The sequence below is a fragment of the Solibacillus sp. FSL K6-4121 genome (assembly GCF_038002585.1).
Taxonomy (GTDB): Bacteria; Bacillota; Bacilli; order Bacillales_A; family Planococcaceae; genus Solibacillus; species Solibacillus faecavium.
Map to the genome: position 1 here is coordinate 115,153 of NZ_JBBOCS010000002.1, position 115,343 is coordinate 230,495.

116 protein-coding genes, 1 other RNA gene and 2 riboswitches (2 of these 119 only partly in view) are annotated in these 115,343 nt (G+C 37.1%); of the genes, 96 read left to right on the top strand and 21 right to left on the bottom strand.

Annotation, left to right across the window (positions count from 1 at the left end):
* Positions 1-126, top strand: partial view of a cold-shock protein gene (locus MHH95_RS10015; protein ID WP_191698200.1) — the 3' portion only. 75 nt of this gene lie to the left of the window's left edge; the window shows 126 of its 201 coding nt (coding positions 76-201); its start codon lies off the left edge, out of view; the stop codon is at positions 124-126.
* A gap of 95 nt (positions 127-221) precedes the next feature.
* On the opposite strand, the gene MHH95_RS10020 is transcribed toward MHH95_RS10015, so the two are convergent.
* From MHH95_RS10020 to MHH95_RS10045, 6 genes are all read right to left on the bottom strand, one after another.
* Positions 222-485 (bottom strand): hypothetical protein, encoded by a 264-nt coding sequence (locus MHH95_RS10020; RefSeq protein ID WP_340727416.1) that lies wholly within the window; start codon positions 483-485, stop codon positions 222-224.
* A gap of 539 nt (positions 486-1,024) precedes the next feature.
* Entirely contained in the window at positions 1,025-1,204 is a 180-nt protein-coding gene (locus MHH95_RS10025; protein WP_191698198.1) for a hypothetical protein, read from the bottom strand.
* A gap of 227 nt (positions 1,205-1,431) precedes the next feature.
* Positions 1,432-2,130: a glycerophosphodiester phosphodiesterase gene (locus MHH95_RS10030; protein ID WP_340727417.1), complete on the bottom strand. Its 699-nt coding sequence runs from the start codon at positions 2,128-2,130 to the stop codon at positions 1,432-1,434.
* A gap of 16 nt (positions 2,131-2,146) precedes the next feature.
* Positions 2,147-2,428, bottom strand: coding sequence for an excalibur calcium-binding domain-containing protein (locus MHH95_RS10035; RefSeq protein ID WP_340727418.1), 282 nt, complete (start codon positions 2,426-2,428; stop codon positions 2,147-2,149).
* Positions 2,429-2,514: 86 nt separating this feature from the next.
* On the bottom strand, positions 2,515-3,291 hold the full coding sequence (locus MHH95_RS10040; RefSeq protein ID WP_340727419.1) for an enoyl-ACP reductase FabI: 777 nt from the start codon (positions 3,289-3,291) through the stop codon (positions 2,515-2,517).
* 148 nt (positions 3,292-3,439) lie between these two features.
* The gene (locus tag MHH95_RS10045) at positions 3,440-3,688 is read right to left on the bottom strand and encodes a ferredoxin (RefSeq protein ID WP_191698195.1); all 249 of its coding nucleotides are present in this window, start codon (positions 3,686-3,688) and stop codon (positions 3,440-3,442) included.
* Between the two features lie 102 nt (positions 3,689-3,790).
* Between MHH95_RS10045 and MHH95_RS10050 the strand changes: the two genes are divergently transcribed.
* The 42 genes from MHH95_RS10050 (at position 3,791) to MHH95_RS10255 (ending at position 40,741) form a co-directional block, all read left to right on the top strand.
* Complete coding sequence (locus MHH95_RS10050) at positions 3,791-4,831, top strand: helix-turn-helix domain-containing protein (protein ID WP_340727420.1); 1,041 nt, start codon at positions 3,791-3,793, stop codon at positions 4,829-4,831.
* The gene (locus tag MHH95_RS10055; protein ID WP_340727421.1) at positions 4,828-6,273 is read left to right on the top strand and encodes a RecQ family ATP-dependent DNA helicase; all 1,446 of its coding nucleotides are present in this window, start codon (positions 4,828-4,830) and stop codon (positions 6,271-6,273) included. Before MHH95_RS10050 ends, MHH95_RS10055 begins: the two co-directional genes overlap by 4 nt.
* A gap of 80 nt (positions 6,274-6,353) precedes the next feature.
* Positions 6,354-7,055 carry a LysM peptidoglycan-binding domain-containing protein gene (locus MHH95_RS10060; RefSeq protein ID WP_340727422.1) on the top strand — a complete coding sequence of 234 codons (702 nt, stop codon included), beginning with the start codon at positions 6,354-6,356 and terminating at the stop codon, positions 7,053-7,055.
* Positions 7,056-7,189: 134 nt separating this feature from the next.
* Positions 7,190-7,948, top strand: coding sequence for a metallophosphoesterase (locus MHH95_RS10065; protein ID WP_340727423.1), 759 nt, complete (start codon positions 7,190-7,192; stop codon positions 7,946-7,948).
* 54 nt (positions 7,949-8,002) lie between these two features.
* Entirely contained in the window at positions 8,003-8,977 is a 975-nt protein-coding gene (locus MHH95_RS10070) for a YpdA family putative bacillithiol disulfide reductase (RefSeq protein WP_340727424.1), read from the top strand.
* A 5-nt stretch (positions 8,978-8,982) separates the two neighbouring features.
* Positions 8,983-9,948 (top strand): asparaginase, encoded by a 966-nt coding sequence (locus tag MHH95_RS10075; protein WP_340727425.1) that lies wholly within the window; start codon positions 8,983-8,985, stop codon positions 9,946-9,948.
* 127 nt (positions 9,949-10,075) lie between these two features.
* Positions 10,076-10,750, top strand: coding sequence for a glutamic-type intramembrane protease PrsW (gene prsW, locus MHH95_RS10080; protein WP_340727426.1), 675 nt, complete (start codon positions 10,076-10,078; stop codon positions 10,748-10,750).
* A 158-nt stretch (positions 10,751-10,908) separates the two neighbouring features.
* Positions 10,909-11,736: a spore cortex-lytic enzyme gene (gene sleB / locus MHH95_RS10085; RefSeq protein ID WP_340727427.1), complete on the top strand. Its 828-nt coding sequence runs from the start codon at positions 10,909-10,911 to the stop codon at positions 11,734-11,736.
* A gap of 13 nt (positions 11,737-11,749) precedes the next feature.
* Positions 11,750-13,033, top strand: coding sequence for a PepSY1/2 domain-containing protein (locus MHH95_RS10090; protein ID WP_340727428.1), 1,284 nt, complete (start codon positions 11,750-11,752; stop codon positions 13,031-13,033).
* Positions 13,034-13,115: 82 nt separating this feature from the next.
* Positions 13,116-13,769 (top strand): flagellar brake protein, encoded by a 654-nt coding sequence (locus tag MHH95_RS10095; RefSeq protein ID WP_340727429.1) that lies wholly within the window; start codon positions 13,116-13,118, stop codon positions 13,767-13,769.
* A 155-nt stretch (positions 13,770-13,924) separates the two neighbouring features.
* Positions 13,925-14,599 carry a (d)CMP kinase gene (gene cmk, locus MHH95_RS10100; protein WP_340727430.1) on the top strand — a complete coding sequence of 225 codons (675 nt, stop codon included), beginning with the start codon at positions 13,925-13,927 and terminating at the stop codon, positions 14,597-14,599.
* Positions 14,600-14,713: 114 nt separating this feature from the next.
* Positions 14,714-15,859 (top strand): 30S ribosomal protein S1, encoded by a 1,146-nt coding sequence (rpsA, locus tag MHH95_RS10105; protein ID WP_340727431.1) that lies wholly within the window; start codon positions 14,714-14,716, stop codon positions 15,857-15,859.
* A gap of 174 nt (positions 15,860-16,033) precedes the next feature.
* Positions 16,034-17,344 carry a ribosome biogenesis GTPase Der gene (gene der, locus MHH95_RS10110; protein ID WP_340727432.1) on the top strand — a complete coding sequence of 437 codons (1,311 nt, stop codon included), beginning with the start codon at positions 16,034-16,036 and terminating at the stop codon, positions 17,342-17,344.
* 114 nt (positions 17,345-17,458) lie between these two features.
* Entirely contained in the window at positions 17,459-18,472 is a 1,014-nt protein-coding gene (locus MHH95_RS10115) for an NAD(P)H-dependent glycerol-3-phosphate dehydrogenase (RefSeq protein ID WP_340727433.1), read from the top strand.
* Positions 18,473-18,645: 173 nt separating this feature from the next.
* Positions 18,646-18,894, top strand: coding sequence for a DUF2768 domain-containing protein (locus tag MHH95_RS10120; protein ID WP_340727434.1), 249 nt, complete (start codon positions 18,646-18,648; stop codon positions 18,892-18,894).
* A gap of 19 nt (positions 18,895-18,913) precedes the next feature.
* Positions 18,914-19,636 (top strand): hypothetical protein, encoded by a 723-nt coding sequence (locus MHH95_RS10125; RefSeq protein WP_340727435.1) that lies wholly within the window; start codon positions 18,914-18,916, stop codon positions 19,634-19,636.
* Between the two features lie 147 nt (positions 19,637-19,783).
* Complete coding sequence (spoIVA, locus tag MHH95_RS10130) at positions 19,784-21,250, top strand: stage IV sporulation protein A (protein ID WP_340728745.1); 1,467 nt, start codon at positions 19,784-19,786, stop codon at positions 21,248-21,250.
* 199 nt (positions 21,251-21,449) lie between these two features.
* A complete protein-coding gene (locus MHH95_RS10135) occupies positions 21,450-21,722 on the top strand; it encodes an HU family DNA-binding protein (RefSeq protein WP_004232618.1) in 273 nt (90 codons plus the stop codon).
* A gap of 387 nt (positions 21,723-22,109) precedes the next feature.
* A complete protein-coding gene (folE, locus tag MHH95_RS10140; protein ID WP_191698173.1) occupies positions 22,110-22,679 on the top strand; it encodes a GTP cyclohydrolase I FolE in 570 nt (189 codons plus the stop codon).
* Between the two features lie 54 nt (positions 22,680-22,733).
* Entirely contained in the window at positions 22,734-22,949 is a 216-nt protein-coding gene (gene mtrB, locus MHH95_RS10145; RefSeq protein ID WP_191698172.1) for a trp RNA-binding attenuation protein MtrB, read from the top strand.
* A gap of 79 nt (positions 22,950-23,028) precedes the next feature.
* Positions 23,029-23,775 (top strand): heptaprenyl diphosphate synthase component 1, encoded by a 747-nt coding sequence (locus MHH95_RS10150; RefSeq protein WP_340727436.1) that lies wholly within the window; start codon positions 23,029-23,031, stop codon positions 23,773-23,775.
* A 24-nt stretch (positions 23,776-23,799) separates the two neighbouring features.
* Positions 23,800-24,501, top strand: a complete 702-nt coding sequence (locus tag MHH95_RS10155; protein WP_340727437.1) for a demethylmenaquinone methyltransferase — start codon at positions 23,800-23,802, stop codon at positions 24,499-24,501.
* Between the two features lie 22 nt (positions 24,502-24,523).
* Positions 24,524-25,498 carry a heptaprenyl diphosphate synthase component II gene (gene hepT / locus MHH95_RS10160; protein WP_340727438.1) on the top strand — a complete coding sequence of 325 codons (975 nt, stop codon included), beginning with the start codon at positions 24,524-24,526 and terminating at the stop codon, positions 25,496-25,498.
* 113 nt (positions 25,499-25,611) lie between these two features.
* Positions 25,612-26,031 carry a nucleoside-diphosphate kinase gene (gene ndk, locus MHH95_RS10165; RefSeq protein ID WP_191698168.1) on the top strand — a complete coding sequence of 140 codons (420 nt, stop codon included), beginning with the start codon at positions 25,612-25,614 and terminating at the stop codon, positions 26,029-26,031.
* A 158-nt stretch (positions 26,032-26,189) separates the two neighbouring features.
* Positions 26,190-26,405, top strand: a complete 216-nt coding sequence (locus MHH95_RS10170; protein ID WP_191698167.1) for a hypothetical protein — start codon at positions 26,190-26,192, stop codon at positions 26,403-26,405.
* A 50-nt stretch (positions 26,406-26,455) separates the two neighbouring features.
* Complete coding sequence (locus MHH95_RS10175) at positions 26,456-26,665, top strand: hypothetical protein (protein ID WP_340727439.1); 210 nt, start codon at positions 26,456-26,458, stop codon at positions 26,663-26,665.
* A 29-nt stretch (positions 26,666-26,694) separates the two neighbouring features.
* Complete coding sequence (locus tag MHH95_RS10180) at positions 26,695-26,925, top strand: hypothetical protein (protein ID WP_191698165.1); 231 nt, start codon at positions 26,695-26,697, stop codon at positions 26,923-26,925.
* 80 nt (positions 26,926-27,005) lie between these two features.
* The gene (locus MHH95_RS10185) at positions 27,006-27,776 is read left to right on the top strand and encodes a CheR family methyltransferase (RefSeq protein ID WP_340727440.1); all 771 of its coding nucleotides are present in this window, start codon (positions 27,006-27,008) and stop codon (positions 27,774-27,776) included.
* Between the two features lie 249 nt (positions 27,777-28,025).
* Positions 28,026-29,207 carry a chorismate synthase gene (gene aroC / locus MHH95_RS10190; RefSeq protein ID WP_340727442.1) on the top strand — a complete coding sequence of 394 codons (1,182 nt, stop codon included), beginning with the start codon at positions 28,026-28,028 and terminating at the stop codon, positions 29,205-29,207.
* Between the two features lies 1 nt (position 29,208).
* On the top strand, positions 29,209-30,300 hold the full coding sequence (gene aroB / locus MHH95_RS10195) for a 3-dehydroquinate synthase (RefSeq protein ID WP_340727443.1): 1,092 nt from the start codon (positions 29,209-29,211) through the stop codon (positions 30,298-30,300).
* Complete coding sequence (aroH, locus tag MHH95_RS10200) at positions 30,297-30,659, top strand: chorismate mutase (protein ID WP_340727444.1); 363 nt, start codon at positions 30,297-30,299, stop codon at positions 30,657-30,659. The genes aroB and aroH overlap by 4 nt, the downstream gene beginning before the upstream one ends.
* A gap of 25 nt (positions 30,660-30,684) precedes the next feature.
* Complete coding sequence (gene hisC / locus MHH95_RS10205; RefSeq protein ID WP_340727445.1) at positions 30,685-31,785, top strand: histidinol-phosphate transaminase; 1,101 nt, start codon at positions 30,685-30,687, stop codon at positions 31,783-31,785.
* Positions 31,782-32,879, top strand: a complete 1,098-nt coding sequence (locus MHH95_RS10210; protein ID WP_340727446.1) for a prephenate dehydrogenase — start codon at positions 31,782-31,784, stop codon at positions 32,877-32,879. The genes hisC and MHH95_RS10210 overlap by 4 nt, the downstream gene beginning before the upstream one ends.
* 57 nt (positions 32,880-32,936) lie before the next feature.
* The gene (aroA, locus tag MHH95_RS10215) at positions 32,937-34,226 is read left to right on the top strand and encodes a 3-phosphoshikimate 1-carboxyvinyltransferase (RefSeq protein ID WP_340727447.1); all 1,290 of its coding nucleotides are present in this window, start codon (positions 32,937-32,939) and stop codon (positions 34,224-34,226) included.
* 422 nt (positions 34,227-34,648) lie between these two features.
* On the top strand, positions 34,649-35,893 hold the full coding sequence (locus MHH95_RS10220) for a tetratricopeptide repeat protein (RefSeq protein WP_340727448.1): 1,245 nt from the start codon (positions 34,649-34,651) through the stop codon (positions 35,891-35,893).
* Positions 35,894-35,905: 12 nt separating this feature from the next.
* A complete protein-coding gene (locus MHH95_RS10225; protein WP_445683006.1) occupies positions 35,906-36,457 on the top strand; it encodes a ReoY family proteolytic degradation factor in 552 nt (183 codons plus the stop codon).
* A gap of 67 nt (positions 36,458-36,524) precedes the next feature.
* The gene (locus MHH95_RS10230) at positions 36,525-36,968 is read left to right on the top strand and encodes a YpiF family protein (RefSeq protein ID WP_340727450.1); all 444 of its coding nucleotides are present in this window, start codon (positions 36,525-36,527) and stop codon (positions 36,966-36,968) included.
* Between the two features lie 166 nt (positions 36,969-37,134).
* The gene (locus tag MHH95_RS10235) at positions 37,135-37,641 is read left to right on the top strand and encodes a QcrA and Rieske domain-containing protein (protein WP_340727451.1); all 507 of its coding nucleotides are present in this window, start codon (positions 37,135-37,137) and stop codon (positions 37,639-37,641) included.
* Between the two features lie 22 nt (positions 37,642-37,663).
* Positions 37,664-38,338 (top strand): menaquinol-cytochrome c reductase cytochrome b subunit, encoded by a 675-nt coding sequence (gene qcrB, locus MHH95_RS10240; protein ID WP_191698144.1) that lies wholly within the window; start codon positions 37,664-37,666, stop codon positions 38,336-38,338.
* A gap of 39 nt (positions 38,339-38,377) precedes the next feature.
* Complete coding sequence (locus MHH95_RS10245) at positions 38,378-39,172, top strand: menaquinol-cytochrome c reductase cytochrome b/c subunit (RefSeq protein WP_340727452.1); 795 nt, start codon at positions 38,378-38,380, stop codon at positions 39,170-39,172.
* A 238-nt stretch (positions 39,173-39,410) separates the two neighbouring features.
* Positions 39,411-40,010, top strand: coding sequence for a DUF1405 domain-containing protein (locus MHH95_RS10250; protein WP_339215761.1), 600 nt, complete (start codon positions 39,411-39,413; stop codon positions 40,008-40,010).
* Between the two features lie 50 nt (positions 40,011-40,060).
* Positions 40,061-40,741 carry a zinc metallopeptidase gene (locus tag MHH95_RS10255; RefSeq protein WP_191698141.1) on the top strand — a complete coding sequence of 227 codons (681 nt, stop codon included), beginning with the start codon at positions 40,061-40,063 and terminating at the stop codon, positions 40,739-40,741.
* Between the two features lie 117 nt (positions 40,742-40,858).
* Here MHH95_RS10255 and MHH95_RS10260 read toward each other — a convergent pair whose 3' ends face one another.
* Entirely contained in the window at positions 40,859-41,725 is an 867-nt protein-coding gene (locus MHH95_RS10260) for a YitT family protein (protein WP_340727453.1), read from the bottom strand.
* 216 nt (positions 41,726-41,941) lie between these two features.
* Between MHH95_RS10260 and dapB the strand changes: the two genes are divergently transcribed.
* From dapB to MHH95_RS10355, 19 genes are all read left to right on the top strand, one after another.
* Entirely contained in the window at positions 41,942-42,739 is a 798-nt protein-coding gene (dapB, locus tag MHH95_RS10265) for a 4-hydroxy-tetrahydrodipicolinate reductase (RefSeq protein ID WP_340727454.1), read from the top strand.
* A gap of 16 nt (positions 42,740-42,755) precedes the next feature.
* Complete coding sequence (gene mgsA / locus MHH95_RS10270; protein WP_340727455.1) at positions 42,756-43,160, top strand: methylglyoxal synthase; 405 nt, start codon at positions 42,756-42,758, stop codon at positions 43,158-43,160.
* Positions 43,161-43,247: 87 nt separating this feature from the next.
* Positions 43,248-44,399, top strand: coding sequence for an N-acetyl-alpha-D-glucosaminyl L-malate synthase BshA (bshA, locus tag MHH95_RS10275; RefSeq protein WP_340727456.1), 1,152 nt, complete (start codon positions 43,248-43,250; stop codon positions 44,397-44,399).
* Positions 44,356-45,540 (top strand): CCA tRNA nucleotidyltransferase, encoded by a 1,185-nt coding sequence (locus MHH95_RS10280; RefSeq protein ID WP_340727457.1) that lies wholly within the window; start codon positions 44,356-44,358, stop codon positions 45,538-45,540. Before bshA ends, MHH95_RS10280 begins: the two co-directional genes overlap by 44 nt.
* The gene (locus MHH95_RS10285) at positions 45,518-46,501 is read left to right on the top strand and encodes a biotin--[acetyl-CoA-carboxylase] ligase (RefSeq protein ID WP_340727458.1); all 984 of its coding nucleotides are present in this window, start codon (positions 45,518-45,520) and stop codon (positions 46,499-46,501) included. The genes MHH95_RS10280 and MHH95_RS10285 overlap by 23 nt, the downstream gene beginning before the upstream one ends.
* A 280-nt stretch (positions 46,502-46,781) precedes the next feature.
* A complete protein-coding gene (panB, locus tag MHH95_RS10290; RefSeq protein ID WP_340727459.1) occupies positions 46,782-47,618 on the top strand; it encodes a 3-methyl-2-oxobutanoate hydroxymethyltransferase in 837 nt (278 codons plus the stop codon).
* Positions 47,618-48,481 carry a pantoate--beta-alanine ligase gene (gene panC, locus MHH95_RS10295; RefSeq protein WP_340727460.1) on the top strand — a complete coding sequence of 288 codons (864 nt, stop codon included), beginning with the start codon at positions 47,618-47,620 and terminating at the stop codon, positions 48,479-48,481. Before panB ends, panC begins: the two co-directional genes overlap by 1 nt.
* Positions 48,474-48,857 (top strand): aspartate 1-decarboxylase, encoded by a 384-nt coding sequence (gene panD, locus MHH95_RS10300; RefSeq protein WP_340727461.1) that lies wholly within the window; start codon positions 48,474-48,476, stop codon positions 48,855-48,857. Before panC ends, panD begins: the two co-directional genes overlap by 8 nt.
* Before the next feature lie 184 nt (positions 48,858-49,041).
* Entirely contained in the window at positions 49,042-49,623 is a 582-nt protein-coding gene (locus tag MHH95_RS10305; RefSeq protein ID WP_340727462.1) for a 3D domain-containing protein, read from the top strand.
* Between the two features lie 208 nt (positions 49,624-49,831).
* Positions 49,832-51,169, top strand: coding sequence for a dihydrolipoyl dehydrogenase (gene lpdA / locus MHH95_RS10310; RefSeq protein ID WP_340727463.1), 1,338 nt, complete (start codon positions 49,832-49,834; stop codon positions 51,167-51,169).
* A gap of 116 nt (positions 51,170-51,285) precedes the next feature.
* Positions 51,286-51,624: a transketolase gene (locus MHH95_RS10315; protein WP_340727464.1), complete on the top strand. Its 339-nt coding sequence runs from the start codon at positions 51,286-51,288 to the stop codon at positions 51,622-51,624.
* Between the two features lie 155 nt (positions 51,625-51,779).
* Positions 51,780-52,928 (top strand): cation:proton antiporter, encoded by a 1,149-nt coding sequence (locus MHH95_RS10320; protein ID WP_340727465.1) that lies wholly within the window; start codon positions 51,780-51,782, stop codon positions 52,926-52,928.
* A 563-nt stretch (positions 52,929-53,491) separates the two neighbouring features.
* The gene (gene dinG / locus MHH95_RS10325) at positions 53,492-56,278 is read left to right on the top strand and encodes an ATP-dependent DNA helicase DinG (RefSeq protein ID WP_340727466.1); all 2,787 of its coding nucleotides are present in this window, start codon (positions 53,492-53,494) and stop codon (positions 56,276-56,278) included.
* Between the two features lie 97 nt (positions 56,279-56,375).
* Positions 56,376-56,858 (top strand): cell wall elongation regulator TseB-like domain-containing protein, encoded by a 483-nt coding sequence (locus MHH95_RS10330; protein ID WP_340727468.1) that lies wholly within the window; start codon positions 56,376-56,378, stop codon positions 56,856-56,858.
* 13 nt (positions 56,859-56,871) lie between these two features.
* Positions 56,872-58,065, top strand: coding sequence for a pyridoxal phosphate-dependent aminotransferase (locus MHH95_RS10335; protein ID WP_340727469.1), 1,194 nt, complete (start codon positions 56,872-56,874; stop codon positions 58,063-58,065).
* Positions 58,066-58,097: 32 nt separating this feature from the next.
* Positions 58,098-59,393: an asparagine--tRNA ligase gene (asnS, locus tag MHH95_RS10340; RefSeq protein ID WP_340727470.1), complete on the top strand. Its 1,296-nt coding sequence runs from the start codon at positions 58,098-58,100 to the stop codon at positions 59,391-59,393.
* 84 nt (positions 59,394-59,477) lie between these two features.
* Positions 59,478-60,206 carry a DnaD domain-containing protein gene (locus tag MHH95_RS10345; protein ID WP_340727471.1) on the top strand — a complete coding sequence of 243 codons (729 nt, stop codon included), beginning with the start codon at positions 59,478-59,480 and terminating at the stop codon, positions 60,204-60,206.
* Positions 60,207-60,224: 18 nt separating this feature from the next.
* Positions 60,225-60,884, top strand: a complete 660-nt coding sequence (gene nth / locus MHH95_RS10350) for an endonuclease III (RefSeq protein ID WP_339215784.1) — start codon at positions 60,225-60,227, stop codon at positions 60,882-60,884.
* Positions 60,881-61,231: a YpoC family protein gene (locus MHH95_RS10355; RefSeq protein WP_340727472.1), complete on the top strand. Its 351-nt coding sequence runs from the start codon at positions 60,881-60,883 to the stop codon at positions 61,229-61,231. The genes nth and MHH95_RS10355 overlap by 4 nt, the downstream gene beginning before the upstream one ends.
* Before the next feature lie 488 nt (positions 61,232-61,719).
* Here the strand turns inward: MHH95_RS10355 and MHH95_RS10360 are convergent, their stop codons facing one another.
* Positions 61,720-64,392, bottom strand: coding sequence for a PBP1A family penicillin-binding protein (locus MHH95_RS10360; RefSeq protein WP_340727473.1), 2,673 nt, complete (start codon positions 64,390-64,392; stop codon positions 61,720-61,722).
* Position 64,393: 1 nt separating this feature from the next.
* Positions 64,394-65,062: a Holliday junction resolvase RecU gene (gene recU, locus MHH95_RS10365; protein WP_340727474.1), complete on the bottom strand. Its 669-nt coding sequence runs from the start codon at positions 65,060-65,062 to the stop codon at positions 64,394-64,396.
* A 182-nt stretch (positions 65,063-65,244) separates the two neighbouring features.
* Here recU and MHH95_RS10370 point away from each other — a divergent pair, with 182 nt between their 5' ends.
* The 11 genes from MHH95_RS10370 (at position 65,245) to MHH95_RS10420 (ending at position 77,188) form a co-directional block, all read left to right on the top strand.
* Entirely contained in the window at positions 65,245-65,457 is a 213-nt protein-coding gene (locus MHH95_RS10370; protein WP_339215792.1) for a molecular chaperone, read from the top strand.
* Positions 65,458-65,493: 36 nt separating this feature from the next.
* Positions 65,494-65,862: a YppE family protein gene (locus MHH95_RS10375; RefSeq protein WP_340727475.1), complete on the top strand. Its 369-nt coding sequence runs from the start codon at positions 65,494-65,496 to the stop codon at positions 65,860-65,862.
* On the top strand, positions 65,852-68,128 hold the full coding sequence (locus MHH95_RS10380; RefSeq protein WP_340727476.1) for a DEAD/DEAH box helicase: 2,277 nt from the start codon (positions 65,852-65,854) through the stop codon (positions 68,126-68,128). Before MHH95_RS10375 ends, MHH95_RS10380 begins: the two co-directional genes overlap by 11 nt.
* Positions 68,129-68,159: 31 nt before the next feature.
* The gene (locus MHH95_RS10385) at positions 68,160-69,404 is read left to right on the top strand and encodes a ribonuclease H-like domain-containing protein (protein ID WP_340727477.1); all 1,245 of its coding nucleotides are present in this window, start codon (positions 68,160-68,162) and stop codon (positions 69,402-69,404) included.
* A gap of 97 nt (positions 69,405-69,501) precedes the next feature.
* Complete coding sequence (gpsB, locus tag MHH95_RS10390) at positions 69,502-69,804, top strand: cell division regulator GpsB (RefSeq protein ID WP_191698114.1); 303 nt, start codon at positions 69,502-69,504, stop codon at positions 69,802-69,804.
* Between the two features lie 63 nt (positions 69,805-69,867).
* Positions 69,868-70,250: RNase P RNA component class B (gene rnpB / locus MHH95_RS10395), an RNA gene on the top strand.
* 201 nt (positions 70,251-70,451) lie between these two features.
* Positions 70,452-72,194 carry a putative bifunctional diguanylate cyclase/phosphodiesterase gene (locus tag MHH95_RS10400; protein WP_340727478.1) on the top strand — a complete coding sequence of 581 codons (1,743 nt, stop codon included), beginning with the start codon at positions 70,452-70,454 and terminating at the stop codon, positions 72,192-72,194.
* A gap of 4 nt (positions 72,195-72,198) precedes the next feature.
* Complete coding sequence (locus MHH95_RS10405; protein ID WP_340727479.1) at positions 72,199-73,338, top strand: THUMP domain-containing class I SAM-dependent RNA methyltransferase; 1,140 nt, start codon at positions 72,199-72,201, stop codon at positions 73,336-73,338.
* A 182-nt stretch (positions 73,339-73,520) separates the two neighbouring features.
* Positions 73,521-75,422: an ATP-dependent DNA helicase gene (locus MHH95_RS10410; RefSeq protein WP_340727480.1), complete on the top strand. Its 1,902-nt coding sequence runs from the start codon at positions 73,521-73,523 to the stop codon at positions 75,420-75,422.
* Positions 75,423-75,786: 364 nt separating this feature from the next.
* Positions 75,787-76,284 carry an RNA polymerase sigma factor gene (locus tag MHH95_RS10415; RefSeq protein ID WP_340727481.1) on the top strand — a complete coding sequence of 166 codons (498 nt, stop codon included), beginning with the start codon at positions 75,787-75,789 and terminating at the stop codon, positions 76,282-76,284.
* Positions 76,277-77,188 carry a hypothetical protein gene (locus MHH95_RS10420; RefSeq protein ID WP_340727482.1) on the top strand — a complete coding sequence of 304 codons (912 nt, stop codon included), beginning with the start codon at positions 76,277-76,279 and terminating at the stop codon, positions 77,186-77,188. The genes MHH95_RS10415 and MHH95_RS10420 overlap by 8 nt, the downstream gene beginning before the upstream one ends.
* A 34-nt stretch (positions 77,189-77,222) precedes the next feature.
* Here MHH95_RS10420 and MHH95_RS10425 read toward each other — a convergent pair whose 3' ends face one another.
* Positions 77,223-77,690, bottom strand: coding sequence for a chemotaxis protein CheX (locus tag MHH95_RS10425; protein WP_340727483.1), 468 nt, complete (start codon positions 77,688-77,690; stop codon positions 77,223-77,225).
* 373 nt (positions 77,691-78,063) lie between these two features.
* Between MHH95_RS10425 and MHH95_RS10430 the strand changes: the two genes are divergently transcribed.
* The 3 genes from MHH95_RS10430 to MHH95_RS10440 all read left to right on the top strand — a co-directional run bounded on the left by MHH95_RS10430 (position 78,064) and on the right by MHH95_RS10440 (position 81,727).
* Positions 78,064-78,867 (top strand): alpha/beta fold hydrolase, encoded by an 804-nt coding sequence (locus MHH95_RS10430; protein WP_340728746.1) that lies wholly within the window; start codon positions 78,064-78,066, stop codon positions 78,865-78,867.
* Between the two features lie 14 nt (positions 78,868-78,881).
* Positions 78,882-79,868: a sensor domain-containing diguanylate cyclase gene (locus tag MHH95_RS10435; protein WP_340727484.1), complete on the top strand. Its 987-nt coding sequence runs from the start codon at positions 78,882-78,884 to the stop codon at positions 79,866-79,868.
* A 285-nt stretch (positions 79,869-80,153) separates the two neighbouring features.
* Positions 80,154-81,727 (top strand): IS3 family transposase gene (locus MHH95_RS10440; protein WP_340727485.1). Its coding sequence is split into 2 segments (ribosomal slippage): positions 80,154-80,793 and positions 80,793-81,727, totalling 1,575 coding nucleotides; the frame shifts between segments, so codons are not numbered across the junction.
* A gap of 101 nt (positions 81,728-81,828) precedes the next feature.
* Here the strand turns inward: MHH95_RS10440 and MHH95_RS10445 are convergent.
* Positions 81,829-82,065, bottom strand: a complete 237-nt coding sequence (locus MHH95_RS10445) for a hypothetical protein (protein ID WP_340727486.1) — start codon at positions 82,063-82,065, stop codon at positions 81,829-81,831.
* A gap of 322 nt (positions 82,066-82,387) precedes the next feature.
* Here MHH95_RS10445 and glsA point away from each other — a divergent pair, with 322 nt between their 5' ends.
* A complete protein-coding gene (gene glsA / locus MHH95_RS10450) occupies positions 82,388-83,308 on the top strand; it encodes a glutaminase A (RefSeq protein ID WP_340727487.1) in 921 nt (306 codons plus the stop codon).
* 83 nt (positions 83,309-83,391) lie between these two features.
* Here the strand turns inward: glsA and MHH95_RS10455 are convergent, their stop codons facing one another.
* Complete coding sequence (locus MHH95_RS10455; RefSeq protein WP_340727488.1) at positions 83,392-83,748, bottom strand: hypothetical protein; 357 nt, start codon at positions 83,746-83,748, stop codon at positions 83,392-83,394.
* 195 nt (positions 83,749-83,943) lie between these two features.
* Positions 83,944-84,127: riboswitch (cobalamin riboswitch) on the bottom strand.
* A gap of 385 nt (positions 84,128-84,512) precedes the next feature.
* On the bottom strand, positions 84,513-86,801 hold the full coding sequence (metE, locus tag MHH95_RS10460) for a 5-methyltetrahydropteroyltriglutamate--homocysteine S-methyltransferase (RefSeq protein WP_340727489.1): 2,289 nt from the start codon (positions 86,799-86,801) through the stop codon (positions 84,513-84,515).
* A 157-nt stretch (positions 86,802-86,958) separates the two neighbouring features.
* A riboswitch (cobalamin riboswitch) is annotated at positions 86,959-87,139 on the bottom strand.
* A 230-nt stretch (positions 87,140-87,369) separates the two neighbouring features.
* Between metE and MHH95_RS10465 the strand changes: the two genes are divergently transcribed.
* The 4 genes from MHH95_RS10465 (at position 87,370) to MHH95_RS10480 (ending at position 89,778) form a co-directional block, all read left to right on the top strand.
* Complete coding sequence (locus MHH95_RS10465) at positions 87,370-88,107, top strand: DUF2087 domain-containing protein (protein ID WP_340727490.1); 738 nt, start codon at positions 87,370-87,372, stop codon at positions 88,105-88,107.
* Between the two features lie 12 nt (positions 88,108-88,119).
* A complete protein-coding gene (locus MHH95_RS10470) occupies positions 88,120-88,467 on the top strand; it encodes a DUF6176 family protein (protein ID WP_340727491.1) in 348 nt (115 codons plus the stop codon).
* Between the two features lie 146 nt (positions 88,468-88,613).
* Positions 88,614-89,150 (top strand): RNA polymerase sigma factor, encoded by a 537-nt coding sequence (locus tag MHH95_RS10475; RefSeq protein WP_340727492.1) that lies wholly within the window; start codon positions 88,614-88,616, stop codon positions 89,148-89,150.
* Positions 89,122-89,778, top strand: a complete 657-nt coding sequence (locus tag MHH95_RS10480) for a hypothetical protein (RefSeq protein WP_340727493.1) — start codon at positions 89,122-89,124, stop codon at positions 89,776-89,778. The genes MHH95_RS10475 and MHH95_RS10480 overlap by 29 nt, the downstream gene beginning before the upstream one ends.
* Before the next feature lie 142 nt (positions 89,779-89,920).
* Here the strand turns inward: MHH95_RS10480 and MHH95_RS10485 are convergent, their stop codons facing one another.
* Entirely contained in the window at positions 89,921-90,625 is a 705-nt protein-coding gene (locus MHH95_RS10485) for a class I SAM-dependent methyltransferase (protein WP_340727494.1), read from the bottom strand.
* 293 nt (positions 90,626-90,918) lie between these two features.
* On the opposite strand from MHH95_RS10485, the gene MHH95_RS10490 reads away from it, so the two are divergent.
* Both MHH95_RS10490 and MHH95_RS10495 read left to right on the top strand, forming a co-directional pair.
* Positions 90,919-91,968, top strand: coding sequence for a YeeE/YedE family protein (locus tag MHH95_RS10490; RefSeq protein WP_191698099.1), 1,050 nt, complete (start codon positions 90,919-90,921; stop codon positions 91,966-91,968).
* Between the two features lie 13 nt (positions 91,969-91,981).
* A complete protein-coding gene (locus MHH95_RS10495; RefSeq protein WP_191698098.1) occupies positions 91,982-92,206 on the top strand; it encodes a sulfurtransferase TusA family protein in 225 nt (74 codons plus the stop codon).
* Between the two features lie 249 nt (positions 92,207-92,455).
* On the opposite strand, the gene MHH95_RS10500 is transcribed toward MHH95_RS10495, so the two are convergent.
* The 5 genes from MHH95_RS10500 to MHH95_RS10520 form a co-directional block, all read right to left on the bottom strand.
* Positions 92,456-92,917 (bottom strand): site-2 protease family protein, encoded by a 462-nt coding sequence (locus MHH95_RS10500; protein ID WP_340727495.1) that lies wholly within the window; start codon positions 92,915-92,917, stop codon positions 92,456-92,458.
* Positions 92,918-92,989: 72 nt separating this feature from the next.
* Positions 92,990-93,466 carry a hypothetical protein gene (locus MHH95_RS10505; protein ID WP_340727496.1) on the bottom strand — a complete coding sequence of 159 codons (477 nt, stop codon included), beginning with the start codon at positions 93,464-93,466 and terminating at the stop codon, positions 92,990-92,992.
* A gap of 61 nt (positions 93,467-93,527) precedes the next feature.
* Positions 93,528-94,505, bottom strand: a complete 978-nt coding sequence (locus MHH95_RS10510) for an alpha/beta hydrolase (protein WP_340727497.1) — start codon at positions 94,503-94,505, stop codon at positions 93,528-93,530.
* A 97-nt stretch (positions 94,506-94,602) separates the two neighbouring features.
* Positions 94,603-95,352 (bottom strand): VOC family protein, encoded by a 750-nt coding sequence (locus tag MHH95_RS10515; RefSeq protein WP_340727498.1) that lies wholly within the window; start codon positions 95,350-95,352, stop codon positions 94,603-94,605.
* Positions 95,353-95,441: 89 nt separating this feature from the next.
* Positions 95,442-95,972, bottom strand: coding sequence for a PadR family transcriptional regulator (locus MHH95_RS10520; RefSeq protein WP_340727499.1), 531 nt, complete (start codon positions 95,970-95,972; stop codon positions 95,442-95,444).
* Between the two features lie 425 nt (positions 95,973-96,397).
* Here MHH95_RS10520 and MHH95_RS10525 point away from each other — a divergent pair, with 425 nt between their 5' ends.
* The 5 genes from MHH95_RS10525 (at position 96,398) to MHH95_RS10545 (ending at position 103,821) form a co-directional block, all read left to right on the top strand.
* Positions 96,398-100,009: a dynamin family protein gene (locus MHH95_RS10525; protein ID WP_340727500.1), complete on the top strand. Its 3,612-nt coding sequence runs from the start codon at positions 96,398-96,400 to the stop codon at positions 100,007-100,009.
* Positions 100,010-100,022: 13 nt separating this feature from the next.
* Entirely contained in the window at positions 100,023-100,826 is an 804-nt protein-coding gene (locus tag MHH95_RS10530; RefSeq protein WP_340727501.1) for a sulfurtransferase, read from the top strand.
* A 140-nt stretch (positions 100,827-100,966) separates the two neighbouring features.
* Positions 100,967-101,788, top strand: a complete 822-nt coding sequence (locus tag MHH95_RS10535) for an MBL fold metallo-hydrolase (RefSeq protein ID WP_340727502.1) — start codon at positions 100,967-100,969, stop codon at positions 101,786-101,788.
* Positions 101,789-102,166: 378 nt separating this feature from the next.
* A complete protein-coding gene (locus MHH95_RS10540) occupies positions 102,167-102,787 on the top strand; it encodes a DUF47 domain-containing protein (RefSeq protein WP_340727503.1) in 621 nt (206 codons plus the stop codon).
* A 17-nt stretch (positions 102,788-102,804) separates the two neighbouring features.
* Positions 102,805-103,821, top strand: a complete 1,017-nt coding sequence (locus MHH95_RS10545) for an inorganic phosphate transporter (protein ID WP_340727504.1) — start codon at positions 102,805-102,807, stop codon at positions 103,819-103,821.
* 274 nt (positions 103,822-104,095) lie between these two features.
* Here MHH95_RS10545 and MHH95_RS10550 read toward each other — a convergent pair whose 3' ends face one another.
* Positions 104,096-104,911: a S1C family serine protease gene (locus tag MHH95_RS10550; RefSeq protein ID WP_340727505.1), complete on the bottom strand. Its 816-nt coding sequence runs from the start codon at positions 104,909-104,911 to the stop codon at positions 104,096-104,098.
* A gap of 388 nt (positions 104,912-105,299) precedes the next feature.
* Between MHH95_RS10550 and MHH95_RS10555 the strand changes: the two genes are divergently transcribed.
* Complete coding sequence (locus MHH95_RS10555; protein ID WP_340727506.1) at positions 105,300-106,514, top strand: NAD(P)-dependent malic enzyme; 1,215 nt, start codon at positions 105,300-105,302, stop codon at positions 106,512-106,514.
* Positions 106,515-106,583: 69 nt separating this feature from the next.
* Here the strand turns inward: MHH95_RS10555 and pepF are convergent, their stop codons facing one another.
* Entirely contained in the window at positions 106,584-108,389 is a 1,806-nt protein-coding gene (pepF, locus tag MHH95_RS10560) for an oligoendopeptidase F (protein WP_340727507.1), read from the bottom strand.
* Between the two features lie 131 nt (positions 108,390-108,520).
* Here pepF and MHH95_RS10565 point away from each other — a divergent pair, with 131 nt between their 5' ends.
* From MHH95_RS10565 to MHH95_RS10595, 7 genes are all read left to right on the top strand, one after another.
* Entirely contained in the window at positions 108,521-109,399 is an 879-nt protein-coding gene (locus MHH95_RS10565) for a patatin-like phospholipase family protein (RefSeq protein WP_340727508.1), read from the top strand.
* Between the two features lie 15 nt (positions 109,400-109,414).
* Positions 109,415-110,338, top strand: a complete 924-nt coding sequence (locus MHH95_RS10570) for a phosphotransferase (RefSeq protein ID WP_340727509.1) — start codon at positions 109,415-109,417, stop codon at positions 110,336-110,338.
* A 22-nt stretch (positions 110,339-110,360) separates the two neighbouring features.
* Positions 110,361-110,675 (top strand): hypothetical protein, encoded by a 315-nt coding sequence (locus tag MHH95_RS10575; RefSeq protein ID WP_340727510.1) that lies wholly within the window; start codon positions 110,361-110,363, stop codon positions 110,673-110,675.
* 289 nt (positions 110,676-110,964) lie between these two features.
* Positions 110,965-112,452 carry a sodium:solute symporter family protein gene (locus MHH95_RS10580; protein WP_340727511.1) on the top strand — a complete coding sequence of 496 codons (1,488 nt, stop codon included), beginning with the start codon at positions 110,965-110,967 and terminating at the stop codon, positions 112,450-112,452.
* Between the two features lie 3 nt (positions 112,453-112,455).
* Entirely contained in the window at positions 112,456-113,664 is a 1,209-nt protein-coding gene (locus MHH95_RS10585; RefSeq protein ID WP_340727512.1) for an AGE family epimerase/isomerase, read from the top strand.
* Positions 113,664-114,812, top strand: a complete 1,149-nt coding sequence (locus MHH95_RS10590) for a hypothetical protein (protein WP_340727513.1) — start codon at positions 113,664-113,666, stop codon at positions 114,810-114,812. The genes MHH95_RS10585 and MHH95_RS10590 overlap by 1 nt, the downstream gene beginning before the upstream one ends.
* Positions 114,809-115,343, top strand: the 5' portion of a protein-coding gene (locus MHH95_RS10595; RefSeq protein ID WP_340727514.1) for a 6-phosphogluconolactonase. It continues 221 nt past the right edge of the window; 535 of the gene's 756 nt are visible here — the first part of the coding sequence; the start codon lies at positions 114,809-114,811; its stop codon lies beyond the right edge, outside the window. The genes MHH95_RS10590 and MHH95_RS10595 overlap by 4 nt, the downstream gene beginning before the upstream one ends.

Here is a 115,343-nt window from a genome sequence, read left to right on the forward strand (position 1 = left end):
GTATTCGCACATTTCTCAGCTATTCAAGGTGAAGGTTTCAAATCACTTGAAGAAGGTCAAAAAGTTGAATTTTCAGTTGAAGACGGTCAACGTGGCCCACAAGCTACAAACATCGTAAAACTTTAATTTTAATGATGTAACCATAGAAGAGGTTTCCTTTCAGTAGGAGACCTCTTTTTTTCGTCTCTAAAAAATTTTCATCATGTAGGTGTCTTCCTATTTTATACAAAAAGAAGTGAGCAGAAATAGCCAATCGGTATTGTTACCCACAGTAAAAGATTATTAAAAAGTAGATGGAAGTAAGAGGTATTTTCCGATTTCCCATTGGATGTCATTTTTAATCTCAATAGTACCCCAATAAACCAGATCGGTAAGATAAGAAAAAATTCCGGTGTAAAAGAATTACCATCACCCAATGCCCCGTCTGCAAAAAACCAAGCAATAATTAATGCCACAATACCGCTTAAAATAATATTAACAATCACTAAAATTGATTTAATTAATATCACCTCTTTTTTTTATTTATAGTGTATGAATGATTTACGGTAAGGAAAACTACCCGCATATAAAAGATATCAAGAAAAAACGCCCATTTCAATGTGAAAAATGGGCGTTTGAGACTGTGGACAAACTCTTAAAACCGTTGATTTCCATTCCGGGACCGATGCTTTCCCCGGGCACGGCTCCAGCTAACTAAATTGTACCTACAACGGCAGGCACAATTCAGTGGATCTTCCGCGCGTGCTGTTCCCGGTGGAGTCACGGTCCCTCCATTCCAATCAACTTATTCATCGCTTTAAATAAAGTGAGATACGATATCTACGATGACTAGAAATCAATTCAAATTAATGAGCGTGAACAACTTGTTCCTGCTAAGCACCTAATTAAAATTTATAATAAAAAGACAAAAGGTTTCTCGAGACCTTTTGTCGACAATCTGAAACGCCCATTTCAATATTGAAAAATGGGCGTTTTTTATATTGCGGAGGGGAACCGCTATGTGAATGACTTTGTTGGTGTGTACTTATCCAAGCAAGTTGTGCTTAACAACCTCATATGCCTGGCAAATATTTAAGTAAGCCTCTTTGTGCTCAGCAATCATTTCGACTGCAATTTCATATAAATCAGAAGTGTCTGTAGTGACTAAATCGTTCAGTACGGCTGCTTCCATCTTTTCAACAAATGTTAAAATTTCTGTATTCATATATTTCATCTCCGAATCGGTGTTAGTTGTTACTCTAAATATACAGCAAATAGACGTCTGACCTCAAAGGAAATGATTAAAAAATGCGGGGATTTGTTAATAATTTGACGATAAAATGAACTTAACCTATATTAGCTCTTTGAAAGCGTTTTTCTAAAAATAATCAAAATATTACAAATGAAAAGTCTGCTTCAAAACACATCATTTGAAACAGACTTTTCATTATTTTATATTTTTACTACATCGGAGAACACTGCCTCAACCCCCAAGGCCTGCATCTGACGGGCTATTTTGTCATCATTGACTGTATAGGCTCTTACAATAACACCGTTTTTAATAGCTCGCTGTATAATTGACCGCATGCCATAGTAGTAGGGGATATGAATGGCTTCACTGTTAAAATTCTTCACATATTCTTCCAGATTTACTACGAGCGATGCAAATAGCAGCGCGGTTTTGACGTTAGGCATAATTTGTTGGAAACGTGCAATGCTTTCATGGTTGAACGAAGAGATGATTATACGTTTTTCTAAATCAAAAGCATGAATCTCGTTTGCGATAAGTGCCTCAATACCTGGATATTCAAAAATATCTGATTTTATCTCGATATTAATAATGTGATGTGTAGGCTTGAATACATCTAACACTTCAGTAAGGGTAGGAATTGTTTGGCCTGCAAATTCAGGAGCAAACGAAGCACCAAAATCAAAAGTACGAAGTTCCTGCAATGTCATATCTTTTACAAAACCTTTGCCATTGGACGTGCGATTGATTTTTTCATCGTGAATCACAACTAATTGATCGTCTTTCGTTAAATGGACATCAAACTCCACGCCCCACACGTCTATTTTTGCTGCTTCTTGAAAAGCGATGAGCGTATTTTCAGGATAATTTGCACTGTATCCGCGATGGGCAACAATATTCATTTATTTACCTACCTTCCTATTTTTCACAGGCAATGCCATCTTTATCTCGGTCGCTTTTGATGTTTAATTTATATAATTCAGCAGAGACGAACGGTTGGTGCTTTGTTTTACCGCCTTTATTCTTAACATTTGCCGCTTTTGCAACTCCGCCTTTATAAACAACATTTAGTTCTGAACAGTTTTTGTATTCGACTAACTTCACTTTACTTTTTGTAGCTGCTTCGGCTTCAATTGTGGAAAATGATAGGGGACCAATAACGAAAGCGCTTAGTAAAATTACTGAAATAAATTTTTTCAATGTAAATTCCTCCTGAAAAACCATTTTTCTACATTTTACCAAATAAATAAGCGAATTCACAAGGGAGGCTGTGAATTCGCTTATGACTAACCCATAATATGATAACCGCTATCGATATAAATCGTTTCGCCTGTCACGCCACGAGATAACTTGCTTAACATAACGATTGTCATATCAGCAACTTCCTCTTGGTTCGTGTTGCGTTTTAACGGAGCTGTTTCTTCGATTTTGTGTAAAATTTGATTGAAGCTTGGTACACCTTTTGCTGCTAATGTACGAATGGCACCAGCTGAAATGGCGTTTACACGAATATTATCTGCACCAACATCTGCTGCTAGGTAACGCATCGAAGCTTCAAGTGCCGCTTTAGCAACGCCCATTACATTATAGCCATCAAGAACTCGCTCAGCACCTAGATAAGTCATCGTCACAACAGATCCGCCATCCGTCATGTAAGGTTTGGCTGCTTTTGTTACAGCGATTAAAGAGTATGCACTCGTATCCTGTGCAAAAGCATATCCTTCACGCGTAGTTTCAACAAAACGATTGTGCAGATCTTCTGCGTGTGCGAATGCCACTGAATGGACGATTCCATGAATGACTTTATATTGTTCCCCAATTTGAGTAAAGGCCGTTTCGATGCTCTCATCACTATTAACATCACATTCAAAAACAGCTGTATTGTGGTCCTCATAACCTGTTAAAAGTTTTTCGATTTTTCCTTTAGAACGTTCTTTGCGATATGTAAAAATAACATTTGCGCCTACTTCAAAAAGTTTTTTCGCGATACCCCAGGCGATACTTCTTTCATTGGCTACACCCATTACAACTATATTCTTGCCTTTTAACTCCAATAAATCCATAACGACACCCCTAAAATAGTTAGTTATTATTAGTACCTGCTACTAATAATAACTATAACATCTCTAATAATGATGCGCAATATGAAAAAAAGAAAAATAAAAGTGATTCTTTAATAAAAATTAAAGAATCACTTCGTTTGCTTACGTATTATTCAAATTTTAAAGAATCGCCATCAAACGTTTCTTCAGCTACTTTAATAGAATCTGTTGGGCAGCCTTCAAATGCATCTTGCATGTCTTCTAGTAGATCCTCTGGAACTTCAGCTGTACCCATGTTATCATCTAAAATAACGAAAGCGATACCTTCATCATCATAGTCATAAATATCTGGTGCAGCAGCGCCACAAGCGCCACAAGCGATACATGTATCTTTATCTACGATTGTATATTTTGGCATTGTTACCTCTCCTTTATCCGTTCGTTTCCATAAAGCTCTTATTTATTCTAAATGTGTTTTCAGCACTTTTCAACCTAATACTACGAAAATGAGGGATTTGATATGCTAATCCAACAAATTCTTTTGAAAATATTATATACATTCCAGCAAGAAAGAACAATTTCGGCTGCTTACCATCTGTTAAAAGGCAAGAGATCAGGGCAGACGATTCATGATGTAGGGCTATATAATCTCTATCCTTTTTTTGGTCTGCTACCAAAGCTGACGCGTCAAAAATTTGATGAGCAGATTGATTTATTGTTTGCTAAAAATGATATTTTAATTGAGGAGAATGGGTATTATAGCATCACGGAACATGGAAAACAACTTGCTGCGCAATCGTTGCCGATCTCTTACGATAGTTGGCATTATCGCGGGAATGAGCATCTGTTTTTTAGTCGGGTATCACTTATTGTACAAAGTCTGTCACATCAGCTACATCAAAAAAACACGTTTATCCCTATTGAAAGGAATGAACAAACACAGCAATGGGTCCGTCAATTTTTACTGCGCCATCATTACCAAAAACGAATGCTACAGCAGTCATTACATAGTGAAATATCAGCAAGCCTATCCCAGCTGGCAATAGAAGAAAATATTAAAGATTTAATGATTTACCGATTATCAGGCTACAACGAACCTGGTTTTACGTGGCAACAGCTGGCATTTGGTTATGAAATGCAGGAAATGGATGTCCAACTTCTTTATATAAGTGGACTACATGCATGGCTAAATGAGCTGTATCAAAAAACAACCCTTTATCCATTATTGCATGAGATCATGCAAAATATTCGTGTCGAAGTACTGTTGACTTCTTCAGCCAATGCAACTGCAAAGCTTTACAAAGTTGGAAAAACGATTGAGGAAATTAGCCATATCCGTCGTTTGAAAATCAATACGATTGAAGATCACATTGTTGAAATGGCGATGAACGTAATGGATTTTTCAATTGAGCCATTTGTAACGATTGAAGATCAGCAGCAAATTTTAGCGGCAGTCGAAGATTACGGAACGAAACGTTTAAAAACATTGAAGGAAATATTACCGCATCTAAGTTATTTTCAATTAAGGCTAACATTGGCGAAAGGAGCTATTACAACATGAATTTACAAGGCGCTTTAAAACAATATTTTGGATATGATGCATTTCGACCAGGGCAAGAAGAAATTATCGGAAATATTTTAAAGGGAAACGATGTTGTTGCCATTTTGCCGACTGGTATGGGGAAATCCCTTTGTTATCAACTACCGGGGTATTTATTTCAAAAACCTGTTTTAATTGTATCGCCACTTTTATCGCTTATGCAGGACCAAGTTGATCAGCTGAAACAAATGGGTGAAAAACGGGTCGTAGCCCTCAATTCTTTCTTAACAATGGAACAAAAAAAATACGCCCTTCATTTTTTGCAGGAGTATCGCTTTATTTTTATCTCCCCTGAAATGCTGCTGCAACCTCAAGTAAAGGCGCGTATCCAGGAGATAGAGCTCTCACTGATCGTAGCGGATGAAGCTCATTGTATTTCACAATGGGGTTTTGATTTCCGTCCTGATTATTTACGTATTGGAGAAGTGCTCCCACAATCAAACCGCCCGCCAATACTTGCATTGTCGGCAACAGCTACTGACACGGTGCTCCGAGACATAAAATCGTATTTAAATATGAATGAACCTTTTCAATATATGCACACGGTAAACAGGGAAAATATTCATTTAGTAAAAAAAGCGTTTACACATCGAGAAGAAAAAATTGAATGGATTATTGAACATGTGAAAAGTACAGCGGGACCTGGAATCATTTATACACAATCTAGGGCTAAAGCAGAATCGATTAGTTTGCAACTCATTCAGCAAAATGTTGCCGCTGCTGCCTATCATGCCGGAAAGGAAGCACAGGATCGCCAATTTATCCAACAGCAATTTTTGGCAGGGAAACTTGAGTGGATTGTCGCAACAAATGCATTTGGGATGGGGATCCATAAAGAAAATGTACGACAGGTAATTCATGAAACAATGCCGGCTACTTTGTCCAATTATATGCAGGAAATTGGTCGGGCAGGGCGAGATGGAAATTCCGCTGTCGCTTTTTTGCTATATTGTGATGGGGATGAACAATTTTCTAAATTTATCGCTACTGAAGATTTGCCAAAAGAAGTGCATATTGAGCGATTTATGCAAACCGTCGCTGCAGGCCAACGGCCAGAATCGTTACTTACAAATGGGGAATTGTCGGAAGTCGTATTTCGTGTTTTAAGTTATTGGCTGGCGCGGGAGTCTCCTGAAAAAGTAAATAGTAGAATGCAGGAAATGCAGCTGAAAAAGTTTGATGAAGTGGAGCTTGTTCTAAAGCTCATTACACATGAAGAATGTATGCGAAGACAAGTAGTTCGTTACTTTGGACAGCACTTAATAGAGCAGCAGGAAAATTGCTGTACAAACTGCGGAATAGAATTATCTAACCTTGTTCAAAAGAGAGATCTATCGAAAGAAACTGTGAAAATGACAAATTGGCAACAACGCTTGGACAAATTACTACTACGAAACTTGTAATCTACTCGCGAACCGTTTACTTTTTTGGAGAAATTCGTCATAATAAAGTTATATTTTTAGTAGTTGGAGGGGTGCAGAACATGGCAAAAGAGGATTACCGGGAGAAGGTAGAAGAGCATCGCCAAGAGATTGACCTACATAACGAGTCAGGTTCAAAAGTGTCTCGTGTTAGCAGACATCGAAAAAAGAGTGCAAAAAAACAATCAAACCCAATGATGACGATCTTAACGGTTGTCTTAATATTTATTCCCCTAACAATTTTAGGGTACGTCTGGCTTATATATGAACCAAGCACATCCGCAAAAGAAAGTGCAAGCGGTGGGGAAGAGAATTTAGTGGAAATTCAAAAGCAAAATCCACAAACTCCGGCATCTATTGACAGCGATGAGGACAAAAAAGACACAGACAAAGATCAAGCAACTGAAAAAGCCAAAGTCGATGACGAAAAGGCAGAAAAAGAACGCTTAGCAGCTGAAGAAGCAAAAAAAGCTGAAGAAAAATTGGCTAAAGCAAGAGCCGAAAAAGATGCTGCAGAGGCAAAAAAAGCCGAAGAAGCACAAAAGGTTGCAGCTAAAAAAGCAAAAGAACTTGAGGAAAAGAAAAAAGCAGCAGCTAAAGCGGAGCAAAAAACTCATACCGTTTCTTCATCGGACAACTTATATCGAATTGCGTTAAAGTACTACGGTAACGGTAGTCCTGCATATATTGAAAAAATAAAAGCTGCCAATAATTTATCATCTGATAGTATTACAGCTGGGCAAGTTTTAGTAATCGTTCCATAAAAGCAGTAAAACATTTCGTATATCGATATGTAAAAAAGACGATCCGTTTTGGTGCTCGTCTTTTTGTTTGTTAAGAAAACGTTAAAAATGGATATTGTATAAGTAGTATTTGCTTTTATATTGGAGGATTGCGCATGGTTTTTATTGGGATTATCGGGAGTGTTTGTATCATACTGCTGCTTTTTATGTATATGCAGGCACATGAAAATAACCTTCGTATGCATGAAGTACATACAATAGGTAAACAACAGGAGAAGGTGCATTTGTTTTTTATTTCCGATACACATGCTCGTAAAATTGATAAAACGATGATTACATCAATAAATAAAAGAGTAAGTGCGGTCATAATTGGCGGAGACTTCGTAGATCGCCGTACAACAGAAGAGACTTTCCTTCATAATATACGGCTTGTTAAGCAACTCGGACCAACCTATTTTGTATGGGGGAATAATGATGTTGAATTTGGAGAACATAAGCTTCGCCAACTATTAAAGAAGCACGAAATTAGAATACTTGAAAATGAGTCGATTAAGCTGGTTAGCGAGAATGGCTTAACAATCAGTGCGGTTTCGTATCGGCCAGGTGAAGGAAATATTCAACGTGCAATCGATAATTGCTTGGAGTCTCAAACAGTATTCATTGCGCACAACCCTGAGTTATTTAAGAAAGTTCATCAAAAATTTCAACCTATACTTAGCATTGCCGGACATTTGCACGGGGGACAGATTCGGCTGGGGAAATTGGGTGTCCAACCGCATGGGTATTTCAAAAAAGTTCAAAACCGCTATGAACTAGTAAGCAACGGCTATGGCACAACCCTCTTACCATTACGATTCGGCGCAAAGCCTGAGTGTCATTTAATAGAAATAAATTTCAAAGAGAAGTCTTTGTAAAATAGAAAAGAGCAGTATAATAAGGTTATTGTATTTGATTAAGGAGCTGTTACTATGCAAAAGGTAGACGCAATCATTGTCGGTGGAGGTCCATGTGGATTATCAGCAGCGATTGAACTACAAAATATCGGATTGTCACCACTTGTTATTGAAAAGGGGAATATCGTCAATGCGATATACAATTATCCAACACATCAAACATTTTTCAGTACGAGTGAGAAGTTAGCCATTGGTGATGTACCATTTATTATTGAAGAACGAAAGCCAAAGCGTAATCAGGCACTTGTCTATTATCGTGAAGTGGTGAAAGCGAAAAAAATTCATGTCAATCGTTTTGAAATGGTGAAAAGTGTAGAAAAAACGAACGGTTTATTTACCGTACAAACTGATAAAGATATTTATGAAACACCTTATGTAGTTATTGCTACAGGCTATTATGATCATCCAAACTATTTAAATATTCCAGGTGAGGACTTGCCGAAAGTTCATCATTATTTTAAAGAAGGTCATCCTTTTTTTGATTTAGACGTTCTCGTTATTGGAGGCAAAAATTCGGCGATCGATGCTGCGCTGGAGCTTAACAAAGCTGGGGCACATGTAACGGTCATTTATAGAGGCAATGATTATTCACCAAGCATTAAGCCGTGGGTACTGCCGGAGTTTTTGGGACTTGTCCGCGAAGGTGAAATTACGATGCATTTTAATACAGAAGTAAAGGAAATCCGTGAGACAGAAGTAATTTTAGAGGTAGAAGGAGTTACCGAAACTGTAGGCAACGATATTGTCTTTGCAATGACTGGCTATCATCCGGACCACCGATTTATAAGTGCAATGGGTGTTCATATTGATAATGAAACAGGAAGACCGGCTTTTAATCCCGAAACGATGGAAACGAATATCGAAAATTTATTCATTGCCGGAGTTATAGCAGCAGGCAATAATGCCAATGAGATTTTTATTGAAAATGGTCGCTTCCATGGAGGGTTAATCGCAAAAACTATCGCAAATGAAAAACTACATAAGGGGTGAATTTTTTGAAGAAAAAAGTAGTGCTAATCACCACAGGCGGTACAATTGCTAGTACGCGAAACGATAAAAATAAGCTGGAATCCGGTAAGCTTGATGGACAGGCAATTTTATCAATGTGCCAGCTTGAAAATGATATCGATATTGAATTAATTGATTTATATCAAATCCCGTCGATGCATATGACATTTGAAAATTTAAATCACTTGAACAAAACCATCACAAAAGTCTTTCAAGATCCTTCTGTAAGTGGAATTGTGGTGACACACGGGACAGACAGTCTAGAGGAAACTGCCTATTTTTTAGAGTTGACATTATATGATGAACGCCCGGTTATTGTGACAGGTTCACAAAAATCTCCTGAAGACATCGGAACGGACGTCTATTCTAATCTACGTAATTCCTTATTGGTGGCATCAAGTGATGAGGCAAAAAATATAGGCATTTGCGTAGTATTTAATGAAAAGATTCTGCATTCAAAGTATGTAAAGAAAACACACTCATCAAGTATTAACGGGTTTGGTGCTATTGGTTACGGGATGCTAGGTTTTATTGATAATGATGAAGTTGTAATCTATCAAAAGCCAACGCATAAAGAAGTGTATGCAATAAAAGAAAGCTATCCTACGGTAGAAATTGTTTTTGCTTATTTAGGAGCTGGCTCAATTATTTTAGATGCTCTTTATGAAGCTGATATTGAAGGAGTAATTCTTGTCGGTGCAGGACGAGGTCAGGTGGCGCCTCAAATGATGGGTGCAATCGAAAAACTTTGTCAAAAAGGGACAAAGATCGTTTTGACAACATCGACAGAGGAAGGGCGCGTATTCCCTACATATGATTATTATAGTAGCGCTAATAATCTAAAAGATACTGGTGTTATTATGGGGGGCGACTTTGACCCGAAAAAAGCCCGTTTAAAACTTCTGTTGATGCTTGCAAATGGCGATACGAATTATGCTTCTTTTATGCAATGATATCTAAAACTCGGTTAGAAATTACCGAGTTTTAGTTATTTTTATACAAATATTGGATACTGGTAACTGTGATTAAATAAATAGTGATATACTATTTAGAACTTGAGAATCGAAAGGAGCCGGCCACATGTTTATAATTTTATCTGCAGCAATTGCGCCGGGTCTAGCCCTTTTAAGCTATTTTTATCTGAGAAATCAAATGGATACAGAGCCAAGGCGTACATTATTTCAAGCGTTCATTTATGGCGCAATAATTACGTTCCCGGTTTTATTTTTGCAATTCGTTTTAAAGGAAGAGGAAACATTTTCGAACCCTTTTTTTATTAATGTCATTTTTACGAGTTCGATTGAAGAATTGGTAAAATGGCTCATCATTCTGGCTGTTATTTTACGGCACGTCGAATTTGATGATCCGTACGATGGTATTTTATATGGTGCAGCTGTGTCACTAGGGTTTGCTACTGTGGAAAATGTGATTTTTCTGTTATCGTTTGGACTTGACCAGGCGTTCATGCGGGCACTTTTACCAGTTTCAAGTCATGCTTTATTTGGCGTGGTTATGGGATATTATTACGGGAAAGGAAAGTTTTCGAGCGAAACAATTATGAAAAAATATATTGCGCTCGCTTTATTTGCCCCAATTGGACTTCACATTATATATAACTCCATTCTATTGTTAGAAGAGTATTTCATGTATGCAATGTTGCCGTTTATGTTATTCCTTTGGACGTTTGCACTTCGTAAGGTTAAACAGGCGCATGAGCATTTAATAGATCATTTATCCCAGAGTGGGGATACATAATAGGTTTGATACAGAATTTTTTTGTATCAGACCTTTTTTGTTGCGTCTAAAAGTGCAATTTGTTTAAAAGTAAATTGTTCACTATTTTATGGACGAAATGTATTTTTCGGATGTATAAACTTTTTAATTAACTCCATCCTACTAAAAAAGGAGTGGAAATGACATTGAAAAAGATTGTATTATTCATACTCATTTTGTCAGGTAGCTTTGCAAGCCATACAATTGCATTTTCAGATCAAGAAGTGCAGCGTGGTGCTTTTGGGGATGATGTGGTAGAACTACAGGCACGATTACAATATTTAAGCTTTTATCATGGCAAAATTGACGGGAAATTTGGATATGGAACGTATTGGGCTCTGCGTAATTTCCAGGAACAATACGGACTTCCGGTAGATGGAATAGCGGGTCAAAAAACGAAAGAAAAGCTTGTAAATAACTCCGATTTTGATAGAGCCTTTGTGCATGAGCAAATTAATGCAGGTAATCAATTTACGTACTATGGAGGTATGCCTCTGAAAGACCAAGTGAAAAAGAATAACGCAACTGCAAGCACAGGCTCAGGATCGGGAGCGAACAAAGGATCTGGAACAGGTGCTAATTTGACGGACTCTATGCAATTACCACCAGGTTATTCGGAACAAGATTTACAAATACTAGCAAATGCTGTTTACGGAGAAGCACGTGGGGAGCCTTATGAAGGACAAGTTGCTGTAGCAGCGGTAATTTTAAATCGTTTAGAATCTCCTGAATTTCCGGATACTATTTCGGAAATTATATTCCAGCCTTTAGCTTTTACAGCGGTAGCAGATGGACAAATTTGGCTTACTCCGAACGAGCGTGCTAAACAGGCTGTTCTCGATGCAATTAACGGCTGGGATCCGTCAGAAAACGCTCTTTACTATTTCAATCCTGTAACAGCGACAAGTAAATGGATATGGTCAAGACCTCAAATCAAACAAATCGGCGAACATATATTTTGCTTATAAAAGGGTGTGAATCATGAGAAACTTTGCATATTTATTAGGGTTATTTGTTGTCATATTAGGATTTGTATCGTTTGACTTATTTACTCAAAACAAACAGCTTGAACGATCGGTTTTTGCCGCCCAAACAAGAGATTTATCAGCGGCAACTGAAAAATTGTCAACATTACATTCAACAGTCGAGCAATCTTTAATATTTCAAGATGAAAAAGCGTTAAATAATGAATTAGATTCAATTTGGCGCATGAGCAGTGATTTAAGGAAGTCTGTAGCAAATTTGCCGATACAGCCAGAAGTTCAAAATGAATGGATGCGCTATTTAGGGAAAATCGGTGATAATGCAAAGCAAGCGGCAGTAACAGGTGATTATGAAAATTGGCAAAAAAAGATGAATACTGTTGCAGCAAATTTACATGCGTTTGCAGAAGAATGGAACACTGCAACGGTAGCATTTTATGAAAATGATGGCGACATGAAAAAATGGTCGAATAACCATACAACCGATCTAAGTGAATCGCCATTTATGAATGTTTCGAAACAATTAAAAACATATAATGAAACTGATTTTCCTTTAACTGCCAGTGAGTCTGATTATGAAAAAAAGCGAGACTTACAACATATAAAGGATGAGAAAATCACAAAAAGTGAGGCAATTAAGAAATTCAAAAATTTCTTCCCAAATATTGATGATGCCCTTGTTACTGTCACAAAAAGCAGCGATGATGCCCCATATCCTTTTTATCATATCCAGTTTATCCATGGATCGAAAATTGGTTATGCTGATATAACAGAAAATGGCGGTCATCTTCTTTCATTTTTATTGGAAAGACCGGTGAAAAAACATCCATTATCACATGAAGAAATTTTGAGTACTGCTGAAAAATTTATGAAAAAGGTCGGCTATTCTGACGTAAAAATTGCCGAATCAAGAGAAAATCACGAGGCATGGCATTTCGTATTTTCAAGAGTACACGGTGAAGATGAAGCGCTTGTATATCCGGATAGTATCCAGGTAAAAGTAGCAAAAGACAATGCTGAAATTTTAGGTGTCAATGCTATGGAATATATACAGGAAGAAAAAATACCGACTCAAGGTGAAGTACCAATAGATTGGGAAAAATTCTTTTCCGACCAAGTTTCTGTAGAAGAAACGAAAAAAATCTATACAGCTAACAAAAGTCTAGAGCTACGTAAATGTTATGAAGTAATTGCAAGATTAAATAATAAATCCAATGATACTTTCCGTATTGTAATTGATGCAGAAACACATGAAGTAATTAAGAACGAAAAGTTAAATTAGTGAACCAATTGTAAAAATATAGCTAAATTCCCTTTCCCGTGAGATAATGGATTATCATAATATTTGTAACGGAGAGAGGCAAATGGAACTTAAGATTGGAACACAATTAACATTAGAGCCAACATATACGGAAAGAATAGAAAAATTCAAATGTCGTGTAGTGGAAAAACACAACAATATGATTTTTATCGATTATCCGATTAATTTAGCAACGAAGAAAACAGCTTTTTTAATAGATGGTGCACAATTTCGAGTGACATTCAGTACGGAAGCAAAGGAAACCTACTCCTTTAATACCGAAGTTTTAGGGCGTAAAGGAGGGGATGTTCAGATGATCATCCTCTCACATCCTGCTGCTGATGAATTCATAAAAATACAACGTCGAAAGTTTGTCCGTGTAGAAACACCTGTAGATATTGCAGTTGAACATGAAGGACAGAAATTCCAGTTTGTGGCTGAAGATATTAGTGCTGGCGGTATTTTAATACGCTTGAAAACCCCGGTGAATTTTATTGAAGGTGATATGGTGAATACTTTAATTGTATTGCCGTTTGCAAATGGAGAGATTCGATACATTGAGACAAACTCCGAAGTAGTCAGAGTTTTCGAGCGGGATGGAATTCAAGTAGCGTCATTACAATTTGCAGACACTGAGGATTTTGATAAACAGCAAATTGTGCGCTTCTGCTTTGAGCGTCAAGTGTTAATTCGAAAAAAAGAAATGAACGAAATATAAAAACATGAAGATCTGAAAAGTACCCCACTTTTTAGATCTTTTTTAGATAGATAATTAAAAGTGTCTACAAAAATATCCAAGTAAAATTTAGATTGAAATGAAGTTAATATTTTTCAGGTTATGATACAATAACTACGGAAAGTAGGGATTTAATTATGGTTAAAAAAATTCAAATTGCAATTGATGGTCCAGCCGGGGCAGGTAAAAGTACAATTGCAAAAATAGTGGCCGAAACGCTTCAATTTACGTATATAGATACAGGAGCAATGTATCGTGCTGTTACGTATAAAGCTTTGAATGAAAACATACAATTACATGACGCAAAGTCTATAGAAACGATGCTGCAAAATACAACAATTACATTAAAGCCATCAGAGCAGGGGCAAATTGTTTTTGTAGATGGACAAAATGTGTCTGAAGCAATCCGTTCAAATGAGGTAACTGCAAATGTTTCGGAAGTCGCGGCTCACGCAAATATTCGCGAAATACTAGTTTCAATGCAACAAAAGCTGGCAGCGGATGGTGGAGTTGTGATGGATGGACGAGATATCGCAACACATGTATTAAAAGATGCGGAACTTAAAATATTCATGTCGGCAACTGTAGAAGAACGGGCACGCCGTCGTTTCCTTGATAACGAACGAAGAGGAATTCCTTCTACAATTGCAACATTGCAACAGGAAATCGCACTCCGGGACAAGCTTGACAGTGAGCGTGAGGCTTCACCGCTTATTCAGGCAGAAGATGCACTATTTTTGGATACAACACATTTAACAATTCAAGAAGCTGCACAGGAAATTATAGAATTAGCACAACAAAAAATGAGCTAATTTATATGGTTATCCTATGTAACGCATGAAATTTCTGAAAATAAAGGGTTATTTTTTGTCTTTGTCGATCATTTGGAATAAAATAAAGGTGGATAATGCGAAGGAGGGCTACATATGTCTGAGGAAATGAATTTAGGGTTAAACCAAAAATTTCAAGAAGGAGATATTGTGAAAGGTGTCGCTGTACAAGTTGAAGAGAAGTCAGTGACAGTTTCTATCGAGGGGGCACCTTTTGATGGAATTATACCTATTAGCGAACTTTCAAGCTTACACATTGAAAAAGCTTCCGATATAGTTTCAGTTGGAGATCAGCTTGAGCTAATCATTACAAAAGTTGAGGAAGAAAATTTTGTTTTATCAAAGCGAAAAGTCGATGCACTTCAAGCATGGGATAAGCTAAAAGAAAAATTCGAATCCGGTGAAATTTTCGAAACGGAAATTAAAGATGTTGTAAAAGGCGGACTTGTCGTAGATTTAGGCGTTCGTGGTTTCGTTCCCGCATCACTAGTAGAGGATTACTTTGTAGAAGATTTTGAAGACTATAAAGGAAAGACTTTACGATTAAAAATTACAGAATTAGATAAAGACAAAGGTCGACTTATTTTATCTCATCGTGCAGTACTTGATGAAGAAAAGGCTTCGAAAAAGCAACAGGTTATTCAAAACATCAATCAAGGCGATGTATTGGAAGGTACGGTTCAACGTTTGGCAAAATTCGGTGCTTTTATTGATTTAGGCGGCATTGATGGGTTAGTTCATATTTCGCAAGTGGCTCATGAGCATGTAGAAGATATTTCTACCGTTTTACAAGAAGGACAAGCCGTAACAGTAAAAGTCCTGTCAGTTGATATTGAAAATGAGCGTGTATCGCTATCAATTAAGGATACATTACCTGGTCCGTGGACAAACATTACGGAAAAGGCTGCAAAGGGCACTGTATTAACGGGTACTGTTAAACGTCTTGTTACATTTGGTGCGTTTGTTGAAGTATTCCCGGGAGTTGAAGGTCTAGTTCACATCTCCCAAATTTCACATAAGCATATTAATACACCACATGAGGCATTGAAAGATGGACAAGAAGTGGAAGTTAAGGTGCTGGAAGTGAATGCAGCTGAAAAACGTCTTGCATTAAGCATTAAAGCATTACAGGAAGATTCAGATGCAGAAGAGGATTTCGATTATGAGCTTCCTGAAGAAAATAAAGGATTCTCTTTCAGCGACGTTATCGGTGACCAGCTGAAGGGCTTCAAAAAAGACTAACACTACAATATTATTACACGAATTTAAGCTACTCTCGTAAGTCCAATGCTTATGAGAGTAGCTTTTTGATATGGATATATATTTAAAACCGTTTAGAATGTTGTGAAAAAATGATATAATAGTCAAATTCGTGTATAATACGGAAAGACAAGAGTTTGGAAGGATGAAGTACAGATGACAAAACCAGTAATCGCCATCGTAGGACGTCCGAACGTAGGTAAATCGACAATTTTTAACCGAATTGTCGGAGAACGTGTATCGATCGTGGAAGATATTCCAGGTGTAACACGTGACCGTATTTATAGTTCGGCTGATTGGTTAGCACATGAATTTAATATTATCGACACTGGTGGTATTGAAATTGGGGACGAGCCATTTTTAGAGCAAATCCGCCAGCAAGCAGAAATCGCTATTGATGAGGCGGATGTTATTATTTTCATGACAAATGGTCGTGAAGGTGTAACTGCTGCGGATGAGCAAGTAGCAAAAATTTTATATAAAACAAAAAAACCGGTTGTTTTGGCCATTAATAAGATCGACAACCCGGATATGCGTCATATGATTTATGACTTCTATTCATTAGGTTTCGGTGAGCCTTGGCCAATTTCCGGTTCACACGGTTTAGGTTTAGGGGATTTACTAGACGAATGTGCAAAACACTTCCCGCAACCAGATGAAGAGCAATACGATGAAGATACGATTAAATTCTCATTAATTGGGCGACCAAATGTTGGGAAATCTTCACTTGTAAATGCCTTTTTAGGTCAAGATCGTGTTATTGTAAGTGAAATTCAAGGGACAACTCGTGATGCAATTGACTCTCCGTACTCACATGATGGGCAAGATTATGTCATTATTGATACGGCGGGTATGCGTAAAAAAGGGAAAGTCTATGAAACAACAGAAAAGTATTCTGTGCTACGTGCACTGCGCGCAATTGAACGTTCTGACGTTGTTTTAGTCGTTCTGAATGCAGATGAAGGCATTCAAGAACAGGATAAAAAAATTGCAGGCTATGCACATGAAGCTGGTAAAGCGGTAATTATCGTTGTAAACAAATGGGATGCAATTGAAAAAGACGAGAAAACGATGAATTTATTCACAGAACAAATTCGTGAGCATTTCTTGTTCTTGGATTATGCACCAATCGTTTTCGTTTCGGCAAAAACGAAACAACGCGTACTCAATATTTTACCTATTATAAAACGTGTTAGTGAAAACCACGCGATGCGTATTCAATCATCTATTTTAAATGAAGTAATTGAAGATTCCATTGCACGTAATCCAGCACCAACAGATAAAGGGCGTCGTTTACGTATTTACTACGCAACACAAGTGGCGATTAAACCACCAACATTCGTTGTATTTGTAAATGAACCTGAAATGATGCACTTCTCATACGAGCGCTTCTTGGAAAACCGTATTCGTGAGACATTCGATTTCGAAGGTACTCCAATACGTCTTATTACACGTGCTCGTGACTAATTAAATGTACAGAGCGCTAGTTTATGAAAATGAACTAGCGTTTTTGTACATAAAGGGAATTTAGCTTGAAGTAAATTATATTAAGAAACTTTAAGTAGATTTGGGGGTTTATTAATGGAAAATGTAGTAGTTTTAGGCGCAGGCTCCTGGGGGACTGCACTTGCAATCGTTTTGGCGGAAAACGGTCATAATACGTTAATTTGGTCACATCGGGAAGATCAGGCGAACGAAATAAATGAACAACATACGAATAAAAAATATTTACCTAATACAGTACTGCCACAGAATTTAAAGGCAACTGCTAATTTGGAAACAGCAGCAAAGCATGGCTCAACAATCGTCATGGCTGTACCAACAAAGGGAATCCGCGAAGTTTGCGGAGAAATTTCAAGCTATATTACAGACAAGGCTTTATTTGTCCATGTTTCAAAAGGAATAGAACCGGATACTTTAATGCGAATTTCTGAGTTGATGAAAGAAAGCCTGGCATCTGATGCTGTTAGTGACATCGTCGTTCTATCAGGACCTTCCCATGCTGAGGAAGTTGTGCTGCAGCATCCAACAACGGTAACTGCGGCTTGCAGAAATCTGAAGGCAGCGGAAAAGGTGCAAGATCTGTTTATGAACCACTATTTGCGGGTGTATACAAATGATGATGTCATTGGTGTCGAAATAGGCGGGGCGCTAAAAAATGTAATTGCACTTGCAGCTGGGATGACGGATGGTCTTAATTTTGGAGATAATGCAAAAGCGGCTCTTATTACACGTGGATTAGCGGAAATAACACGTCTCGGTGTAAAAATGGGTGGGAATCCTTTTACATTCGCTGGGCTGACAGGAATGGGCGACTTAATCGTAACTTGTACGAGTGTGCATTCACGTAACTGGCGGGCTGGTAATATGCTTGGAAAGGGAATGAAGCTTGATCAGGTATTGGAAGAGATGGGGATGGTCGTAGAAGGCGTACGTACGACGAAGGCAGCTTATCAGTTATCCAAAAAATACGAAGTTTCCATGCCTATTACATCAGCGCTGTACGATGTGTTATTTAATGATATGGAACCAAAAGCATTAGTTGAATCTTTAATGCTGCGAACGAAAAAAAGCGAAATCGATGAAATGAGTTAATCAGCTTATTTAAACATAGAGAAATCTATAAAATTTAATAATTTGTCACAAATAGGGAGGGATACTTGTATGCCTCCTGTTTTTTTTTGCCTGAAAAGGCTATAATTATTAGCGGAATATCCGTGAAAATTTATAGGAAGGCGGTTTTAGCATTGCAACACGTTCTACTATTGATGAATCCGATGTCAAATCTACTATTAAACTCTGCACGTGGTCCTTTAGCTACTATGCATGCATTGGATGTTATGTGGGTTTCGTTTTATTCAATTGGCTTATTATTAGCATCATTATTAATTATCACAGCAGTCCGTAAATGGATACATAATACGTTTTTATCGTTTTTATTTAAACTTGTTGCCTATGTAATGTTTTTTATCGGCACATTATTGATGGTACTTGTTATATTAACATGGCCGAACTAAGGTAGGGGGAATACATATTATGAAATTTTCAAAATGGTTTGTGCTATTATCCATCATCACGTTGCTTTTATCAGGGTGTGGCTCCTCAACTAACTTCGATCAATCTAGTCTAAGACCTGATGTCGATATGCTTGCGGGTGTCCAGCGGGCTGTTAATGAGTACCGGGAAGATACAGGGGTATTGCCAATTAAAACGCGTGACCAGGACACAGACATTTTTATTAAATATTTAATTGACTTTGAAAAACTTGTTCCAAAATATATTGGTTCGCCGCCGGGGAATGCATATGAAAAGGGTGGAATTTTTCAGTATATTATTTGGAATCCGGAAGAAAACCCAACTGTGAAGCTTGTTGATTTACGTACGCCTGAACGTTTACGTGAAATCAATATTCGATTTAAAGGGACGAAATATCCCCAGTTTAAAGATAAAGTGGCCGAGCATGTTTATACAGTTAACTTTGAAAATATTGGCTATAAAGAAAATGTGACAGTTCAGAGTCCTTATTCGAATAATCAATTACCAATTGTCGTATCGGCTGAAGGGGATTTATACGTTGATTATTCGATTGATTTATATACGTATATGAAAGATAACGATATTGTCGCGCAGCCTGGTGACGACATCCGGGAGATTTTAGTCGATAATTTTCCGGTAGTACCAGCATATTCACTTCCTTACACAGTAGATGAAAACAATGAACCAATCATTTGGTATGATCCAACAAAAAAAGAAAAATAACAGAAAAGGTGTACAAAAAGGTGAAACTTTTAGTACACCTTTTTTCATATTTAAAAACGAATATACATATAGTGTTTTGATAATGAATACTTTAACTGGAAACAGAAGATTAAGGCATATAAAGGAGGCAATACGATTAGCGAGCATATTTTTCAGCAACTGGCGGAACGTACGAATGGTGATCTTTATATTGGTGTAGTAGGACCAGTTCGTGTTGGTAAGTCGACGTTTGTTAAAAAGGTCATGGAAGGCGTAATATTGCCTAATATTGAAAATGCGGAAGACCGTATGCGTGCGATGGATGAGCTTCCCCAAAGTTCTCCTGGACCTACGATCATGACGGCAGAGCCGAAGTTTGTCCCAGCTCAGGGTACAACTGTTGCATTTGGAGAAAGTGCAATACCTTTCCGTGTAAGATTTGTTGATTGTGTCGGATATGTAATTGAAGGAGCAAAGGGTTATGAAGACGAGTCAGGACCAAAATATGTGCAAACACCATGGCATAATGAAGCAATTGCGTTTCAGGAAGCTGCGAAAATTGGGACAGATAAAGTTATTCGTGACCATGCCAATATCGGAATTGTCGTAACGACAGATGGAACGGTAAATGGAATGTCACGGTCTGCTGTAGAAAAAGCGGAGCAGCAAATTATTGATCAGCTTACGGAAATCGGAAAGCCGTTCGTAATTGTGCTTAATAGTACAGCCCCACATTCGGCTGAAACACAGAATCTACAACAAGCACTCGTTCAAAAATATGATGTACCTGTAATCCCGACTGCTATTCAGCAGATGCAATTAAACGATGTTATGATGATTTTGCAAGAAGCATTATTTGAATTCAATGTAAATGAGATTCAAGTAGAGAAGCCGGATTGGTTGGATGTGTTGGATGAGCATCATCATTTAAATGAAACATTATCATTTGCTACATCACAATTACAAGATGATGCGATGAAAATTCGTGATGTAGAAGCAGCAAGTCAATTGCTCCGTGAAATTGATTTTATAGAAAGCTGTACAGTGGAAAATATTGATGCCGGGCAAGGTATTGCAACGTTGCGTGTCAATATCCACAATGACTATTATAAAGAAGCGTGTGCAGAATGGCTCGATAAACCAGTTGAATCGAAAAAAGAATGGCTCTTGTTTATAAAGGAGGCTGCAGAAGCCAAAGCGGCTCAAAGCAGATTCCGTGAAGCCATTGAACAGGCGAAGGAAGATGGTTATGGTGTGACATTGCCTGCAATGGACGAATTTACTCCAAGTGAGCCTGAATTGATTGAACAAAATAATTTTTATGGTGTACGAATGAAAGCAACTGCCCCATCCTACCATATTATTCGTATTGATATGGAAGCGGAGTTTTCGCCATTAATCGGCTCAGAGTTTCATAGCCAGCATTTGCTGAAGGATTTGAAGCATGCATTTGAATATGATCGCCAGGCATTATGGCAAACTCAATTATTCGGTACACCTTTACATGAAGTATTAACAGAAAGTATCCGCTATAAAATGAGTGGTGTCCCGACTCATGCGAAAAACAGAATGCGTTTAATGTTGGAAAGATTAATAAATGAAGGAGAAAGAGGTTTAATTACATTTATTATTTAAATTTCAATATAAAATTATGATTGAAAAATTACAGGACCGTTCACTTTTATAGGTGAATTGTCCTGTAATTTCTGTTTTCTTTGCAAAAAAAGTTAAAATATCAACGAAACATGGATGAATTCAGTTGCGTAGCGGTTTTGTGTATGTTAATCTTTTTACAGGATTTAGATTCATGACCCTTTGAGAGGAGGTGAATGGTGTGAATAAAACAGAATTAGTTAACTCTGTTGCTGAAGCTGCAGGTCTTTCTAAAAAAGACGCTTCTAAAGCAGTTGAAGCTGTATTTGATACAATTCAAGATGCTCTTGCAAAGGGTGACAAAGTACAATTAATCGGTTTTGGTAACTTTGAAGTTCGTGAGCGTGCAGCGCGTAAAGGTCGTAACCCACAAACAGGTAAGGAAATCGAAATCGCTGCTTCGAAAGTACCTGCTTTTAAACCAGGTAAAGCACTTAAAGACGCTGTAAAATAAATCAGCCTCTAGAAGTACATAGAGTAGCTCTCAGTCTAACTGAGAGCTACTCTTTTTTGATGCCCGGAAACTGATAGGGTGACGTGCTTTTCAATAACCGTATACTAAGTTTGGTATTCGTCTCGGCTAAAGCGCATAGACCCCTGTTATATCGCTTCGGACTAGCGAATTGGTTTCTGAATTGAACTAGGAATTTAGTGCTTCGGTTCATTTCTTTTTGTTTTTGAATAACTATGCTAAAAAAAGTAGAACTCTTTTGAACTTACGCGTTTAATGTGCTACGATTCAAGAGTGTATTTTATAACGAAAATAATAGCATTTAATGAGAATAAATATAGATAGACGTATACATAAAAACGTTTTGGTTTGTAGGAGGACCTGATTTCCATGGCAAATGTCGATTTGAAAAAGATAGAAGACGCAGTAAAAATGATTTTAGAAGCAGTAGGGGAAGATGTAGAGCGTGAAGGATTACTTGATACGCCAAAACGTGTTTCAAAAATGTATGCAGAAATGTTCAGTGGTTTAAATGAAGATCCACGTGATTATTTTAGTACGGTTTTTCATGAAGACCACGAAGAATTTGTATTAGTAAAGGATATCCCGTTCTACTCTATGTGCGAGCATCACTTAGTTCCTTTCTATGGCACAGCACATATAGCATACATACCAAAAGACGGTAGAGTAGCCGGTTTAAGCAAACTGGGACGCTGCCTGGAATCTGTTGCACGCCGTCCACAGCTCCAAGAACGTATTACTTCTACAGTAGCAGATACTATTATGGAAATGTTAAACCCTAAAGGAGTTTATGTTGTTGTTGAGGCGGAGCATATGTGTATGACAATGCGCGGATTGAAGAAACCAGGTTCTAAAACGGTGACAGCTGTCGCGCGCGGCATTTATGAAGAAGATGATACAAAGCGCAACGAAGTGATTACTTTCATCCAAATGAAATAAACCGGACAAATATGGTATTATAAACAAAGAAATTAACAGGTGGGGGATTATTAAATGGCGCAACCAGATTATATTATTATTGAAGCAGAAGAAGATGGTGTACATGTAATTGGTCTAACTCGTGGTACTGATACAAAATTTCACCACTCTGAAAAGTTGGATGCTGGCGAAGTAATGATTGCCCAGTTTACTGAGCATACGTCTGCAATGAAAATTCGCGGCAAAGCTAAAATTCATTCTGCCCATGGAACAATCCAAAGTAAAAAATAATGAATACAACAGCACAAGCTATAAATATCATAAAAAATTTTGATTAAATGCTTTAAAACATTGAAATGGAGTAATTTCTATGAGTGCAACATCTATTATACAATCGGTTCAAACGTTACAATCAAATATTCTACAGCATGTTCATCATAGAGCATTACTTCAAAATGTTGGACAACCTACGTTACAAAAAGAACAATTGTTTTTTATTCAGTTGCCTTTTTTAAATGGGGCTGAAATGACTGACGACCATAAAGTAAGTGCAATAACTGTTGGAATTGTACATGCATCGCTTCTGGAGCACGAAAGAGTATTGGAAGTAGATGCTACAAGTAAGGAGCAGCAACTCATTGTCCTGTCGGGAGATTATTATAGCGGCCGCTATTATCAACTTCTTGCACAGTCAGGAAATATTAGATTAATTCAGAAACTGTCTAAAGGAATTGTAAATCGCTGTGAGCACCAAATTCGCATTTACGAGACACAAACCCGTTCCGTTGAGCAATGGATTCATAGTTTAACGGTAATTGAAAGCGCATTGATTTCTCAATACTATGATGTATACGGTTACAATGCCTATACTGAACTTATGGAAAACACATTGACGTTTATTCGTTTGAAAAAAGAATATGGATTGATACAGGATGCAAAACGAGGTTTTTTATATAAAGCGTTGGCATTGGCTGATAATCCAGCTATTCTTGACTCAACAATGGAATGGCTGCATGAACAACTGATTAACCGAAAACAGCAGGTGTTAGAAGTTGTGAAGCAAAGCCATATCCACGAAGATTTAAAACATACCATTGAGCAATACATCACTTTGTAGTGAATTTAGAAAGGTTTTGAAAAAATGGCAAAATCGAAAGAAGAACATGTTCATGAAGTGTTTGAAAACATTTCAGAAAACTACGATAAAATGAACTCCGTTATCAGCTTTCAAATGCATGTAGGATGGCGTGAAGATACGATGAAGCGTATGGCCGTTAAAAAGGGCTCCGCATGCTTGGACGTCTGCTGCGGGACTGCTGACTGGACTATTGCCCTATCAAAGGCAGTAGGTGATGAAGGTATTGTAAAAGGGCTGGACTTTAGTGAGAACATGCTGAAAGTCGGTAAGCAAAAAACAGAAAACATTCAAAACATAGAGTTAATTCATGGAAATGCAATGGAGCTTCCATTTGAAGATAATACATTCGATTATGTAACGATTGGCTTTGGTTTGCGAAACGTACCTGATTACATGAAGGTATTACGTGAAATGAATCGTGTCGTAAAGCCAGGTGGCATGGTTGTTTGTCTTGAAACATCCCAATCTGAAATTCCGGTATATCGTCAACTTTTCCGTTTTTACTTTAACTATATCATGCCGATGTTCGGGAAATTATTTGCAAAAAGCTATAAAGAATATTCATGGCTTCAAGAGTCGGCGAAAGACTTTCCGGGCATGAAAAAGCTAGCGCAAATGTTCCGTGAAGCCGGATATGAAAATGTCACATATAAACCATATAGCGGTGGGGCAGCAGCTATGCACATGGGTTTTAAAAAGAAATAATAGTGGGAGTAGGTTTTGACGCGTGGAAAAGATGAAAATAAAAATGCTATATGCGGATATCAAAGCAGATATAGAAATCATCGAAAACGAATTAGAACAAGCGTTGAATTCATCTTCACACTTATTGAATGATGCCTCTATTCATTTACTGCAAGCTGGTGGTAAACGAATTCGACCAGTATTTACGTTACTAAGTGCTAAATTTGGTGACTATAATATTGAGCGAATGAAAAATATCGCCGTCCCACTGGAATTAATTCATATGGGTTCATTAGTACATGATGATGTGATTGACGATTCAGATATGCGTCGCGGGCGGGAAACGGTAAAAGCCCAGTGGAACAACCGTGTGGCGATGTATACAGGGAATTTTATATTTGCACGTGCACTGGAATACGTAACAAGCATTGAAAATCCGAGAGCGCATCAAATATTAGCTAAAACAATGGTAGAACTAGTAAATGGTGAAGTCATTCAAATCGAGGATAAGTTTCGTTTAGATCAAAATTTGAAAGATTATTTCCGCCGTATTAAACGAAAAACAGCGTTGTTAATCGAATCAAGCTGTGAATTAGGTGCGGTCGTGAGCGGTGCTGATGAAAAAACAGTGCGCCACTTAAAGCGATACGGATATTTTGTAGGGATGAGCTTTCAAATAGTAGATGATATTTTAGATTTCACAGCAACAGACAAACAGCTTGGAAAACCGGCTGGAAGTGATTTAATGCAAGGAAATGTTACATTGCCGATTTTATTAATGAAGGACAATCCATTACTTGCCCCATACTTAGCAAAAGTGTCAACAACGGGACTATCGGAGCAGGAACGTCAAAATATGCTGGCACTCGTACGCAATTCGGATGCCATCAAAGAAGCAACTAAAATCAGCAATCTATACTTAAAAAAAGCTTTAAAAGAAGTAGAAGCATTACCCGATCATCCGATGAAGAAAAAATTGCGTGATATTGCTCTTTTTATGGGTAAGCGAAAATCTTGATTACAACAGCCAATATATAGCAAAATCTAATATTTGTTGCAGTTTGAGTAGGATTTTGGTAATATTTATCGGTAGGTGTAAAACCTTTTACTCAAATTTAGGGAGTGTTTATAATGGCAATCGAAAAAACATTTTTAATGGTTAAACCAGATGGCGTAGAACGTCAAGTGATTGGTGATATCGTAGATCGTTTTGAGCGTCGCGGTTTCGTAATGCGCGGAGCAAAATTAATGTCACCAACTCGTGAATTAGCTGAAAAACACTATGCAGAGCACGCTGAGCGTCCTTTCTTCGGTGAATTAGTAGACTTCATTACTTCAGGTCCAGTATTCGGTATGGTTTGGGAAGGCGAAAACGTTATCCAATTATCTCGTATCATGATGGGTGCTACAAAGCCAGAAGAATCAGCTCCTGGTACAATCCGCGGTGACTACGCTGTAACTTTATCTCACAACGTAATCCACGGTTCTGACTCTTTAGCTTCTGCTGAACGCGAAATCGGTTTATGGTTCCCAGAAGGCTTAGCTGAATAATTGATATTTTTGAAAAGCTATCACTTTTAAAGTGGTAGCTTTTTTTATATTCAGCACGAAAAATATTACCTATTAATGGTATAATAAAATCGGAATAATGAAACTATTTTCAGGATACATACGTATAAAAAATACTGATTGAAATTAGGGGGATGTTTATGTGGGTTTTAGCCGTTATTTCAGTAATGGCAGTGGGAGCGATTGCAGTCATTACCGATGCGCGCAATGAAAGCAAACGAATCGATGTAAATAAATTAACGAAAGAAATCGAACTGGAAAAATTGCGTCTTGAAAATTATGATAAAGAAACAGAAAAGATGCGTTTGGAATTAGAACATTCAAAGCAATTATTATTAGAACATAAACAAAAGTAGTATGTATTAGAGCGATTTTTTTAGAAGGGGTGACATTCATGTTTTGGATAATGATTACAATAATTGCTGTAGTAGGAATTTTAACAGATACGTATACTAGAAATAAAAAAATTGATTTAAAACGTTTGGATAAGGAAATCGAGTTAGAAAAACTAAGACTTGAAAATTATGATAAAGAAACAGAAAAGATGAAGCTTGAATTGGAACATACAAAACAGTTACTACTCGATACACATTCAACAAGTCAATCAGGCAAGTAAAATATTAATCAAGGGAGCGTATAAACCGTATGGAAGATATTCTTATTATCTCTATTATTTTTGGCTCTGGAGCCGTTATTGCACTTACAGCAATATTAACTGCCCATAAACGATCGAGTTTAAAATTACAAATAAAGATGCTGGAAAAAGAGACACAGCTTGAACAAATCCGTTTACAAAGCTATGATTCAGAAACAGAAAAAATGAAGCTTGAGCTTGAACAGTCAAAACAGCTTTTGCTGGACAGACGCACTGAATAATCTTTATAGGTAAAAACTATTTCAGATTCAGAAATTTTCGGCTATAATAGGCATACGTTAGATGAGGGGAAAGATGGACAATGTCAGATTATGTTCAATTTATAAATGGCATTAAGCGCAAGACGGGCATTGATCTAGCTCTATATAAAGAAGCGCAGATGAAACGCCGGTTAACATCGTTATATGAAAAGAAAGGCTTCGGTAACTTCGTTGATTTTCTTTCGGCTCTGGAAAAAGATCGAGATTTGATGAATGAATTTCTGGATCGTATGACAATCAATGTTTCAGAGTTTTATCGAAATGGTAAGCGTTGGGAAGTATTGCAAAATAAGATTTTCCCGTTATTGCTGGAATCGAATAAACGGTTAAAAATATGGAGTGCGGCCTGCTCAACAGGCGAAGAGCCTTATAGCCTAGCAATGGTACTATCCCATCATCTGCCTTTATCCCAAATAAATATTTTGGCAACGGACTTGGATGAGAATGTACTCCAAAAAGCAAAATTAGGTCTATATCCTGAGCGCTCTCTTGCAGAGGTGCCAAAGCCGATACAAGCTAAGTACTTTAACCAGGAAGAACAATTCTATAAAGTTAAAGATGAGATTAAACGTACGGTTACTTTTAAGAAGCATAATTTATTGAAGGATAATTACGAGTCAAATTTTGATTTAATTGTTTGTAGAAACGTAATGATTTATTTTACAGAGGAAGCTAAAGATCAAATTTACTCGAACTTCAGTAAATCATTACGATCTGGCGGAATTTTATTTGTCGGGTCAACCGAGCAAATCTTTAATCCGGCCAGATATGACTTTGAAGTTGAGGATACATTCTTTTACCGCAAAAAATAATATAGCTTGTTGAAAAATAGGAAGACTGCTGTGAAATACTTTTAAGCTACATATTAATGCGCTTTTCGTATAAAATAGCGAAAAGTGTATTTTTGTTTTATTTGCTTATAATTGTGCCGTTTCTTAGTTGGAACGTTCAGAATATTCTAAAATGACATATTAGTTAGGTGAATCAGTACTGTTATTTAGTATAAAATATGTTATAGTGAAAAATACATACTTTAGCGAGTTGAAGGGAGAAAGTGTTTAATGCGTTATTTAACAGCAGGTGAGTCACACGGACCACAACTGACAACAATTATTGAGGGGTTGCCTTCATTATTACCAATTACTGCAGAAAAAATCAATTATGATTTAAAACGTCGTCAAGGAGGCCACGGTCGTGGACGCCGCATGCAGATTGAAACAGACACTGTAGAAATTGTATCTGGGGTTCGTCACGGAAAAACGTTGGGATCTCCTGTTGCATTAGTAGTAACGAATGATGACTGGAAGCATTGGACGAAAATCATGGGGGCAGAAGAACTGCCGGAAGATATTGATCCATCTGAAATTAAGCGCCAAATTTCACGTCCACGTCCAGGACATGCGGACTTAGTAGGTGGAATGAAATATGGTCACAGAGATCTACGTAACGTATTAGAACGTTCGAGTGCCCGGGAAACAACGGTTCGCGTTGCTGTTGGATCTGTTGCAAAAGCATTGTTAAATGAACTAGGCATTTCTATTGTTGCACATGTAACTGAAATCGTCGGTATCAAAGCGGATCAGAACTTATTGGAAGGCAAACCAGCAGATGAAATACGCACAATTGTTGAGCAGGATCCATGCTATTGTGTAGATCCGGAAGCTTCGGCAAAAATGGTGGAAGCGATTGATGAGGCAAAACAAGCAGGTGATTCCATTGGTGGTGTCGTTGAAGTTATCGTAGAAGGGTTGCCAGCTGGTATCGGTTCCTATGTACATTATGACCGTAAACTGGATTCAAAGCTTGCAGGAGCTATGTTAAGCATCAATGCATTTAAAGGTGTTGAGTTTGGAATCGGATTTGAAATGGCACGTAAAAAGGGATCTGAAGTACACGATGAAATTTTATGGGATGAAGAAAAAGGCTATACTCGTGCAACAAATCGTCTAGGCGGTCTTGAAGGTGGTATGTCTACTGGAATGCCGATTGTTGTAAGAGGAGTAATGAAGCCAATTCCTACATTATATAAACCATTGCAAAGTGTTGATATTGAAACGAAAGAGCCTTTCAAAGCAAGTGTAGAGCGCTCTGACAGCTGTGCAGTACCTGCAGCTTCTATTGTAGCTGAACATGTTATTGCCTGGGAAATCGCTAAGGCGATTGTAGAACAGTTCCATAGTGATCAGTTGCCACATCTAAAAGCACAATTAGATGAAATGCGTCAGTATACAAAGGGGTTTTAATATGAAGATTCCAGTTCGGGCTGCATCTCATTCGTATGATGTAACGATTGGGAAAGGCATATTGAAAGAAGCAGTGACAGCACTTAACTACTTATTTGCAAAAGTAGATAAAATTGTTGTGCTGACAGATGAAAATGTTTGGAGTTCACAGCAGCATTATTTTGAAGCTAATTTCCCGTATGAGTACCATCTCCATGTAATGCCTGCCGGGGAAACGTGCAAAAGCTTTGAAAACTATAATGCCGTACAAACATTTTTATTGGAACAAAAATGTACACGAAAGTCTCTTATAATTGCTTTTGGTGGCGGTGCAGTAGGTGATTTGGCAGGATTTGTTGCCGCGACTTATATGCGGGGCATTCCGTTTGTCCAAGTGCCGACTACGATTTTGGCGCATGATTCAGCGGTTGGAGGGAAGACAGCCATTAACCATGCTCTCGGGAAAAATATGATTGGTGCATTTTATCAGCCGGAAGCTGTCATTTATGACATTACGTTTTTACATAGTTTGAGTGAAAAAGAAGTACGCTCAGGGATGGCAGAAGTAATTAAGCATGCTTTAATTTCAGATGCGCAATGGGTTGAGGAACTTTTGGAAGGCGATTTTGTAACGAAACTTCCAGAAGAGACGTTAGTTAACTATTTAGCGCACGGCATACAAGTAAAAGCAACGATTGTAGAGCAGGATGAGACAGAACAATCTGTACGTAAATTTTTAAATTTAGGCCATACTTATGGGCACGCAATTGAAGCTGCAGCAGGCTATGGTCGGGTGGCACATGGCGAAGCAGTCATGATTGGCCTTCTGTATACATTACTTTTAAGTGAACAATACGGTAAGGTAAACCATCAATTTACGAAGCGCTTTTTACAGTTTGCCCTAGAAAACGGTTATCCTTTTGAAGCGGTTCATGACTTTACATTCGAACAGTTAACTGAGTATTTATTAAAAGATAAAAAAGCAGACTACGGACAATTACAGTTCGTATTGCTTGATACAATCGGTCATCCATTCGTTCAGAAAGTTGAACTTGAAAAATGTGAACAGATTGACCAACAATTAAGAGCATTACTGGCGGAGGTGCAACAATGATTCGTGGAATACGTGGGGCAATAACGATTGCTGAAGATAAAGCTGAATACGTATGGGGTGAAACAGCAAGACTTGTAAAAGAAGTTGCTAAGCAAAACAATATTGAACCGGAAAATATTGCATCCGTTACAATATCAACAACACCCGATATCCACTCTGCCTTTCCTGCAAAGTCAGTACGCACAATGCCTGGGTGGCAGTTTGTACCGATCATGTGTATGCACGAGATGGATGTACCTGGTGCATTGCCATTATGTATACGTGTTTTATTGCATGTTAATACAGATATACCGCAACATGAAGTCCGTCATGTTTATTTAGAGGATGCGGTAAAGTTACGACCAGATTTAGTGAAATAATCGCCAGTTAGAGGAGACGTTAACGATGAAGTGGAAACAACAGTTATTTGGCATGAAAGCTTATCAACCGGGAAAACCGATTGAAGAAGTAAAAAAACTTTTCGGATTGGATGAAGTTATTAAGCTTGCTTCCAACGAAAATCCCTTTGGCAGTTCTCCAAAGGTGCAACAATTTTTACAGGAGCAACAAACAAATCATGCGATATATCCGGATGGCTATGCACAAAGCTTACGCACATCTTTAGCTAATTTTTATAGTGTTGCGGAAAATGAATTGATATTAGGGAATGGTTCCGATGATTTAATTGCTATTATAACGCGTGCATTATTATATCCAGGCGTTAATACCGTGATGGCAGATTTATCGTTTTCCCAATACTGGCATAATGCAGATATTGAAGGAGCAGAAGTACGTAAAGTACCTTTAAAAGAAGGTGTTCATGACTTGGATGCGATGCTGGCGGCTATTGATGAAAAAACATCAGTCGTTTGGGTATGCAATCCGAATAATCCTACAGGAACAATTGTGTCAGATGATGACTTAAGTGCGTTTTTAGCGAAAGTGCCTGAAGATGTTTTTGTAGTGTTGGATGAGGCTTATATTGAGTATGTCAATGATCCATCTTATAAGGATACACTGCATTATTTCCGTGAATATCCGAATTTAATTTTACTTCGCACGTTTTCAAAAGCTTACGGTTTGGCATCATTCCGTGTGGGATATGGCATTGCACAGCCGGAAGTTATTGCGAAGTTGGATCCAGTACGCGCACCATTTAACAATACAGTGTTAAGCCAACAGGTTGCGCAAATAGCTTTACAAGATCAGGAGTTTATTGAAAGCTGTCGTGTGGCAAATGAAATCGGCAAAAAACAGTATGTGGCATTTTGTGAGCGTCATGGATTGAACTATTTCCCGTCTCAAACGAACTTTATTATGTTTGAAGTGAAGGCTGATAGTAACGTAGTCTTTGAAGAAATGATGAAGCGCGGATTTATTATCCGCAGCGGTGCTGCACTTGGTTTAGAAGGTTATATACGAGTTACGATTGGGACAGAAGCTCAAAATGCGAAGTTTTTACAGTTACTTGAAGATGTATTAACAGAACAAGGAGTATTTGCATGACACGTAATGTTTTCGTAATCGGACTAGGGCTAATCGGCGGTTCAGTTGCGTTAGCTCTTCAAAAGGCTCCGCGTACGAAAGTGTATGGCTATGACTACCATGAACAAACGAGACAATTAGCTAGCACATTAAAGGTTGTACACGAAGTTGTAGAAGATCCAGCTGAATTTGCAAAAGAGGCAGATGTTATTATTTTTGGTACACCAGTAAACGTGACACTCCAGTTTATGGAGCAGTTAAAATCATGGGAATTGAAAAAAAGTGTCATTATTACTGATACGGGTAGTACGAAGACACAAATTATGGACAAGGCAAAAGAACTGAAAGAACTAGGCATTACGTTTATCGGCGGTCATCCGATGGCAGGCTCGCATAAAAGTGGGATTACTGCTGCGAGGCCTTATTTATTAGAAAATGCCTATTATATGCTAACACCAAATGAAGGCGAAGAAATCGAAAAGCTAGCAATGCTTGATAATTTGCTGAAGTTTACGTTAGGGAAAATGGTTGTTGTGGATGCTAAAATCCATGATCATATGACTGCTGTTGTTAGCCATTTTCCACATATCATAGCTGCTTCACTTGTACATCAACTGAATTTTGAAAAGAAAGCATATCCGATGACATCTTCATTGGCAGCGGGAGGTTTCCGTGATATTACGCGTATTGCTTCATCCAATCCTGCATTATGGCGTGATATTACACTGCAAAATCGAAAAGAGCTTGTCGGGCAGCTCGATACATGGCTTGAAGAAATGAATCGTGTTCGTCAATTATTGGATAATGGTGATGAAAAGGCAATTGAAGCATATTTCAGCGATGCGCGGGATGTTCGTGACAGCCTGCCAATCGCTAACGGCGCATTATATATGCCTTATGATTTATATGTAGATATTCCGGATTATCCAGGTGTTATTTCGGAAGTGACGGGCTTTTTGGCAGAAGATAATATTAGTATTACAAATATACGTATTGTCGAAACAAGGGTAGACGTATTCGGTATTTTAGTAATAAGCTTCCAGACAAATGAAGACCGTGAGCGTGCAGCACAATGTATCGCACATAAGGCAAAGTACGATACGTATATTTCATAAAGGACACATCTCGCTTTTTGAAGGCGGGATGTATTTTTCTAAGGAGGGGTTCGGAGCATGAGTTCAAAAACGTTACAATACGAACAGGTGGCATTACAAGGGAATATTAGAGTACCGGGGGATAAGTCCATTTCACATCGCGCGGTTATGTTCGGCTCAATTGCAAAAGGCAGAACAACGGTAACCGGCTTTTTATTAGGTGAAGATTGCTTGAGCACGATTGACTGTTTTAAAAAGTTGGGAGTCGAATTTGAAGTAGACGGAACAAATGTGACAATCGATAGTCCAGGTATTGATAATTGGACAGAACCGAAAGAAGTATTATACACAGGGAATTCAGGAACAACTACACGATTAATGCTCGGCATTTTATCAGGTACCTCGCTACATACAGTTATGACAGGTGATTCTTCAATTGGAAAACGTCCAATGCGCCGTGTAGCTGATCCGCTTCGTTTAATGGGCGCACAAATTGCAGGACGTGAAAACGGGCAATATACACCTCTCGCGATTCAAGGTGGTCCATTACAAGCGATTGATTACACAATGCCTGTAGCAAGTGCACAAGTAAAGTCAGCCATTCTATTAGCAGGGCTTCGCGCACAAGGGACGACGATTGTACGTGAAAGCGAAGTATCCCGTGACCATACAGAGCGTATGCTACGTCAGTTTGGTGCAAACGTAACGGTGAAAGACGGGGTTGTATCATTTGAAGGTGGACAACAGCTAACGGGTACGCATGTGAACGTACCGGGCGATATATCATCAGCAGCCTTTTTCTTAGTCGCAGGCGCCGTAACGAGTAATAGCCGTATTGTACTGGAAAACGTAGGTGTCAATGAAACTCGGGACGGAATCTTACAAGTGCTTCAAAATATGGGTGCCAATATGACACTCGAGATTGATGATGCCAATGCAGCCGAGCCTACTGCAACAATTACTGTTGAATCATCACAACTTAAAGGCACAGTGATTGAAGGGGCAATTATCCCTCGTCTAATCGATGAAATTCCAATTATTGCTCTGTTGGCAACACAAGCAGCAGGTAAAACGATTATTAAAGACGCCGAAGAACTAAAGGTAAAAGAAACAAACCGCATTGATGCCGTTGTGAATGAGCTGAAAAAACTGGGTGCCAATATTGAAGCAACAGATGACGGAATGATTATTGAAGGTCCAACGAAATTAACTGGAGCTTCCTTAAAAACATACGGTGATCACCGAATCGGTATGATGGGTGCTGTCGCTGCATTAATTGCAAACGGGGAAGTTACACTGGATGACGCAGACTGTATCGCGGTTTCCTACCCTTCATTTTTTGAACACCTGAATAGATTATCTAAATAAAAGGAAAGCGGCAAAATTGTCGCTTTTTTTATTATTTCTCCTTTGTATATATACGTAAAATTTGAAGGAATGAAATATCGGTTTTCCAAGTGCCTATAACGGAACTAAATGCTATGTATACTATAAAGTATATAAAGATTTTGAGGTATTAAAATTCCAAAAAATAAAAAACATTGAAATGACGAAATGGTCAGAGAATTATGAAGTGGCATGTATACTATATGAAAATAATTAATAATCCATTATGTTGTCTCTAGTTTAAGTTGTATAGCTAGGGGCAATTTTTTTACAAACATGATTTTTAGGAAGGTTTAAATGCTTGTTTTCAATAAATAATGATATATGTTAAAGCTTTTCCTTGAGAACCGCGAATCAGTCATGTAGCATAAATATTGAAAACAAAAGAAAAAGGTGAACGACTTATGGAACAATTACTACAGGCGATTCAAGAAGGTAATTTAGAGCAAGTAAATACTCTTCTTGAATCATTTTTAATGGAGGCTGAACCAGCAGCACAATATGAAATTGCCGAGGCACTTATGCATTATGGATTTTTAAATGAAGCAGACAAAGTTTTCGAGCATTTACAATTTTTATTTCCCGAGGAAGCTCAGATTTCAATTGATCGCGCAAGTGTTTTAATTGAAATGGGAGAAGAGGATAATGCGCTTGATTTGTTGATGGGTATTGCAGATGATGCACCAGAATATCCACAGGCACTTTTAGTTTTAGCGGATTACTATCAAATGCAAGGATTATTTGAAGTAGCAGAACAACGTATTAATGAAGCATTACAGATTTTGCCTCATGAGCCTTTATTACAATTTGCAAAAGCAGAATTATTATTCGAAACTGGGAGATTTTCTGAAGCAGTACGTATATATGAAGAACTCTATACTGTTGACAAAAAATTTGCTGGTATAATATTAGCCCAACGCCTTGCAGAAGTTTACCGTGCCGGAGCAGGGTATGAAAGAGCGTTGGATTATTATATGGAGGCATTGGAAGAAGAAGTAACTGCAGATTTACTGTTTGGCTCAGCTTATGCGGCATTCCAAACGGAAAAATATGAACTCGCTATAAAACAACTGGAAGATTTAAAGGAGTTAGATCCGGATTATTTCTCAGCCTACTTATTGTTGGCGGAAAGCTATGCAATGCTTGAAGACAATGAGCGAGCATTGAAGACCATAAAAGAGGGCTTGAAACGCGATGAGTATGACAAGTCACTGTATTTATTTGCAGGAAAGATGGCGATAAAAAACAGTATGATACAGGAAGCAACTGAATATCTACACGAAGCGATTGCGCTAGACCCAGAATATATGGAGGCAATTTTAATATTGATGTCTGTATATAGTACAGAACAGCGCTTTGAAGAAATTATTGCACTATATGAACAGCTACAACAAAATGAATTTGAATGGGTTTCGCTCTATCCGTTTGTTGCCAATGCCTATAATGAAGAAGAACAGTTTGAAAAAGCATACGAAATTTATAAAGAGGCATATACTGAATTTAAAGATGATGTTGAATTCTTGGAGAAATATTATCTGTTTTTAGTTGAGGATGGTAAGCGTGAGGAAGCAAAAAAAGTTGTGGAGCGACTTGTACAATTACAACCTTCAGAACAACAATGGACTGATTTATTAGAACGCTTTGAGTAAAGGGAGGATTGCATGTTGACCTATTTCGTACCACTGAATGATAAAAAGCTATTCATCAGATGGTTTTTGAAAAATTTCCAATTAAAAAGGCGTGAAGGGGTATGGATTTTAAATTACTTATTAAGTAATGATGAATTGTTGGAAAATGTTCACTTCGTTGATGAGGCACACTATTGTCCACGGTCTATCGTTATGTCGACAATTGAGACGACGAGTATCCCTTTTAGATTTTATAAAGAAAATATTATGACATCTGATGCTGAAAAAGCCTTTCATGATTTACGTATTAATGCAAATGAATCTATTTATTTTCAACTGAATTTTCCTAGCATTCCGCCAGAGCCTTTATATTTGGCGGTGCTGGAGGAAAATCCATATGTACCTAAAGACTTGTTTATAAGCGAAAAAGATCGTTTAGCAGCGCAGCGATTGCTGGAGAATAGCGTATTGGAGTTTCAGGAGCAACAGCTTTTAAAAGAGATTGATGAGGCGCTGGATGCAGGAGATAAAGACCGCTTTTTTGAGTTATCAAATTTACTACAGGCGTTGAAATATACGAAGTGAATATAACTATTAAAAAAATACTTATTGCCTATTTTCGTAGTATTCAAAAGACCTAGGAGGAATGAAAATGAATTTTAAAGTGACAGATATAGAACAATTTCAAGCACAAAAGCAATTTATTGATACCGCTATTGTTCCTCTTTTACAATTGGATTTTACAGAACAAGGAATGAAACAAAGCAGTTCTGCTGCAGAATATTTAATGTCTTTAACGAATTTTATAGAACAGCAATTCAAAGGACGTCTTATGCTATTCCCCCCGTTTTCCTATACGGTTAGCACAAAATCTGAAGCTTTGCCTACGTCAATCGAACAAGAATTAAAGAATGCGGGATTTAAATCTATCATTTTTGTAACTTGTGACCATAGTTGGACAGAATTTAAAGAATTTTTAAATATTATTTGGCTTCCTTCAATCCCCCTTGAATCTATGGATAAATCAGTAAAACAACGTATATTGGAAGATCAATTGAAACAAGTTATACCAACTTTGACAAAAATTTGGGTATAATTGCACTCTATTTGTTTCATTAAATGTTCACAATCTACACATATGGAAATGAATGCTATATTGACCAACTTATTCAGTTGATATATCATAGATATGTCCTAGTTATTTACTATTTTTAAAAGTATATGTCCGTTGGACTGACCTTTTAGTAAGAGGGGGGAAAAGGATGAGTAAGAATCGAGTTACAAGACGTCAATTTTTAACGTATACGATTACTGGCGTAGGTGGATTTATGGCTGCAGGTATGTTAATGCCAATGGTTCGTTTTGCAATTGACCCAATTCTTCAAACGAAAGAAGAAGGAGATTTTGTACAAACAAGCAAAAAAGCTGCTGAAATTACAGAAGTTCCAGTAAAAGTTGACTTCTCGTATGAACAAACAGATGGTTGGTATAAATCAGAGGTTGCCGATGCAGCTTGGGTTTACAAAGAAGGCGATCAAATCGTCGCAATATCACCTGTATGTAAGCATTTAGGTTGTACTGTAAACTGGGCAAGTGATCCAACACACCCAGATCAGTTCTTCTGTGCATGTCACGCGGGACGTTATGAGAAATCAGGTGTAAACGTAAAAGGTACACCGCCACTTGGACCACTAGATATGTTTGAAGTGTCAGAAAATGATGGTTTCTTAATGCTTGGGAAAAAAATCGCAAACACACACAGTAACTAAATAAGTTAGGGGGTACGACACAGTGCTAAATAAAATTTATGATTGGGTCGATGAACGTTTAGATATTACTCCTATTTGGCGTGATATTGCCGACCACGAAGTGCCAGAGCACGTTAACCCTGCCCATCACTTTTCAGCATTCGTTTACTGTTTCGGGGGATTGACTTTCTTCATTACAGTTATTCAAATTCTATCAGGTATGTTCTTAACGATGTACTATGTACCAGACGTAGAAAATGCTTGGAAATCAGTTTATTATTTACAAAACGAAGTAGCGTTCGGTGAAATCGTTCGTGGTATGCACCATTGGGGGGCATCTCTAGTAATCGTTATGATGTTCTTACATACACTTCGCGTATTCTTCACAGGTTCGTATAAAAAACCTCGTGAGTTAAACTGGTTAGTTGGTGTAGGTATTTTTGCAATTATGTTAGGTTTAGGCTTCACAGGTTATTTATTACCATGGGATATGAAAGCGTTATTTGCAACTAAAGTAGGTATCGAAATTGCTGCATCTGTTCCGTTTTTAGGAGAAATAATAAAAACACTTTTAGCTGGGGATTCTACAATTATTGGTGCGCAAACATTAACTCGTTTCTTTGCAATTCATGTATTCTTCTTACCAGCAGCACTATTTGCTTTATTGGCAGTTCACTTTATTATGATCCGCCGCCAAGGTATTTCAGGACCTCTATGATCTGAAACTAATTGTATGATTTTTTAAGGAGGGGACACTATGCAACGCGGAAAAGGTATGAAGTTCGTAGGGGATTCACGTGTTAAAGCGAATAACCGTATGCCGAACGTGCCGAAAGATTATACCGAATATCCAGGGAAAACAGAAGCTTTCTGGCCTGACTTCTTATTAAAAGAATGGATGGTTGGTGCAGTTTTCTTAATCGGTTATTTACTATTAACTGTCGCACATCCTTCACCACTAGAGGGTCCGGCAGATCCAACTAATGCATCTTATATTCCGTTACCGGACTGGTATTTCTTATCGATGTACCAATTATTAAAATATACTTATGCATCTGGGCCATATAATGTAATTGGAGCTATGGTTATCCCAGGTATTGCATTCGGTGCATTAGCATTAATACCATTTTTAGATACAACACCTGAACGTCGTCCGTCAAAACGTCCATTACCGACAGCTTTCATGTTGTTAGCAGTAGCAGCACTTATTTATACAACTTGGGAATCTGTAGAAGCAACTGATTGGGATGCGGTTGATGCACAAGGTGAAATTACGGATAAACATTTAGGGCTATTGCCTGATGTTGAAATCGACGAAACTTCTGAAGGCTATGAAATTTACCAAGCACAAGCTTCATGTATTGGCTGTCACGGTGGAGACTTAGCTGGTGTATCAGGACCAATGCTTTTAGGTAATGAATTAACAGCAGAAGAAGTACAAGAAGTAATTGTAAATGGTCGTGGTGGTATGCCAGCAGGAACATTTACAGGTACTGATGAAGAGCTTCAAGTTTTAGCTGAATTTATTGCTGGATTAAAAGAAGCAGAATAATAATATTTAATTTAGAGAGGGTCAGAATTCTGACTCTCTTTTTTTGATAGATTACTAGAAATATATTAATTAGAGTCTAAGATTTCTGTTGCTTGGCAGCAAAGATTCTTTATTCAAAATTAAAGGAAAATTTTGCTTCTCGCCTAAAGCATGTTTATAATAAAAGACGTACATTGTTTATGTAAGTTGCACAAAATACATATGAAATGAAGATTTATTAGGAAAAGAAGGAGAAAAAATGAAAGCATATATCATGCAATTATGGTATTTAATGAACCATCGTGCCTTTTTAAGCTTATTACTTGTTGTTAACTTATTCGGTACAATTTACGGATATTATTGGTATAAAGGGCAGCTTGCAGCTACAGATCCGATTTATTACATTTTCGTTCCAGATTCTCCAACTGCGAGTTTATTTTTCTGCTTTGCCATTATTGGGTGGCTATTAGGGAAAAACTACAAACTAATGGAAGTGCTAGCACTTATTACGCTCATTAAATATGGCTTATGGGCTGTTGTAATGAATCTTCTTACATTGGCGGAAACCGGGGAATTAGGAGCAGCTGGGTGGATGCTTGTGGCATCGCATTTCTTAATGGCTGTTCAGGCAGTTTTATATTTACCGAAATACCGATTTAAAATGTGGCACGTGATGGTTGGTGCCATTTGGACGCTGCATAATGACGTGATTGACTATTTATTTGGTCAAATGCCGTTTTACCGTGTGATCAACCAATATCCAAGTGAAATTGGCTACTTCACATTTTGGCTATCTATTGCATGTATAATGCTCGCTTTTTTGGAAAGTCGTAAGCGCGAATATTTGCAACAACAGTAAAAAGCCTTTAAAATTAAAGAGAATTGAAGATATAGAAAGGGAGTTCGGAAATGGGAATGTATATCGTTTATTTTATCATCATTATGCTCTTGCCGTTGTACGCACAAATGAAGGTAAAAAGTACGTATAAGAAATTTGCAAAAGTGTCTGCTGAAAAGGGTATGACAGGGGCGCAAGTAGCACGTTACATTTTAGATCAGCACGGCTTAACAGATGTGCGTGTCGTGCCAACACAAGGTTATTTAGCGGACCACTACAATCCCGCAACTAAAACAGTTGCGTTATCAGAAGACAACTATTACAACTCTTCGATCGCAGGTACAGCTGTAGCAGCGCACGAAGTAGGTCATGCGATGCAACATGCGGATGCATATTCGTTTTTAACATTACGTTCAAAATTAGTGCCATTGGCTAGTTTCTCTTCAAATATGTCATGGATTTTCGTGTTAATTGGTATTTTTTCATCTTTATCAGGTTTCCTATTGCTAGGTATTGCGTTATTAGCAGCAGGTGTTGTATTCCAATTAGTTACATTACCAGTCGAGTTTGATGCATCAAAACGAGCTATGAACGAAGTCGTTTCTTTAGGGATTATTAACAATACGGAAGAACGTTCTGCACGTAAAGTATTAAATGCGGCAGCAATGACATATGTTGCAGCAGCAGCTGTAGCAGTAATGGAGCTATTACGTTTAATCTTAATTTACACTGGTATGACTTCAGACGATTAATAAAGAAAACTGGCCGGAACATATTAGGTTCCAGTTCACGAAAAAAAGCAATTGCTCGGTGCAATTGCTTTTTTTGTTCCTCCATTTATTTGGAGGTTATCCCATTATTTATTCATTTTAATCTAGTGGTTGTTTTTTATCGTCTAATGTAAAGCCTTCACCGGACACATCATGAACGTCCATAATCGTAACAAACGCATGAGGGTCAATAGAATGAACAATGGATTTTAATCTTACAAGCTCACTACGTGAAACGACACAATAGAGAACATTGCGGTGTTCTTTCGTAAAGTGACCATGTCCATCAAAAATCGTTACACCACGATCCATATTTTTTGTAATTAAATCTGCAATCTCATCAGAGTGTAAAGAAATAATAAATGCACCTTTTGCTGAATAAGCACCTTCCTGAACGAAGTCAATCACCCGACCTCCTACATAGACAGCTACTAATGTATACATCATCGACCTTGCATCTAAAAACGTCATCCATGAAAAGATAATAACAAAAAAATCAAAGCCGAACATCGTTTTCCCCATGCTCCAGCCGAAATATTTATTGGCAAGTCGAGCTAAAATATCTACTCCACCCGTTGTCCCGCCAAAGCGGAAAACAATACCTAAACCGATACCGACAAATACCCCTGCGAATAAGGACACGAGAAATAAATCATCCTTCAAGTTCATGTTAAATTCATAGATTTGAAAGATTTTCAAAAAAACAGATACGCCAATCGTGCCGATTAATGTATAGATAAACGACTTTTTCCCGAGCAATTTCCAACCAAGAATAAACATTGGTATATTTAATAGTAAATTCATTAATGCTGGGTCCCAATTTAGTGTAAAATATAAAATAAGTGTAATACCACTAAATCCGCCTTCTCCTAGCTGGTTTTGCATATTAAAATGTACAAAGCCAAAACTAAAGATAGCGGAACCAATGAGGATCCCGATGATATTTTTTATTTTTATTCCTTGCATTGTCATCCTCCTATAATCTATTGTGAAAGAAAATATGTGTCGAAGCAGGAAAAAGGCTACATCGTTTATTATGTTGGATTTCGATGTATTTGACAACAGTGGGCTAAAACGAATCATTATTAGCGCCTGTGAACATATTATTGAAAACTAATTAGGATTATAGTCAAAAAAATAATGAAATACTGCATTAACTAAAGTTCAAAGGAGTTTTATGTAATGACAATTAAAGTCGCAATTGCTGGTGCACGAGGTAAAATGGGTATGGAGGCAGTTCATACGATAATTAAAAATGATGGAATGGAATTGGTTGCTGCCCTGGATTACAAAGACGTCGGCACAACGTTAGGAGAATTGGATGAGTTTCCAAAACAATATGAAGTTCCAATTTATACGAATTTCCCGGAACTTGTACGAGATACAAAGCCGGATGTGCTTGTCGATTTAACAAATCCACATTTCGTTTTTGAAAGAACTAAACAAGCATTATTACATAATGTAAGACCAGTTGTTGGGACAACAGGTTTTACAGATGAGCAGCTTGAGGAATTACAGCAATTAGCAAAAGATAAACAATTAGGCTGTATTATTGCCCCGAATTTTGCTATTGGTGCAATATTAATGATGAAATTTGCTAAAGAGGCTGCGAAGTATTTCCCGGATGTCGAAATCATTGAAATGCATCACGATCAAAAGCTGGATGCGCCATCTGGTACTGGAATTAAAACGGCCCAAATGATTAGTGAAGTAAGAAACACTAAAGAACAAGGGCATCCGGATGAAAAAGAAACACATACTGGTGCAAGAGGTGCAAACATTGAAGGCATGCATGTTCATTCCGTTCGCCTACCTGGTTTAGTGGCGCATCAACAAGTTTTGTTTGGTGGGACAGGTGAATTATTAACAATCCGTCATGATTCTTTAAATCGAGGTAGCTTTATGGGTGGAGTTACATTTAGTATTGAAAAAGTTATGAATTGTAATACATTAATATACGGATTAGAGAACATCATTTAGAAATGAGATGAAATTTATGAAAATTGCATTAATTGCACATGATCGAAAAAAAGACAATTTAATTCAATTTGCCATTGCATATCGGGATATTTTGGAAGAGCATGATCTGTATGCGACAGGTACTACTGGTACAATGATTGAGGCTGAAACAGGACTTAACATTACAAAATTCCGTTCGGGTCCATTAGGAGGGGACCAACAAATTGGTGCCATGATAGCGAACAATGATATGGATATGGTTTTTTTCTTCCGTGACCCATTGACTGCACAGCCACATGAGCCGGATGTAATGGCATTAGTGCGATTATGTGATTTATATCATATTCCCCTTGCGACAAATATGGGGACTGCAGAAATTTTACTAAAGGGTTTGCAGGAAGGCTTTGTCGATTGGCGCATTTTAGCGGAACGCAGAAAATAGTGAATAAAGTAATCATGCTAAAGCATAATTGCGGTAAAATATTTACTAACGAAAGTTAATCGTATTGTTGAGAGGATGGGGAGACTAATGAAAAAACTTAAAATTGGTATTACATGTTACCCGACAGTTGGAGGTTCTGGTGTTATCGCCACAGAACTTGGAAAGATGCTAGCGGAACGGGGACATGAAATTCACTTTATTACATCGAGCGTACCATTTCGGCTTAATAAAATTTATCCAAATGTTTTTTTCCATGAAGTTGAAGTAAATAATTACTCAGTATTTCAATACCCACCATACGATATTGCATTAGCAAGTAAAATGGCCGATGTTATTAAGGAAGAAAAACTAGATATATTACATGTACATTATGCAATTCCTCATGCTGTTTGTGCCGTTTTGGCAAGACATATGAGTGGTGAGAATTTTGGCATCGTTACAACTCTTCATGGGACGGATATTTCAGTTTTAGGTGAAGATTCGACATTAGCTCAGGCAATTAAATATGGAATTGATTGTTCGGATGCTGTTACCGCCGTTTCTGAATCACTAAAACAGCAGACATATGCCTTAATAGATACGAAACAGAAAATCGAAACAATATATAATTTTGTCGATGACAATGTGTTTAAACCAGTAGATCCAGGAAATTTAAAAGAGCAATTTGGTATTTTGCCACATGAAAAAGTAATCATTCATATTTCGAATTTCCGCAAAATAAAAAATTTACCGGATGTTGTAGATTCTTTTTTGAAAATCCGAGAAAAAATGCCGGCTAAATTGCTGTTAGTTGGAGATGGACCTGAAAAGCATCGTGTAACCGATCTTGTTAAAGTATCGCCATATAAAGATGATATTTTATTTTTAGGGAAACAGGAAAATATTACTGAACTTTTTGCGATTAGTGATTTGAAGTTACTACTTTCTGAGAAGGAATCTTTTGGCTTAGTACTATTAGAGGCAATGGCATGTGGAGTTCCTGGAATCGGTACAGCAATTGGTGGTATTCCGGAAGTGATTAATCATGGAGTGAATGGCTATTTAGTTCCTCTTGGCGATACTCAATCGGTCGCTGATTATGCGGTCGAATTATTGCAGGATGAAGTAAAACATGCAGCATTCAAACTGGCAGCATTACAGGCAGTACGTGAACAATTCCACGAATCGAAAATGGTAGAACAATACGAGCGAATTTATGAAAGAGTGGTTCAAGAAAAAAATGCACTGGCAAGCAGCTAAGAAAGTCATCAATACGATAGAGCAGGCAGGATTTGAAGCGTATATAGTAGGTGGGGCAGTCCGCGATTATTATTTAAAAAAAGAGAATAATGATGTTGATATTGCGACAAGCGCATTACCAGAAGAAGTTCAGGCGATTTTTACCCATACAATAGACGTAGGGATAGCCCATGGTACTGTGCTTGTCCTTGATTTTGGGGAACCGATTGAAGTGACGACATATCGAACTGAATCAGGTTATAGCGATCACCGCCGTCCGGATGCCGTTCATTTTGTCCGCAACTTAAAAGAAGATTTAAAGCGTCGTGATTTTACGATGAATGCTATGGCACTTAGCAAATCAGGTGACTATATTGATTATTATAATGGACGTCAGCATATTGATAATAAAGTAATTTGTGCTGTCGGTGAGCCACTTCAGCGATTTGAAGAGGACGCGCTTCGAATGCTGCGCGCTGTCCGATTTGCTTCACAGCTCCAATTCTCGATTGAACATCAAACTTTGCAGGCTATTCATCAAAAAGCATCTACCATCTCATATATTTCAATCGAACGAATTCAAGTGGAGCTTTCAAAAATTTTTACATCCAAACATACCCAAATGGGAATTGAGTATATTGAAAATACATCATTAAGCAACTATTTACCTGGTAAATTCAATCATCATAGTTGGACCGGGTTTGACTCAGAAGATCGGCAAGTTGGATGGGCATACTTTTGTCTAGTAAATGAAAGTGACCTTTCTTTACTTACGGCGTATCGCTGTTCAAACAAGGATAAACTGTTTACAAAAAGTGTTTTAGGTGCGTATGGATGCTTACTAAATGGTATGTCGCCGATTGATTTATTGCGCTATGATTTATCTGTTTTAGAAACTGCATGCCAATTTGCAAAATGGCAAAATAATGTTCTGCCTTTTTCTTTTGATGATTTAGTTTATCGAAAAAGCGCATTACCGATACAGCATGTAAATGAACTTGCTTTTTCCGGCAGAGATCTAATGGAGTGGTCTTCAAAAAAGCGTGGCGCGTGGATTAAAAGGACTTTGGATGCGGCGATTTTGGCTGTCTTAAACAGAGAAGTAGAAAATGATAAACAACAATTAAAGGAATGGTTTCATGCATTTCACGATGAAGGATGAAATATTAAAACGTTTTTTAAATGCGAACGGAGAACCGATTTCAGGGCAAGTGTTAGCAGATGAGCTTCAAGTATCAAGAACGGCTATTTGGAAACACCTGCAAACATTGAAGCAAGAAGGCTATGAGTTTGAAACGGTAAAAAAAAGAGGTTATAAGCTTGTGACAGTACCGGATAAAGTCGATATGGGTCAATTACAACAATTTTTAAAAACAGACCGATATGGTCGACAGGTGCATTATTTTGAAAGTGTAGAATCAACACAGTTAGTTGCCCATGAGCTTGTAAGAGAAGGTGCGCCTGATGGCACGGTTATAATTGCAGAGCATCAAACAGCAGGACGTGGACGCATGATGCGTGAATGGGAATCATCGGAAGGGAAAGGAATCTGGATGACGATTATCATTCGACCTGAAATTGCCCCTCATCAAGCCCCGCAGTTTACACTTGTTACAGCTGTAGCAGTTGTAAACGCCATGAAAGCTATGTTTAAAAATTTTACTCCTGAAATTAAATGGCCGAATGATATTTTAATTAAAGGTAAAAAAACGACGGGGATTTTAACCGAGATGGTTGCAGAAGCAGATCGTATACAAGCTTTGTTAATTGGTATCGGAATTAATGTAAATCAACAAATGGATGATTTTCCAGAGGCTCTACAGTCGATTGCAACTTCAATTGCAATTGAAGAAGGTGAGCCGATTGAGCGTGTACATCTAGTTGCAAATGTCCTTGATTTTTTAGAGCACTATAGTGATATGTATGTGAAAAACGGCTTCGGTTTCATTAAAACACTATGGGAAGAGTCTTCCGGTACGATAGGGAAAAGAGTAAAAGCAACTACTTTACGGGAAGTTGTTGAAGGAGAGGCAATCAGTATAACTGAAAATGGTGTGCTTGAAATCCGTCAGGCAAACGGTGAAGTTAAAGGTATATACTCTGCAGATATCGAAATATTGTAATTAAATATGCTGTACGTTTTCTTCCAAAATTGTTATAGTAGCTCTAGGACAGTATCAACTAAGAACTGTACCTATTTTGCTAGTCTACTATAAAATTATCTGCTTTGATCTACACAAGACAGAGACGGAAGAAAACACTCGCGCTGTATTTAGAATCATTTCATTCTCTTTATTTAAAAGAAAGTATGAAATGCATTTCATTTACTTACGACACTACCTTTCTGTCTAATTATGGATAGAAGGGTATTTTTTGTTTTCTTTCCATTTGAGGAGGAGAAACATGAAAACAACAGCTCAGTTTTTAAAAATGAAGGAGCAGGGTGAAAAGATTGTCATGATTACGGCATACGATTATCCCGGTGCTAAATTTTCCGAGGCAGCAGGAGTCGACATGATTTTAGTTGGGGATTCATTAGGTATGGTTGTATTAGGCTATGAATCTACAATGCGGGTGACTGTCGACGATATGATTCATCATAGTAAAGCAGTTCGTCGCGGGGCACCCGATACGTTTATCGTCGTAGATATGCCTTTTGGCTCTTACCATGGCGATGTGAACGAAACATTAAAAACTGCGGTCCAGATGATGCAGCTTACAAATGCCAATGCACTTAAGGTGGAAGGCGCGGATGATGTGATTCCTGTTATTAAGAAACTAACCGATGCCGGGATTCCGGTCGTTGCACATTTAGGCTTATTACCACAGTCTGCAGGTGTTCTGGGGGGCTATAAAGTACAAGGGAAGACTTCTGAGCAGGCCGAAAAATTAATTAATGATGCATTACTTGTCGAACAAGCAGGTGCATGTGCTGTCGTGCTTGAATGTATTCCCCACCAACTAACTGAGATTGTAACCGAAAAGTTGACAGTACCGACAATTGGAATTGGTGCAGGCGCTAAGGCAGACGGTCAAGTATTGGTATTCCATGATTTATTGCAATATGGAAATCACCATATTCCTAAATTTGTTGAAAGTTTTGCACAAGTAGGCGATGAAATTGAACGTGGAATCATTAGTTACACACAAGCGGTTAAAGCAGGAACGTTCCCTACATTACAGCAAAGTTTCACGATGAAAGAAGACGAATTAATAGAGCTTTATGGAGGCGTAAAATAATGATCATCCTATCGACAATTGCTGAGCTTCGAAAAGCTGTAATTAACGCCAAAAGTAGCAAGCAATCAATCGGTCTCGTTCCAACAATGGGCTATTTACATGAAGGACATCTAACATTAGCCAAAAATGCCCGGGAAGAAAATGACGTCGTTGTTATGAGTATTTTTGTAAACCCAACACAGTTTGGTCCGAATGAAGATTTTGAATCATATCCGCGTGATTTAGAGCGTGACACAAAGCTAGCGGCATCAGTAGGTGTGGATTATATTTTTGCACCATCCGTTGAGGAAATGTATCCACATGATGGTGGTATATACATCCATGCCGGACGACAGGCACAAACTTTGTGTGGTGCAAGTCGGCCAAGTCATTTTGATGGGGTATTGCAAGTTGTTGCAAAGCTCTTTAATTTAGTACAGCCGGACCGTGCCTACTTCGGGCAAAAGGATGCACAGCAAGTTGCAATTATCCAAACAATGGTCCGGGATTATAATTTCCCTGTGGAATTACGTGTAGTTCCAGTTGTACGAGAAGGTGACGGCTTAGCAAAATCAAGCCGGAATGTTTATTTGTCTTCGATTGAGAGAATGCAGGCACCTGTTATTCAACAGGCGCTGCAAATAGCGAAATTTGAGTTAATGGATTCAGGGGACGTAGATAAGGCATTGGCACAAGCAACGAAAATTATTGAAGATAATACTGCCGGTAAAATCGATTACTTGAGCATATTAACGTATCCAGATTTGAAAGAAGTAGATGAGAACTCAGATCAAATACTTTTAGCTGCAGCAGTCTATATTGGAAAAACACGTTTAATTGATAATTTAATTCTTTCATTAAAAGGGGAACGTATTCATGCTTAGAATGATGATGAACAGTAAAATCCATCGTGCTCAAGTAACACAGGCGGATTTAAATTATGTAGGTTCGATAACAATCGATCAGGATATTTTGGATGCGGTAGGGATGTTACCGAACGAAAAGGTGCATATCGTAAACAACAATAATGGTGCACGTTTTGAAACATATATAATTGCAGGTGAGCGCGGTTCAGGCGTCATTTGTGTAAATGGAGCAGCTGCACGTCTTGTTCAAAAAGGTGATATCGTCATTATTATTTCGTACGTATATGTGGACAATAAAGAAGTAGCGGATCACTATCCAACAGTAGCTATTATGGGAGAAGATAATAGAATTAAAGAAATGATCCACTATGAACCTGAAGCAACGATCATGTAGCAGTAAAAAAAACTGTGTTAAGAGTCAAATTGACTTTTAGTACAGTTTTTTTCATTTGTAACAAAAAGTTATTGAAGGCATAATTTTGTAATTATTATATTACGTCCCTGTAATATTTTTGAAACATTAAATGTGTACACTGAATTTAGTTTCATTACAAATGATACAGGGGGAAATGACTAATATGTTTCATAAAAGACTATTATGTAGCTTTGCCTTCATTATTTTTACATCTTTATTCTTTTCCAATGCCATTAGTGCAGCTACACATACAATTAAAAAAGGGGAAGAATTAGATAAAATTGCAGAGCGTTATAATACGTCTGTACATACATTATTGGAAATAAACGAGCTTGAAGACAAAAAGCAAGCGGTGACAGGCTATGTCCTACAGCTACCTGATCATATTAAAAATAATCAAAAGAAAGTAAAAGAAAAGAAAGAAAAAAAGGAAAAGCTGGATGATTTTGAAGTGGTTAAAACGTTGACTGTTGAAGCAAGTGCCTTCACAGCTTCCTGCAAAGGCTGTTCAGGTAAAACGGCATCCGGCATCAATCTTAAAAAAAATCCCGATGTTAAATTAATTGCAGTTGACCCTAAAATAATCCCACTAGGAACAAAAGTCTGGGTTGAAGGCTATGGGATTGCGGTTGCTGGAGATACTGGCGGCTCGATAAAAGGATCCAAAATTGATGTGTTTGTTAAAACGAAAAAAACTGCCCTTAACTGGGGTCGTAAAAAAGTTGAAATTAAAATATTAAAATAAACCTCCCACAATCAGTAATTACTAAATATAATTGCTGATTTTTTGTTTTCAGGAATAAAAAAACGGTAAGAGTATAGTTTAGACTAAATACGTTAATTGGCTATTTCGTAGTGTGCAATAACTGGAATCACTTATTAATGATACAGAGTAATGGTGCTAGGTTGCATTCCAGAAATTGTCATGATAATGTGAAAATTGAGGTGGTTAAATGGAAAACTTTGATTTAGCTGTAATAGGAGCAGGACCAGGCGGATATGTTGCCGCAATTCATGCAGCAAAAAGCGGATTGAAAGTAGCGCTTGTCGAAAAGGATAAAGTTGGGGGGGCTTGCTATAACGTAGGCTGTATTCCTTCGAAAATTATGCTCGAGCATAGTAAATTGGTGCAGGAAATTCGACGCGGGACAGATTGGGGAGTTACAGTTCCTACAATTAATATCGATTTTCCGAAATTAATGCAACGAAAAGATAAGGTTGTAGCAGAATTACTATCAAATATTGAAACTTTTATTGATAGTGCGCAAATTACGATGTTTAGAGGAAAAGCAATCGTAACGGCAGAGCGGAAAGTGATAGTTGGAGATGATGCATTCACGGCCAATAATGTAATTTTAGCAACGGGTAGTCGCCCATTTGTTCCTCCGTTTAAAGGAATTGAAACTGCAAATTACTATACAACGGATACTTTCTTTTCCATTCAGGAGCTTCCAAAGCAGCTGACCATTATCGGTGGTGGTGTTATTGCAATTGAAATGGCGTTTGCTTTAGCGCCTATGGGTACTAAAGTGACTGTACTCAATCATAGTAAAGATATTCTGCAAACTGAAGAACCGGATGCCCGACCAATTATTAAACAGAAAATGAGCGATCTGGACATTGAACTGATTACAGATTTTACATTTGAAGAAATACATGCAGATTATGTGCAAACATCGATCGGAAATTTCCCTTATGAAAATTTATTATTTGCAACAGGGCGCCGTCCAAATACTGAAATCGCTGAGGCGTTGGAAATGCAAATGGATGGTCGTTTAATTAAAGTGAATAATCATTATGAAACTAGCATTCCGGGGATTTTTGCCATTGGGGATTTAGTAGGTGGCTTCCAGCTTGCACACTCTGCCAGTGCAGAAGGCGTGCATGCGGTGGACTTCATTTTAGGAAAACATCCGAAAGTAATTAATCAGCAGGAAATACCGCGTTGTGTCTATACACATCCTGAGATTGCCACATTCGGTATGCTTGAACATGAAGCGCCAGCAGATTCAATTGTGACAAAAATGTACTTACCGACCAACCCTAAAGCGCTGTTGGAAGGGAATACACAAGGCTTTATGAAATTTGTCGCGAGTCCTGAAGGGGATATTTACGGTGCATGTGTTGTAGGTGATGGTGCGACTGAAATGATTAATTCTATGCTTGCGGCAAAAGTACTTGGCGGATCTGTTAAAGACTTAGCACGACTGATTTTCCCTCATCCGACAGTAAGTGAGCATGTTGGGGATGCAGCTAGATCTGTTTTCGGCAAAGCGATTCACGCAAAGTAACTTTTGGTATTCAACGGGGCAAATAATCTCTGTTATTCCTCTTAAAATCCAATTTCTTTTTTATTTCCACTAGTTTTTATATACTGGATATAGACAAACCTAGTAGAGGTGACCCTATGGAAATACAGCCAATGGAGCTTGTAGAAAAAGAAGTTGAAGAAACATTATATCAATGTATTGATTTAAAAATAGAAGAAGACTATATTGCAATGGGGCAAATTTTTGCCAAAGTACTTGCACTACTTCAGCAACATAAGCTGATTAGCCCTACATTACAGGTTATTATCGAACCGGGTAAATGCCTAACAGAAACGCGTATATTGCTCGAAAGCTTGCAAGAGGCGCAAAGAAGACATGTTTCACGCAGAAAGCTTCTTACTCATCGGCAAATTTTAAATGTATGGTTACGTAAAAATCAATATTTCCAACGTGAAGTATTACCAGGCTTTTTCTAGTGAATTAAAATAATTTTCAGATTATTATAATTTTCCCGTTGCATTTTATATTTCTTTTCTATAAAATAAATAGTGTCTAGTAAATAAAGTAGGCATGGTGGAGTCAGTCAAATCTGGCACCCCCATGCCTTTTTTTTTGAAAAAGGGGGATTATGATGTTTATTTTTCAAATTGTTATTGTATTGTTGGCAACAAAAATAGCAGGACATTTTACAGTACGTCTTGGACAGCCTTCAGTATTAGGGAAAATTTTAATCGGTATTATTATTGGTCCTGCTATGCTTGGATGGATAACCGACAGTGAAGTTATGCAAACATTTAGCCAAATCGGTGTTATTCTATTAATGTTCCTGGCTGGTCTAGAAACAGATTTAGAAGACTTGAATGCTAATATGAAAGGTGCTATTTTCGTAGCGATCGGTGGCGTTATTTTACCAATCGCAATGAGTTATCCTTTAGCTCTCTCTTTTGGATTGACGCAAGGGCAGGCTATTTTCATCGGTTTAACATTAGCAGCGACATCTGTAAGTATTTCAGTTCAAACATTAAGTGAAATTGGTTGGTTGAAAAGTAAAGAGGGTTCGGCACTATTAGGTGCTGCTGTTCTAGATGACATTATTGTAGTTGTCCTAATAGCGATTGCGATGAGCTTCCTTGTAGGGGATGACGTTTCTATTCCGGCATTAATCGGTGGAAAGGTATTCTTCTTCGCTTTATTGTTTGTAGTAATGAAATGGGTGATTCCACCATTCATGAAGGCGTTCAGTAAATTGCGTGTTACAGAAGCAACCTTATCCGGCGCGCTTATAGCTTGTTTTGCTTTAGCTTATGTCGGTGAGCATTACTTTGGTATAGCGACGATTATTGGCGCATTCTTTATCGGTATTGCTATTGGCCGAACTCCATTCAAAGAGGCGGTAGAACATAAAGTAGAACCGATAGCGAGTGGAATCTTTGTCCCATTTTTCTTCGTAAGTATTGGATTATCTGTAACATTTGTTGGCATTACAGAAAATATTTGGTTTTTAGTTATCTTCTCAATCGTGGCGATTTTATCAAAACTTATCGGATCAGGTATTGGTGCGAAGTTGGCAGGATTCAATTGGAGGTCTTCTATAGGAATCGGAGCAGGTATGATTTCACGTGGAGAAGTGGCATTAATTCTTGCGGGGATGGGCTTATCAAGCGGCCTTTTACCGGCGGAAGATTACACACCAATGGTAATTGTCATTATTATTACTACATTAGTAACTCCACCTATGCTTAAAGGGATTTTCGGCAATCGTTCACATTACATAAAATAAAAAGGTTGAATGAGTCACTATTTTATTGTAATCTGTTATTTAGGTGCCAAAACCTCAGTGAAGATTTAGTCTTCACAACAAAAGACTCCACCAACAGCACGGATTTGCTGGGAGACTTTTGAATTGTGCAGGGAGATGAGCCCCTGCACACCCTTACATAGTGTATTAACCTAGTATTGTCCTCGAGACGGTACTAGGTTTTTTTATGTTAAAGATGCAATTTTAGCATCAGGTGCTTCAATTTATTAGAACAATTGAGGATATATTAGAATAAGAGACGCAGATACTTGAAAACCTGTTATACATATTTGAAAAATACATACGCATATTAGAACAGTTAGCAGATATTTTAGAAAAACACGGTTTTTTTAGAACAAATAGATTTTTATTAGAAAATTTCAGAATATATTAGAATTTTGAAAACGTTACTATAAAAGCTCTGAGCTGCAGCGCAACCTTCCACTTCGTAATGGCTTCATCAGCATTTCTATCCATTTACATGACCTCCTTACCTTTAATATGATAAAATGCGCTTATATTACTTGAACTGTGAGCTGAAGAAAATGAATGAAAGTCAAAAATATGCAATCGTTGACATTGAAACGACCGGTCATTCACCTGCAAGCGGCGATCGCATGATTCAAATTGCCATCGTCATTATGCAAGACTGGAACATTACAAAAAAATATTCAACTTTTATACATCCCGGGAAACCGATACCGTTGTTTATACAAGATTTGACGAATATTACGGATGAGCATGTCAAGGATGCATTACCATTTGAAGCACATGCGGATTATATTTATGAACTATTGGAGGATGCTGTATTTGTAGCGCATAATACGGATTTTGACTTATCATTTTTGCAGGCAGAATTTAATCGGGCCGGCTTACCGAAATGGTACGGGAAAAAAATCGATACGGTTGAACTGGCGAAAATTCTTTTTCCAATGTCCTTAAGCTATAAATTGGCTGATTTAGCGAGTGATTTGAATATTCCTCTACAAAGTGCTCACCGCGCTGATGATGATGCACTTGCTACAGCCTATTTACTGAAGTATTGCTGGCATGAACTTTTAACGTTGCCATTAGTTACATTGGAACAGCTGCATAAACGCTCGTTTCGTTTAAAAACAAATTTGGCACAGCTATTTTTTGATGCGCTTGTGATAAAGCGTAGTAAAACGTTAACAGATGATGCGCATGTTTATTTTAATAAAATTGCGATTCGTAAAATGGCACCGACCCCAAAAGGATATGACGACGAGTTGGAATATCCTCAATCAACCGATGAAAAATTAGCTTTATTATTAAAGGGGATTTCCAATTTCGAAGTGCGTCCGCAGCAATTTCAGATGATGGATAGTATTTGGAAAGTGCTTAATGATAAAACCGAGCATGTCATTGAAGCTTCGACAGGTATTGGGAAAACGTTAGGTTACTTAGTACCAGCCATCTATTATGCCAAGAAAACGAAGCGAAAAATTGGAATCAGCACCTATACATCGCATTTGCTAGATCAGCTTCTGCAAAATGAAATTCCCGTATTGGAGCAAGCACTTGGCCAGCCAATTAAAATTGCACTTTTAAAAGGGATGGGCAATTATATCGATATAGAGAAATTCGAGAAGCAATTGAAAACACTTGATGATTCATACGATCAAACGTTTACGCTATTACAAACACTTATTTGGCTTGCCAAAACAGTAACAGGGGATTTAAATGAGTTAAACGTTTCAGGTGGCGGTCAGCTTCTGCTCGATAAAATACGTAAAACTACATTACCAAAAACGACGATGCCGCTTTACGACTTTTATTCTCGTGCAATACAAAATAGTCGCCAAGCCGATATTATAATAACGAATCATGCCATGCTATTAAGCGATTTAGTCCGCAATGAGCAGATTTTCGATTCTTTAGGTGGCTGGATTATTGATGAGGCCCACCAATTTATTCAAGCTGCCATCAATCAAGATGAAAAAATATTTACGTACATGAATTGGAAATATTTATTTGGACAAATTGGAATAAATGAAGATGAACAGCTCTTTTATAAAATTCGTCGTGTCGCATTAAAAAAACAGTTGCTAAATATTCAAACGCTCGACCAGCTGGAGAAGCGATACATCCATATGGTTCAGACATTTGATACGGCGATGGCTGCATTAATTCGTGAAGTAAAGGCAGTTGTCAGCAGACAGTTTAAGCCGCTTCAAAAAATTGAATTATTTATCAGCGATCTGCAATTGCCGCACGAAGTCTTTTTGAAAGTATCTTTAACAGTACAACGGTGGATTGATGATGCAAGTGCACTTATACAGCAATTTAGTTCGGGAGTAGACGAGTTGGCACCTGAGCATGAGTATTTAATTGAACAATGGCAGTATATTATTGGGGAACTTATGATAAAAATGTCAGAGTGGGATGAAGTGTTTCTTCAAAACGATTTAAATTATTCATGCTGGCTTGAGCTGGATAGACGAAGTGTCCCAGGGAGCATTCAGCTTTATAAGAAGCCAATCGACGTTACAGCAACGATAGGGAAGCTTTTTGATCCAATTCGTAGCAAAAGCGCAGTTATTTGGACATCGGGGACATTGACTGTACCAAGCAATGAACGATTCATTACAAATCAACTCGGAATCGATCCTTCTATTACAATAGAAAAATTGCATGCAGATTCGACCTACTACGATGGGGCGGAAGTATATATTGTAAATGACATGCCGGATATTCAAGCGGTTTCCCAATCCGACTATATCGAGGAAGTAGCGCATGCAGTGACAAATGCTGTGCGGATGACAGACGGAAGATGTTTCGTATTATTTACGTCGCAGGACATGTTGCGGAAAACGGTTGATCTTATTCATGAAAGTGAATTATTGAATGATTATATGATTTTTGCTCAAGGTGTCACATCAGGTAGCCGGATGCGCTTATTAAAATCGTTCCAAAAATTTAATCATTCCGTATTATTTGGAACAAATAGCTTTTGGGAAGGTGTAGATGTTCCAGGTGATGGACTGGCTGCGGTAATTGTCGTACGACTGCCTTTTTCTTCACCGGAAGACCCTTCGTTTAAGGCGCGCGCAAATTATATTACACAGCAAGGACGTAATTCGTTTACTGAACTGGCATTACCGGAAGCAATTATTCGATTTAAGCAAGGATTTGGCCGATTAATACGTTCTAGCCATGACAAAGGGGTATTTATTGTTTTAGACCGCCGCATAGAAACAAAATCTTACGGACAGCAATTTATCGAGTCATTACCGCCGGTTTCTATACAAAAACTGCCACTTCACAGTATGGTACAAAGTCTGGGAAATTGGTATAATGAAAAACGATGAGGAAGGAAAGCAGGTCGACAATCATGAAACAAAATTTTAAACGACGTACAAGTAAATATAATGTACGAACAAAGAAATCGAATTCCAAGGTGCAGTCATGAAAAACTGGATTTTATTTTCGGTTGTCTTTATTTTATCGTTGTCACTTGTCATTACAGTGTTCGTATTTTGGAAAGCCAATGCCCCGTTCAATGAAATTAAAGAAAAAGCGGAAAGTTTTGTGCTGGATACGAAAGCACTTGCTGTTGTTGAGAATTCCTATGTATACAATGGGAATAAACCCTATGTCACTGTATTTGGAGTGGATGAGTATGGGAAAGAAAAAGCAGTATTCGTCCCGATGAGTTTAGAAGAGAATTCAATGCAAGAAGTATTTTTAGCGGATGGTCTTACAGAAGAACAGGCAATGTCTGTCTTTAAAAATGATACAGATGCAAAAGAAATTCTTCATATGAAGTTAGGATTTGAGGAGCCGGGTCCAGTTTGGGAAATAACATACAAAAGTGAATCTGGCACCTTAAATTATGTTTATCTTCTGTTTGAAGACGGACAATGGTGGAAGCGCATATTGAATTTGTAGAGGAGAGAGCAACATGAAACAATTGTTAGCAAATCGTGTAAAAACTTTAACACCATCAACAACTTTGGCCATTACAGCTAAAGCGAAGGAGCTAAAAGAGCAAGGGATTGATGTCATCGGTTTAGGAGCGGGGGAACCTGACTTTAATACACCGGAAAATATTTTAATTGCTGCTAAAGAATCGATGGATGCAGGCTATACAAAGTATACGCCAGCTGGAGGCTTACCGGCATTAAAAAAGGCAATCATCGATAAACTGGCACGCGACAACAGCCTTACATATAAAGCTAATGAGATTATTGTTGGTGTTGGTGCTAAACACGTTCTGTATACATTGTTCCAAGTTATATTGAATGAAGGGGATGAAGTAATCATACCAATCCCTTATTGGGTTTCCTATCCGGAACAAGTGAAGCTAGCTGGCGGTGTTCCTGTCTATGTAGAAGGAACTCAGGAGCAAAGCTATAAAATTACAGCACAGCAATTGCGTGATGCTATTACAGAAAAAACAAAAGCGGTCATAATTAACTCACCATCAAATCCTTCTGGCATGATCTATACGAAGGAAGAGTTGGCAGAGCTTGCGAAAGTAGCGGAAGAAAAAGATATTTTAATCGTTTCAGATGAAATTTATGAAAAGCTTGTTTACAATGGAATAGAGCATTATTCGATTGCGCAAATTTCGGATGCCATTAAGGCACGTACAATTGTTGTGAATGGTGTGGCAAAATCACACTCTATGACAGGCTGGCGAATTGGTTATGCAGCAGGTGATGCGTCTATTATTAAGGCGATGACCGACTTAGCTTCCCATTCGACTTCAAATGCAACGACAACAGCCCAATATGCAACAATTGAAGCATACAACGGATCCCAAGAACCAGTAGAAGAGATGAGACAAGCTTTTGAATCACGTTTAGAAGTGATATTCCCAAAACTAGCAGCAATTCCTGGAGTAAAAGTATTAAAGCCACAAGGGGCATTTTACTTATTACCTGATGTTTCGGAAACAGCAGAAAAAACAGGCTATGCATCTGTGGACGATTTTGTATCGGCACTATTGACTGAAGCAAATGTTGCAGTTATTCCAGGTTCAGGCTTTGGATCACCTGCGACAATACGTCTATCTTACGCAACATCTTTAGAATTATTAGAAGAAGCAGTTCGTCGAATCGAAGCCTTTGTAAAAGCAAAGTGGCAAGATTAAAAACAGCTGTAGCTTAACTTTTGGAGGACTTTATGAAGAAAATTATGATTAAAGATATGCCAAATAATATTGGCGAAACAGTAAAAATCGGAGCTTGGTTAGCAAATAAACGTTCAAGCGGTAAATTAGCTTTCTTACAATTACGTGATGGCTCAGGTTTTGCACAAGGGGTTGTCGTGAAAGCGGAAGTTGGCGAAGAACTATTCGCAGTAGCAAAGGGTATGACACAAGAAACATCACTGTACGTAATTGGGGAAGTAAAGGCAGATGAACGTTCATCTTTCGGTGCAGAATTGAATGTTACAGGTATTGAAGTAATTAGCGCAGCAAATGACTATCCGATTACACCAAAAGAGCACGGAACAGAATTTTTAATGGACAACCGTCACTTATGGTTACGTTCTCGTAAGCAGCATGCCATTATGAAAGTACGTAATGAAATTATTCGTGCTACATATGAATTCTTTAATGAAAATGGCTTTACAAAAATGGATCCGCCAATCTTAACTGGTTCTTCACCAGAAGGAACGTCAGAGCTATTCCATACTAAATATTTCGATGAAGATGCATTCCTATCTCAATCAGGTCAGCTTTATATGGAAGCTGCTGCAATGGCATTAGGAAAAGTATTCTCGTTCGGTCCGACTTTCCGTGCAGAAAAGTCAAAAACACGCCGTCACTTAATCGAGTTCTGGATGATTGAGCCTGAAATGGCATTTGTCGAGCATGATGAAAGTTTAGAAGTACAAGAGCAATACGTGTCACATATCGTACAATCTGTTCTGAAAAACTGTAAGCTTGATTTAGAGCGTCTTGGCCGCGACACATCAAAATTGGAAAATGTGAAAGCTCCATTCCCACGTATTTCATATGATGAAGCAATTGAGTTTTTACATGAGCAAGGCTTTGATGATATTCAGTGGGGTGACGATTTTGGTGCACCACACGAAACAGCAATTGCCAACCATTATGACAAGCCTGTATTTATCACTTGCTACCCAATCGGTATTAAACCATTCTACATGCAGCCACACCCAGAACGTGATGATGTCGTATTATGTGCAGACTTAATCGCTCCTGAAGGCTATGGTGAAATTATCGGTGGTTCTGAACGTATTTACGATTATGAGTTAATGAAATCCCGTTTGGAAGAACATAACTTATCATTGGATGCGTATGCATGGTATTTAGATTTATGTAAACAAGGTGCAGTACCTCACTCAGGCTTCGGCTTAGGTTTAGAGCGTACAGTAGCATGGATTTCCGGAACTGAACATATCCGTGAAGCGATTCCATTCCCACGTTTATTAAACCGTTTATATCCATAAACAATTTATATCTTATCTATGAGAAAGCGTCCGGAATATAACCGGGCGTTTTGTCGTTACGAGCGAACAAAGGGGGATTCAGCAATGTCAACAAATTTTAATCGAATCCGCGTTTGGACGGAGCAATTACAAGTTACTATTCCACAATTATTTTTTAAACATTATAGCGAGTTGAACATCCAAGATGATGAAGCATTGATTGTTCTACATTTACTAAGCTTTGAACAAGAGGGAATCGATTTTCCGACGCCGAATGATTTAATGCAAAGGACCAATTTTCAGTTAACGGCCATTTCTCAGATTTTGCAGCGCTTAATGCAAAAAGGCTGTGTCGAAATTTCTCAAAGTACAGATGAATCCGGACGAATTACCGAAAAATATTCAATCTATCCATTATGGGAGCGGCTTTTGGATTTGTTGCAATCTAAAGAGCAACAGCAGCATACGTCTGCCACAAAATTGGACGAGGCGAAGATTTTCCAGTTGTTTGAGCAGGAGTTGGGGCGTTTACTTTCACCGATGGAAATTGAAACGATCGGTATGTGGATGGACTTGGACCAACACAGTCCGGAAATTATTAAAGCAGCATTAAAGGAAGCGGTACTCGCAGATAAAGTTAATTTGCGTTATATTGATCGTATTTTAATCGAATGGAAAAAGCGTAATATAAAGACGCTAGCACAGATTGAAAAGCATAGTGAGCAATACCGTAAAAATACGATGCAACCATCATCTACCCAGGCGTTAAAACAACAGGAAACTCAGCAAACGAAAAAAGTCTCATTTTATAATTGGTTAGAGGAGCGAGAATAGGAGGGCGCTTAATTTACTATGTTAACAAAAGTGAAATGGAATCACTTCTTAGACGAGATGGACCGAATGTATCCTGATGCGCATTGTGAATTAGTGCATGACAATCCATTTGAGCTGACAATCGCTACATTATTATCTGCGCAATGTACCGATGTGCTCGTGAATAAAGTGACGAAACAATTATTTCAAAAATACAAAACACCTCAAGATTATTTAAATGTCCCATTAGAGGAACTTCAAAATGATATTCGCTCGATCGGACTATATCGAAATAAAGCAAAGAATATTCAATTGTTGTGTGCACGTCTTTTAAATGAATATGGTGGTGAAGTGCCAGCTACGCGTGAAGAGCTAGTTACATTGCCTGGTGTCGGACGTAAAACGGCAAATGTTGTATTATCCGTTGCATTTGATATTCCCGCATTGGCAGTTGATACACATGTAGAGCGTGTTTCTAAACGATTAGGTCTTTGTCGTTGGAAAGACAGCGTGCTGGAAGTTGAAGAAATGATAATGAAAAAAACACCGATGGACCGATGGAGCCGTGCTCATCATCAAATCATATTCTTTGGACGCTATCATTGTAAAGCGCAAAATCCGGGCTGTGGGACATGTCCACTGCTGGATGATTGTCGTGAAGGACAAAAGCGCTTGAAAAAAGGCTTGGTGAAAGTATGATATTAGTGAATACAGAAGCCATTTCAAAAGAAATAGTCGATCGCTGGTATGAAGAGTGGGAAGCGATACGTGAAGATATTCATAATGCCCATGAACGTCGTGACGGTTCGGCTATACAATTTATGCAAAAAGGGATCGAACTTTTTGAAGGATTTCTTATGACTAGTTCAATAACGGAAAATACAGTATTCTCTCAGCAAAATGTGTACGAGCTTATGCCAATTAATGGCATGGAGCGCCTGCAGTTTGTTAAAATGCGTCCGGGTCAATATGCATGTTATAGACAGCTGGATGAGCTTTTTAAAGAAACGAAAAAGCGCTGTGCCCGATTAAGACTGAAAAAATAAACATAATATATCGAAAAAAAGAGCTACCTATTATTATGAAATAATGGGTAGCTCTTTACAGACTGTAGACAAACTCGAAGAAATTCGGGTTTGCCTACAGTCTTTTTTATTAAAATAAAGTTAACTAATCAAAACCGTTGATTTCCATTCCGGGACCGATGCTTTCCCCGGGCACGGCTCCAGCTAACTAAATTGTGCCTACAACGGCAGGCACAATTTAGTGGATCTTCCGCGCGTGCGTTTCCCGGTGGAGTCACGGTCCCTCCACTCCAATCAACTTATTCATCGCTTTAAATAAAGTGAGATACGATATCTACGATGACTAGTAATCAATTTAAATCAATGAACATGAACAACTTATTCCTGCTAAGCATCTAGTAAAAATTTATAATAATAAGACAAAAGGTCTCTCGAGACCTTTTGTCGACAATCTGAAAAGAGCTACCTATTATTATGAAATAATGGGTAGCTCTTAAAATTTGTATTATTTAATCGTCATCTGAATCTTCAGGATTCGTTTCGCCACCGCCTGGTTGAGGAGGGGTAGGCTGATTCGGTGGTGATGTTTCAGGATTTGGGGACTCTGGCTCTACAGTATTGCCATTTCCGTTCCCATTACCATTCCCGTTATTTCCATTACCATTACCTGGATTCTGATTGCCGTTGTTGTTTCCATTCCCATTGTTTGGCAGTGAAGGGTTCTCAGGGCTACCTGGATTTTCCACTTCTTCATTTGGCTCCTCAGGCTCTTCTGGCTCTGGGGATCCCGGGACGAATAATGTTACAGCAGCAGGGTCACTCCGTAGATCACCGGAAATGGCTGTGACTGTAAATAGATATTCTTTTCCACGTTCTATATTTGGTACTTGTATAGAAGTTGCGCCTGAAACTGATAGAACAGTTGCAGAACCGCCATCTACTGCCATTGATACTTCATATGTGACTGGATCTTGTGCGTCCCCATCTTCAGCATTTTGTGATGGGTGTGACCAAGTTACATCTGCAAGCTGAGCTACTTCGTTGAATGTCGCCTGTAAGCCAGTTGGTGCTTCCAATGTTTGAGGGACAAATTCCTCTGTATATTCAGTAGGCTCTGTTCCTTTGACAAATAACTCTGTAGTACGCTGATTTGCAGGTGTATATTCATTGGCCAATTTTAATGGGTTGGACCCAATTACTATCGAAGCCGACACAACAGAACTTGGCTGTTTAAATGTTGATGATGGATTATGCTGATTTAAATCTGTCATGATTGATTTAAACAAAGTTTGTGGCAACCATCGCTCTTCCCATGTCGTAATAGCATCCTTACGTTTGGAATAACCGCCCCAAATGGCGATTGAATAGTTTGTTGTATAGCCGGCAAACCATGTATCCGGTACGGAACTGCTTTTCAGATTATATTTTTTGAATTCATCGGAATCGTAATTTGTCGTACCTGTTTTACCTGCAATATCAACGCCTGAAACGCTAGCGCGTGGTGCAGATGCATTATTTTTGTTACTTACTACGTCGCGTAAAATATCAGTTACCATATAAGCTGTATAATCGCTCATGGCAGGCTTTGATTCAGGCTTATATGATTTTGATGTTTTACCATCACGGAATACAATTTTATTAATAGAATGGGCATCATTGTAAATACCATTATTACCGAATGCGGCATAGGAAGCGGCCAGTTGAATCGGCGAAATAGTTGTACTACCACCACCAATTGCTTCTGATTCCGTCAGTCCTTTTGATTTAATGCCTAAGTTTGATAAAAATTGCTGTGCACGTTCTGGACCGACTTCACGGAATGTTTTAATGGCTGGGATATTACGTGACGTATAAAGTGCTTGACGTACAGTCATTGTTCCTAAATATTTCCCGTCCCAGTTTCCGATAACTTGATCTGAACCGCTGTAAGTCATTTTTTCATCGACCGTTGTTTGACCTGTTGACCATTTTAAATATTCAAAAGCTGGACCATAATCAATTAAAGGCTTTAATGTCGAACCGGGCTGACGATCTATTAAATCATCTGCGTAGTTAAAGTTAAATCCTGTATAATGACGACCTCCACCGATCGCGCGAACTTCACCTGTTTGTGTATCAATAACTGCAACGCCCGCCTCGATTTTTTCAGTAGGGAAGTTACTGTCATTGTTCATTCGATCTTCTACAATTGCTTGTGCTTTCGGATCAAGTGTTGTATATACTTTAATTCCTTCTGAAAGCAGTTCACCATCGCCGTTTTTTTCTATTTCAGACATCACCACATCCAAAAAGGCAGGATATTTTGTAGTGCTGTTTGCGACACGATCTTCCTCAGGAATTAAACCTCCTGTTACAGGAGCGGCTATTGCTTCTTGAGCCTCTGCTTCGGAAATTTTACCGTGCTGAACCATAAGTGATAGCACGATATTACGGCGTTTTTTAGCACGGTCCGGTTTTTTGTATGGATTGAAATTGTTCGGGCTTTGCGGCATACCTGCTAATTGAGCAGACTCAGCTAACGTCAATTCACTTAGTTCTTTTCCGTAAAATTCTTTAGCTGCTGTACCGAAACCATGAATTCTGCCGGACATTAGTACTTTATTAAAGTACATTTCAAAAATTTCTTCTTTACTATATTTACGCTCTAATTGAATCGCAAGCCAAGCCTCCTGTGCTTTACGTTCCAGCTTTTTCTCATTTGTAAAGAATGAGTTTTTAACAACTTGCTGTGTAATCGTACTTGCACCCTGAGCCCCGAATCCGTCCCGGACGTTGGCAATGACAGCACCACCTAAACGCCAGAAGTCAATTCCGAAGTGTTCAAAGAATCGTGCATCTTCAGTTGCGATAATCGCATCAATCATTTGCTGAGGAATATCTTCGTATTTTACAAAATTACGTTTTTCTGCTCCGATTGTAGCGAATAATTCACCATTTACATCGTAAAATTCAGATGAAATAGGATCTTTCAGTAATTCTTCGTCTAATTCAGGTGCCTTACTTACATAATAGCCAAATAGTGCGGCACCGCTTAAAAAGCCTAAAGCACCGATTAGAACGATTGCCATTACAATACGCTTAACCCAGTTGCCAGCCGATGTTTTTGATTTTGATTTTTTCGATCTGTTATTTTTTTGACGTTCGCGTTTAATTTCCTCGCGCGTTTTTCTTTTTTCCGTCACGTTAGTTCTCCTCACTTTCACAAACATTCCCGTTTGCGATTAACTTTTTAACCGCATCTAAATAATCGAGCCTTGGTAAATAGCCTTCGTTAATTTCGATAGCCTGTTGCTCGAAAACGGTTAATGGTATTGATTTTCTGCCACCCTCATGCATTTTTTTAAATACATTGGCTACAACATTATAAGGCATGACAAAATTTCGATTTAATGAACTAAACCGTATGATGAAAAATGCAATTCCTCGTTGATTTGTCACCGATTCCATATGAGTCATTTGGTGAGGGTGGATGTTTTTTAATGGGAAGGATGTTTTATTATCAGTTTCCTTTGCTTCAAAGTCGATATAATAACCATTCCAGACGCCATTATAATCCGTTGTGGAAGGGGTGCGGAAGTAAGCTTCTTTAATAACCGCAGCACTTCTTGCCGGATAATCTACTTTGACGATTTGAATCGGAACAGGTTTCTTGTGTATATTTGCCAATTTCCTTTGTAAATAAAACAAATTTGTTTCATTTAAGTCATCTTCTAAGCTTTTTCCACGGTTACTGTAGGAAATGGCCCTTTTTTTTGCATCTTTGGCAACCGTTGAATGTTCAGCAGGGTCTTGTGTACTTTCCAACTTAGGCGCACTTTGATAGAGCTTTCCATTTGGATAACGAATGACCATGGAATCACCTTCTTTCCTAGCAGAAATAATACTTTAATAGTGTATCATAAACAGTGTACTCGTTAATAATTTTAAAAAAAACTATGCAAATTATAACATCTTTTGCCGAATAAACACTATTTTTGCCACATGACAAGGATTCTACAAAAAAAGCAAGAATCATTGTGAAAAGGGGGCATTATATGTCGAAATTATCACGCTTAATAGAACAAGTTGAAATGGCAGAAACGTTATTAACATTGCAAATGGAACGTGAACAATTAAGGATGAAGATCGATCATTTAACAAATTTAATTTCGGTTTCTCAAAAAGTTAGCTTAGCAGAAATCAAGAGTCAAGTAAAGAATACGTGTTCGCATATAAGTAGTACTATCGATGAGAATTTGATACACTAAACGATAATACAGACGAAATTATTTGAGGTGCTTTTTATGCGATTATTAGAAGAAACTTATATATTAATAGATGAATGTGAAGCGTGTTTACAACGTTTCCAGGAAATGCGGCGTTTGGACATGGAGCCTGACTTCTTTAATGACGTCAAGCCCCATGTTGATATCGTCCATACACGTATTCAGGAATGGCAGCAACTTGCGGCACATTGGATTAAAAGCACGTATCCTAAAAATTTATATGTACAGCAAATTGACCACGCAGCAGATGCGATGGAGCAATTTGTTGTACAGTCTTTTTATAAAGGGACTAGTAAAAAACGCTTTATCCAGTCGATTCAATCTGCACAATATACATTAAAGCTTCTCGTTTCCAAGATTGAGGAAGGTGAAGACGATGTTCAGTAAGAAAAAAACGATTACTCAGCTTGTTGAGGAATGGCAATATGATGAGGAAATGAAACAAAATATTGTCGCAATGCATACAATTGAAGAAAAACAGGCTCAGTATGCGGAATTTCCATCAAACTTACATCCGTCAATCGTAAAGGCTCTGCATGGACGCGGCATTCATCAGCTTTATTTACATCAACGCCAGGCTTTTGATTATGCCGAACAGCAAAAGAATTTTACTGCTATTACACCGACCGCTTCAGGGAAGTCTTATTGTTATCATTTACCTGTTCTCCAGAAAATTTTGGAAGATCCTTCGAGCCGAGCGATTTATTTGTTCCCGACAAAAGCGCTTGCCCAGGATCAAAAATCGGATTTAAATGAACTGATTGAATTAATGGAAGAAGATATTTTAAGCTACACATACGATGGAGATACTGCACCCGGTATACGTCAAAAAATAAGAAAAGCCGGGCATATTGTGATGACCAATCCAGATATGCTGCATTCGGGTATTTTACCGCATCATACGAAATGGGTTTCGCTTTTTGAAAACTTAAAGTACATTGTTATTGATGAATTACATACGTACAAAGGCGTTTTCGGTTCACATGTTGCACACGTTATAAGAAGGCTTCTACGTATTTGCGAATTTTATGGAAGCAAGCCGATTTTTATTTGTACAAGTGCGACAATAAAAAACCCGAAAGAGCTTGCAGAAAGTTTGACTAATAGTGAGCATGTACTTATAGAGAAATCAGGAGCACCTGTAGGAAAGAAAACTTTTATTTTTTATAATCCACCAATCGTACATCCGACATTTGGAGTTAGACGTAGCGCGGTATTGGAGGTACGTGACATTTCCAAGCGTTTGTTTGAAGCAGGTATTCAAACGATTATATTCGCCAAATCAAGAGTTCGTGTCGAAATGCTTGTAACCTATTTAAAATCGCTAACATCGAAAAAAATAATGGATGAGTCCATTCAAGGATACCGGGGAGGCTATTTACCGAGTGAGCGACGTGAAATAGAAAAAGGTTTACGATCCGGTTCGATTCAAATGGTTGTCAGCACAAATGCACTTGAACTTGGTGTAGATATAGGTCAATTGCAAGCTTGCATAATGACAGGATACCCGGGCAACATTGCCAGTGCATGGCAGCAGGCAGGACGGGCAGGGAGACGTCAGGATGAGGCACTTATTGTCTATGTTGCCCAATCTACAGCATTGGATCAATATGTCGTACAAAATCCTAGCTATTTACTAGGGAGTTCCCCAGAAGAAGCGCGTATTAATCCTGAGAACATTCTCATATTAATGGAGCATTTGAAATGTGCTGCATTTGAACTTCCTTTTTCAATGAATGATAATTATGGAGAATTTGAAGTACAGGAATTACTCGCCTATTTAGAAGACGAAGGTGTACTCGTACGTACAAGTACGAAATGGCATTGGATGAGTGACAGATTTCCGGCCCATGAAATATCATTACGCTCAGCTGCACAAGAAAATGTCGTAATCATTGATATTTCAACACCGGCAAATACAAAGGTCATCGGGGAAATGGATACGTATAGTGCAATGACACTTTTGCATGAGGAAGCGATTTATATACATCAAGGGATCCAGTTCCAAGTCGAAAAATTGGATTGGGAAGAGAAAAAAGCATTTGTTCGTGAAGTGGATGTCGATTACTTCACCGATGCTAATTTAGCTGTCGAGTTAAAAGTATTAAGCGAAGATAAATCTGCACCTTTTAAAAATGCTACTGTAAGTTTTGGGGATGTCAGCATTTTAGCGATTCCAACCATTTTCAAAAAAATTCGATTTAATACACATGATAATATCGGCTCAGGTCCGATATCGATTCCACCAATGGAAATGCATACAAATGCAACATGGATGAGCTTTGAATTGCCTTATAATTGGACTGAGGAGCAGTTAACGGATGCTTTAACCGGTGCAGCCTATGCAATGGGGAGTTTTATCCCGCTCTTCATTCATTGTGACCGATCGGATGTGTCGGTTGTCCCTCAAGTAAAGGCAGTACACAACGAAAAGCCGACATTGTTTATTTATGATAGCTATCCTGGTGGTATCGGTTTAAGTGAACGTGTTTATGACATATTGCTTTCCTTACTTGAACGAACTGCCCAACATGTGACGAACTGTCCATGTCAGCAAGGTTGTCCATCGTGTATCGGGGCACAAGATAGTTTAGGAGAAAGCAAGAAACAAGTTTTAAAAGTTTTGGATATTTTAATAAGTGAAATGATGTGAAGACATGTCGTATGAAAATAAGCTCCTACAAATGAAAAAGCTGCTTAGTAAAAATACAGGGCAAAAACAAGAAAAGCCTGCCTTCATAAAACCGGACCCCCCATTTTATAGTGAACAGTGGCAGCAGGCCGGACTTCAGGTGGTTGAAAATGAATTTGGTATGCTTTTTAAAAGGGAAGTACGCTATCCCCTTGATTATAAGCACGGTGATTATAGACTTGGCGAAATTTTTAATGCACTGAAACGGTGGAAATATGAAGCTGATGACCATCCTTTTGCAATTAATGAGCAGGAGACGATTGTATTTTTCGATACGGAAACGACCGGTCTTAAAGGGGCTGGGACACATATCTTTTTATTAGGTTTTCTACAATTTGATGAGGAGGAGGAACAATTTACTCTTACTCAATACGTATTGTCAGACCCATCAAACGAAGTAGCTTTCCTTTTTGAATCGAAATTATGGCAGAAAAATATGACGGTTGTTTCCTATAATGGGAAAAGTTTCGATTGGCCACAGCTGCAAGTGCGCTGGACGTTAAACAAACAGCATTTGCCACCGTTAAAAACGCAGCGTCAAATTGATCTATTGCATAGTACGAAGCGACTATGGAAAGATGACTTAGCGCGAATGAAGCTCACACAAGTAGAGCAGGATAAGCTTGGATTTTTCCGGAAAGGCGATATTCCAGGGCATTTAGCGCCGATCATTTATTTTGATGCGATAAAAAGCGGCAATGCCGAAACACTAATGAAAGTTCTGTTGCATAATGAATGGGATTTACTTTCTCTTATTACTTTGTACATTCATTCGACTAATTTGTTGTTTGATGCGATTTCGACCGAATCTGCTACTACGTATACGAACATTGGAAAGTGGTTTGGCGACTTAAAAAAACGACAAACAAGTGCGGAAATATTGCAGGCAGTGACAAAACACTTCAATACCGAAGAAACAGGCTATGCTCATTTTTATTTAGCTTATGAATTAAAGCGAGTTGGAGAAATTAATTTAGCAATTGAATCTTTCCACTCGGCATTGCCGACAATTCCCCGTGAAAAAAAGTTACAGGCGTATGAGCAGTTGGCAATTTTATATGAACATCAGCTAAAAGATTATGAACAAGCGATGGCCTTTTCGGAAAAAGGGCTTGAATTGTTACAGCAAATTTCATTTAGAAATGAAACGCAGCTGCTAAACAAGCAGAGAAATTGGCAAAAAAGGCTCGGCCGATTAGATATTAAAATGAACAAAAATAATGTGAACAAACGCTGAAAAAATTTTCATTTTGTTTAAAACATGTATTCGTAAGAAACGTCTGACCTATGCTATAATAAGATAAAGAAGTTGCGTGACGGAAGGACGATGAATAATGGATATTAAATTAACAGCTGACTATATATTAGAAAAAGAATTCAAAAAAAGCATGAAAGGCTATAATGTGGACGAGGTAGATCAATTTTTAGATTTGATTCGTGAAGATTATGATTCATTTACAGCCAAAATAGCTTCATTAACAGAGGAAAATGAACGTTTGAAGCAGGAGTTGACTAACTCTACACGTAAATCATCTGTTGTTGCACCACCACCGACAGCTAATAGTACAAATTTTGATATTTTAAAACGCCTTTCTAATTTAGAAAAGCATGTTTTTGGGAGCAAACTATACGAATAGTTAAACTATTTATAGCAATATTGTATTTTTTAAAAGTATAAAGTATAATTTAGGTATACATCAATATTCGAGTAATCGCTGCGATTTCATTATCGTAGAGGAAAGTCCATGCTCACACGGTGCTGAGACGCCCGTAGTGTTCGTGCTTACTGAAAAAATAAGGTAAGGCAAGAGAGCTTCTCTTGACGGCGGAAGGAACTCCTAAGTCTTTTAGATATGGACGAAACTTCCTGAAAGTGCCACAGTGACGGAGCTTACAGTGAAAGCTGTAAGGTGGAACGAGGTAAACCCCATGAGTGAGAAACCCAAATTATGGTAGGGGCACTCTCCAGAAGGAATTGAACGGATGGAGGGACGGTCATTTTGGCCGTAGATAGATGATTACTACCTAGTCGTACGAGGCGAAAGCTGTTTGAGTACTTAGGAACAAAACATGGCTTATTGATTATTGATGCTTTTCTTAAACATGTAATAAGGCTCTCCATTTCTTTTGGAGAGCCTTTCTTAGTAGATAAAATCAGTAAAATTGGCAAAATAAAGATTCAACACCAAAAGTTAGAAGTCATTACTTCAAACTTAGTACATACATTGAAGTCTATACAGGATAAATGAATTATTGTTCTATAAGGAAATAAGGGTGAGTTGTATTGAATGAATCAAATAAACCAAATGTACAAGAGCTATTATTGTCTCATTTTTCAAAAGAATTAATTGAAAAGGTTTTTGAAAATATTGCTGAAGGTATAATGATAACTGATAAGTTTAAAAAGATTTTATCGATTAATGCTGCTTTTGAATTTGTAACGGGTTATAAATTAGAGGAAGTCCAAGGGGAAAAACCTTCAATTTTACAATCCGGCGTACATGACAGAATTTTTTATATTGATATGTGGGACCAAATCGAGAGAGACGGAATTTGGCAAGGCGAAATTTGGAACAGACGCAAAACAGGTGAATTATACCCTGAATGGCTGACAATAATAGAAATTAAAGATGAATTTGGTGAAGTTACAAATTATTGTGGTATTTTTACGGATTTATCTGAACGGAAAATTGTTGAAGATGAGCTTGAAAAAAGAGCGCTGCATGATTCATTGACAGATGTATGTAATCGTTTCGCATTTATCGAACGAATGAAAGTTCTGCTGGAAATGTCCTCAAAAAAAGTACAGCCGATACAACATGCTGTTCTTTTCATGGATTTGGATCGCTTTAAGCAAGTAAACGATACACTTGGACATGCTATTGGTGATCAACTATTAGTGGAAGTAGCAAGACGTGTAAATAGCTTGCTTAAAAACAAGGATGTTTTAGCTCGTTTTGGCGGGGATGAGTTTGTCATTACTTTGGCTAACATTCAACATCCGAGAGAAGCGGCGAAATTTGCTGAAGAAGTGATCAGGGCTTTCGAGATACCGATTAAAATCCACGATCAGGATATCTATGTTTCGACGAGTATGGGTATCAGTATTTATCCTGAGGACGGTATGACAACAGAGCAACTATTAAATCGTGCTGACCGTGCGATGTCTTACTCTAAGGAAAATGGGCGAAATTGTTTCTCCTTTTACTTTGAAGAATTAAAAACTGATTCAAACCGAGTATTAATGTTGGATAGTGAATTACGCAAAGCAATTGAAAATCGTGAATTTACACTCGCCTACCAGCCGAAAATTAATACAGTTACAAATGACATTGTCGGCATAGAGGCCCTAGTCCGTTGGAATAGTGAAAAACTCGGCTTCGTTTCACCTGCAGAATTCATCGAACATGCCGAAGAATCGGGCTTAATCATTCCTTTAAGTGAAATTATTTTTGATTTGGCATGTGAAGGGAACCAAAAATTAGTTGCAGCAGGATATCCTAAAATTCCGATTGCAATTAATGTATCAAGTATTCATTTCCAACAGCAAAGCTTTTTAGAATCAGTCCAAACAATTTTAGAAAGAAATAATACATCTGCCCAATGCTTCGAAATCGAAGTGACAGAGCGCACAGTTATGAATAGTGCACAGGAGACGGTTAGTAAATTAGTTAAGCTGAAACAATTAGGGTTTAAGCTATCAATTGACGATTTTGGGACAGGCTATTCTTCATTAAGTTATTTAGTGCGTTTCCCGTTAGATGTTTTAAAAATCGACCGCAGCTTCATTCAACATATTTGCTCACTGGATGACAAACAGGCTATTGTCGATGCAATTATTCAAATGGCTCACCGCCTGCAAATGAAAGTCGTTGCTGAAGGCGTTGAAACGAGCCAACAAGTTGAGCTATTAAAGTCAATGGGCTGTGATTTTATTCAAGGGTATTACTACAGTAGACCATTGCCAATGGAAGAATTAATTGACTTCATTCATTTTTGGGAAGTCGAGCATCAAGGAAGGATTTAAAAGCATGACAAAATTTAAATTAGTAGCAACAGCAGCGATGGGCTTGGAAGCAATCGTAGCAGAAGAAGTACGTGAATTAGGATATGAAACACAGGTAGAAAACGGTAAAGTGTATTTTGAAGGAGACGAGATGGCGATTGCCCGCACGAATTTATGGTTACGTGTAGCAGACCGTGTGAAAATCGTCGTTGCACAATTTCCGGCAAGAACATTCGACCAATTATTTGAAGGGGTAAAATCCGTTCAGTGGGAAAAATATTTACCAGTGGATGCAAATTTCCCGGTTTCCGGTAAGTCAGTTAAGTCGACGTTGTTTAGTGTACCTGACTGTCAGGCCATTACGAAAAAAGCAATAGTTGAACGTCTGAAATTAGCCTACAAGCGATTAGGATTTTTAGATGAATCGGGACCAACATTCAAAATTGAAATATCGATTTTAAAAGATGTGGCAACATTAACAATAGATACATCGGGTGTCGGTTTGCATAAACGTGGATACAGAACGACGCAAGGTGAAGCGCCTTTAAAAGAGACGCTTGCAGCTGCATTGGTGAAAATTTCGAAATGGTCGCCAAGTCGTCCGTTTGTAGACCCATTCTGTGGTTCAGGAACAATTGCACTGGAAGCAGCAATGATTGGTCAAAATATTGCACCAGGCTATAATAGAGAATTTATTTCGGAGTCTTGGCCATGGATGAAACAGGATATTTGGGATAAGGCCCGTGATGAGGCGGATAATTTAGCGAATTATGATCAGGAACTTAATATTATCGGTACGGATATCGATCATAAAATGGTAGCAATTGCTCAGGAAAACGCTCTTGAAGCAGGCTTTGGCGACTTGTTGACTTTCAAACAAATGCAGGCAACAGATTTTACTACGAAGCTAACGGATGGGGTTATCGTAACGAATCCACCTTATGGAGAACGTATTGGTGAAGTGGAAGAAATTGAGAAAATGCTCCGCCAATTTGGTCAAGTGATGCAAAATTATCCAACATGGTCAGTTTATATGCTGTCATCAATGGAAGAATTTGAAGTGCATTACGGTAAAAAAGCAACGAAAAAGCGTAAGTTATTTAACGGATTTATTCGTACAGATTTGTATCAATATTGGGGTCAAAAGTCTAAGCGTGAAAATTAATATGAAAACTACATTGGTGCTAAACTAATGTAGTTTTTTGTTGCATATTAGTATTTTTTTTATGTATTTAGATGTATAATGATGAGTAAAGTTTTTTTTTGTTGACTATAATTATAAAGAGTGTTTTTGCGGAAGGAATGGCCACCCATTCCTTCCGCTTCATATTGAGGGGGAACATCCATTTGAGAAAATCTTTACCTTTTGAACTATCAAGAGAAAAAACTTTCTTTGATTCGTTAGGTGATTGGCTCGGTGACGTATTATATGATGAGCTACCAGAACGAGGCTTTGAATGCCGTGACGAACAAATATTTATGGCTTACCAAATAGAACAAGCATTAAAAGAAAAGAACGTATTATTTGCTGAAGCAGGTGTAGGGACAGGGAAGACAATTGCCTATTTATTACCTGCTGTCTCATACGCACGCTATACAGGGAAACCGGCTTTAATCGCCTGTGCAGATGAAACATTAATCGATCAGCTAGTAAAAGAAGGCGGCGATATTCATAAACTTCGCGATGTTTTGGAGCTTGAAATTGATGTCCGTCTTGCAAAATCACGCGATCAGTATTTATGTTTAAAGCGTTTTGAAGAAGCGGAAAAAAATGAAACAGAAGACTGGATTGATGATATCGCTTTTTCAATTCCGGATGGTGTGTATGCTCAAGGCAGTATGATTGCAGTACAGCCTTATGGAGAGCGTTCGGATTACCCGTTAGTGACGGACGAAGATTGGCAAAAAGTGAATTACAATTCTATTATGCAATGTGCTGTTTGTGATTTACGCAATCGTTGCGGTCAAACATTACACCGTGCCCATTATCGTAAATCGACAGACCTAATTATTTGTTCCCAAGATTTTTTAATGGAACATTTAGCGACGAAGGAGTCCCGTGAACGTGAAGGGCAACTTCCTTTATTACCGGAAGTGTCGATGATGGTACTTGATGAAGGACATTTACTGGAATATGCTGCTCAAAAAGCATTAACATATAAAGTTCAAGCTTATACAATTGTAGAATTACTAGAGCGCTTAATGGTAGATGGTGTGCGTGAGCGTACATTATATGCGATGGAGCATTTACAGGACCATCACGAGCTGTTTTTTGACCAATTGCGTGAGGATGTAATTAAGTCAGAGGAAGACAGAAAACGGATAGTTAAATCAGAGCGTCTAATTCAATTTGGTGAGCGTGTTATAGCAGATGTTGACCAACTGCTTGAAGAGTTAGTATTTGAATCAGAGCTTTACATGATTCCAGAATATGAGCTCAACATGGCTGAAGAATTTTTAGAGCATTATGTAGCAGCGATGCGCATTTTCGTTGCACAGGGTGATGCCGTAGATTGGCTTGAGGATACTGATGGGGAAGAAACGTTAGTAATTATGCCACGCCTTATTACTGATGTTCTATCTGAAACATTATTCTCGAAAAAAATGCCGATTGTATTCTCGTCTGCAACGTTATCCGTGAAAAAGGATTTCAGCTATATTGTAGCGAGTTTAGGAATCGAAAAATATCAGAGCTTTAGTGTACCTTCACCGTTTGATTATGAAGAAGTCATGAAAATTTACTTGCATGAACTTTCTCAAACTGACAAAGTTGCAAAAGTAGAACAGCTTCTTAAAGATGAAAAGCAAACGCTAATCCTGTTTAAATCAAAGCAGGCGATGAATCAGTTTAAAGCTAATGTAGGTTTAATGACGCGACTGAATATTGCATTCGAAGGCGACCGTGAGCTATCTGCAATTGTACGTGAATTCCAGAACGGTGAAATTCAGGCATTATGTTCGTATCATTTATGGGAAGGTTTGGATTTACCGGAAGAAGCGTTGACACGCGTTATTATTTTCGATTTACCATTCCCGCCGCATGATCCGTTATTTGATGCGAAACGCTCATTTGCACAAAATCCATTTGAAGAAGTTGAGTTGCCATTCATGCAGCTTCGTCTTCAACAAGGAATGGGCCGTTTAATTCGTACTTCGAATGACCATGGTGATATTCATATTTTATTAAACGATGAAGAAGTTAAAGTAAAATCAGACTTTGTAGACATTTTGGCAGTAGAGCCACAATAATATTTTTAACCCGTTTGAGCATTCGAACGGGTTTTTTGTATGTGTATATTATGGAAGGAAATAGACGGAGAAATTCCCCTTATTTTAATTTAAGATTGAAAAAAAGCCCAAATAGAGGTAGAAATTCCGCTTATTAAGCTTAAAAGTACGTAAAATGATCAAATTTTCATTACATAAACGGAAAATCTCCCCTTATTCTCCTTAAAAGTAGGGGCAATTTTTAAATAAGGGTAAATCTTCCGCTTATTTTTAAATTGAATAACTCCACTTTTTCGGGAGCTGTAATAAATTTCAATTTTGTTAAAATAAAGTGAGTCAAAAACAATATCCGTCCGTCTATATGAATAAGGAGGTGGGAAGTAAATTGCCGATTGAACGTATGTACGTCACATATAGTGATAGCATTTATCATTTTATTTATTTTTTAGTTGGTGATGATGAGCTGGCAAAAGATTTAACGCAGGAAACCTTTCTAAAGGCGATCAATGGCAACCCCCAATTTCGTGGTCAATCTAGCGAAAAAACTTGGCTCTCAAAAATTGCGCGCAATCTTGTTTACGACCATTTTCGCCGTAAAAGATTATTGAAATTTATTCCGTTTCTACATGAGCATGAACAAATCGACTATACATATTCACCCGAACATTGGCTTCAAGCAAAAAATGAGCAGTATGAGCTTTATGAAGCATTAGGAAAGCTCCCTCACCATTACCGTGAAGCAATTGTATTACGTAAAATCGAACAATTTTCAATTAAAGAAAGTGCTCAAATATTAGGATGGAATGAAGCAAAAGTAAAGAATGCTACAGAGCGTGGGATGAAAAAAATTACTGAGCTGCTAGGAGGGGAGCGAGATGCTTGATTCAAAATTAAGATCATTACAGAGAAAAAACCTGGATGAAGAAACAAAGAATAGCCAACTTTTAAAATTAAATAAGCGAAATAATGATTACATGAAAAAGCAAAAGTTTACGTATAGTGTAACACTCGTGCTCTTCGGATTATTACTATTTGTTTTTTCCCAAATAATTACAGAGTCCCCTAAATCTATACAGTCGCAACAATCAACAAATTTCGAGCTTGGGGAAGTAACGAAAGCCTACTACCTTTATAGTAAACGTGCTTATCGTATGTACAACTTAACTTCACCCTTTTATACGGATAAATTATCTACCACGGATCCCGCTATATTAAATGAAATTGAGCTGTTATTTAAAAATAGTGAAATGTCACCGTTTACTGGGGATTTAACGAATTATACAAATTCAACAAACTATTTATTTCAATTAGAGAACGGGGATTCTGTATATTTAAAAGAGATTGGTGAAAACGGGAACTCATTTTTTGTTAATCCGAATACAATGATGCAATTCAAATTACCTGAACAAAGCCATGAACAATTTCACACCTACTGGTTACATATATATATTGAAAAAAATAATTTTCCTCCCTGGAAAATTGGGTTACTGACAATTTTATTATCAATATTTGTTTATGTAGCGATTAAAACAAAAAGTAGAGGAATAAAGGAAATAAACTCACCGATAATTAATTTAACTTGCTTAGTACTTACATTTATTAGTATCCATCAAATGAATGAATGGCTTGGTGTAAATCATTTGCTGATGATGTTATTAATATTTACTTTTTTTATTTCAGCTACTGTATATTTACACATTTTAATAAAAAAACAACAACCAAATTGGAAACATCATATACAAAGAATATTTATCGTAAATGTTATTCTGTTTGTATTGTTTATCTAAAAAACCTATCCACTCTTTTCAGTGGATAGGTCTATTATTCTTCCTCTTCTTCATCATCAATTGTATAAAGAATAATGATATCTCCAATACCTTCTATTGATGCAGGTATTTGGAATGCTTGCTGGAACCCATATAATTTCGTATGTCCTACCATCACCGTAGGAGGGGTGATATCAAGTTCCAATTCATATTGTCCTGCATATGTACATAAATTACCAGCAATCATATTTCCAAGCTCACCAGTAAATGACTCCAGCATTGGGCCTTCTAAAGGCATGCCAAACATTGCTGAGCCAATTGAACCAAAAATTTCAGGCGATCCATCTATAATTACACGACCTTTTAAATCACCGACTAATCCTATTAGTACACCCATCTCTTTTTGTTCATAAGGTTCTGTTGCAATCGAAGGAGATTTTACATCTATATTCACAGGTATAATAGATTTTAATGAATGGATTGTACCATTCAAAATGGTTTGAATATGCTTAGAAGTACTCAAATGAATTCCCCCTTACCATGACTTTTACTACATATTACCATGTTACTTTAGTGTATGTATACAGAAATTCCAAAAGAAAAGGCATTGACGCTAAAATAGAAACGATTTATAATGAAATTGATAATTATTATCAATTGTTAAGGCGGTGTGTAAAATGTTGTATGCGTTAGTTGGAGCAACAGTAATTGTTTATTTATCGATTGGAAACTTTGTTTTAAAGAATGTCGCAAAATAATGCACAAAATCTTTACTTAAAATAAAATTTATTCAGCGCAATGTCATCTTGACAAAGCGCTTTTTTCATTGTTATTATAGAAATTTGTTGGAAAATATTACATATTATTAAGTGTCATTACTATTTAAAGGTGAGATTATGATGATCAATATTGCAGAGAGAAATAATGTGACAATATTAGGGGAAGGGGAGCAAGTATTATTATTTGGTCATGGGTTCGGATGTGATCAATCGTTATGGCATTCTTTAACGACTTATTTAAAGGATGCATATAAAATTATTTTATTTGATTATGTCGGTGCAGGTAAATCGGACATTTTAGCGTACGATTCTATAAAATACAATAGTTTAGATGGGTACGCGCAAGATGTAATCGATGTTATAGAAGCTTTTGATCTGAAAAATATTATTTTTATTGGGCATTCCATAAGTTCTATGATTGGTATGCTCGCAGCAATAAAAAAGCCACAGTATTTTTCAAAATTAATTATGATTGGCCCATCCCCATGCTATTTAAATGATGGAAGCTATATAGGTGGCTTTAGCCGTAGTGAAATTGAAGAGCTGCTAGAGACGATGGAAATGAATTTTGAAGGCTGGGCAAGTTATATGGCCCCGATGGCAATAGACCAGTCCAAAGATTCATATTTGACTAAAACGCTTGAAAGAACTTTCGTTTCGACGAACCCTAGTATTGCTCGCCAATTTGCCGAAGTAACTTTCTTTAGTGATTATCGTCATCAATTAGATGAACTGCAAATACCTACTTTATTATTGCAATGCGCAAATGATAGCATTGTCCCGATTGAAGTAGGGGACTATTTAAATGAGCATATACCGGATAGTGAATTAGTAATCTTAAATACGAGAGGTCATTATCCGCATTTAAGTGATCCAAATTTAACTGCAGAAATCATTTTACAGTATTTAAAGCGAGGATAGGAGCGAAATGATAAATGGATAGTCGATTATTTCAATTACCTTGTGGATATATGGAAACGGATTTACAATATGTGATTACGGATATAAATGAAACACTTTTAAACTGGACGAATTATAAACGTGAGGACTTAATCGGAAAGCATATAGAAAAATTATTTTCTGCAAGCAGTAAATTAATTTTTCATTCCTATCTTTATCCGAATATGTCGATTTATCATTTTGTAGATGAACTGTTTATTCATGCACATAATTCAGAAGGTCATACTATTCCATGCTTAGTTAATGCAAAAGAGATTCAGTTGGATGATGCAGCTTTAGTATCTATCGTTTTTATGCCAATGAAAAAAAGGATTGACCATGAGCGTGAAGTTCGTCAAGCTAAATTAATGCTGGAAGAGGCTTATAAGGAAAAAACAATCGCTTATGAGCATCTTCATCGAATTAATAAGGAAATTGAAAATAAACAAGATCAATTACTTAGTATGAATGAGGAACTTACGAAAATTTCCAATACGGATAATTTAACGGGGATTGCGAATCGACGCTTTTTCCAACAGCAGCTTACAGGGTATGTGGAGAAATATCGCCAAAATGGTGTGCCGTTCTCTCTACTTGTAATGGATATTGACCATTTTAAGCAAGTCAATGATACTCATGGCCATGCAATTGGAGATCTAGTATTGGCTCAATTGGGGTTGATTTTAAATACTGTGGCACGAGAAAATGATACAGCTGCAAGATATGGCGGGGAAGAGTTTGTATTATTATTAGGTGAAACTGCTGAAGAAGAAGCATTTCAACTTGCCCAAAATCTAAATAAAAGGCTGGAGCAAACGATTTGGCCGACAATAGGAAGGCTGACGGTAAGTATAGGGTGTGCTACTTTTCAAGAAGACGATACCGAAATATCTATCTTTGAACATGCAGATAAGGCACTTTATGAAGCCAAGCGTAAAGGGCGTAATTGTACTATGCAATATGAAACGTGGAAGGATTTATAAAGACTGTGATTTATGGGTAACGGGTTCAGTTTATAGAGAGAAAAAGATAATGTAAATGACACTCTAATTAGCATTAATATACAGGATTTTATTCATTAACACCATTTGTGCAGCTTTACTCAAAATTCTCCGAACCTGTTGCTATAACTGACATTTAACAAAAGTGCATATAACACCGTATAAACAATTCCCCAACGAAAAGGCACAATCGCTTCTAAATGATATGCTCCCCATTAGGTAGACAGATTAAAAAATAAAATCTGTTTGTCGAATGGGGGGCATTTTTTGTCTAATAAAACATTTTCAATAGATACTAAGATTTTGGCTCTTAAATATTTAGATGAAGGTCGTTACTCGGTAAGAGAAATTTGTCGCATATTCAATGTGAATGTAAGGAACTTATATGAATGGCGAGCTAAATATCAATTTGGAGGCACAAGCGCATTACTTCGTCCTGCGAAAAATAAAATTTACCCTCAAGAGTTGAAAAGAAACGCCATTGAAGATTACTTAACAGGTAAGTATTCAAAGCACGAGATTATGACCAAATATGGAATCAGTGGTCAAAATGTATTCAACAGGTGGTTAAAAAAATATAATAGTCATAGTGATTTAAAAGACTCGAATAAAAGGGTGAGCCAAACTATGACTAAGGGAAGAAACACTACTCTAGAAGAACGAATTGAAATTGCGAAAACTTGTATAAAGAATCAAAAGGATTATAAAACAACGGCAACTCAATATAATGTGACTTACCAACAAGTTTACCAGTGGGTACGGAAGTTTGAAGTTGGTGGCGAAGAATCTCTTGAAGATCGCCGTGGGCGAATGAAATCAGCGGATGAACGTACACCAGAAGATAAATTACGGTTAAAAATCCAACAAATAGAACGTGAAAATGAAAGATTACGTGCTGAAAATTTACTTTTAAAAAAGTTAGAGGAAATCGAAAGGAGGCTTCGTTAAGTAAAATTCGTACGCAGAGTCATTATTTAGCTATTCAAGAATTAGCAGAAAAAGAAAAATTTCCGATTCTATTACTTTGTAAATTAGCTAACGTATCACGAGCAGCTTATTATAAATGGTTAAACCGCCAGCCAACATCGCAAGAATTGGAAAACAGACAGTTAGTAGCATCCATTAATCATTTATATAAACAAGTAAATGGTATTTACGGCTATCGTAGAATCACTATGACAATCAATCGTCAGCGCGAAAAAGAAGGCTTAAATAAAGTAAATAAAAAACGTATTTATCGACTGATGCAGATTTCCGATTTACAGGCAGTTATTCGATGTCGTCCAAAAAAGTACCGTAAGGTAACACCAGATTACACAGCTGAGAACGTATTAGCACGCGAATTTACGGCCAAAAAGCCAAATCAAAAATGGTGTACAGACGTAAATGAATTCCAGTATGGAAATGGTAAAAAGGCTTATTTAAGTGCGATTATTGATCTATATGACAAGTCTATTGTCAGTTACAAATTAGGACATTTAAATAATAATGATTTAGTTTTCAAGACCGTTAAACCAGCTATACGCCAGTTAAATCAAAAGGAATTTCCTATCCTACATAGTGATCGAGGATATCAATATACATCAAAAGAATTCAAGCGAATCATAGAGAAAGCAAATCTGACACACAGTATGTCGAGAGTCGGCCGCTGTATTGATAATGGACCGATAGAAGCGTTTTGGGGGACTCTAAAAGTAGAGAAGTATTATTTACATAAGTTTGAGACGTACGAAGAGTTAAAACATGCGATTGATACATATATAAAATTCTATAACAACGAACGATATCAAGAAACATTAAACGGCTTGAGTCCTAAAGAGTTCAGGTCTCAAGCCGCTTAAAGCATTTTTATTATTTCCACTGTCTACTTGACAGGGAGCAGTTCATAAATCAACGTTTGTGCCTTCTGGATGTGTTCCTATGCTTTTATTTGGAAAGATTATCACTCGTTTTTTTTAGATAATTTACTCCATAATTTCTTTATACTTAACAAGATAACAGAAAATATACTTGTTTTTAATAAAAAAATAAAAGCTGTTATCAAAATGATTGGCAACATATCTTTAAATGAGAACTTTTCTAATTCGGAGAAATCAAAGTCCTTTAAAGAAAAAAACAACATAATTAATGCAGCGATTAATACGAGCCATTTTTTTTGAAGTGGATTTGTATTATTCAAGTAAAATAATCCCCCTAGTTAATTTATATTATATAGTTTTTTACTAAGTCACTTTATTATATCAATATAATGACCGGAGAATAGATAGATAATATTAACTATATTCTAACTTTCTTAATGACCTTATTCCATAACCTCTCATATTTCCCCAATTTATTGAATCAACCCTTGCTTGGATCAACTCTTAAAGAGCCTGTTTTCGGCCAACTTCATTTGTAGAAATTATACAATATAACAACCGACAAATTGGGAAAGAATAATTAATTGAAAAGGATAGTTTATGTATAGAGAGGTGAGCAGCTAGTTTTCACGATTAGCTTCAATGAAAAAATTACAGGGTATTTATGAGTATGCTGCACAGATGACGGCTAAAGGGAAGGTTGCGACATATATCCCGGCTCTAGCTACGGCCGATCCGAATGCTTTTGCTGTTAGTTTAGTATCAATGGAAGATAAGATCGTTTTTTGGGAATGTACTCAACTTTTTACACTTCAAAGTGTAGTAAAGGTATTTAGTTTTATGGTGGCAATGAACCACCACGGGATCAAGGAAATTATGCGTTATGTTGATGTGGAACCTACAGGGGATTCCTTTGATTCTATCGTCCGTTTAGAAAGTCACAATAAGAAGCCTTTTAACCCGATGATTAATGCAGGGGCAATTACAGTAGCCTCTTTATTACCCGGGGAAACGATGTATGAAAAAGTGAAATCAGTAACTTTATTTTTAGAGAAAATAATCGGGAAGAAAGTACACATCGACAACGAAGTATATTTATCAGAATATCATGCAGCTGATTACAACCGGGCGATTGCCTATATTTTGCAGGCAAATGGCTTTTTAAAATCAGACGTAGAGGAAGCATTGCAAGTATATTTACAGCTCTGCTCAATCTCAGTTAATGTAGCAGATTTAGCGAAAATGGCTCTTTATTTTGCGACCAATGGTAAAAATAGTGCCGCTACTTGTAGTAAAGAAGTGATTCATATTGCTAAAGCATTAATGTTCACATGCGGGATGTACAATGCATCTGGGAAGTTCGCGGCATTCATTGGGTTACCAGCAAAAAGTGGTGTGTCCGGAGCGATAATTGCAGTTGTGAAAAATGGGGCAATTGAGCACTTACAAGGTCCAATTGGAATAGGGATATATGGTCCTGCAATCGATCAAGTTGGCAATAGCGTTGCTGGCATTGCCTTTTTAACACAGTTATCAAAGGAATACGACCTGTTTTGTTTATAAAGAAAAGGAACAGTCTTACATAATGAATGAGAGACTGTTCCTTATTGTTTGCAAAGGCTTCAATTATTTTTTAAAATGATTTTTCATTTGATAACAGTATTCAAAGGCTGACCAATTAATTCGTATTTTACATGTAAATAGGCATAATTAATCTCTTTATATTGTTGTGGAGATTGATTAATTAGTTGCTCAGCATATTTTTTTATACTTTCTGTAGCTTCATGCAGATTATTGAATAAAATAAATTCTTTTAGTTTGTTAATATAAAATTCGGTTGTCTTTTGAAAACAGGCAGCTGAAATTTCCTTGTAATCATTAGGTGATTGCGCTAACAATTGTTGTGTAGTGTTTTTAATGGTATTTGCGTCTGCCTCTATTTGATATATTGACATTACTTCATTCATCAATTGCTTATATTGAAGTACTTTGTTCAATTGCATATTATATTCCTCCTATAGTCCAAAAAAATAGCAACATAGTAATTTGAAGTTGTCGCTAAATGGTCGCTTCATAAAGAGACAAGGAATACAAGAGAAGTTTTCTTTTTCGCAATGAAAACCTTTGTATAATTGTCGCACTATGAGCATGAAGAATATTCACTTTCATACTCTAAACCTCCTATCCGCGTAGGTTAATGGTTTGTACTTGAAAAGGCAGGTCTCCTGGCTTATCATCAACGCTCCTCACACCTTCCCATTTTCGGCAATAGTGGTTATATTGTGAGTGGCTCCGAATCACAGTTGCGGGACAGCGACGGATTCACACCGTTCTTCCCTTTTAATTAAATGTTAAATTTAAACCTTTTCCAGTAAAATTTAGTTATTCTTAGATAGCTATTTGTAAACAATAAGGGGAGAGTAATACAAATAGCTATCCTACAATGACTAAATATAAATTTTTCATTTACCTGAATTTAAGTTAGTGAAAATAAGAGGAAGTTTTCCGCTTATATTTTGAAAGACCTCAGTTTTAGATGTAAATAAAGGGAGGTTTTCCGGTTATATATAAAAAAAGCCACTTGTTTTCCTGTTGTGAAATGCAATAAGCGGAATTCCGCCTCTTATTTTGGCTGATTTTTAGATTAATTTCCAAATAAGCGGAATTTCTCCGTTTATTGATCCCATAGCTTATCGTCTGACCTACTTTTAACAACAGTAAACCACTAATACTTAAGCGTTTAGTGATTTACTGTATTTTTGTGAAATCAGACAGATAATACTTGAGTGCGTAGTAGCTTAGCGGCTTCTACCATATTTATTAATGAAGCAATCGTCTCGGACTCATGGCGTGTTTTTAAGCCACAGTCAGGGTTAATCCAAAATTGATCTTTTGGGATAACAGCGAGACTTTCTTCTAATATAGAACTAATCTCTGAGATGCTTGGAACACGGGGACTATGAATATCATAAACGCCTAAACCGATGCCAAGTTCATATGGATGTACTTTTAAAGAATCAATTAGCTCTCCATGGCTTCTGGAAGTTTCCAATGAAATAACATCTGCATCCAGAGCGCGGATAGGAGCTATAAAATCATTGAATTCGCAATAGCACATATGGGTATGAATCTGTGTATCTACCGCCACTTTTGATGTTGCCAGCTTAAACGAATCTACCGCCCATTGTAAATATTCATCCCAATTTTCCTTGCGTAAAGGTAGTCCTTCCCGAAGTGCCGGTTCATCAATTTGGATAATTTTAATTCCTGCATCTTCTAGTGCCTTAACTTCCTGCTGAATTGCCAAACCAAGCTGGTAGGCGACTTCTTTTCTTGGAATATCATCACGAACAAATGACCAGTTTAAAATAGTTATAGGTCCAGTGAGCATGCCTTTTACATATTTTGATGTAAGCTTCTGTGCCTCAACGACCTCTTTAACAGTCATTGGATGTGTCCATTCAACATCGCCGTATATGATTGGTGGTTTAACACAACGTGAACCGTATGAAACAACCCAAGCATTTTTCGTGAAGGCAAATCCAGTTAAATGTTCTCCAAAGTATTCCACCATATCTGTCCGTTCAAATTCACCATGTACTAGTACATCCAATCCGATTTCTTCTTGAATTTGAATCCAGCGTGCAGTTTCTTCCTTTACAAAGGCTGCGTATTGAGCGTTAGTTATTTCCTTCTTCCGCCATGCCGCCCGTGTTTTCTTTACTAGCTGAGACTGAGGAAAGCTGCCGATTGTTGTAGTAGGGTAGTCAGGTAAGTTTAATGATTTCTTTTGCAGTACTTGGCGCTCTTTAAATGGAACAGTACGTGTGAAATCTGTATCCTTAATTCCTTTAACTAAATTGTTAACTTGCTCATTTTTTCGTATGGGATGTGTCGCTAAAGATTCAATCGCTTTAATACTATTTGCGACGATACCTTCTTTAACCCACGTTCCATGCTGAATATAATTTGTTAAATGCGCAATTTCGCGGATTTTTTCGTCAGCAAAAGCAAGGGCATCATATAATTCAGACGGAAGATTTTGTTCTGAGTTTTTTGTAACAGGAACATGCTGTAGACTGCAGGAAGAGCTAACCCATAAATCTTCTACACCACTTAATTGCTTGACGGTACTTATTGTAGAAACAGCTTCAGCTAAATTAGCTGACCAAATATCCCGACCATTAATTATGCCGATGCTTAATGTTTTATTTTTAGGAAAACCATGTTGCAGAAGCGATTTCATATTTTCTGTTTTACCATGTACGAAATCTAAGCCAATACCTGCAACAGGTAGATTACTTAAGCGCTCAAATGAAGTTAGTGCCTCAAAATAAGTTTGTACTAGTATTTTTGCGTGTGGTACGTCTTCAGTTAATTGTTTATAAACTTCTTCGATTAATAAAATCTCATCTTCCTCGAGGTTTTTAGTGAAAGAAGGTTCTTCAATTTGAATCCAATCAGCACCTGCATCTACAAGCTGCTGGATTACCTGTGCATATAGCGGAATTAACTTTAAAAAGAAGGCGGCACGTGTTTTATCGTCATACCCTTTTGCTAAGTCAACGAAAGTATAAGGACCGATAATTGTTGGCTTTCCTATAATGCCTAGCTCATTTTTAGCTTCTTCAAACTGTTGTAAGATGTAGTTATTTGTTAAGGATAATTCCTGATTTTCATATTCCGGAACAATGTAATGGTAGTTTGTATTAAACCATTTCGTCATTTCACTTGCTATTACTTCGTCAGTACCACGTGCCATTGCATAGTATGTAGTTAACGAAGAAGCATTTGGTAGCACATCATAGCGTTTAGGAATGATGTTAAACATCACTGCTAAATCCAGTACCCGATCGTATTTTGTGAAATCCCCGATAGTAATTAACTGTAGTCCTAAATCCTGTTGGCGTTTCAAGCGATTCAGGCGGATGGCTTTTAGCTGTTCTTCAAATACATCCTCATCAAGCTCTTTTTTCCAAAATTTCTCTAAAGTTTGTTTCCATTCTCGGGTAGCTCCAATATAAGGGTAACCGATAACATTACTAACAATATTCATTTGATAAGCCTCCTCATGTATTTACATAACCCAAATAAAAAAGCTGTTTCCAATGTGACTTGGAAACAGCTTAGGACTTATCTATGCATAGTAAAATAAACGTCTATAATTGACGCTTTATTCGCACAGAACACCACCTATTTCCACGTAGGTATCGGGTGTGTACTAGAAAAAGGCAGGTCTCCTGACTTAACATCAACGCGCCTCTTACCTTCCCGTTAAATAACAGTGGCTTTTTAAGAGTTGCTCCGTAATACAGTTGCGGGACAGTGTTGGATTTGCACCAACTTCCCTTTTAAACGCACAACAATGTGCGTACCTTTTCTTACACGTTATGTAATTGTACAAACTATAGCATAAAAGGAACCATAATTGTATACCTCGGTCGCTAAAAATATAGAATTTTCAGTAAAAAAGGTAAAAAGAAAGACGTAAGACAGCTTTTAATCAACATTTGAAATAACGTGTAAAGGATGTAAAAAGTATTTATTGAAATTCGACTTGTATAGTAAACGAATAATTAATTTGTTTACAAAATAACGAATATATATTATAAATGTTTATAGAGGTGATTATTTTGGATATTCAAAACATTTCGGTAAATACATTAGTGAATGGTTATGAACTTCAAGATGGCCATTACGAATGTTTATTTTGCGAGACAAGATTTGGGATTCATGAAGTCTTTCAACATGAGGGACGGTTTTTTACAGCAGAAGGTACGATAAAGCTGCATATCGGACAAATACATAAATCGTCGTTTCAGGCATTGCTGTCACTTGATAAAAAGGTAACAGGTTTATCGGATGTGCAAATTGAAATGCTACAGTACTTTTTTGAAGGCAAGTCAGATCAGGAAATAGTCGAAAAAAGCAGTTTAACAAGTGTATCAACAGTTCGTCAGCATCGTTTCAAGTTACGTGAAAAGGAAAAGCAGGCGAAAATTTTTATTGCGTTAATGCAGCTCATGAAAAACCCGGAGCACTATGCAATTCATAAGGGGGCGAAACAAGTGGACGAACGCTATAGTATAGAGGAACAAGAACGCGAGAAAGTATTAACGACATATTTCAAAAATGGATTAGACGGTGGCATTGAAACGATTCCAAGTAAGGAAAAGAAAAAGCTCATTATTTTACAGCATATTTTAAAGCGTTTTGAAGAGGGGATCCATTATCATGAAAAGGAAGTGAATGAAATTTTAAAAACTGTCAATGCAGATTTTGTATCGCTTCGTCGTCATTTGATCGAATATGGTTTTATGGAGCGCAGTAATGATGGTTCGGAGTATTGGCTGAAACAATAGGGGGATTTTATTATGAATGTGGAATTAACTCGCTTTCGGGTAAGACCCGGTAAATCTTCTAAAGTGGAGGAATGGCTAAACTTTTTGAATGAACATATGGATGATGTACTTGTAACGCTGGAAGGTGAAAAAATGTATGTGGAAACAATTTTTCATGAAGTTCTGAATGGCGAAGAATATTTATATTGGTATTCGGTTCGTGGAGAAGGCGGTGTGGATGTGGATGAGTCCGATCACTGGATAGATAAAAGACATCTTGAGTATTGGGATGAATACATTGATGCAAGCTTTGGTTCTGTAGATTTAAATACAAAAGTTGTGATGGTTCCGGAAAAAGTCCGTGCTAGTATGGATTTTTAAAGAAGTAATCATTAAAACTATAGTGATCGCAGTAGGATGACCTTCCTGCTGTTTTTTGTGTTTAGTAAGGTATTATTTCCAAATAAACAGGAATGTGAAAACTTTTCTAAATCGAGCCTCGTTAACAGTATGAGGGAGGGATGAGCATGTCGCGTAAATTACAGTTGGAACATTTGATGCAATACTATAGCGAAAAATTAATACGAATTGCGTATTATTACACAAAAAATGCACAATCCGCTGAAGATATTGTGCAAGATGTATTTATTACCTTTCATTATAAAGCAAACTATGAGGAACAAGGGGAAATCGGTGCATATTTAGCGAAAATGACGATTAATAAATCAAAGGATTATTTAAAAAGCTGGGCATACCGTAGCCATTTACTAAAGGATAAAATTGAGATTTTAAAGCGTTCAACACACGAAAATCAGCTTGTTCTCCAACACGAACATGAATTGATTGAGCAGGCTATTTTAGCTTTGCCAGTCAAATGGAGAGAGCCGATTATGTATTTTTATTTTGAAGAAATGAAAATTAAGGACATTGCTATGTTACTTGAAATTCCTGAAAGTACAGTTAAAACAAGACTGACAAAGGCGAAGAAGTTGCTGAAAAATGAGCTGGCTAGCGAAAACTGGGAGGTGCTTTCACATGACGAAGAAACGATTGTACGGGATTGATACGAAGCAAAGTGCAGCATTTGTAGAAAAAAGAGTGATACAGGAGATTCAAAACCGAAAGAAAAAGAATATGCGTAAATTTGTCTTCATTCCTACCGTAATTGTTGTCTCGGCAATGCTGTTATTTTTATTATCTCAACTAGCACCGAATTTACAAAGTGTCACACCGCTAAGCTCTCAATACAAAGTTCCCACAACAGTGCTAGATGATGAATTAATCCTACAGGTAAGTCCAGTATTAGAAAACGATATATTAATGAACAATGAAAGAATAACACCTGAACAGGAATTTAAAAAGGATTATAAAGTTTTGTTATATACTTATTACGGAAAAAAGTTGACTGGTGAAAAAGTGCATTTCGAATTATCACAGCATTGGGCAGATTTTTTCCATGTGAATTTTGGGGAAAATGTTTATGCAACGGGAAGTGGCTCTACCCAAAATAATGATTTAGAAGATTTTATCCATGATGAATTCCGAGTCATATTTAATGCAAAAAACATAAGTGAAGCCGATTTGAGAGCAGCGCTTGATGAAGCTTATTTATATGTTATATATGAAAATTTAGCGGGTGATGTTGTTGAAGAGAAGATTTACTTAGGCGATTATTTAGAGTATATCGAATAAAACGTGAGGCTATAGTTTCGAAACATTTAGTACATTATTCACTCTGAAACACTTTTATAATTTCCAGATAAATATAAGTAAGACCGTACCTCTTATGAAATGGTACGGTCTTTTTTTTATTAGCGTGATTATAACAGGATATTTATTTTGAACAAGTATAGACTCGATAACTAAAAGTTTCCTGATATTTGGTGATAATGTCCAAATGTTTTCTCATGACGTCGTAAAGCGCGGGGTCAATTTCATTGGAGTAATGAAAATCGGGTTCGGATTCAATTGTAGTATGATGCTTTATTTGAATATTTTCAAAGCCAGTCTGTTTTAATAAATCCGCCCAGTCCGTTTCCATAAGTAGGGAATCAAGACCATAAAACTGCATGATTTCTTGTTCTTGGGCATCGTCAAGTCGTTCGTTCAACGTTGGTTCTACAGCAATGAACCGTCCACCACTTTTCAATATGCGGTAAATCTCACTTACTGCTTTTTGTTTATTAACAAATGAAAGGACAGATTCAGAAATAATAAAATTAAAATGATCATTTGGTAAAGGGATATCTTCAATAGAGCCTTCCAATATTTCTACTGGCAAATTATTAATCTTCATTCTATGTCTGGCCTTTGCAACCATTGTCGGATTAAAATCAAGCGCTGTCACTTTCGCCTGGAATGTTTGTGAAATGTAAGCTGCTGTTTGACCAGTACCACAACCAGCATCTAAAACGTGCCAACTACTGTTAATATTTTCATTTTTTAATATTTCTTCTGTTAGATTAATTCCGCCAGGGTGTGCACCACCAATTCCAAGTTCTGCGAGAAGCTCTAAATAGGAATTTTTTATATGTTTCACCTACTTTAAATTTTAATAATGAAATAATTCACACAATTCGCCCGTTTCCAGAAGGGATTACACTTATTAAAACAAGCCACGATGTGAACGAAATATTTCTTTGTATCATATGTCAGTAAAAAGTGATGGTTCTTTTATGAGGGGGATGCGGAGAAAACGGTATTTAGCTAATATTAAAACCAACTAAATTAATAAGTTAACAAATATTTAATCAAAGTACTTGAATTATAGTAGAAAACTATTATATTATATTCCTATAGATAAACTAGGTAATAAAATTTGGGGGAATAATTATGTTACAGATGGCATTAACGGGTATCCTTTGTGGTGCTCTTTTAGGTTTTGTGATGCAGCGTGGACGCTTTTGTTTAACAGGTGGCTTCCGCGATATGTACATCGCAAAAGATAATCGCATGTTTTATGCGTTACTTGTTGCGATTGCCATACAGGCAGTAGGTGTGTTTGCACTTATCGGCGCAGGTGCGTTTGAGTATACAGTAGGGCAGTTTCCATTGTGGGCAACAATAGGAGGCGCGTTTATTTTTGGGATAGGGATTATTTTTGCAGGTGGTTGTGCCACAGGTACTTGGTATCGTGCAGGGGAAGGCTTAATCGGGAGCTGGATCGCATTGGCGTTTTATATGTTAATGGCAGCAATCATGAAGTCTGGTCCATTGGCACAATTTACAGTGGATGCACGTACTCCGGTTGTCGGTACAGATTCAATTGCAGAAACATTCGGCATTAATGTTTGGTTTTTAGTCATTCCGTTTGTAGCCTTGGTAGCATTCGTTGTTTACCGTGAATTACGTAAACCTCGTGTGAAGATTCCAAGCTTAAAGCCAAAGAAAACAGGCTTAGCGCATATTTTATTTGAAAAACGCTGGAATCCATATGTGACTGCGGTTTTAATCGGTTTAATTGCGACATTGGCGTGGCCGTTAAGTGCGGCATCAGGACGTATTTTCGGTCTAGGTATTACAACACCTTCAGCAAACCTTCTCCAGTTTTTAGTAACAGGAGATTTAGATATTATTAACTGGGGTGTGTTCCTTGTATTAGGTATTTTCTTCGGCTCATATTTCGCAGCAAAAATGAGCGGTGAATTCCGTTTACGGACACCTGATACAAAAACAGTTGTACGAAGCTCTAGCGGCGGTATTTTAATGGGTTTCGGTGCTAGTCTTGCAGGCGGCTGTTCGATTGGTAATGGTTTAGTTATGACTTCTATGATGACTTGGTCAGGCTGGACGGCTTTAACATTTATGATTCTGGGAACATGGACAGCATCTTATTTCGTATTTGTGCGTCCATCAAAACAACGTGCAGCAGCGCGTGCATAAGGAGAGATTTTATATGAAGAAAACATTAGAAGTATTAGGAATGGTTTGTCCATTCCCGTTAATTGAAGCAAAAGAAGCAATCAAAGACTTAAACACAGGCGATGAGCTGGAAGTACAATTTGACTGTACACAAGGTACAGAATCCATTCCACGTTGGGCAGCTGAAGACGGTCATGAAGTAACAAACTATGAGCAATTAGGCGAAGCATCTTGGACAATTACAATTAAGAAAAAATAATGAATTAACAGCATCTCGAATTTTGAGGTGCTGTTTTTTTGTAGGGGTTTAAATTTTATTAGAACAATTAAGCGAGTTATTAGAAAAACTTGAAGTGATATTAGAACATTGAAAGGTGATATTAGAACAAATTGCTTCCATTTTAGCACATCTTAAAGGGATATTAGCACATCGGTATTTTATTAGAACGAATAAAAATATATTAGAAGATTTTAAAATATATTAGAAAATCTTACAAGGACAACAATGCTACTTCCCTTGCTTCAAAGAATTCAATAGCTTAATACATTGTAATCCGTCTGATTCAATTCTTGTGATATTACTTTTGAATTTGAACGGGAATAGATTAATTACTGCTATAAAGTAAGATAGAATAATAAATGATCTATACCAATCTGCATACTGGACGTCGCCGAATATCCAGACTAAAGTTGCTGTGAGCAGGTTTAGAATAATACCACCTAAAAATATTAGGATCTTTTGATACCACGCCAAGGAATCAATATTTTCCCATGAGCAATAACCACCGTTCCACCCAATGTTTCTTTTTACAACAAATTTTTTGATTCTGAATAAATCTTCCCCAAATCCAAGTTCTCTAACTTCCTTTCCAAATAACACAACAAATAATGCATGCCCTAATTCATGAATGATAATTACTATTGGTATATATATTATATACATCAAAAAGTTAATTAATTGTTCTTGCATTCAATCCCTCTCCCCAAAGGTGAATAAGTAAAAAATGGTAAACTAACAACTCTAATTAACTCTAGTATAAACCTATTCTTTAATAGTAACTTCTACATATTCCAGAAAATTGGTATATTTCGATTGTCCATCAAAATACTGCTTCACCTCATAGATTGGGTATAATACATCATCTATCTTTTTAGAATAAAGTACAGACTCATCTTGTACACTTACTGAATATTCATCTAAATGCAAGGTATTTTCTCTTATAGAGTTAAAATCATACCAGCGATATTTGCCATCTTTGTGGTGTTTAATTACTTCCCCTAAATAGGCACCGATGCGTGTTATCAAATTATCATGATGTTCTTTTAATAGCAGCTTGCCGAATTCTGTCTGGATTAATCGATCAGCGTATTCATTAACGAGACGAACACTATCTATTGAAAAATCTAAATTAGCTTTTGTTAAATTGTCTTTGTCCCATTTATCAGATGACACATCTTCAAATAACAATTTAGCGCTATATTTCTTGTCATTCTTGATTAATTTCGGTTTGAAAAACATTTTTATACCTCATTTTTAATAGTATTTTATTAGTAACTGAAAGCAAAATTGATAGGATAAACTAGTCTGTTTTAGACTCAATATTATTTTCTATCTCAATTAAAAAATCTACTACAGCTGTTTTCATCTGTTCGATACCTGGTTGTTCTATCGGAAAATGGCCAGCTCCTTCTAAAATTACACAACTTTTTTTACATGTTAATCGATTATAGAAAGATTCACTTAAGTTAAATGGGGTCATTGGATCTACTTCGGGATGGATAAGTAATATAGGACAGACATTAAAGGATTCAGGTTCAATAATTGTTTTCATATTTAAGAAGGTTCTTAGAAATCGTAATGGAATTTTTGTTCCTGCCGCTCGAGGATCATTCATAATTAGTCTTGTCAGTTCAAAGTTATTTGTAATTAACTTCATTCTCGAAACTTTCGAAACGGGAATCCGAAATGAATCCAATGCAAATGGAAAACTATCCATCGCAAATTTACCTAAGCGGCTAATCAGCTTGTTTGGGGCAATTTGATCACGAACATTCTGATTACTTGTATCTACAAAGGTCGTCACAATCAAACCTTTAACGTTTTCGCTCATACTTGCTGCGTGATATGCAAGCATGCCTCCAATGCTGGCTCCTAATAGTACAATTTGTTTACCGTCTCGCTTATATTCCTGTTCCATGAAGTCCTTAATTATGTTTATCCAATCGCAGTAATCCATGGAACTCAATGACTCAGTGTAACTTAGACCATAAGGGGGGAGGTCTGGGGATACCACATCATATCCATTTAATTGTAGCATTCGTGCATATGGAGCCAATAGTCTACCGTTTCCGCCTGCGCCGTGAATTAAAATAACTTTAATTTTTGATCCCGATACAGACATTCGGTCCAAATGGATTGAACAATCATTCCAATCCCACCATTCTTCAGTTGGCAGATTATTTTCATTTATTCTCAATTCTTCAGGGAAAAATCGTTGATACTCTTTCCAATAAATTTCTGTGTCATTGTATGCTAAATTTCTAGAGTTAAATTTCACACATTTCCCTCCAACTGTAGTGTAATAGCAATTTCCTTTTCTTCTAACTGAATTGAATAGAGCGTATCCTGTTCAATTGCAATGCACTGTTTGTGAGTTAGTCTAAATTTATAAGGATGTTTTCAACTTTGCATGTCTTCCTACTAAAGGAACTATTATCGTTTTTTAATGTGACTTTTACAGAATAGTCTTTAGCTTTTTCAAAAATAATTTCTTGGGAATTTTCTAACTGGACGATTAGTTGGTTTTCATTATCTATTGTTTTCTCAAAAACAGTTTTTAACATTTGGAAGTCGGAAATAGTGAAGTCGCCTGCAATATGAATTTGTGTAATGCCAGATATGTTATTCTCTTTAGAATTAGGAACCATATACTTTTCAAACCCTTTACGGATTTTTTCGCTGTCCATTTGTTGAAAACCAATTTGAAGAGGGATTTTTTCAAAGAAATTCAAAAAGCTATTTTGCCAGGGTAATGTTTTTGAAATTAACTTAAAGAAAAATTCAATCTTAATTCTTTCAGGATTGGAAATAGAAATTCCTTCTTTTTGTAAGCGCTGAACCATTGTATTGATGTTATCTACATCAATCATCAAGCAAATTAATCCTCTATGTCCCGAATTATAGGCATGAACCCATTCAGGCTTCCATCCGCCACCATCGTTATTTTTAATGGTGATTAATTCAAAGTATTCATTTCCAGTCCAAATATTAGTTGCTTTAAAACCTTTAGTACCTTTACCCTTTTTTATATTATAGGGAAGGCCAGCTTTTTTAATTTGTTGAACGTCCTCACTTTCTTGCTGGTAATTTGCATCTACATTTATTACGAGATGGTCAAGTTTCATAATGGATCACTCCTTAATGTTAATATACTCAATGTTGAGTATATGGATATTTTTTTGTTCCTCTTTTAATTAAGAGGAACGATTAAATTTTATTTATAACTATTTAATAAATCCTTCACAAAGTTAATTTGCTGTTCTAAAATATCTACCATGTTTTTAGCTACAATAGACATCATTGGTGATAACCCATTTGGTAAATGTTGTTCTTTAATTGATAAACCATCTTCGACTAAAAGGAGTTCTTTTTCAAGCATTTTTAAATGATGTTTTAATGCTTCTTTTGCTCTTTCCTCTTCTAATTGATCAATCATAGATAAACCAGCGTATAAAGAGAGAGGGTAGGGTACATTAGAAGAAACAATAGAGTTATAAATAAGCTCTTTTAAATGCGCTCTTCCTAAATCAGTAATGCGATAAATAGATTTTTGGCGATTGCCGCTATGTTCGATATGATCTATTTCTATAAAATGATTTTGTTCCAATTTTTTTAAAGCATGATAGATGGACCCTACGAGTACACCTGACCATCTTTCGGCTTCATTTTCTTGTAGCATGATTTGTATATCATAGCCAGACATCGGTTGCATATTTAGCGCACCTAATACAAGGAGCTGAGTCAACGTAATCCCTCCTGAAAATACTCTATGTTGAGTATTTTACTTTTTATAAGTATTGGAAGTCAATTTATTTTTTTACATGTTTTTACAATGTGCTCATGTTAACATTTGTGACTATATTTGATTTTTTGTTCAATTATTTTGAAAATAGCTATTATTATGGGGGAAAGTCTATAATTCGTCTAATAGAAAAATGCATTATTCGCGATAATTTTAAAAAATTCTAGCCGATTTTCTTGACTAACCATGGTACTATAGAAAGTATGAAGAATTTAAGGCAAAAATCTATTTGTTTCGACAATCAAGAATGACAATTAGGCTCTAAAATCTAGAGCATATAAAGGTCAGGGTAATTACAAAAAACGAGCATACATTAGCTTTTAATAAGATAATAGATCAATGCTGAATGAAGATAAGGGGTAAGAAATATGACGTTGTTTGACGATAAAGTTCAACGATTGTTACAGCAATCGGCATTACAATACATAATCTACAAGGAAAATGAGGATTCAGAACGAATTGAAAAGCTTCATTTATTTGCACGCAAGCTTTTGCAGAAGGAATTTGTCATCGGTTTTGCCGGTCACTTTTCTGCTGGTAAATCAAGTATGATCAATGCACTTTCGGGGGAAAACATTTTGGCGACAAGTCCAATCCCGACGAGTGCAAACATTGTAAAAGTGCATAAATCGGATGAAGATTTTGCTATTCTTTATTTGCATAATGAAAAGCCGGTAAAGTTTGAAGCAGGCTATGATATTAAACAAGTGAAAGAACTAAGCAAAAACGGTGAATTAGTTTCACAAATTGAAATTGGGCATAGTACGTCAAGCTTACCTGAGGGAGTTACCGTTATGGATACTCCAGGTGTAGATTCGACGGATGATGCGCATGCAATGAGTACAGAATCGGCACTGCATATAGCGGACATGGTGTTTTATACAATGGACTATAACCATGTGCAATCAGAGCTGAACTTCCAATTTACAAAGCAGTTAATGAAATATAATCCAAATGTTTATTTAATCGTCAATCAAATTGATAAACACCGTGAAGCGGAACTGTCATTTGATGATTTCAAACAATCGGTCCACAACTCATTTGCGGCATGGGGTGTATACCCAAAGAATATTTTCTTCACATCATTACGTGAAAAGGAGTTACCGAACAATGATTTTGATCAAGTGAAAAAAATCGTTATGGATTCAATGAATGATTGGCAGGAGCAATTAATTTTAACAGCTGAAAATACATTGAAAAAACTACAACATGAGCATGAAGCATATTTAAAAGAAGAAAAACAAGGTCGCTTTGAAACCTATGCGGAAATCGTGTCAGAGGATGACTGGCAGCACCGTGATGATATTTTAGAACAATACGAGAAATTGACTCGTCAAACAGAGCTATTCTCGTTTGGGGTATTTGACAAGCAATTTGATGAAAAACGTAAAGATTTACTTGCAAATGCTGCCATCATGCCGGCGGATGTGCGAGAAAAATTACGCGCCTATTTGGAAAGTCAACAAGAGGACTTCAAAGTGGGGGGTCTATTTACCGCCAAAAAGAAAACGGCTGAAGAGAAATCAAGACGTCAAGAAGAGGCATATGCAAGCTTTAATCATGTCGTACAATCTCAAATTACTGGTCATATGAAAGCACTAATGAAGCAGGCGCTGAAAGATGTTGGTGCATTAAATGATGAGCGTGCAGCAGGAATTGATCAAAAGGAATTTAATTTCCCATTTTCAATTATTGAAGAACAAGTGCAAAGAAGCGGAGTAATTACAGGTGATGCAGTATTAAACTTTGCGAACCGTGTTTCCGAGGCGACAAAACGTTACTTTATCCAAGCAACAGATGCTTGGAAGATTGAGCAAAAAGATACATTGGAGCAAGTAGCGCAAGAAGCAGCAGCACCGGTAAAGCTGAAGATAAATGCGATGTCAGAAAAAGTAAAGGCACTGCAACATATATTACAAATTGAGAAGTTCGAAGCATTCAGCAATACATTAATGAAGCAAGTATCCAATGAAATTCGTGCGGAATCGAAAATACATCTAGAAAACTGGAAACGTGAGCATGAACAGGCATTGAAAGATGTACGACCATTTAATGAGTCGATGTTACAGTTGACGGCGAAGGATACGGAACTTGTTGATGATCATGTACAGGAAACAGTAGGTTCAGGCTTAAATGCGGAAGCCGTTATTGAAAAAGCATTAAAGACAGCCAACATTATTAAGGATGTTCAAGGCTTTAAAGAAGTTTCAAGCTTCTTAACAAAAAAAGTAGAGCGTTTGCAAAAGCGTGACTTTACAATTGCTTTATTCGGAGCATTCAGTGCCGGAAAATCAAGCTTCTCTAATGCATTAATGGGTGAGCGCGTTCTACCGGTTTCACCTAACCCAACAACAGCAGCGATTAATAAAATCCGTCCAGTATCACCTGAACATCCTCATGAAACAGCAGATGTTCATTTGAAAAATGAAGCACAGCTATTAGAAGATATTCAAGGGTCCTATGAAGCAATTGGCTTACAAGTAAATTCGCTGAAAGAAGCTTATGACCGTGCAGCAGAAGGCTTGGCTGTTAAATTATCTGACGAGCGATTAAATGTTCATAAATCGTTTATTCGTGCCTATTCAGAAGGCTATGAAACGTTTGTGCCGAAGCTAGGTACTACATTGCGTGTTAATCGTCATGATTTTGAAAAGTATGTTGCGCAGGAAAATCGTTCTTGCTTTGTCGACAATATCGATTTTTACTTTGATTCGCCGCTTACTCGCATGGGCGTAACATTAGTAGATACACCAGGTGCGGACTCGATTAACGCCCGTCATACTGGAGTAGCATTTGATTATATTCGAAATGCAGATGCCATTTTGTTCATCACATACTACAACCACGCATTTGCCAAAGCGGACCGCGAATTTTTAATTCAGTTAGGCCGTGTAAAAGATGCTTTTGAATTAGATAAAATGTTCTTTATTGTGAATGCAATTGATTTAGCCTCTACAATGGATGAAGAGGAAGAAGTGAAGAGTTATGTTCGTTCAGAGCTACAACGCTTCGGTATTCGTTTCCCGAGACTTTACGGGGTATCAAGTTTGCTGGCGCTGAAAGAAAAGGAAAACCAGAATGATCTTCAGTCAGGGATGGCACCATTTGAAGATGCATTCCATCATTTCCTGAATGATGAGTTAATGAGTATTGCAGTACAGGCGCTAAAAGAAGAAGTGGAAAAAACCGAGGCACGACTACATGATTTAATTACGCAAACGGAAGAAAACTTAAAGCGTAAAGATGAACGACTAGAAGAGCTTACAAATCTGGAAAATATTGTACATTCAAAATATCAAACAACCCAAACAGCTATGATTGAAAGTGAAGCGAAGCAGGAACTGGATGAGTTACTGTACTACGTATTACAACGTGTGTACTATCGTTATCCTGATTTCTTCCGTGAAAGTTATAATCCGTCTACTTTTGCTCAAATGCCTCCGCAGCAAGCATTACAGACAGCTTTGAAAGAAGTGCTTCAAGCACTAAGTTTTGACTTTGCACAGGAGATGCGCGTAACGAATTTCCGTTTAGCACAATTTGTAGAGAAGAAGATGAAAGCGCATTTTAAAGATGCAGCCCGGGAATTGAAAGAGTTAAATCCAAGCTTTGCATTTTTAGCTTATGAATCGAAAGAGCCGCAGCTATTGGACTTTACAGGACCTTTTGCTGAAACTGCTCCTTATGAAGGTGTTAAATCACACTTTAAAAATGTGAAGTCCTTCTTTGAAAAAAATGAAAAAGAGCAATTACGCGATGCATTGGAACAGTTAACTAAACCAAACGCCCAAAAATATTTAGAAATAGAAAAAGCTAAAATTCTTGAATGGGCAGCAGGCTTTATAGCAATTGAGGCGGAAGAATTACGTCAGCACATGCTTGAACAGGCAATTGAGCAAGTTGAAACAGAGCGCCTATTGCTACAGGAAGAAAGCCACTTAGCTGTTTGGAAAGATATTTTCGCACAACTACGATCATAAGGAGGATCTTTTTATGACTAATATTTTTGTAACAGCCGATAAAATTGAGCCGACAGGACGCTTTATCGATGCTAGATTTGATATGGCAAATATAGAATTAGGCAAAGCTCTGTATGAAGAGGGGCATGTAGAAGGGGCTGTATTTTGGGATTTAAATACAGATTTATCGGATTTAGCGAAAGGTGAAGGTCGCCATCCGCTTCCAGATAAAGAGCAGCTTCAAGCATTATTTGAAAAGCATGGGTTACATCTGAATGATGCGATTTACGTGTACGATCAAGGTGCTTCACCATATGCTACACGCGCATGGTGGATTTTAAACTATGCAGGATTTAAGCATGCCTATGTTGTAAATGGCGGTTTCCAGGCTTTAAAAGATGTAGGTTTGCCGATTACTACTGAAGTACCGACATTTCCAAAAAGTAATTTGCAGCTTCAATGGAATGATGAAATTTTGCTTAAGCGCCAGGATATTGTCAATATTGTGGAAGGGAAAACAAAAGCTACTTTGTTGGATGCCCGTTCAGCAGCTCGCTATAATGGTGAATTTGAGCCGTTTGATAAATTAGCCGGACATATTCCGACAGCCCAAAATTACGACTGGGAACAGCTACGTGAAGGTTCTAACTTGGTCATTACATCTTCTCTTCTAGACAAAGTATCAAAGGATGAAGATATTGTTGTTTACTGTGGTTCAGGTGTCACAGCAACACCTATTTACACAGTTTTAAAAGAAGCAGGTTATGAAAATGTCCAAATTTATATGGCTGGGTACAGTGATTGGGTAAACCATCACCCAGTCGCAACGTCTAACTAAAAAATAAAACAAGCCGTTATGTGAGATTTTTTTGCATAACGGTTTTTAATTTATCGATTCAATTATTTTTAGGAGTTAATTTCCAGAAATTATGTTAAAGTGATATTGTAGAAAAATATAGAGTAAAGGAGGTAATAGGCGTGTTCTTTGAGAAGAAATCGGAAATAAGCGAAAAATCCGGTGTGAAAATGATTAATGGTTTTGTCAAATTCCAATCGGTGCGTTTGAATGTACATTGCTTTGAGGTTGATGGTGTTTTAATAGATACTGGCGCGGCATCACTCCTTGAGGAATTTAAACTGTTTTTCAATACGATGGATGTCGATCAGGTGATGCTAACCCACTATCACGAAGATCATACTGGTGGGGCACATTTTTTGCAGACAGCATATAATTTACCTATATTTATGAATGAAACAAGAATAGAAGAATGTAAACACAAAGCAAACTATCCTTTATACAGGAAGTTATTTTGGGGGGCGAGAAAACCCTTTGAAGCACGGCCTTTGGAAAATAATTTTACTTCGAGGACCGGTCGCTGGAAAGTGATTCTGACTCCCGGACATACGAATGACCATTCATCTTTTCTAAATGAAGAGACAGGACAACTCTTTACGGGGGACTTGTATGTTACACCTAAAACTAAAGTTGTGCTGCGTGAAGAAAGTATTCCGCAAATTATCGATTCATTGGAGCTAGCCCTTTCCCTTGATTTTCAGGAAATGTACTGCAACCATGCAGGCTATATAGAAAATGGAAAGGAAGCTTTACACCGTAAGTTGAATAACTTAAAAGAATTAAGCGGCAAAATAGAACTGATGGCTGAAAAAGGAATGCCCCCCTCTGAGATAACGAAACAGCTTTTTGATAAGAAATATCCAATTACAAAGTTATCATTAGGGGAATGGGATGCAGCCCATATCGTAACATCCGTATTAAAAAATAGAATATACAACAACTAACTGTTTAGCGAGGGGAACTTGCTAGGCAGTTTTTTATTGTTTTGTAATAGAAAATAGTCTCACATATTAAAAATAGTTTGTAATATTAAATTTACAATTGATTAATAATTTAAATGGTTTAAAAATATGGTAAAAGGGAATACTATAAGATTTCCTTTCATACGTATCGAAAAAGGCTTATTTACAAGAGAATTTAAGTGGATTCTGAAAATTTCGTTATATAAATAGGCAACTTGATGCAAGATTATAAGGTATATTTATTTTTCGATTGTAAAGGTTTTGTAAATAACTTAAATTAATGTTGAAGAAAATGAAAAATAGGTGTTATGATAACCTAGGTTTTAATTTACATACTTCATTTTAGGGGGATTTTATTCCATGTTCAGCTCAAAAAAACCAGATCCATTTTTTGAAGGATTATTAGATATTGCAAAAAATGTACAAAACGGTGCCAACTATGCAAAAGAATCAACAATTTCTACTGTATCGGACTTAAAACAAATTCAAATTAAAATGAAGTCTTATGAAACAGCTGGTGATAAATTAATTCATGATTTGATCGTGAAATTAAATGAGTCCTTTATGACACCAATTGAACGTGAAGATATTTTAGCGTTAGCGATTAAATTAGATGATATTCTAGATGGTATCGAAAATACGATTGCCCATTTTGAAATGTATTCATTTACAGAAGTGAATCAGTATATGAGAGACTTTGTTGACTTTATCGCTAAATCATCTGATGAAGCAGTAAAGGCAATGGAGTTATTAAATAAAAAAGATTTAATTGGTATGCGTCAACATGCCATTTTAATAAAAGATTATGAGCGCGAATGTGATGAGATTTTCCGTAAATCTATTACAGAACTATTCCAAGTTGAAAAAGATCCAATTCGCTTAATTATTTTTAAAGATTTGTATGAGCAATTAGAAGAAATTGCCGACTATTGCCAAAATGTAGCGAATACAATTGAAACAATTATTATGCGTAATGCATAATTAAAAAGGAGTAGAATATGGAAACGTTATTAATCATTACCGTACTCGTTGTTATTTTTGCGTTAGCATTTGATTTTATTAATGGCTTCCATGATACAGCCAATGCTATTGCAACATCTGTTTCAACGCGTGCGTTAAAGCCACGAGTAGCTGTTTTAATGGCTGCAGTAATGAACTTCGTTGGTGCGATGACTTTTGTCGGCGTAGCAAAAGCAGTTGCATCGGGAATTGTGGATCCCTTCTCATTAAATGCATTCGAAGGTGATGTGACTGGATCTGTTGTTATTTTGGCGGCATTAAGCTCGGCGATTACTTGGAACTTGTTAACTTGGTATTTCGGTATACCGTCAAGTTCTTCACATACATTAATCGGCTCAATTGCAGGGGCAGCAGTAGCCTCAGCCGGTATGGATATTTTAAATTATGAAGGTTTCTTTAAAATTTTACAGGCATTAATTATTTCACCAATTTTAGCTTTAACGGTAGGTTTTATAGTGATGAAGCTATTCAAATTTATATTCCAGCGTTCACCGCTATATGGTACAACGAGAGCATTCCGATTAACACAAATCGGTACAGCAGCTTTACAATCGTTTACACACGGTACAAATGATGCCCAAAAAGCGATGGGTATTATTACAATGGCTTTAATCGCAGCGAACTGGCAATCGACAGATGAAGTACAAGACTGGGTACGTTTTGCCTGCGCATTGGCGATGGGTCTAGGGACGTCTGTTGGTGGATACAAAATTATTAAAACAGTGGGCGGCAAAATTATGAAAATCCGTCCAGTTAATGGTGTAGCGGCAGACTTAACTTCTGCATCGATTATTTTTGGTGCAACAGTGATCGCATTGCCAGTATCGACTACGCACGTTATTTCATCTGCCATTATGGGTGTAGGTGCAGCACAGCGTGTGAAAGGTGTTAAATGGGGTATGGCGCGTAAAATCGTTATTACTTGGTTCATCACTTTACCGATTTCAGCAGTAATGGCTGGTTTATTCTACTTATTATTTAGTCTACTATTCTAATATAAAAAACGGCGCTCAATGTTTGTGTTTGGGCAGCCGTTTTTTTTTGTATATTCGGAGTTGGTCTACGCTATCGGTGGTCACTTTTTCTAATAAAAAATAAAATGTTCTAATAACGGTTTAAGAGTTTCTAATAAAATTTATGTTATCTAATACAGGGAACATTTGTTCTAAAATAGATATGCAATATGCTAATTTACTACGTAAATGTTCTAAAATAGTAGCCAACTATTCTAATATCCCCGACAATATTCTAATAAGTTAAATCTGAAAATCATTGCGCTAAATATTCTTGAAATTGCTCATGGACATTTTCTATCGGAATAAATAAACCGACTTTTCCATGATCTTCACGTGTACCGGTTGCAAAGACAACACCTATTACTTGTCCCTCTTCATTAATCACCGGGCTACCGCTATTCCCTCGATAAACGGGTGCGTTCATCATAATAATTTCTGTTTGAATATCGAGAGCATTCGTATAGCCTATTACTTTTCCTTCATTTGCAATGCCGCTAAATGCAAGGGGATTACCGATAAAATAAACAGGCTCATTTTGACGGAATTCGCTTGTTTCTGCGAGTGTTATATACGGTAAGTTCTCCGCATCCACTTTTAATAGTGCCAAATCATATTCCTCATATGCTTCTACAACTTCCGCTTTATAAAGTGAATCATCCGGAAATACTACGGTAATCGTTAAAGCATCATCAATCACATGTTCATTTGTTAATATGTAACCATTTTCCGTTACAGCAAATCCTGTTCCTTTTCCGGAGTCAGTATTTATTGTGACGATCGATTGCTTATATGTTTGAATATTTTCCTGACTTGAAAGTTTCGTTGATACTTTTAAAAATTCAATTGCCGGAATGGAATAAATATTGAAAATTACTGCAAAAGTATTAAAAACAAGTGTCAATGCCATCAACCATACGATAATTCGCACAACAGGCTTTTGCCTTTTTGGTTTTTTGGGCTGTGGATTTAGACGTGCCTCCCGCTCTTTTGCCAGTGCCTTTTCCTGTTCTTCTAAAACAAGCTCTAAAAATTCCTCTTCAGTCAGTTGCTCGGTGTTTTTATCTGTCATTTTCACCCCTCCGATAAATTAAGTTTAACAAAAATGTGAAAAATTTGCGGTGAAAAGCTTTGTGACATTTTTTTATGTAAGTTTGTGAAAAGTTTCATATTAAGCATTAGAAAATACTTCGTGCAATCTATCACATACTTTAGCCTGATAAAGCACTGTTTTCAAAATGACAGCCCTTACATTAATTTTATTTATATAATAGATTGTGTATGAATTCACAATATCAATTATTCGGATTATGCCTCTTAAATTGTTGATATATCAACGTTTGTGAATAATTATTTGAATTTTCAAACAAAAATAAATATTATCGTTGACAAAAGAATTCAAAAGGAATAACATACGTAAATATAAAGAAAATTCCTAAAATTAGAAAGGGTTGGTAAAAATGGATTTAATGAAGAAGTCGTTAGAGATGCATGAAAACTATGGGGGGAAGATGGAAATTCGTGCAAAAGTACCGGTACAGGATAAATATGATTTAAGTTTGGCGTATTCACCTGGTGTAGCAGCTCCTTGTTTAGCAATTGAACAAAATCCTTCAACTGTATATGACTATACGATGAAAGGAAATTTAGTAGCAGTCATTACAGATGGTACTGCTGTGCTCGGTTTAGGGGATATTGGTCCGGAAGCAGCTTTACCGGTAATGGAGGGGAAAGCTTTATTGTTAAAGCGATTTGCGAATGTTGATGCTGTACCGGTTTGTTTAAATACAAAAGATGTTGATGAAATTGTTAACGTAGTGAAAGCAATCTCTCCTACATATGGGGCGATCAATTTAGAGGATATTTCAGCACCACGTTGCTTTGAAATTGAAGATCGGCTGCGTGCAGAATGTTCAATTCCTGTATTTCATGATGATCAGCATGGTACCGCAATCGTTGTTGGTGCAGGGATGATTAATGCCGTAAAGCTTGTGAATAAAGAAGTTGCGCAAATGAAGGTTGTCATTAATGGAGCAGGGGCTGCGGGTATTGCCATTTTACGTATACTAATTCAAATGGGATACACAAATGTAGTTATGTGTGATACGAAAGGGATTATTTACGAAGGTCGCCCTGAAGGAATGAATCCAGTAAAAGATCAAGTCGCTAATTTAACAAACCCATATCAACTGCGTGGAAGTTTGGATGATGCTTTAGTGGGAGCTGATGTATTTATTGGTGTATCAGCAGCGAATATTTTAAATGAAACTCATATTAAATCAATGGCGATAGATCCAATCGTATTTGCATTGGCGAATCCTGATCCGGAAGTTACCCCAGAGAATGCAAAAAAATGGGGTGTTAAAATTATTGGGACAGGGCGCTCCGACCATGCGAACCAAATTAATAATATGCTGGCATTTCCGGGTATTTTCCGCGGCACGCTGGATGTGCGCGCAAGAGATATTAATGAGGCCATGAAGCTGGCGGCGGTTGAGGCAATCGCTTCTCTTGTAACTGAAAAGGAGCTTCATGAAGACTTTATTATTCCTAGCTCGATGGATGAACGTGTTGCAGGGGTAGTTGCGAAGGCAGTTGGGTCAGCTGCAATAGAATCTGGAGTTTCCGACTTATTCCAGCAAGTAGATGTCGTCAAGCAATCGATTGCGATTTAAAAGTTGCAAGAAGTCTGTAGCTAAAAAACTAAAAGGATGTGCAAAAATATTTCTGCACATCCAAGTTTTTTAAACTGTTTGTAGTTCTTCTGTTAATTGCTCTAGTTGTGTAACTAAATTTCCGATAAATGCAATTGTGTCACGCAATGGTTGTTCTGTCGTAATATCGACACCAGCCATTTTTGAAAGCTCGACAGGTGTTTTCGTACCACCGGCTTTTAATACTTCGATCCATTCACCAACAGCTGATTCATCACCATTCAAAATACGTTGTGATACTTGTGTTGAAATTGTTAAACCAGCTGAATAAGTATATGGATATAAGCCCATATAGTAGTGAGGCTGACGCATCCAAGTAAGCTCAGCACCTTCTGTGATTTCAACTGTATCTCCCCAGAATTGCTCCAGTACTTCGCGTTTTAATTCATTTAATTTCGGAGCGTTCACATTTCCGCCAGCATCGATAATATCGTACACTTTGCGTTGGTAGGCTGCTTCTAATAAATGTGTCACGAAGTTATGGTAATACGTACGGCTAATAATGGATGAAATCACCCAACGTTTGAAACGGGCATCCGTTGAATTTTGTAATAGGTAGTTGGCCATAAGCATTTCATTCATTGTAGATGGTGCTTCAATAAAGTATAAAGATGGGCGTGCATTATAAATATTTTGAGCGTCATTTGCTAAATAGAAGTGACCAGCATGACCTAATTCATGAGCAAGGACAAATACTTCATTCATACGGCTAGTCCATGAAATTAATACATATGGGTGTACACCGTATGGACTTGAACAGAATGCACCTGTTGATTTACCGGCATTTTGGGCAAAGTCAATCCATCGCTCATCGAATGATCGGTCAATCATTTTAATATAGTCTTCTCCCATAATGGATAGACCGTCTTTCATATATTGACGGGATTCTTCAACAGTAATAGTAGGTTCGTATGAAGGATCTAATGAAATTTTAAGATCTGCAAAAGTCATTTTATCCAGTTCATGCGTTTTTTGTAGTAATTTTGCATAGCGACGCATATGTGGTGCTAGTTCAGACATGATCAAGTCAATTTGACGGTCATACATCGTACGGTCAACTTGCTGAGATTCTAGTAACGATTCGAAAATTGTTTCGTATCCACGCAAATCTGCATCGGTTTTTTCGATTTTTAAATGTGTATTATACGTTTTAGCCGTTGTATGCTGATAGTCACGTAGTTTTGAAGAGAATGCTTCAAATGCTGCTCGTCGTTTTTTCGTATCTGTTTCTAATTCCCAATCACCTTCGAATAAATTGTAGCTAAGAGGGAATTGTTCACCATCCACTTCAAAATCAGGGAAATTCATATCCACTAATTTTGTAGTATTGTAAAGTTCATACGGTGCATTAAATGTTGCACCGAAAGCAGCCAATGCTTTTTCCGCTTCAGGATGAAGTTGGTGCGGTTTTTGAATAAGCAGTTTATTAATATAGTTTTCATATGATGGATTTAATAGTTGAGCTTCTTTTAAAATTGCTTCGTCTAATGCCAATAAATCACTTTTTACAAAAGAAAGCTTTGTAGCGATGCTCGCAGCTAATGATCCAAATTGAGCTGAACGCATTTGATTTTCTGTATTTGTTTGATCTACACTGTGTGAAAGACTAGCGTACGTTCCGATTGGTACTAATTTAAGTTGGATTTTTTCAGTCGCTTCTATAGCTGCGATGGCACCCTTTGCATCTGTAATTGTACCTGGCAATTGCTTGGCACTTATTTCAACAAGCTGTTTCACTTCTTCAATTGCTTCTAAGTAAGCTTCTTCTGAAGAAAATAAATCATTTAAATTCCACGTTTCCTCAACTGGTACTTCATTACGTTTCAACATTGACATTAGTTTCCTCCTAATATTACGATATTCGAAATAAATAATAACATATTTCTGAAAATTTAGGAAGTATGCTTGAGATTTAAAACGTATAATAAAATAGAAGAAGTGTATATGACGGAAAGAGTGTGATGTAGATGCATGAAGTAAAGGACTGCAGTTTAATTTTAGAAGGGGGCACATTTAGAACCGTATTTACAGCTGGTGTACTGGATGCCCTAATGGAGCAGCAAATAGTGATGCCATATATTGCGGCAATTTCGGCTGGGGCGATAAATGCGGTTTCATATATGTCAAATCAGCCTGAGCGAACAATGCGGGTATTAACAACGTATCGTAATGATCCTCGTTATATGGGTGCGCGGAACTTTTTGAAGGAGAAAAGCCTTTTTGGTTTAGACTTTGCCTACAATATTGTACCAAATCAGCTCGACATATTTGATTGGGATACATATTACAACTATCCGGGCGAAGTAGAATTTGGTCTAACAAACGCTTATACAGGTAAAGTGGAATATAAGAGTGCGCATACGATGACGAGAACATGTGATATACTCCAGGCTACATGTGCGATCCCGGTGTTATTTCCGGAGATTAAAATTGATAATATCCCATATTATGATGGGGGATTATCGGATTCCATTCCAGTGAAACGTGCCATTGAAAAAGGCTATTCCAAACATTTACTCGTCCTGACAAGAGAACCGGGCTATATTAAACAACCGTCAAAAACAAACAAATGGGCAACTAAGCTCTTTCAAAAGCGCTACCCTAGACTAGCCGCAGCAATGAATCAGCGTGCTTCAATGTACAATGCTACGATGCAGTATATTGGGGAATTAGAGCAAAATAATGAAGCTTTTATTTTCAAGCCTGACCGTGCAATAAAGAGCTTTGAAAGTAAAGTTGATCAAATGAAAGCCAATTATGAAGTCGGTTATGAACAGGCATTAAAACAAATGCCTGAGTTGAAAGAGTTTTTAGGAATTGAAATAGGTATACCCCTACCTCTGTGAAAGGTGATTAAATAAATGACAAATGGAAAAGAAATTTTAGCGATATTTGGATTTGAAACTAAAGAAGAGCCTGTAAGTATTTACCCGTATTCACCCGTCTACCGGGTGAAATACGGCGATAAGGATGTTGTGGTAAAACGTACACAAAAAAGAGCAGAGAATGTGATGTCTTATACGAATATGTTGAAGAGTAAAGGGGTAAATGTTGTAACACCAGTTAAGCTTCATGTAGATAATCCACAAAATTTTGAGGGGACGAATTTTGTTGTTTATCCATTTATAGAAGGCTCGAAATACTCTGGTCAAGAAAATGTAATCTATGAAGCCGGAAAGATGTTAGGTCACATACATAGTCTTTCTCCGAATATAAATGCTTACGATCTTCTTAACTATGATGTTTACGATTTTAACAAACAGGAAGTAGAAGAGAGTATGGAAGCCATTATTCAGCATGCTCACAAGGCTGGAATTAAAATTGATCCATCATTAAAAATGAAATTAATGGAAAGTGTTGCAGCTCAGGAGGAACTTAACGGAGCAGGTTTACCACATGTTGCTACTCCTCACGATTTTAAAGCAAATAATCTTGTTTTCATCCCTGAACCATACTTGATAGATCCGGATAATGCGACTTGGATACCAAGAATCTTTGATCTGGCACTTGTCTTACTGCTCTTTCATAATGAACATGAAAATGCTCCGGACAGGGTTTTTACAGTAGATGAATGGAAACTGTTTTTATCGGGATATAAAGAATACAATGCTTTAACCGATCAGGAAAATCAATACTGGGATAAGGCGAAGCAGCATATTTTTCTTGATGAAGTCATGTGGTTAATGGCTGAATATGAAGAGGATTGGCAAAACCCTGCCCAGCAAAAACTGTTTAATAGCTTAATGCGAGTTGTAATTGATAGTGCTGACTATAGACTAATATAAAAAGTTGAAGGGTGGCAATACTATGGAAAGTTTGGCAGAAATAATGCGTATTGTATTTCCGTTAATTATCGTAGGCGCAATAAGTATATTTGTCATTTTAAGACTCAAAAATAAACATAAAAAGAATCAGCTAGGAAAGAAAAAAACACAAGGTGCTCAATTTTTATTGGATAGCTTAATACCTTGGGGGACATTTTTAGGCATCTTTATCGGGGGGATAATCAGTTTATTTTCCCCAGCGTCTATGTTAAATACAGTTAGTATAGGCGGTGGCGCGGGGATGTTAATTGGGTATTTTGCCTATGAAATTTATAGCAGGACGGAAAGTTCTTCTTAAAGTTATAATAACTGAAAAAAATATACTAACATGAGTAGCACAAACCATGCAGTTGGTTTGTGCTTTTTTAGTTGATGAAGGGATTACATTCTGGTGGACAATCTATACATAAAGAAAGAATAATTTGAACATATACTTCTTATTTTTTTTAATCCGAATGTTTCTGACATTCCCTAAATAAGATGTTTTTAAGGGATTAATATTCTGAAAAGTCAAAAAATAAATTGACTATTACGGATACCCTTGTTATATTAATCCTATATTAGGACTAAAAGGAGGAGGGTTTTTTATGGGAGTAATCGATTGGTTAACTGTAGTTGCATATTTTGTGGTGATGATTATTTTAGGGTTTTGGGTTGTTAAAAGAATTGATGGTTCAAAAGATTACTATGTAGCAGGTGGTAAAGTACCATGGTGGTTAGCCGGAATTTCACATCACGTTTCAGGGTATAGTGGAGCTGTATTCGTAGCATATGCTGGTATTGCTTATTCAACCGGATTCAATATTTATGTTTGGTGGGCTGTTCCGATTACAATAGCAGTATTATCAGGTGCTTATATTATGGCTCCAAGGTGGGCACGATTACGTAAAATTTTAGATATTGAGTCACCTACTGAATATTTATCAAGACGTTATAATTTAGCAACTCAACAACTTATTGCCTGGTGTGGTATTATACTTAAATTATTTGATGTCGGTGCAAAATGGGCTGCTATTGGTATCTTACTAAATGTATTTACAGGAGTTTCGATTTTTTATGGAATTATTTTTTCAGGGGTAGTTTCATTAATTTATATAACAATCGGTGGTTTATGGGCAGATTTAGTAACGGACTTTGTCCAATTTTTAATTACATTAGTAGTGTCTGTTGTCTTATTCTTAATTGTCTTCGTTGATTTTGGTGGATTTAACTCAGTTAGTAATGTATTTAATCAATTACCAGATTCACATAGTGATTTATTTGTAGAACCTTATGGCCTGGCCTATGTACTTATATATGTGTTCATCGTATTTTTAAGTTATAACGGAGGTACATGGAATTTAGCGACTCGTTATATTTCAGCACCTAATGCAAACCAAGCAAAGAAGTCGGCATTACTATCAGGTTCACTTTATTTAGTTTTCCCATTAATAATATTCTTCCCGTTATGGGCGTCGCCATTAATTTTAGGAGAGATACAGGATCCAACAAAATCTTATGCACTTTTAGTTCAGGAATTACTTCCTGCTGGAATGATTGGATTAGTAGTAGCTTCATTATTTGCTGCTACAATGTCAATGACGTCGTCAGATGCAAATACAATTTCAGCGGTTATTACAAAAGATGTTTTACCGGCATTAAGCAAAAAATTTGTGAATTTAGACCAGAAGAAAACGTTGACGATCGGACGAATAGTAACAGTCATCTTTACACTGCTAACATTAGTAGTAGCTGCTTTCTATGAAAATTTTGGAGGAGTAATAGGGTTATTAATTACTTGGTTTGCAGCATTAGTTGGACCTATTGCAATACCAATGCTGTTAGGATTATTTAAAGTGTTTAAACACTCAAATTCTACTGCGGCCATTACATCAATTATTATAGGTTTAATCGCATTTACCTTTACAAAATTCACTTCAGGTTATCCACTATATTTTACAACAGGTCTACCGGTATTCTGTTCGTTCGTCGTTTATGTAGGAATGGGCTTATTGAACAGAAATAAGCCTGTACCAACAGAAGTTGAGACATTATTAGAAGGTATTAGTGATTCATCAAAAGATAACGAGGTATAAGATATGGTTAAAAAAGAGGTTGGATTTTATCGAAAATTAATTGAAGACGATTTTTGGCCCTATTGGGAACAATTTGTAGATGAACAATACGGAGGTGTATTTACTTGCATTTCCAATGACGGAAAAACAGTACTAAGTGAAGATAAGTACACATGGTCACAAGGACGTTTCTTGTGGCTATGTGCCTCTTTGTTTGATTGTAGTAAACAACATTTGGTAAATCTAAATAACTCTAAATTAGAGAAAATAGCACATCAAACTGCCGATTTTTTAATGGAACATGCTGTGATGGAGGATTATTCTATTGCCTTTTTATTATCCAAGGAAGGTAATGTTTATGAACAGTCTAAAAATGATAGCATATTTGCAGATTGTTTCTTTGTTTTAGGGTTAAGTAACTATGCTAAAGTATTTCAAAATCTCAAAGCTTATCAAGTTGCAAAAAAGGTGTATAGGTCAATAGAAATTAGAATTAATGAAAATCGCTTTAACACTGCCCCATATCCAATTCCAGCGGGATTTGAAAGTCAATCGATTTCGATGATTTTACTAAACGTTGCTGAAGAATTAGCAGAATGTGCCAATGAATTTGAAGGAAATGCGATTTATATAGATAAAGCTAAAGAATATAGTGATAATTTACTAGGGAAATTTGTCCGAGAAAATGGCCAAGTGATTGAATTTTTAAGTAATGATATTAATCAGCAAAATTGTCTATTAGGACGCCATATCAATCCTGGACATACAATAGAAGCTATTTGGTTTCATGTACATCTTTATGAAGCTTTAGGTGAAGTAACACCAACATTAATAAACAGATTAGAAAAAATGTTTACTTTCAATTTTGATATTGGTTGGGACAAAGTTTACGGAGGCTTGTTGCGTTTTGTTTATTCAGAAGCAAAAGAAGTCCAATATCCAATGGAACAATTGATTTTAGATACAGCAACTACTAAACTATGGTGGCCGCATTCTGAGTCCCTATATACTTCGTTATTACTGTATGATTTAACGCAAAATAACATTTATTATACGTATTATGAAAAAGTAAAAGCTTATACTTTTGAGCATTTTCCAAACAGTGAGGTTGGAGAATGGTATCAAATCCTGGACCAAACTGGGAATCCAATGAATAAAATCGTGGCATTACCAGTTAAAGACCCATTTCATATTTTACGTAATTTTATTTGTATTATTAAGAGGTGGGGATAATGCATTTTGCATATTCAGAAGTAGAAATAACTCCTTCTAAACCAGTTCAATTGGGAGGATTTGCACATCGTATAGGCTACGTAAATGAAGTACATCAACCTTTATATCTTCGCCTTATTGCAGTCGGGAATGTTTGGTTATTTACTGCTGATTTATTATGGTGGGATGATCAACTTATATTAAAGTGGAAGGATAAGTTAGCTTTAAAAGGAGTAACAGCTCTTTTTCATGCTTCTCATTCTCATTGTACGCCGAATACCCATACAGAACTATCGAATATTCTGGGAGAAATCGATCTGGATTATATTAATTTTTTGGAGGCATGTATTTTAGAATGTACACAAACTCTAAATAATTTCACGTGTAATAACGTTCAAATATCAGATAATATTGTGGACGTCGGTAGTTATCGTCGACGAAAAGTAGGAAATATAATAAAAATGGCACCGAATGAGGAACAAAAGATTAACAAAAAAGTTACTAGTATTATTTTATCTGAAGGAGATGAGGCAAAAATATTATTTGTCCATTTTGCTTGTCATCCTACAGTTTCTGATATGAATAAAATTAGTAGTGAATATTGTGGTACAGTTATCTCTGAGTTAAAAAAAACTTATCAAATTCCCATTATTTTTCTACAAGGTTTTTGTGGTGATATACGACCAAATCTAATCACACAAGGTGAATATTACCGTGGCAGTAAAGATGATATTGAACGAATTGGATATCAAATTGTCCAAGCGGTTAAGGAAAGTAAAAAGGTTCTATCAGAAAGATTGTATTTAAAACCTTTGGTAAAAACAGATGAAATAAACTTTGAGTTATTTGAAACTCAAGTAGCTCCTATTTCTTGCTCAAGATTTGAGAAATCTGAACTTCCATTTAGATCAAGTCTATTATCAATTTCACCACAATGCTCCTTTATATTTGCTAATGCAGAAATGAGTAACTTTTATCAAGATCATTTAAATAAAGTATATGGTGTCGGTTACACAGATGGCATGATTGGTTATGTTGCTACACAAAAGCAAATAAAAAATGGTGGATATGAAGGTAAAGAATTTATTAAAGCATTTGGGAACCGTGGGACATTTGATCCTTCAATTGAAATGAAAATCCATCAAATGTGGAAAGGATGGCTTAAATGAAACAAATCCAATTAGATTCATTGCAGATGAATGTTTACGAAACCCGTGAGTTAATGGGACAAGCAGCTGGAAAGGCAATAGAAGATACGATAAATAAAATACTATTACAAAAAAATAATATACGAATAATATTTGCAGCAGCGCCCTCACAAAATGAAGTGTTGGCATATCTCAAAAATTCGAAAAATATCGATTGGTCAAAGATTACTTGTTTTCATATGGATGAGTACATAGGGTTACCTATTGAAAATCCTGCACTATTTTCTAACTTTTTAGATAAACATTTATTTGATGAACTTCAGCTAAGTACATTTTATAAAATTAACTCTTTAAATGAAATTCAAGATGAAATCAATCGTTATGAACAGTTATTAAGGGAAGCCCCAATTGATATATGTATCATGGGGATTGGCGAAAATGGCCATATTGCCTTTAATGATCCACCATTTGCAAAGTTCGATGATATGCATTTTGTAAAAGAAATTCAATTAGACAATATTTCTCGACAACAACAAGTAAACGACGGTTGTT

Bases quoted from the DNA above. Each gene is read 5' to 3' on its own strand.
- MHH95_RS10580 (WP_340727511.1), top strand. From the start codon at position 110,965: ATGGGAGTAATCGATTGGTTAACTGTAGTTGCATATTTTGTGGTGATG.
- MHH95_RS10175 (WP_340727439.1), top strand. From the start codon at position 26,456: ATGATTACAATAATTGCTGTAGTAGGAATTTTAACAGATACGTATACT.
- MHH95_RS10185 (WP_340727440.1), top strand. From the start codon at position 27,006: ATGTCAGATTATGTTCAATTTATAAATGGCATTAAGCGCAAGACGGGC.
- MHH95_RS10095 (WP_340727429.1), top strand. From the start codon at position 13,116: ATGGAACTTAAGATTGGAACACAATTAACATTAGAGCCAACATATACG.
- MHH95_RS10505 (WP_340727496.1), bottom strand. From the start codon at position 93,466: ATGTTTTTCAAACCGAAATTAATCAAGAATGACAAGAAATATAGCGCT.
- MHH95_RS10495 (WP_191698098.1), top strand. From the start codon at position 91,982: ATGAAGAAAACATTAGAAGTATTAGGAATGGTTTGTCCATTCCCGTTA.
- MHH95_RS10565 (WP_340727508.1), top strand. From the start codon at position 108,521: ATGCATGAAGTAAAGGACTGCAGTTTAATTTTAGAAGGGGGCACATTT.
- MHH95_RS10150 (WP_340727436.1), top strand. From the start codon at position 23,029: ATGAGTGCAACATCTATTATACAATCGGTTCAAACGTTACAATCAAAT.
- aroB (WP_340727443.1), top strand. From the start codon at position 29,209: ATGAAGATTCCAGTTCGGGCTGCATCTCATTCGTATGATGTAACGATT.
- MHH95_RS10030 (WP_340727417.1), bottom strand. From the start codon at position 2,130: ATGAATATTGTTGCCCATCGCGGATACAGTGCAAATTATCCTGAAAAT.
- MHH95_RS10470 (WP_340727491.1), top strand. From the start codon at position 88,120: ATGAATGTGGAATTAACTCGCTTTCGGGTAAGACCCGGTAAATCTTCT.
- MHH95_RS10040 (WP_340727419.1), bottom strand. From the start codon at position 3,291: ATGGATTTATTGGAGTTAAAAGGCAAGAATATAGTTGTAATGGGTGTA.
- gpsB (WP_191698114.1), top strand. From the start codon at position 69,502: ATGGATATTAAATTAACAGCTGACTATATATTAGAAAAAGAATTCAAA.
- MHH95_RS10490 (WP_191698099.1), top strand. From the start codon at position 90,919: ATGTTACAGATGGCATTAACGGGTATCCTTTGTGGTGCTCTTTTAGGT.
- MHH95_RS10575 (WP_340727510.1), top strand. From the start codon at position 110,361: ATGGAAAGTTTGGCAGAAATAATGCGTATTGTATTTCCGTTAATTATC.
- asnS (WP_340727470.1), top strand. From the start codon at position 58,098: ATGAAGAAAATTATGATTAAAGATATGCCAAATAATATTGGCGAAACA.
- mgsA (WP_340727455.1), top strand. From the start codon at position 42,756: ATGAAAATTGCATTAATTGCACATGATCGAAAAAAAGACAATTTAATT.
- MHH95_RS10355 (WP_340727472.1), top strand. From the start codon at position 60,881: ATGATATTAGTGAATACAGAAGCCATTTCAAAAGAAATAGTCGATCGC.
- MHH95_RS10115 (WP_340727433.1), top strand. From the start codon at position 17,459: ATGGAAAATGTAGTAGTTTTAGGCGCAGGCTCCTGGGGGACTGCACTT.
- nth (WP_339215784.1), top strand. From the start codon at position 60,225: ATGTTAACAAAAGTGAAATGGAATCACTTCTTAGACGAGATGGACCGA.
- MHH95_RS10170 (WP_191698167.1), top strand. From the start codon at position 26,190: ATGTGGGTTTTAGCCGTTATTTCAGTAATGGCAGTGGGAGCGATTGCA.
- aroC (WP_340727442.1), top strand. From the start codon at position 28,026: ATGCGTTATTTAACAGCAGGTGAGTCACACGGACCACAACTGACAACA.
- MHH95_RS10545 (WP_340727504.1), top strand. From the start codon at position 102,805: ATGGAAACGTTATTAATCATTACCGTACTCGTTGTTATTTTTGCGTTA.
- MHH95_RS10125 (WP_340727435.1), top strand. From the start codon at position 18,914: ATGAAATTTTCAAAATGGTTTGTGCTATTATCCATCATCACGTTGCTT.
- aroA (WP_340727447.1), top strand. From the start codon at position 32,937: ATGAGTTCAAAAACGTTACAATACGAACAGGTGGCATTACAAGGGAAT.
- MHH95_RS10555 (WP_340727506.1), top strand. From the start codon at position 105,300: ATGGATTTAATGAAGAAGTCGTTAGAGATGCATGAAAACTATGGGGGG.
- MHH95_RS10230 (WP_340727450.1), top strand. From the start codon at position 36,525: ATGAATTTTAAAGTGACAGATATAGAACAATTTCAAGCACAAAAGCAA.
- panD (WP_340727461.1), top strand. From the start codon at position 48,474: ATGCTTAGAATGATGATGAACAGTAAAATCCATCGTGCTCAAGTAACA.
- MHH95_RS10590 (WP_340727513.1), top strand. From the start codon at position 113,664: ATGCATTTTGCATATTCAGAAGTAGAAATAACTCCTTCTAAACCAGTT.
- folE (WP_191698173.1), top strand. From the start codon at position 22,110: ATGGCAAATGTCGATTTGAAAAAGATAGAAGACGCAGTAAAAATGATT.
- MHH95_RS10335 (WP_340727469.1), top strand. From the start codon at position 56,872: ATGAAACAATTGTTAGCAAATCGTGTAAAAACTTTAACACCATCAACA.
- MHH95_RS10480 (WP_340727493.1), top strand. From the start codon at position 89,122: ATGACGAAGAAACGATTGTACGGGATTGATACGAAGCAAAGTGCAGCA.
- ndk (WP_191698168.1), top strand. From the start codon at position 25,612: ATGGCAATCGAAAAAACATTTTTAATGGTTAAACCAGATGGCGTAGAA.
- MHH95_RS10330 (WP_340727468.1), top strand. From the start codon at position 56,376: ATGAAAAACTGGATTTTATTTTCGGTTGTCTTTATTTTATCGTTGTCA.
- MHH95_RS10530 (WP_340727501.1), top strand. From the start codon at position 100,023: ATGACTAATATTTTTGTAACAGCCGATAAAATTGAGCCGACAGGACGC.
- MHH95_RS10475 (WP_340727492.1), top strand. From the start codon at position 88,614: ATGTCGCGTAAATTACAGTTGGAACATTTGATGCAATACTATAGCGAA.
- MHH95_RS10235 (WP_340727451.1), top strand. From the start codon at position 37,135: ATGAGTAAGAATCGAGTTACAAGACGTCAATTTTTAACGTATACGATT.
- MHH95_RS10320 (WP_340727465.1), top strand. From the start codon at position 51,780: ATGTTTATTTTTCAAATTGTTATTGTATTGTTGGCAACAAAAATAGCA.
- MHH95_RS10420 (WP_340727482.1), top strand. From the start codon at position 76,277: ATGCTTGATTCAAAATTAAGATCATTACAGAGAAAAAACCTGGATGAA.
- MHH95_RS10285 (WP_340727458.1), top strand. From the start codon at position 45,518: ATGCATTTCACGATGAAGGATGAAATATTAAAACGTTTTTTAAATGCG.
- MHH95_RS10055 (WP_340727421.1), top strand. From the start codon at position 4,828: ATGAATTTACAAGGCGCTTTAAAACAATATTTTGGATATGATGCATTT.
- MHH95_RS10225 (WP_445683006.1), top strand. From the start codon at position 35,906: ATGTTGACCTATTTCGTACCACTGAATGATAAAAAGCTATTCATCAGA.
- dapB (WP_340727454.1), top strand. From the start codon at position 41,942: ATGACAATTAAAGTCGCAATTGCTGGTGCACGAGGTAAAATGGGTATG.
- MHH95_RS10345 (WP_340727471.1), top strand. From the start codon at position 59,478: ATGTCAACAAATTTTAATCGAATCCGCGTTTGGACGGAGCAATTACAA.
- MHH95_RS10455 (WP_340727488.1), bottom strand. From the start codon at position 83,748: ATGCAATTGAACAAAGTACTTCAATATAAGCAATTGATGAATGAAGTA.
- MHH95_RS10220 (WP_340727448.1), top strand. From the start codon at position 34,649: ATGGAACAATTACTACAGGCGATTCAAGAAGGTAATTTAGAGCAAGTA.
- MHH95_RS10090 (WP_340727428.1), top strand. From the start codon at position 11,750: ATGAGAAACTTTGCATATTTATTAGGGTTATTTGTTGTCATATTAGGA.
- MHH95_RS10210 (WP_340727446.1), top strand. From the start codon at position 31,782: ATGACACGTAATGTTTTCGTAATCGGACTAGGGCTAATCGGCGGTTCA.
- rpsA (WP_340727431.1), top strand. From the start codon at position 14,714: ATGTCTGAGGAAATGAATTTAGGGTTAAACCAAAAATTTCAAGAAGGA.
- MHH95_RS10155 (WP_340727437.1), top strand. From the start codon at position 23,800: ATGGCAAAATCGAAAGAAGAACATGTTCATGAAGTGTTTGAAAACATT.
- MHH95_RS10380 (WP_340727476.1), top strand. From the start codon at position 65,852: ATGTTCAGTAAGAAAAAAACGATTACTCAGCTTGTTGAGGAATGGCAA.
- der (WP_340727432.1), top strand. From the start codon at position 16,034: ATGACAAAACCAGTAATCGCCATCGTAGGACGTCCGAACGTAGGTAAA.
- metE (WP_340727489.1), bottom strand. From the start codon at position 86,801: ATGAATATTGTTAGTAATGTTATCGGTTACCCTTATATTGGAGCTACC.
- hisC (WP_340727445.1), top strand. From the start codon at position 30,685: ATGAAGTGGAAACAACAGTTATTTGGCATGAAAGCTTATCAACCGGGA.
- dinG (WP_340727466.1), top strand. From the start codon at position 53,492: ATGAATGAAAGTCAAAAATATGCAATCGTTGACATTGAAACGACCGGT.
- MHH95_RS10540 (WP_340727503.1), top strand. From the start codon at position 102,167: ATGTTCAGCTCAAAAAAACCAGATCCATTTTTTGAAGGATTATTAGAT.
- MHH95_RS10585 (WP_340727512.1), top strand. From the start codon at position 112,456: ATGGTTAAAAAAGAGGTTGGATTTTATCGAAAATTAATTGAAGACGAT.
- MHH95_RS10260 (WP_340727453.1), bottom strand. From the start codon at position 41,725: ATGCAAGGAATAAAAATAAAAAATATCATCGGGATCCTCATTGGTTCC.
- MHH95_RS10515 (WP_340727498.1), bottom strand. From the start codon at position 95,352: ATGAAACTTGACCATCTCGTAATAAATGTAGATGCAAATTACCAGCAA.
- MHH95_RS10180 (WP_191698165.1), top strand. From the start codon at position 26,695: ATGGAAGATATTCTTATTATCTCTATTATTTTTGGCTCTGGAGCCGTT.
- MHH95_RS10280 (WP_340727457.1), top strand. From the start codon at position 44,356: ATGAAAGAGTGGTTCAAGAAAAAAATGCACTGGCAAGCAGCTAAGAAA.
- panC (WP_340727460.1), top strand. From the start codon at position 47,618: ATGATCATCCTATCGACAATTGCTGAGCTTCGAAAAGCTGTAATTAAC.
- MHH95_RS10500 (WP_340727495.1), bottom strand. From the start codon at position 92,917: ATGCAAGAACAATTAATTAACTTTTTGATGTATATAATATATATACCA.
- MHH95_RS10435 (WP_340727484.1), top strand. From the start codon at position 78,882: ATGGATAGTCGATTATTTCAATTACCTTGTGGATATATGGAAACGGAT.
- MHH95_RS10120 (WP_340727434.1), top strand. From the start codon at position 18,646: ATGAATCCGATGTCAAATCTACTATTAAACTCTGCACGTGGTCCTTTA.
- MHH95_RS10430 (WP_340728746.1), top strand. From the start codon at position 78,064: ATGATGATCAATATTGCAGAGAGAAATAATGTGACAATATTAGGGGAA.
- MHH95_RS10305 (WP_340727462.1), top strand. From the start codon at position 49,042: ATGTTTCATAAAAGACTATTATGTAGCTTTGCCTTCATTATTTTTACA.
- prsW (WP_340727426.1), top strand. From the start codon at position 10,076: ATGTTTATAATTTTATCTGCAGCAATTGCGCCGGGTCTAGCCCTTTTA.
- mtrB (WP_191698172.1), top strand. From the start codon at position 22,734: ATGGCGCAACCAGATTATATTATTATTGAAGCAGAAGAAGATGGTGTA.
- lpdA (WP_340727463.1), top strand. From the start codon at position 49,832: ATGGAAAACTTTGATTTAGCTGTAATAGGAGCAGGACCAGGCGGATAT.
- MHH95_RS10255 (WP_191698141.1), top strand. From the start codon at position 40,061: ATGGGAATGTATATCGTTTATTTTATCATCATTATGCTCTTGCCGTTG.
- MHH95_RS10550 (WP_340727505.1), bottom strand. From the start codon at position 104,911: ATGACAGATAAAAACACCGAGCAACTGACTGAAGAGGAATTTTTAGAG.
- pepF (WP_340727507.1), bottom strand. From the start codon at position 108,389: ATGTCAATGTTGAAACGTAATGAAGTACCAGTTGAGGAAACGTGGAAT.
- MHH95_RS10525 (WP_340727500.1), top strand. From the start codon at position 96,398: ATGACGTTGTTTGACGATAAAGTTCAACGATTGTTACAGCAATCGGCA.
- glsA (WP_340727487.1), top strand. From the start codon at position 82,388: ATGAAAAAATTACAGGGTATTTATGAGTATGCTGCACAGATGACGGCT.
- MHH95_RS10045 (WP_191698195.1), bottom strand. From the start codon at position 3,688: ATGCCAAAATATACAATCGTAGATAAAGATACATGTATCGCTTGTGGC.
- recU (WP_340727474.1), bottom strand. From the start codon at position 65,062: ATGGTCATTCGTTATCCAAATGGAAAGCTCTATCAAAGTGCGCCTAAG.
- MHH95_RS10060 (WP_340727422.1), top strand. From the start codon at position 6,354: ATGGCAAAAGAGGATTACCGGGAGAAGGTAGAAGAGCATCGCCAAGAG.
- aroH (WP_340727444.1), top strand. From the start codon at position 30,297: ATGATTCGTGGAATACGTGGGGCAATAACGATTGCTGAAGATAAAGCT.
- MHH95_RS10405 (WP_340727479.1), top strand. From the start codon at position 72,199: ATGACAAAATTTAAATTAGTAGCAACAGCAGCGATGGGCTTGGAAGCA.
- sleB (WP_340727427.1), top strand. From the start codon at position 10,909: ATGACATTGAAAAAGATTGTATTATTCATACTCATTTTGTCAGGTAGC.
- panB (WP_340727459.1), top strand. From the start codon at position 46,782: ATGAAAACAACAGCTCAGTTTTTAAAAATGAAGGAGCAGGGTGAAAAG.
- MHH95_RS10370 (WP_339215792.1), top strand. From the start codon at position 65,245: ATGTCGAAATTATCACGCTTAATAGAACAAGTTGAAATGGCAGAAACG.
- MHH95_RS10070 (WP_340727424.1), top strand. From the start codon at position 8,003: ATGCAAAAGGTAGACGCAATCATTGTCGGTGGAGGTCCATGTGGATTA.
- MHH95_RS10375 (WP_340727475.1), top strand. From the start codon at position 65,494: ATGCGATTATTAGAAGAAACTTATATATTAATAGATGAATGTGAAGCG.
- MHH95_RS10245 (WP_340727452.1), top strand. From the start codon at position 38,378: ATGCAACGCGGAAAAGGTATGAAGTTCGTAGGGGATTCACGTGTTAAA.
- MHH95_RS10065 (WP_340727423.1), top strand. From the start codon at position 7,190: ATGGTTTTTATTGGGATTATCGGGAGTGTTTGTATCATACTGCTGCTT.
- MHH95_RS10315 (WP_340727464.1), top strand. From the start codon at position 51,286: ATGGAAATACAGCCAATGGAGCTTGTAGAAAAAGAAGTTGAAGAAACA.
- MHH95_RS10570 (WP_340727509.1), top strand. From the start codon at position 109,415: ATGACAAATGGAAAAGAAATTTTAGCGATATTTGGATTTGAAACTAAA.
- MHH95_RS10250 (WP_339215761.1), top strand. From the start codon at position 39,411: ATGAAAGCATATATCATGCAATTATGGTATTTAATGAACCATCGTGCC.
- cmk (WP_340727430.1), top strand. From the start codon at position 13,925: ATGGTTAAAAAAATTCAAATTGCAATTGATGGTCCAGCCGGGGCAGGT.
- MHH95_RS10050 (WP_340727420.1), top strand. From the start codon at position 3,791: ATGCTAATCCAACAAATTCTTTTGAAAATATTATATACATTCCAGCAA.
- bshA (WP_340727456.1), top strand. From the start codon at position 43,248: ATGAAAAAACTTAAAATTGGTATTACATGTTACCCGACAGTTGGAGGT.
- MHH95_RS10385 (WP_340727477.1), top strand. From the start codon at position 68,160: ATGAAAAAGCTGCTTAGTAAAAATACAGGGCAAAAACAAGAAAAGCCT.
- MHH95_RS10025 (WP_191698198.1), bottom strand. From the start codon at position 1,204: ATGAATACAGAAATTTTAACATTTGTTGAAAAGATGGAAGCAGCCGTA.